The sequence below is a fragment of the Streptomyces sp. WMMB303 genome (assembly GCF_029351045.1).
In the GTDB taxonomy this organism is placed as follows: Bacteria; Actinomycetota; Actinomycetes; order Streptomycetales; family Streptomycetaceae; genus Streptomyces.
Window position 1 is genome coordinate 2,953,549 of sequence record NZ_JARKIN010000001.1, and the last position, 111,763, is coordinate 3,065,311.

102 protein-coding genes, 6 pseudogenes and 1 riboswitch (2 of these 109 running past the window's edge) are annotated in these 111,763 nt (G+C 72.8%); of the genes and pseudogenes, 50 read left to right on the forward strand and 58 right to left on the reverse strand.

Annotated features, from left to right (window positions below; all coding sequences use genetic code 11):
* From P2424_RS13120 to P2424_RS13135, 4 genes and pseudogenes are all read right to left on the reverse strand, one after another.
* Positions 1 to 146 carry the start of a hypothetical protein gene (locus P2424_RS13120; protein ID WP_276475936.1) on the reverse strand. 307 nt of this gene lie to the left of the window's left edge, so only the first 146 of its 453 coding nucleotides appear in the window; its start codon is at positions 144 to 146; its stop codon lies off the left edge, out of view.
* An 81-nt stretch (positions 147 to 227) separates the two neighbouring features.
* Positions 228 to 997: pseudogene (locus P2424_RS13125) on the reverse strand (transposase).
* Between the two features lie 166 nt (positions 998 to 1,163).
* Positions 1,164 to 1,757 (reverse strand): hypothetical protein, encoded by a 594-nt coding sequence (locus P2424_RS13130; RefSeq protein WP_276475937.1) that lies wholly within the window; start codon positions 1,755 to 1,757, stop codon positions 1,164 to 1,166.
* A gap of 194 nt (positions 1,758 to 1,951) precedes the next feature.
* Complete coding sequence (locus tag P2424_RS13135; RefSeq protein WP_276475938.1) at positions 1,952 to 2,479, reverse strand: GNAT family N-acetyltransferase; 528 nt, start codon at positions 2,477 to 2,479, stop codon at positions 1,952 to 1,954.
* 50 nt (positions 2,480 to 2,529) lie between these two features.
* Between P2424_RS13135 and P2424_RS13140 the strand changes: the two are divergent.
* Positions 2,530 to 3,353: pseudogene (locus P2424_RS13140) on the forward strand (transposase).
* A 65-nt stretch (positions 3,354 to 3,418) separates the two neighbouring features.
* On the opposite strand, the gene P2424_RS13145 reads toward P2424_RS13140, so the two are convergent.
* From P2424_RS13145 to P2424_RS13165, 5 genes and pseudogenes are all read right to left on the reverse strand, one after another.
* Positions 3,419 to 3,688 (reverse strand): hypothetical protein, encoded by a 270-nt coding sequence (locus P2424_RS13145; RefSeq protein ID WP_276475939.1) that lies wholly within the window; start codon positions 3,686 to 3,688, stop codon positions 3,419 to 3,421.
* Between the two features lie 506 nt (positions 3,689 to 4,194).
* A complete protein-coding gene (locus P2424_RS13150) occupies positions 4,195 to 5,043 on the reverse strand; it encodes a DUF3626 domain-containing protein (RefSeq protein WP_276475940.1) in 849 nt (282 codons plus the stop codon).
* 297 nt (positions 5,044 to 5,340) lie between these two features.
* A complete protein-coding gene (locus tag P2424_RS13155; protein WP_276475941.1) occupies positions 5,341 to 5,586 on the reverse strand; it encodes a hypothetical protein in 246 nt (81 codons plus the stop codon).
* Positions 5,587 to 5,701: 115 nt separating this feature from the next.
* Positions 5,702 to 5,912 (reverse strand): annotated as a pseudogene (locus tag P2424_RS13160) (DUF397 domain-containing protein).
* Between the two features lie 74 nt (positions 5,913 to 5,986).
* Positions 5,987 to 7,498 (reverse strand): annotated as a pseudogene (locus tag P2424_RS13165) (MFS transporter).
* A 285-nt stretch (positions 7,499 to 7,783) separates the two neighbouring features.
* Here P2424_RS13165 and P2424_RS13170 point away from each other — a divergent pair.
* On the forward strand, positions 7,784 to 8,500 hold the full coding sequence (locus P2424_RS13170) for a TetR/AcrR family transcriptional regulator C-terminal domain-containing protein (RefSeq protein ID WP_346660082.1): 717 nt from the start codon (positions 7,784 to 7,786) through the stop codon (positions 8,498 to 8,500).
* Positions 8,501 to 8,602: 102 nt separating this feature from the next.
* Here the strand turns inward: P2424_RS13170 and P2424_RS13175 are convergent.
* The 3 genes and pseudogenes from P2424_RS13175 to P2424_RS13185 all read right to left on the reverse strand — a co-directional run.
* Positions 8,603 to 8,866, reverse strand: a pseudogene (locus P2424_RS13175) (transposase family protein); the annotation flags it as partial.
* 86 nt (positions 8,867 to 8,952) lie between these two features.
* Positions 8,953 to 9,168, reverse strand: a complete 216-nt coding sequence (locus P2424_RS13180; protein WP_276475942.1) for a DUF397 domain-containing protein — start codon at positions 9,166 to 9,168, stop codon at positions 8,953 to 8,955.
* Positions 9,165 to 10,076, reverse strand: coding sequence for a Scr1 family TA system antitoxin-like transcriptional regulator (locus tag P2424_RS13185; protein ID WP_276475943.1), 912 nt, complete (start codon positions 10,074 to 10,076; stop codon positions 9,165 to 9,167). Before P2424_RS13185 ends, P2424_RS13180 begins: the two co-directional genes overlap by 4 nt.
* Positions 10,077 to 10,256: 180 nt before the next feature.
* On the opposite strand from P2424_RS13185, the gene P2424_RS13190 reads away from it, so the two are divergent.
* Positions 10,257 to 10,790 carry an ATP-binding protein gene (locus tag P2424_RS13190; protein WP_276475944.1) on the forward strand — a complete coding sequence of 178 codons (534 nt, stop codon included), beginning with the start codon at positions 10,257 to 10,259 and terminating at the stop codon, positions 10,788 to 10,790.
* Between the two features lie 550 nt (positions 10,791 to 11,340).
* Complete coding sequence (locus tag P2424_RS13195; RefSeq protein WP_276475945.1) at positions 11,341 to 11,550, forward strand: hypothetical protein; 210 nt, start codon at positions 11,341 to 11,343, stop codon at positions 11,548 to 11,550.
* A 30-nt stretch (positions 11,551 to 11,580) separates the two neighbouring features.
* Here the strand turns inward: P2424_RS13195 and P2424_RS13200 are convergent, their stop codons facing one another.
* The 8 genes from P2424_RS13200 to P2424_RS13235 all read right to left on the reverse strand — a co-directional run bounded on the left by P2424_RS13200 (position 11,581) and on the right by P2424_RS13235 (position 22,123).
* Positions 11,581 to 12,876 (reverse strand): hypothetical protein, encoded by a 1,296-nt coding sequence (locus P2424_RS13200; protein WP_276475946.1) that lies wholly within the window; start codon positions 12,874 to 12,876, stop codon positions 11,581 to 11,583.
* A gap of 106 nt (positions 12,877 to 12,982) precedes the next feature.
* A complete protein-coding gene (locus P2424_RS13205) occupies positions 12,983 to 13,513 on the reverse strand; it encodes a TetR/AcrR family transcriptional regulator (RefSeq protein WP_276478955.1) in 531 nt (176 codons plus the stop codon).
* A gap of 218 nt (positions 13,514 to 13,731) precedes the next feature.
* A complete protein-coding gene (locus P2424_RS13210; RefSeq protein WP_276475947.1) occupies positions 13,732 to 14,517 on the reverse strand; it encodes an enoyl-CoA hydratase family protein in 786 nt (261 codons plus the stop codon).
* Positions 14,517 to 15,683 carry an acyl-CoA dehydrogenase family protein gene (locus P2424_RS13215; RefSeq protein WP_276475948.1) on the reverse strand — a complete coding sequence of 389 codons (1,167 nt, stop codon included), beginning with the start codon at positions 15,681 to 15,683 and terminating at the stop codon, positions 14,517 to 14,519. Before P2424_RS13215 ends, P2424_RS13210 begins: the two co-directional genes overlap by 1 nt.
* A gap of 137 nt (positions 15,684 to 15,820) precedes the next feature.
* Positions 15,821 to 17,788 (reverse strand): biotin carboxylase N-terminal domain-containing protein, encoded by a 1,968-nt coding sequence (locus P2424_RS13220; RefSeq protein ID WP_276475949.1) that lies wholly within the window; start codon positions 17,786 to 17,788, stop codon positions 15,821 to 15,823.
* Between the two features lie 29 nt (positions 17,789 to 17,817).
* Positions 17,818 to 19,518, reverse strand: a complete 1,701-nt coding sequence (locus P2424_RS13225) for a carboxyl transferase domain-containing protein (protein ID WP_276475950.1) — start codon at positions 19,516 to 19,518, stop codon at positions 17,818 to 17,820.
* Complete coding sequence (locus P2424_RS13230) at positions 19,515 to 21,275, reverse strand: acyclic terpene utilization AtuA family protein (RefSeq protein WP_276475951.1); 1,761 nt, start codon at positions 21,273 to 21,275, stop codon at positions 19,515 to 19,517. Before P2424_RS13230 ends, P2424_RS13225 begins: the two co-directional genes overlap by 4 nt.
* Positions 21,272 to 22,123 (reverse strand): TIGR03084 family metal-binding protein, encoded by an 852-nt coding sequence (locus P2424_RS13235; RefSeq protein WP_276475952.1) that lies wholly within the window; start codon positions 22,121 to 22,123, stop codon positions 21,272 to 21,274. Before P2424_RS13235 ends, P2424_RS13230 begins: the two co-directional genes overlap by 4 nt.
* Positions 22,124 to 22,404: 281 nt before the next feature.
* On the opposite strand from P2424_RS13235, the gene P2424_RS13240 reads away from it, so the two are divergent.
* Together P2424_RS13240 and P2424_RS13245 are read left to right on the forward strand one after the other, a co-directional pair.
* Entirely contained in the window at positions 22,405 to 23,295 is an 891-nt protein-coding gene (locus P2424_RS13240) for a helix-turn-helix domain-containing protein (protein ID WP_276475953.1), read from the forward strand.
* 116 nt (positions 23,296 to 23,411) lie between these two features.
* Positions 23,412 to 24,068 (forward strand): annotated as a pseudogene (locus P2424_RS13245) (dioxygenase); the annotation flags it as partial.
* Between the two features lie 67 nt (positions 24,069 to 24,135).
* On the opposite strand, the gene P2424_RS13250 reads toward P2424_RS13245, so the two are convergent.
* Positions 24,136 to 27,045, reverse strand: coding sequence for an FAD-binding and (Fe-S)-binding domain-containing protein (locus tag P2424_RS13250; protein WP_276475954.1), 2,910 nt, complete (start codon positions 27,043 to 27,045; stop codon positions 24,136 to 24,138).
* A 284-nt stretch (positions 27,046 to 27,329) separates the two neighbouring features.
* The gene (locus P2424_RS13255) at positions 27,330 to 27,701 is read right to left on the reverse strand and encodes an MmcQ/YjbR family DNA-binding protein (RefSeq protein WP_276475955.1); all 372 of its coding nucleotides are present in this window, start codon (positions 27,699 to 27,701) and stop codon (positions 27,330 to 27,332) included.
* A 116-nt stretch (positions 27,702 to 27,817) separates the two neighbouring features.
* Between P2424_RS13255 and serC the strand changes: the two genes are divergently transcribed.
* Both serC and P2424_RS13265 read left to right on the forward strand, forming a co-directional pair.
* On the forward strand, positions 27,818 to 28,936 hold the full coding sequence (gene serC / locus P2424_RS13260; protein WP_276475956.1) for a phosphoserine transaminase: 1,119 nt from the start codon (positions 27,818 to 27,820) through the stop codon (positions 28,934 to 28,936).
* A gap of 106 nt (positions 28,937 to 29,042) precedes the next feature.
* Positions 29,043 to 29,435, forward strand: coding sequence for a hypothetical protein (locus P2424_RS13265; RefSeq protein ID WP_276475957.1), 393 nt, complete (start codon positions 29,043 to 29,045; stop codon positions 29,433 to 29,435).
* Positions 29,436 to 29,513: 78 nt separating this feature from the next.
* On the opposite strand, the gene P2424_RS13270 is transcribed toward P2424_RS13265, so the two are convergent.
* The gene (locus P2424_RS13270; RefSeq protein WP_276475958.1) at positions 29,514 to 30,344 is read right to left on the reverse strand and encodes an ABC transporter permease; all 831 of its coding nucleotides are present in this window, start codon (positions 30,342 to 30,344) and stop codon (positions 29,514 to 29,516) included.
* Positions 30,341 to 31,354, reverse strand: coding sequence for an ATP-binding cassette domain-containing protein (locus P2424_RS13275; protein ID WP_276475959.1), 1,014 nt, complete (start codon positions 31,352 to 31,354; stop codon positions 30,341 to 30,343). The genes P2424_RS13270 and P2424_RS13275 overlap by 4 nt, the downstream gene beginning before the upstream one ends.
* A 97-nt stretch (positions 31,355 to 31,451) precedes the next feature.
* On the opposite strand from P2424_RS13275, the gene P2424_RS13280 reads away from it, so the two are divergent.
* Positions 31,452 to 32,240 carry a TetR/AcrR family transcriptional regulator gene (locus P2424_RS13280; RefSeq protein ID WP_276475960.1) on the forward strand — a complete coding sequence of 263 codons (789 nt, stop codon included), beginning with the start codon at positions 31,452 to 31,454 and terminating at the stop codon, positions 32,238 to 32,240.
* Between the two features lie 164 nt (positions 32,241 to 32,404).
* Positions 32,405 to 32,743 (forward strand): hypothetical protein, encoded by a 339-nt coding sequence (locus P2424_RS13285; protein WP_276475961.1) that lies wholly within the window; start codon positions 32,405 to 32,407, stop codon positions 32,741 to 32,743.
* Between the two features lie 54 nt (positions 32,744 to 32,797).
* Here P2424_RS13285 and P2424_RS13290 read toward each other — a convergent pair whose 3' ends face one another.
* On the reverse strand, positions 32,798 to 33,817 hold the full coding sequence (locus P2424_RS13290; RefSeq protein WP_276475962.1) for a hypothetical protein: 1,020 nt from the start codon (positions 33,815 to 33,817) through the stop codon (positions 32,798 to 32,800).
* Positions 33,818 to 33,875: 58 nt separating this feature from the next.
* On the opposite strand from P2424_RS13290, the gene P2424_RS13295 reads away from it, so the two are divergent.
* The 3 genes from P2424_RS13295 to P2424_RS13305 all read left to right on the forward strand — a co-directional run bounded on the left by P2424_RS13295 (position 33,876) and on the right by P2424_RS13305 (position 36,657).
* Positions 33,876 to 34,550, forward strand: coding sequence for a GDSL-type esterase/lipase family protein (locus P2424_RS13295; protein ID WP_276475963.1), 675 nt, complete (start codon positions 33,876 to 33,878; stop codon positions 34,548 to 34,550).
* 378 nt (positions 34,551 to 34,928) lie between these two features.
* Positions 34,929 to 35,603: a TetR-like C-terminal domain-containing protein gene (locus P2424_RS13300; protein WP_276475964.1), complete on the forward strand. Its 675-nt coding sequence runs from the start codon at positions 34,929 to 34,931 to the stop codon at positions 35,601 to 35,603.
* Positions 35,604 to 35,655: 52 nt separating this feature from the next.
* Positions 35,656 to 36,657, forward strand: a complete 1,002-nt coding sequence (locus tag P2424_RS13305; RefSeq protein ID WP_276475965.1) for an aldo/keto reductase — start codon at positions 35,656 to 35,658, stop codon at positions 36,655 to 36,657.
* Between the two features lie 146 nt (positions 36,658 to 36,803).
* On the opposite strand, the gene thpR is transcribed toward P2424_RS13305, so the two are convergent.
* From thpR to P2424_RS13320, 3 genes are all read right to left on the reverse strand, one after another.
* Positions 36,804 to 37,397 carry an RNA 2',3'-cyclic phosphodiesterase gene (thpR, locus tag P2424_RS13310; protein ID WP_276475966.1) on the reverse strand — a complete coding sequence of 198 codons (594 nt, stop codon included), beginning with the start codon at positions 37,395 to 37,397 and terminating at the stop codon, positions 36,804 to 36,806.
* A 76-nt stretch (positions 37,398 to 37,473) separates the two neighbouring features.
* A complete protein-coding gene (locus P2424_RS13315; RefSeq protein ID WP_276475967.1) occupies positions 37,474 to 38,976 on the reverse strand; it encodes an MFS transporter in 1,503 nt (500 codons plus the stop codon).
* A 33-nt stretch (positions 38,977 to 39,009) separates the two neighbouring features.
* Positions 39,010 to 39,387 carry a MarR family transcriptional regulator gene (locus P2424_RS13320; protein WP_051019546.1) on the reverse strand — a complete coding sequence of 126 codons (378 nt, stop codon included), beginning with the start codon at positions 39,385 to 39,387 and terminating at the stop codon, positions 39,010 to 39,012.
* A 285-nt stretch (positions 39,388 to 39,672) separates the two neighbouring features.
* Between P2424_RS13320 and P2424_RS13325 the strand changes: the two genes are divergently transcribed.
* A complete protein-coding gene (locus P2424_RS13325; protein WP_276475968.1) occupies positions 39,673 to 39,924 on the forward strand; it encodes a hypothetical protein in 252 nt (83 codons plus the stop codon).
* 15 nt (positions 39,925 to 39,939) lie between these two features.
* On the opposite strand, the gene P2424_RS13330 is transcribed toward P2424_RS13325, so the two are convergent.
* A complete protein-coding gene (locus tag P2424_RS13330; RefSeq protein ID WP_276475969.1) occupies positions 39,940 to 41,418 on the reverse strand; it encodes an NCS2 family permease in 1,479 nt (492 codons plus the stop codon).
* A 224-nt stretch (positions 41,419 to 41,642) separates the two neighbouring features.
* Between P2424_RS13330 and P2424_RS13335 the strand changes: the two genes are divergently transcribed.
* Positions 41,643 to 41,918, forward strand: coding sequence for a DUF2530 domain-containing protein (locus tag P2424_RS13335; protein WP_276478956.1), 276 nt, complete (start codon positions 41,643 to 41,645; stop codon positions 41,916 to 41,918).
* Between the two features lie 155 nt (positions 41,919 to 42,073).
* Here P2424_RS13335 and P2424_RS13340 read toward each other — a convergent pair whose 3' ends face one another.
* From P2424_RS13340 to P2424_RS13350, 3 genes are all read right to left on the reverse strand, one after another.
* Entirely contained in the window at positions 42,074 to 42,310 is a 237-nt protein-coding gene (locus P2424_RS13340; RefSeq protein WP_209265439.1) for a hypothetical protein, read from the reverse strand.
* Between the two features lie 148 nt (positions 42,311 to 42,458).
* On the reverse strand, positions 42,459 to 45,653 hold the full coding sequence (locus tag P2424_RS13345) for a molecular chaperone Hsp90 (protein ID WP_276475970.1): 3,195 nt from the start codon (positions 45,651 to 45,653) through the stop codon (positions 42,459 to 42,461).
* A gap of 174 nt (positions 45,654 to 45,827) precedes the next feature.
* Positions 45,828 to 46,715, reverse strand: a complete 888-nt coding sequence (locus tag P2424_RS13350; RefSeq protein ID WP_276475971.1) for a DUF3027 domain-containing protein — start codon at positions 46,713 to 46,715, stop codon at positions 45,828 to 45,830.
* Positions 46,716 to 47,117: 402 nt separating this feature from the next.
* On the opposite strand from P2424_RS13350, the gene P2424_RS13355 reads away from it, so the two are divergent.
* From P2424_RS13355 to P2424_RS13370, 4 genes are all read left to right on the forward strand, one after another.
* Positions 47,118 to 48,506 (forward strand): MFS transporter, encoded by a 1,389-nt coding sequence (locus P2424_RS13355; RefSeq protein WP_276478957.1) that lies wholly within the window; start codon positions 47,118 to 47,120, stop codon positions 48,504 to 48,506.
* A 159-nt stretch (positions 48,507 to 48,665) separates the two neighbouring features.
* Complete coding sequence (locus tag P2424_RS13360) at positions 48,666 to 49,193, forward strand: DUF2771 domain-containing protein (RefSeq protein WP_276475972.1); 528 nt, start codon at positions 48,666 to 48,668, stop codon at positions 49,191 to 49,193.
* Positions 49,194 to 49,283: 90 nt separating this feature from the next.
* A complete protein-coding gene (locus P2424_RS13365; protein ID WP_276475973.1) occupies positions 49,284 to 49,961 on the forward strand; it encodes a futalosine hydrolase in 678 nt (225 codons plus the stop codon).
* A gap of 68 nt (positions 49,962 to 50,029) precedes the next feature.
* Positions 50,030 to 50,917 (forward strand): 1,4-dihydroxy-6-naphthoate synthase, encoded by an 888-nt coding sequence (locus P2424_RS13370; protein WP_276475974.1) that lies wholly within the window; start codon positions 50,030 to 50,032, stop codon positions 50,915 to 50,917.
* Positions 50,918 to 51,059: 142 nt separating this feature from the next.
* Here P2424_RS13370 and P2424_RS13375 read toward each other — a convergent pair whose 3' ends face one another.
* Positions 51,060 to 51,443 (reverse strand): cold-shock protein, encoded by a 384-nt coding sequence (locus tag P2424_RS13375; protein WP_276475975.1) that lies wholly within the window; start codon positions 51,441 to 51,443, stop codon positions 51,060 to 51,062.
* Between the two features lie 301 nt (positions 51,444 to 51,744).
* On the opposite strand from P2424_RS13375, the gene P2424_RS13380 reads away from it, so the two are divergent.
* The gene (locus tag P2424_RS13380) at positions 51,745 to 51,981 is read left to right on the forward strand and encodes a hypothetical protein (RefSeq protein ID WP_276475976.1); all 237 of its coding nucleotides are present in this window, start codon (positions 51,745 to 51,747) and stop codon (positions 51,979 to 51,981) included.
* Between the two features lie 59 nt (positions 51,982 to 52,040).
* On the opposite strand, the gene P2424_RS13385 is transcribed toward P2424_RS13380, so the two are convergent.
* Positions 52,041 to 52,748 carry an HAD family hydrolase gene (locus P2424_RS13385; RefSeq protein WP_276475977.1) on the reverse strand — a complete coding sequence of 236 codons (708 nt, stop codon included), beginning with the start codon at positions 52,746 to 52,748 and terminating at the stop codon, positions 52,041 to 52,043.
* 88 nt (positions 52,749 to 52,836) lie between these two features.
* Entirely contained in the window at positions 52,837 to 53,433 is a 597-nt protein-coding gene (locus P2424_RS13390) for a hypothetical protein (RefSeq protein WP_276475978.1), read from the reverse strand.
* Positions 53,434 to 53,695: 262 nt separating this feature from the next.
* Between P2424_RS13390 and P2424_RS13395 the strand changes: the two genes are divergently transcribed.
* Entirely contained in the window at positions 53,696 to 54,268 is a 573-nt protein-coding gene (locus tag P2424_RS13395; protein WP_276475979.1) for a hypothetical protein, read from the forward strand.
* Between the two features lie 205 nt (positions 54,269 to 54,473).
* Positions 54,474 to 55,706, forward strand: coding sequence for a serine hydrolase domain-containing protein (locus tag P2424_RS13400; protein WP_276475980.1), 1,233 nt, complete (start codon positions 54,474 to 54,476; stop codon positions 55,704 to 55,706).
* 140 nt (positions 55,707 to 55,846) lie between these two features.
* Here the strand turns inward: P2424_RS13400 and P2424_RS13405 are convergent, their stop codons facing one another.
* Positions 55,847 to 56,857, reverse strand: a complete 1,011-nt coding sequence (locus P2424_RS13405; RefSeq protein WP_346660083.1) for a hypothetical protein — start codon at positions 56,855 to 56,857, stop codon at positions 55,847 to 55,849.
* Between the two features lie 332 nt (positions 56,858 to 57,189).
* Here P2424_RS13405 and P2424_RS13410 point away from each other — a divergent pair, with 332 nt between their 5' ends.
* The 5 genes from P2424_RS13410 (at position 57,190) to P2424_RS13430 (ending at position 65,206) form a co-directional block, all read left to right on the forward strand.
* Positions 57,190 to 59,829 carry a helicase-associated domain-containing protein gene (locus tag P2424_RS13410; RefSeq protein ID WP_276475982.1) on the forward strand — a complete coding sequence of 880 codons (2,640 nt, stop codon included), beginning with the start codon at positions 57,190 to 57,192 and terminating at the stop codon, positions 59,827 to 59,829.
* Positions 59,830 to 60,137: 308 nt separating this feature from the next.
* Positions 60,138 to 61,295 (forward strand): DUF262 domain-containing protein, encoded by a 1,158-nt coding sequence (locus P2424_RS13415; protein ID WP_276475983.1) that lies wholly within the window; start codon positions 60,138 to 60,140, stop codon positions 61,293 to 61,295.
* Entirely contained in the window at positions 61,292 to 62,398 is a 1,107-nt protein-coding gene (locus P2424_RS13420; RefSeq protein ID WP_276475984.1) for a DUF3696 domain-containing protein, read from the forward strand. Before P2424_RS13415 ends, P2424_RS13420 begins: the two co-directional genes overlap by 4 nt.
* Positions 62,379 to 63,368 (forward strand): hypothetical protein, encoded by a 990-nt coding sequence (locus tag P2424_RS13425; RefSeq protein WP_139141058.1) that lies wholly within the window; start codon positions 62,379 to 62,381, stop codon positions 63,366 to 63,368. Before P2424_RS13420 ends, P2424_RS13425 begins: the two co-directional genes overlap by 20 nt.
* Before the next feature lie 146 nt (positions 63,369 to 63,514).
* Complete coding sequence (locus tag P2424_RS13430; protein ID WP_276475985.1) at positions 63,515 to 65,206, forward strand: DNA repair helicase XPB; 1,692 nt, start codon at positions 63,515 to 63,517, stop codon at positions 65,204 to 65,206.
* A gap of 100 nt (positions 65,207 to 65,306) precedes the next feature.
* Here the strand turns inward: P2424_RS13430 and P2424_RS13435 are convergent, their stop codons facing one another.
* Complete coding sequence (locus P2424_RS13435; RefSeq protein ID WP_276475986.1) at positions 65,307 to 66,620, reverse strand: AMP-binding protein; 1,314 nt, start codon at positions 66,618 to 66,620, stop codon at positions 65,307 to 65,309.
* A 1,095-nt stretch (positions 66,621 to 67,715) separates the two neighbouring features.
* Between P2424_RS13435 and P2424_RS13440 the strand changes: the two genes are divergently transcribed.
* From P2424_RS13440 to P2424_RS13450, 3 genes are all read left to right on the forward strand, one after another.
* Entirely contained in the window at positions 67,716 to 69,956 is a 2,241-nt protein-coding gene (locus tag P2424_RS13440) for an ATP-binding domain-containing protein (RefSeq protein WP_276475987.1), read from the forward strand.
* A gap of 58 nt (positions 69,957 to 70,014) precedes the next feature.
* The gene (locus tag P2424_RS13445; protein WP_276475988.1) at positions 70,015 to 71,043 is read left to right on the forward strand and encodes a serine/threonine dehydratase; all 1,029 of its coding nucleotides are present in this window, start codon (positions 70,015 to 70,017) and stop codon (positions 71,041 to 71,043) included.
* 190 nt (positions 71,044 to 71,233) lie between these two features.
* Complete coding sequence (locus P2424_RS13450; protein ID WP_276475989.1) at positions 71,234 to 72,025, forward strand: alpha/beta hydrolase; 792 nt, start codon at positions 71,234 to 71,236, stop codon at positions 72,023 to 72,025.
* 135 nt (positions 72,026 to 72,160) lie between these two features.
* Here P2424_RS13450 and P2424_RS13455 read toward each other — a convergent pair whose 3' ends face one another.
* Positions 72,161 to 72,928: a MerR family DNA-binding transcriptional regulator gene (locus P2424_RS13455; protein ID WP_276475990.1), complete on the reverse strand. Its 768-nt coding sequence runs from the start codon at positions 72,926 to 72,928 to the stop codon at positions 72,161 to 72,163.
* Between the two features lie 69 nt (positions 72,929 to 72,997).
* On the opposite strand from P2424_RS13455, the gene P2424_RS13460 reads away from it, so the two are divergent.
* Positions 72,998 to 74,218 carry an erythromycin esterase family protein gene (locus tag P2424_RS13460; RefSeq protein WP_276475991.1) on the forward strand — a complete coding sequence of 407 codons (1,221 nt, stop codon included), beginning with the start codon at positions 72,998 to 73,000 and terminating at the stop codon, positions 74,216 to 74,218.
* 345 nt (positions 74,219 to 74,563) lie between these two features.
* Positions 74,564 to 74,950: a hypothetical protein gene (locus P2424_RS13465; protein WP_276475992.1), complete on the forward strand. Its 387-nt coding sequence runs from the start codon at positions 74,564 to 74,566 to the stop codon at positions 74,948 to 74,950.
* A 179-nt stretch (positions 74,951 to 75,129) separates the two neighbouring features.
* On the opposite strand, the gene P2424_RS13470 is transcribed toward P2424_RS13465, so the two are convergent.
* The 3 genes from P2424_RS13470 to P2424_RS13480 form a co-directional block, all read right to left on the reverse strand.
* The gene (locus P2424_RS13470; RefSeq protein WP_276475993.1) at positions 75,130 to 76,098 is read right to left on the reverse strand and encodes a CU044_5270 family protein; all 969 of its coding nucleotides are present in this window, start codon (positions 76,096 to 76,098) and stop codon (positions 75,130 to 75,132) included.
* A complete protein-coding gene (locus tag P2424_RS13475; RefSeq protein ID WP_276475994.1) occupies positions 76,091 to 76,714 on the reverse strand; it encodes an RNA polymerase sigma factor in 624 nt (207 codons plus the stop codon). Before P2424_RS13475 ends, P2424_RS13470 begins: the two co-directional genes overlap by 8 nt.
* Positions 76,715 to 76,937: 223 nt before the next feature.
* Entirely contained in the window at positions 76,938 to 77,318 is a 381-nt protein-coding gene (locus P2424_RS13480) for an ArsR family transcriptional regulator (protein WP_276475995.1), read from the reverse strand.
* Between the two features lie 202 nt (positions 77,319 to 77,520).
* On the opposite strand from P2424_RS13480, the gene P2424_RS13485 reads away from it, so the two are divergent.
* A complete protein-coding gene (locus P2424_RS13485) occupies positions 77,521 to 78,984 on the forward strand; it encodes an MFS transporter (RefSeq protein WP_276475996.1) in 1,464 nt (487 codons plus the stop codon).
* Positions 78,985 to 79,109: 125 nt separating this feature from the next.
* On the opposite strand, the gene P2424_RS13490 is transcribed toward P2424_RS13485, so the two are convergent.
* A complete protein-coding gene (locus P2424_RS13490; RefSeq protein WP_276475997.1) occupies positions 79,110 to 79,814 on the reverse strand; it encodes a copper homeostasis protein CutC in 705 nt (234 codons plus the stop codon).
* A gap of 67 nt (positions 79,815 to 79,881) precedes the next feature.
* On the opposite strand from P2424_RS13490, the gene P2424_RS13495 reads away from it, so the two are divergent.
* From P2424_RS13495 to P2424_RS13520, 6 genes are all read left to right on the forward strand, one after another.
* Entirely contained in the window at positions 79,882 to 80,700 is an 819-nt protein-coding gene (locus tag P2424_RS13495) for a hypothetical protein (protein WP_276475998.1), read from the forward strand.
* 57 nt (positions 80,701 to 80,757) lie between these two features.
* Positions 80,758 to 81,036 carry a hypothetical protein gene (locus tag P2424_RS13500; RefSeq protein WP_019355128.1) on the forward strand — a complete coding sequence of 93 codons (279 nt, stop codon included), beginning with the start codon at positions 80,758 to 80,760 and terminating at the stop codon, positions 81,034 to 81,036.
* Between the two features lie 92 nt (positions 81,037 to 81,128).
* Positions 81,129 to 82,382, forward strand: a complete 1,254-nt coding sequence (locus P2424_RS13505; RefSeq protein ID WP_276475999.1) for a Cmx/CmrA family chloramphenicol efflux MFS transporter — start codon at positions 81,129 to 81,131, stop codon at positions 82,380 to 82,382.
* Positions 82,383 to 82,639: 257 nt separating this feature from the next.
* Positions 82,640 to 83,182, forward strand: a complete 543-nt coding sequence (locus tag P2424_RS13510) for a PadR family transcriptional regulator (RefSeq protein WP_276476000.1) — start codon at positions 82,640 to 82,642, stop codon at positions 83,180 to 83,182.
* Between the two features lie 71 nt (positions 83,183 to 83,253).
* The gene (locus tag P2424_RS13515; protein ID WP_276476001.1) at positions 83,254 to 83,973 is read left to right on the forward strand and encodes an ABC transporter ATP-binding protein; all 720 of its coding nucleotides are present in this window, start codon (positions 83,254 to 83,256) and stop codon (positions 83,971 to 83,973) included.
* A gap of 2 nt (positions 83,974 to 83,975) precedes the next feature.
* Complete coding sequence (locus tag P2424_RS13520) at positions 83,976 to 85,754, forward strand: FtsX-like permease family protein (protein ID WP_276476002.1); 1,779 nt, start codon at positions 83,976 to 83,978, stop codon at positions 85,752 to 85,754.
* 129 nt (positions 85,755 to 85,883) lie between these two features.
* On the opposite strand, the gene P2424_RS13525 is transcribed toward P2424_RS13520, so the two are convergent.
* Positions 85,884 to 86,141 carry a DUF4031 domain-containing protein gene (locus P2424_RS13525; RefSeq protein WP_276476003.1) on the reverse strand — a complete coding sequence of 86 codons (258 nt, stop codon included), beginning with the start codon at positions 86,139 to 86,141 and terminating at the stop codon, positions 85,884 to 85,886.
* A gap of 22 nt (positions 86,142 to 86,163) precedes the next feature.
* On the reverse strand, positions 86,164 to 86,511 hold the full coding sequence (locus tag P2424_RS13530) for a hypothetical protein (protein ID WP_276478958.1): 348 nt from the start codon (positions 86,509 to 86,511) through the stop codon (positions 86,164 to 86,166).
* Positions 86,512 to 86,720: 209 nt separating this feature from the next.
* Here P2424_RS13530 and P2424_RS13535 point away from each other — a divergent pair, with 209 nt between their 5' ends.
* From P2424_RS13535 to P2424_RS13545, 3 genes are all read left to right on the forward strand, one after another.
* Entirely contained in the window at positions 86,721 to 87,734 is a 1,014-nt protein-coding gene (locus P2424_RS13535; protein WP_276476004.1) for a MurR/RpiR family transcriptional regulator, read from the forward strand.
* A 215-nt stretch (positions 87,735 to 87,949) separates the two neighbouring features.
* A complete protein-coding gene (gene murQ / locus P2424_RS13540; RefSeq protein WP_276476005.1) occupies positions 87,950 to 89,071 on the forward strand; it encodes an N-acetylmuramic acid 6-phosphate etherase in 1,122 nt (373 codons plus the stop codon).
* Positions 89,072 to 89,176: 105 nt separating this feature from the next.
* A complete protein-coding gene (locus tag P2424_RS13545; RefSeq protein ID WP_276476006.1) occupies positions 89,177 to 90,772 on the forward strand; it encodes a PTS transporter subunit EIIC in 1,596 nt (531 codons plus the stop codon).
* Positions 90,773 to 90,895: 123 nt separating this feature from the next.
* On the opposite strand, the gene P2424_RS13550 is transcribed toward P2424_RS13545, so the two are convergent.
* From P2424_RS13550 to P2424_RS13570, 5 genes are all read right to left on the reverse strand, one after another.
* The gene (locus P2424_RS13550; protein WP_276476007.1) at positions 90,896 to 91,696 is read right to left on the reverse strand and encodes a VOC family protein; all 801 of its coding nucleotides are present in this window, start codon (positions 91,694 to 91,696) and stop codon (positions 90,896 to 90,898) included.
* A gap of 230 nt (positions 91,697 to 91,926) precedes the next feature.
* Positions 91,927 to 92,577, reverse strand: a complete 651-nt coding sequence (locus P2424_RS13555; protein ID WP_276476008.1) for a sensor domain-containing protein — start codon at positions 92,575 to 92,577, stop codon at positions 91,927 to 91,929.
* A gap of 102 nt (positions 92,578 to 92,679) precedes the next feature.
* Positions 92,680 to 93,159, reverse strand: a complete 480-nt coding sequence (locus tag P2424_RS13560) for a hypothetical protein (protein ID WP_276476009.1) — start codon at positions 93,157 to 93,159, stop codon at positions 92,680 to 92,682.
* A gap of 213 nt (positions 93,160 to 93,372) precedes the next feature.
* The gene (locus tag P2424_RS13565) at positions 93,373 to 93,957 is read right to left on the reverse strand and encodes a transglycosylase SLT domain-containing protein (RefSeq protein ID WP_276476010.1); all 585 of its coding nucleotides are present in this window, start codon (positions 93,955 to 93,957) and stop codon (positions 93,373 to 93,375) included.
* A 243-nt stretch (positions 93,958 to 94,200) separates the two neighbouring features.
* Positions 94,201 to 94,734, reverse strand: coding sequence for an FAD-dependent monooxygenase (locus P2424_RS13570; protein WP_276476011.1), 534 nt, complete (start codon positions 94,732 to 94,734; stop codon positions 94,201 to 94,203).
* Here P2424_RS13570 and P2424_RS13575 point away from each other — a divergent pair.
* The 3 genes from P2424_RS13575 to P2424_RS13585 are packed head-to-tail and all read left to right on the forward strand — an operon-like array spanning position 94,724 to position 96,133.
* On the forward strand, positions 94,724 to 95,050 hold the full coding sequence (locus P2424_RS13575) for a TetR/AcrR family transcriptional regulator C-terminal domain-containing protein (RefSeq protein WP_276476012.1): 327 nt from the start codon (positions 94,724 to 94,726) through the stop codon (positions 95,048 to 95,050). The two genes, P2424_RS13570 and P2424_RS13575, sit on opposite strands and share 11 nt — an antisense overlap.
* Positions 95,051 to 95,090: 40 nt before the next feature.
* Entirely contained in the window at positions 95,091 to 95,795 is a 705-nt protein-coding gene (locus P2424_RS13580; RefSeq protein WP_276476013.1) for a GNAT family protein, read from the forward strand.
* Positions 95,792 to 96,133, forward strand: coding sequence for a DUF427 domain-containing protein (locus P2424_RS13585; protein ID WP_276476014.1), 342 nt, complete (start codon positions 95,792 to 95,794; stop codon positions 96,131 to 96,133). The genes P2424_RS13580 and P2424_RS13585 overlap by 4 nt, the downstream gene beginning before the upstream one ends.
* 141 nt (positions 96,134 to 96,274) lie before the next feature.
* Here the strand turns inward: P2424_RS13585 and groL are convergent, their stop codons facing one another.
* From groL to thrC, 4 genes are all read right to left on the reverse strand, one after another.
* Positions 96,275 to 97,903, reverse strand: a complete 1,629-nt coding sequence (groL, locus tag P2424_RS13590; RefSeq protein ID WP_019355143.1) for a chaperonin GroEL — start codon at positions 97,901 to 97,903, stop codon at positions 96,275 to 96,277.
* Positions 97,904 to 98,280: 377 nt separating this feature from the next.
* Positions 98,281 to 98,484 (reverse strand): cold-shock protein, encoded by a 204-nt coding sequence (locus tag P2424_RS13595; RefSeq protein WP_016472377.1) that lies wholly within the window; start codon positions 98,482 to 98,484, stop codon positions 98,281 to 98,283.
* Positions 98,485 to 99,003: 519 nt separating this feature from the next.
* Positions 99,004 to 99,279: a MoaD/ThiS family protein gene (locus P2424_RS13600; protein WP_276476015.1), complete on the reverse strand. Its 276-nt coding sequence runs from the start codon at positions 99,277 to 99,279 to the stop codon at positions 99,004 to 99,006.
* A gap of 183 nt (positions 99,280 to 99,462) precedes the next feature.
* Positions 99,463 to 100,776 carry a threonine synthase gene (thrC, locus tag P2424_RS13605; protein WP_276476016.1) on the reverse strand — a complete coding sequence of 438 codons (1,314 nt, stop codon included), beginning with the start codon at positions 100,774 to 100,776 and terminating at the stop codon, positions 99,463 to 99,465.
* Positions 100,777 to 100,793: 17 nt separating this feature from the next.
* A riboswitch (SAM riboswitch) is annotated at positions 100,794 to 100,943 on the reverse strand.
* A 280-nt stretch (positions 100,944 to 101,223) separates the two neighbouring features.
* On the opposite strand from thrC, the gene P2424_RS13610 reads away from it, so the two are divergent.
* Together P2424_RS13610 and P2424_RS13615 are read left to right on the forward strand one after the other, a co-directional pair.
* On the forward strand, positions 101,224 to 102,225 hold the full coding sequence (locus P2424_RS13610) for a glucosyl-3-phosphoglycerate synthase (RefSeq protein WP_276476017.1): 1,002 nt from the start codon (positions 101,224 to 101,226) through the stop codon (positions 102,223 to 102,225).
* Positions 102,226 to 102,305: 80 nt separating this feature from the next.
* On the forward strand, positions 102,306 to 103,928 hold the full coding sequence (locus tag P2424_RS13615) for a trehalose-6-phosphate synthase (RefSeq protein WP_276476018.1): 1,623 nt from the start codon (positions 102,306 to 102,308) through the stop codon (positions 103,926 to 103,928).
* 74 nt (positions 103,929 to 104,002) lie between these two features.
* Here the strand turns inward: P2424_RS13615 and otsB are convergent, their stop codons facing one another.
* From otsB to P2424_RS13630, 3 genes are all read right to left on the reverse strand, one after another.
* Positions 104,003 to 104,881: a trehalose-phosphatase gene (gene otsB / locus P2424_RS13620; RefSeq protein WP_276476019.1), complete on the reverse strand. Its 879-nt coding sequence runs from the start codon at positions 104,879 to 104,881 to the stop codon at positions 104,003 to 104,005.
* 84 nt (positions 104,882 to 104,965) lie between these two features.
* The gene (locus P2424_RS13625; RefSeq protein ID WP_276476020.1) at positions 104,966 to 105,373 is read right to left on the reverse strand and encodes a DUF3263 domain-containing protein; all 408 of its coding nucleotides are present in this window, start codon (positions 105,371 to 105,373) and stop codon (positions 104,966 to 104,968) included.
* A gap of 86 nt (positions 105,374 to 105,459) precedes the next feature.
* Entirely contained in the window at positions 105,460 to 106,755 is a 1,296-nt protein-coding gene (locus P2424_RS13630; RefSeq protein ID WP_276476021.1) for an extracellular solute-binding protein, read from the reverse strand.
* 370 nt (positions 106,756 to 107,125) lie between these two features.
* On the opposite strand from P2424_RS13630, the gene P2424_RS13635 reads away from it, so the two are divergent.
* The 3 genes from P2424_RS13635 (at position 107,126) to P2424_RS13645 (ending at position 110,471) form a co-directional block, all read left to right on the forward strand.
* Complete coding sequence (locus tag P2424_RS13635; RefSeq protein WP_276478959.1) at positions 107,126 to 108,085, forward strand: ROK family protein; 960 nt, start codon at positions 107,126 to 107,128, stop codon at positions 108,083 to 108,085.
* Positions 108,082 to 109,263 carry an N-acetylglucosamine-6-phosphate deacetylase gene (gene nagA / locus P2424_RS13640; RefSeq protein WP_276476022.1) on the forward strand — a complete coding sequence of 394 codons (1,182 nt, stop codon included), beginning with the start codon at positions 108,082 to 108,084 and terminating at the stop codon, positions 109,261 to 109,263. Before P2424_RS13635 ends, nagA begins: the two co-directional genes overlap by 4 nt.
* Before the next feature lie 197 nt (positions 109,264 to 109,460).
* Positions 109,461 to 110,471 (forward strand): 1-phosphofructokinase family hexose kinase, encoded by a 1,011-nt coding sequence (locus tag P2424_RS13645; protein WP_276476023.1) that lies wholly within the window; start codon positions 109,461 to 109,463, stop codon positions 110,469 to 110,471.
* A gap of 22 nt (positions 110,472 to 110,493) precedes the next feature.
* Here the strand turns inward: P2424_RS13645 and P2424_RS13650 are convergent, their stop codons facing one another.
* Positions 110,494 to 111,546 (reverse strand): hypothetical protein, encoded by a 1,053-nt coding sequence (locus tag P2424_RS13650; RefSeq protein WP_276476024.1) that lies wholly within the window; start codon positions 111,544 to 111,546, stop codon positions 110,494 to 110,496.
* Positions 111,547 to 111,651: 105 nt separating this feature from the next.
* A protein-coding gene (gene cdgB / locus P2424_RS13655; protein ID WP_276476025.1) for a diguanylate cyclase CdgB crosses the window boundary here: on the reverse strand, positions 111,652 to 111,763 show its end. Its footprint extends 1,688 nt past the window's final position; 112 of the gene's 1,800 nt are visible here — the last part of the coding sequence; its start codon lies off the right edge, out of view — the gene reads right to left on this strand; it ends in the stop codon at positions 111,652 to 111,654.

Below are 111,763 nucleotides of genomic sequence, written 5' to 3' on the forward strand. Positions count from 1 at the left end.
GCCTCACGGGGCCCCAGAGCACCCTCTTCTTGAGAGACCGAAGAGTCCGGGAAAGACTGACTCAGAGCCTGACCGAACCCGGAAAGAGTGAGGTTCCAGCCAGCGGCGTCCTCTTCGGGTGGGGTGAAGATGAAGTCGTACCGCAATGGTTCTTCGCTGACGCCCATATCTAAGCGTTGTCCCGTAAATGATCTACGGCGTGCTCGCTGACCTGCGTTTTCCCTTCGTCACCCGGCGAGGGTGAGGTTGTGCAGGCGAGCGATGCCGAGCATGGCGTGGTGAACGCCGTCGCCTTTGAGGCGGCAGTCGCGGAGGATCTTCCAGGTCTTCATGCGGGCGAAGGCGTGCTCGACACGGGCTCGGACTCTGCGGTGCGAGGTGTTGTGTCCCTCTTTCCATGCCTCGAGTTCGCTCTGGCCGGGTTCGCGGCGATGCGGGATGACCAGGCCGGTGCCCCGGTAGCCGCCGTCCGCGATGACCGTGGTCTGGCCGACAGCAGCCTTCGCACCGGACAGTTCCCACGCCTTGCAGTCGTTGCGGTTGCCGGGCAGAGGGCGGCCGACCGCGACGACCAGCCGAGTGTCCGCGTCGATGACGACCTGGTGGTTGGTGGAGTACCGGTAGTTCTTCGACTGCTCGGCGACGCTGTGGTCGCGGGTGGGGACCAGGGTGCCGTCGACGAACAGCACGGTGTCCTTGCGGAACCGCTTACGCTGCTGGAGGGCGAGCGACGACCCGAGGTGGTCGATGATGCGGTCGGCCGCGGACTTGGACACCCCGAACAACGGCGCCAGCTGGCGCAGGTCAGGTTCGTCCGCCAGTAGGCGGAGACCAGAAGCACACGGTCCTCCAGCGGCAGACTCCACGGCCGGCCCTTGCGCACCGGATCCGCACCCTCAAGCCGGAGCGCGGTGATCAGCTTGCCGAACTGGCGCGGGCTCAACCCGCTGAACGGGGCTATCCAAGAGGGCTGCGACGCCGTGATCACACCAGACACAGCAAGATCATCTCACCCCTGACCAACAGTTACGGGACAGGTCTTAGCGAGCGCTCCAGGCTGTCCGGATTGAACTGCAACACGATGATCCCCTTCGTGGTCCCCCGCTCGGGATCCACGATCACAATCCCCGACCGAATCGGCTTGGGTATGTCCGGGTAGCGTGTCACGAATTCATGCCTTCCAACTCGTCAAGAATGATCCGAGCGGTCTCTTCGAGTGGCTCGCTCATTCCTTCTTGCTCCAAGAAGTTCTCGATGAGAGTCTCGTACTGGCTCCACGGCTGGTATGTCATTGCGAGCAGGGCGGCTTCACGCACGTCCTCGCGGTCAACTCCGAGGGCGTCTCGCACATGAGAAAAGAAGTCCTGATCAAATTCTTTCGGAGCCCCCAATCCCATCCGCAGAATTGCTTCGGGAAGTGCGTTCGGTTCTGCGTTCGCGTCCACCGTCTGCAATAGTTCAGGGACCCTCCAGGTGTCCAGCACCGCCTCCACTATATCGACGAATTCGCTCAGATCGTGAGAGTTCTCTGCCGTGACGACAACGTACGGGAGAGCGGAAAACACGTCTTCGCGATAGTTGAGGGCGGGACCGGTTTCTGCGTGCCAGATCACCTGACGAGGGACACCCTCCTCCTCGTTCATTGGAATGTCTGCGTGTCTGGCCAGTCCAAGACGGGCGGCGAGCTCGTCGACAGATTCCTCATCGGTTCCCGGGCGCAGGACCATGCGCCGACTCAGGAACAGGTTGCTCCCCATGCAGGTTCCTCCGTGACGGTCTCGCTCTAGTGCAATCCATAGAACTCGTACATTTTGACTCTAATTTGTTCCCTGAGCTGCTGAAGTGTCCTTACCTGTCCCCCGGTGCTGGTTCTTATGTCTAAGGCTGTCCCGGAATCGCTGGTCACGTGTTGCTAAACGCGCTCATGCTGGCTTGTGGGTACTGGGAGTCGTCACTGGGTATCGATGCGCAGGTCCCGTATGTACCAGTCGAGCCGTGTCCCGTCCACGCCGTGCGTGTGCTTGCCAGGGATGAACCCCGCCCGCTGGGCGACAGCAGCGGATGCGGCGTTCTCCGGATCTACCCGGATTACCGCCTCTTTCCCGCCCTCATTTGCCGCGTATCGGGAGACCAGGAGGACCGCGCGGGTGGCCAGGCCGCACCCCCTCCAGGATGGGTAGAGCCCGTAGGCGACATTCACCTGGCCAGCGGACAAGCCCTCTGCTGCGAATCGCAGGTCGATCGTCCCTGCGAGCGCCTTGTCGGCGCCTGCCCGGATACCGAAAGCGCGGAGTGGCCCGGCCGTGTCCCACTGTTCCCGGCAGTGCCGGATGTAGGCGACGACGCCTTCGCGCGTGCCGGGACCGCCGCTGAGCCAGCGAACCAGCGGATCATCCTCCCCTGCGAGGTGCGCCTCCGCATCGTCCAGGCGCAGCGGGGACAGGGTGATGATCCCGTCGGACATCTTCACGTCATGCATCTGGCGATTCTTGGCGCCAGGGCTGCGTCGCGCCATCGGGTTCCACGGATATCGTACAGAGCCACGCCAACACCGAGGATGATCTTGGGGCGGCTGGTGTGATTACGGCGTCAGAGTCTTCCTGGATAGCCCCGTTCACCAGGCTGAGCCCGCGTCAGTTCAGGAAGCCGGTCACCGCGCTGCGGCGCGAGGGTGCCGATCCGGTTCGCCGCGGCCGACCGTGGAGCCTGCCGTTGGAGGATCGGGTTTTGCTGGTCGCCGCGTACTGGCGGACGAACCTGACTTCGCGGCAACTCGTCCCGCTGTTCGGGATCTCGAAGTCCGCGGCCGACCGCATCATCGACCACCTCGCCCCGTCGCTCTCGCTCCAGCCCCCAGGCGGTTTCCGCAAGGACACCGTGCTGATTGTGGACGGCACGCTGGTCCCCACCCGCGACCACACCGTCGCGGAGCAGTCGAAGAACTACCGCTACTCCACCAACCACCAGGTCGTCATCGACGCCGACACCCGTCTCGGCGTCACCGTCGGCCGACCGGCCCCGGCAATCGCAACAACTGCAAGGCGTGGGAAATGTCTGGCGCCAAGGCAGCCGTCGGACGCACCACGGTGGACGCACCACGGTGATAGGCGACGGCGGCTACCGCGGCACCGGCCTGGTCATTCCACACCGCCGCGAACCCGGCCAGGGCCGAGCTCCCGGCCTGGAAAGAGGAACACAACACCTCCCACCGCAAGGTACGCGCCCGCGTCGAGCACACCTTCGCCCGCATGAAGAGCGGGAAGATCCTCCGCGACTGCCGCTTGAAGGGCGATGGCGTCCACCACGCCATGCTCGGCATCGCCCGCCTACATAACCTCACCCTCGCCGGGTGAGCGAGCACGCCGCCATCACAACGACCATGTCCAGGCCGACTCATAGATCATTTGCGGGACAGCCCTTAGACGAGGGTCAGTGCCTCATTCACGCCGTGAGACGAAGGGATCACCGCGTCAGAGGCGATCATCAATGTCTCGGACCAACGGTCGCGGTAGGTGTCCTTGGATGCTTCCAGCGCACGAATATCCTCGGCCTCGGCCGTACGGTCCCGCATGACGTACAAGTGATAGCTGAGCGCCGTGGAAAACTGCCGCGCGGCCCTGTGAAGCTCCGTATAGCAACTGCGCCGCAGTTCACGGTGCTCGCGAGCTTCCTCGAAAGCATGGGTCATCTCCAACTCGGCCGCTTGACCCGGTCGGCACCACGCTGGGTGAACAGCGCACCCCCGAGCGTCCCCCGACACCGGCGACTGCGATCACTATCGCACCGACATCCATCGGACCACTCTAACGGCCGTCCCCGCGGGGGCTTTGGCCCCCGGTGCGTGCTGGCACGGCGGCTCGCGAGCGACGACGGATCGAGCTATCCGAACGGGCAGTGCAGCGCCTTCGAGACTTACGGGACAGCCTTAGTCGAAGTACCGGGATTCACCTTCCTCGGACGGTGAACCGGTACACCGCGCATCTTCGACACCTCATCGAACAAGCCATGGCCGCCCTCGCGCCCTGGCGGCTTGTCCGCAAGTTCAGCTGCGCGAGCATCAGCATCACGAGGCTCGACCAATGCGCCCTCTGGCCACAACTGGCCAGCTCAGAGCCAGAATGAAGCAGGATCACCGAACGTCAGCGAGCGCGATAGAGCTCGCTCTGCCCTTCCTGCTCCGCGTGGCGCGCCCCGTCAGCCACTTGCCAACGCGGCTCCGAATCGAGCCAGGCAGTGCCACACCTTCTTGACCTCCTGTGCGTCATAACGTCCGGTCCGTGCGGCGTCTCCGACAAGGCTCGGATCGATAAGGCCACCAACTGCGATCTGGGGGCCCAAGTCGACGATCTCCTGGCCTCGATACTCGGGATGCCGCCGGAGTTCCTGGACGGTGAGTCGGAACCCCGGGTGCCACTCCACGGGGCACGGGAGGCGGCCCGCAGCCGTTTCGACAGTCGTGCCCCGGTAGCAGTGGTCCAGAACCAGGGCCTCGACGTCGCGGTCGAGGCGAACGGGTCCATGAACCTGAGCTTCGATGCAGTCGTCGAGGGCATCCCGATGATCGGCCTGAGCAAGCTCGACAAGCCTCATGCTTTCTGCGGTACCGAAATCCGAGGGCTTCAGGCAACTGTCGGGATAGCAGAACGTCGTACGCCGTAGTGTCCGGGCGGTGAGCCGGAAGTGGGAGGAGCCGAAGCGCGGCGCCGCACCGATCGGGCTCTTGCGGAAGTTCAGTGCCCCGTAGACGGGCCGCTCTCCGGCAGTAGCGGCGTCGTAGGCGCCGTTGAAGATCCGGCTCTCCCACTGCCACCGGTCTCCGCCGGGATAGGCAGTCAGCCCGCCATTGCTTGTTCCGGTGACGAACTGCGAGACGTAGGAACCGTACCCGAGCAGGGAGTCGAGGATCGGCCTTCCACCTGCCAGGCGGTCGGGATGGACGTTGAGGGTTACCCGCAGCGTCGGGTCCATCGGCGGTCCGCACGAGAGCCCGGCTACGTGCTCAAGAGCCCGTTCTTGCGGCGTCCGGATGGAGTCGAAGCTCATACACGCAGTGTCCCCGGGCCGGCCAACCCCTGCACCCAGGCTCCCTCACGGCCTTCGCTCGAGGCTTCACGCTGAGCGGGATACGGCAGGAGCGACCTCGAGGTCGGGGATGTGATCACGGTGACTGACGTGACCGGGGACGCACTCGGGATACCGCGTCGGTGCGCGTGGAGTGCCCGCTGCGCGGAGGGCGCGGCCAACGGTGATCAACTGGTCTCCGGAACATGTCCGACCAGGTGGCGTCGTCCCCGCCGCCGGTTGCGACAGCGGGGACGGCCGCGTCTGTCGCGGTAATGCTCAGTCCCGGTAGTACGGGGTGACTGAGACGGTGCCGTCCGAGTTGACCATGCAGGCGTAGCCCTCGATCCAGCCCGCGTTCTGCAGTTCGTCGCCGACCGCCTGGCAGTCCTGGATGCTGGTGCCGGGAACGACGATGTCCTCACCCTGGTGGACCGCCGGAGCAGCCTGGGCCGCGCCGACGGCGATGCCCGAGAAGGCCAGGAGACCGGCACCGACAACTGCTGCACGCTTGAACTTGCGCATGCTCTCCCTCTCTGCCTGCACGCCCGAATGAACGACGTGCAAATGATCATCTTGCAGGGAGTTCGATGCCGTCCCCCGCGAGAAAGTTCACGCGGCCTCGCGCTTCTTCGGGCCGCTACCTCGCCAACTGGGCGACGAAGGAGGCCCACTGGGTGGACGAGACGGAGAGGACAGGGCCGTGCCGGTCCTTGGAGTCACGGACGTGCACAGTGGCGGGGGCCTGCGCGACCTCGACACAGTTGCCAGTTGCCTCCCTCGGGGCCGCTGTAGCTGCTCTTGAACCACGACAGCTCCCGGAGACGGGCTGTCTGCTGCTGACTTCTCATCAACAGGGACCTCAACAATCCTCATCTCGCTGTTCGGGGGCACTTTCTACTTCGCTGATCACCTGCTGGACAGCTCACTTCGTGAAAGCGCGAGGCTCGTGCGCGGACTCGAGGGCGGGCTCGGGGTCGCGGTTGCGGCGCTGGGAGAACACGGCGACGGCCAGTGCGCCGGCGAGGAGGATGCCGAACGCCACCCACAGCGCCACCGTGTATCCGTGCACCGTTCCTGCGTTGACGGCTGCGCGGCCGGCCCCGTGCTCCTTGAGGTACTCACCGGTGACGCTGGTGGCGATCGAGTTGAGCAAGGCGGTACCGAACGCGGCGCCCACCTGCTGCACTGTGTTGTACGCCGCTGAGGCAACACCTGCGTCGGCGTGCCCCAGTTGCACCGTCGCCCTGTCGGTCGCCGTGGCCAGCAAGCAGCCGAGGCCGAGACCCGTGAGGATCATCGAGGGCGTCAGGTAGGCGGCGAAGACGTTGGAGCTGTCAGTCTCCAGTTACGTGAGGATCAGCATGCCGAGTCCGGCGGACAGCAGGCTGCCCGCGATCAGCACGTTCGCGGGGACACGTCCGTTCGGTTTCCCAGCGATCAGCATGGCGCCGATGGTGGTGCAGACCGCGTTCACCAGCAGGGTCATCCCTGCCTTGACAGGCGAGTAGCCCAGGATCGTCTGCGTGTAGTAACTGACGAACAGGTAGAAGCCGAACATCGCGATGAACATCACGCACACGGAGGCGAAGGCGATGCCCCGTGTCCGGTGCGTGAGGATGTGCAGCGGCAGCAGCGGATGCCCTGCCCGGGCCTCGACCAGGACGAACAGTCCCAGGAGCACAACTCCGCCGATCAGGAGGGCGAGCACCTTGGGGTCTCCCCAGCCGTGCGGTTCGGCCTGGGTGAAGCCGTAGACCAGGCAGACGAGACCCGTGACACTGAGCAGCACCCCGGGAAGGTCCAGACGGCGAAGGCTGCCGCTGGGGCGGTCCCGCTTGATGAGGGGCACGCCCAGCAGGGCAATCGCGGCCATCGGGATGTTGACGTAGAGACACCAGCGCCAGTCGGCGTATTCGGTGAGCAGACCGCCGGCCACCACGCCGAGCGCTGCCCCGCCAGCCCCCACACCGGCGAAGACACCGAAGGCTTTGCCGCGCTCACGTCCGTCGGTGAATGTCAGGATCAGCAGGGACAGAGCGGCCGGCGCCAGCAGAGCGGCGAAGACCCCCTGCCCCGCTCGGGCGGCGAACAGTACGCCTCCGGAGTTCGCTGCCCCGCCGATTCCGGAGGCCACCGCGAATCCGATCAGCCCGAGGGTGAAGGAGCGCCGGTGCCCCAGGGCTCCGCACACCCGGCCGCCGACGAGGAGCAGGCCGCCGAAGGCCAGCGCGTACGCGGTGATCACCCAGTGACGGTCGGCGTCCGTCATCCCCAGGTCCTGCTGGGCCGAAGGGAGGGCGATGTTCACGATGGTCGCGTCCAGCACGACCATCAGCTGAGCGAGGCTCACCACGGGGAGAACCCACCAGCGTTTCGCAGGCGGTGCGGCGGGAGCCGGGGCTTCTTGCTTGATGTCTGTCACGATCACTCGCACTATGGTCGAGTGGCTCGAACATTGGTCTAGTGGCTGTGACTGTACTACGACTCAGCGCAGTGGGGCATGACGGAACGTGGTCGCAAGCCCCCGGGGGAAGTGGCCCGCGCAACGTCAAAACCCCAGGTGAACGCTGGGTTGGGAGATTTTTCAGAAAGTGGGGGGACGTGTCGCGGCCAGGGAGCGACGACCACCTCGCACGCGCCGGTGGTGCGGGCATGCAAGACTCCGGTGCACCCTCGGTGCGGATTGCTGCGCCGCGGCCCGAGCCGCGTGATTTCGGAGGTGAACGTCATCGCAGACAAAGAGGGCACGAAGAGCCGGTCCGGCGGGAAGGTCGGCAATGTCTGGCTGCGCCCCTCGAGGGAGAACAATGGCGAGCCTCCGTTGACCCGGGCACGCATCGTCGAAGCGGCCGTCGCGCTGCTGGACGACGAGGGCATGGAACGGCTGACGATGCGACGGCTGGCCGAACGGCTCCAAGTGGGCGCGACGACGCTGTACTGGCACGTGGCGACCAAGGACGATGTCATCGACCTCGCGGTAGACGCCATCTTCGGTGAGACCCAGGTGCCGGGCCGGCACGCGGAGAGTGCGCGCGAGGACATCGCGACGCTCGTCCACAACTGGCGCAAGGCGATGCTCCGGCACCCCTGGGCAGCCACTGTGCCCGCACGTCAACGGCCGCTCATGGGACCGAACTTCCTCGCTTGGATGGAATTCCTCCAGACCGCCCTGGTGCGCGCGGGACTGACCGGGAAGCGGCTCAACGCGGCGACATGGGCGCTCTACAACCACGTGATGGGCGCTACCGCCACCCAGTCCAGCCTGCAACTCTCCGCCGAGGACACTCGGATGGGGCAGGAGTATCTGGAGAGCCGACGTGAGCAGTATCCGACAGTCGCGGCGAACAGCTACATCGCAGACGATGACTGGGACGCCAACTTTCGACTCGGCCTCGGATTCCTGCTCGACGGAATCGCGGCGGGAGCCCAACGCTGAGCGCAGCTCTACCGGCACTGCTGAACCAATGCCAGCGGCGGACGTGCTGCTTTGGCCAGCAGGCATCGTGCCCCGCGTCGTTGAGGGCGTCGCCGTCCACCATGCGAGGTTCGGGGCGAGAGGGACCAGGCCATCGCCGGCCTCTGTAATGAGCGGTATGCGGTGATGGCGCCCACGCCGAAGCCGGCGGCAAGCTGAGCGTACGCGTGACCGGAGCGCAGGTACGCGAGAACGGGCAGAGCCTGGCATCCGGCGCCCCGGCTGCCTCCATCGTGTTCCACTTTCCCGACGCAGCGCCTGCAGGCGCACCGACAGGAGACACGGGGTCGAGGCGGACACATCAAGACCGGGCGGGTGGACAAGCACCCAGAAGCTCCGGGTGGAGCCGAGCCGGTGGTCTTGGTCGTGCGTCCCCGCCCCCACTCAGTTGCGGTGGCGGGGACGTCGTGTGCTCAGTCCTGCGTCCCCCGCCGGGCGAAGGCGACGAAGGCCGCCCACTGGGTGGACGGGACGGAGAGGAGGGGGCCGCGCTGTTGCTTGGAGTCACGGACGTACACAGTGGCGGACCTGTGAGCAACCTCCAGGCAGTTGCCCCCACCCGAACCGCTGTAGCTGCTCTTGCGCCATGACAGCTCGTCGAGCCGGGCTGCCTCCTGCTCGTTCGTCATTGTTCTCCTGCCAACTGCTCGATGTAGACGGCTGACTCCTCGACGTTCAGCGCCTGGGATCGCAGCTTGCCATACCGCAAGGCGAATGTGCTGACCTGCTTCGGATCGCTGACGACATACCCGATGTCCTGCGCTTCAAAGTAGCCGTACTGCTGATGCCCCGAGGTTTCCACGAGGACGAATCCGCCGTTGAGACCGGTGTGGAAGCCACAGCCGATCGGCACAACCTGGATGGCCACGTTGCGCAGCGCCCCCAGGGCAAGCAGGTGCCGGTACTGCTCCCTCATCACCTCCGGACCACCTAGTTCCTGCCGCAGAGCCGCCTCTCCGATGACGAAAGAGAAGTCCACCATCGGCCGCTTGGTGAGAATCTTCTGCCTGCTCAGCCGGGCATCGATGCTGTCCTCGATCGCATCCTCGTCCAGCATGGGCACGTGCCCCTCGAACAGGGCACGCGCATACCCCTCGGTCTGCAACAGGCCCGGGATCAGCAGCGGGTCGTAGTCGAACCGGCTGACCGCCTCCATCTCCAACAGCACGAAGTCACGGAAGAAGGGCGGCAGTTTGGCGAAGTCAACATCCTCCTGGAGGGTCGAGAGGACGTCGCCCGCGTCCAGCACCCGCTCGGCCGCCAGGGTGAGCGGAGCCTTCGCGGGGCGGCGGCCCTGCTCGACGGAGGCGAGCTGTTCGGTCGAGTAGCCCAGGAGCGGGGCCAGGGCTTCTTGCGAGTACCCGGCGGCCAGCCGGAACTTGCGCAGCAGTTTGCCGTAGCCGACCCAGATGCCGGGGCGGTCGTCCTCGCGTTTGCGCTGCTGCGGGGTGGCGGCCGTGCGGGGTGCGGGGACGGCGCGGCCGTCCTTCTTCCGGTCCGGCTGCGGGGAGGGGGTGTGCTGGTTCGGGTCGGTCATCGCTCTCACGTCCTCGTGCGCCCTCTTACGGGTCTCCGCGTCAACGCCGTCATGCCGTGGGTCGGTCACGGCGGACGGCCCGTACATCCCCGCGCAAGAACGCGCGCGTGACCGTACCGGCGGCCGGCGGACGCGCTCCTGACATGGGCCACGCTAGCCGGGTGACGAGACCGTCACGCTATGAATCCGCGAACGCAGGAAATTCGCCAGTCCGGGCCACCCCAGGTGGGGGCCGGATCGGAGGTGCCGTCGGCCACGTTCTGCGTGCAGCTCAGCTCGACTCGGCGCGGAGCGCGGCTCGCGCGGCTGCTCGCGACGCAGTGGCTGGACGAGCGCGCGATCCCGTACCGCAGCACGGGCTCGCACCATGCGGCGCTGGTCGTGGCGGAGTTGGCGGCGAACGCCGTACGGCACTGCGGCAGCATCGGCCGGGACTTCCGGCTGCGTCTGACGTTGACCGGGACGGCGTCCGCCCGGCGGCGGCTGCGGGTGGAGGTCACCGACGCACGCGCGGACAAACCGCTCCCGCCCCGGGTATCGGAACCACCGTCCCCCGAGGAGGAGTCCGGGCGCGGGCTGCTGCTGGTGGACGCCCTGGCGGACCGCTGGGGCGACAGGACGGACGACCGGATCACCAAGACCCTCTGGGCGGAGTTGGCGCTGCCGGGTGAGCGGCCGAGTGCTCTTCCTGGTTCCGACAAGGCAGCTTCATGAGGTCTACGAGGCCGGGAGAGCTACTGGTTCACCGAGTGGTCGAATGCTCCAGTGTGGGCAAAGCTCCACCCGCGGTTCCGGCCACCCGCCGCGACTCGAGACGTCCTCCGCCCGAAGCGCTTCGGGCGGATCGGCGGCGCAGGCCCCGAATGCGCGGGAGGACCCAGGCGGCGAGCCGAGCCGGCAGACGGCGCCCCTGACCAGGACTGATGCCGTCACAGTCCGCGCGCCGGCGGCGGAACGCGACCTTGCGTCCGCACCACCCGAACTCACGCCGGCCGAACGGGAACAGCGCCGGGCGGAACAGAAACGGGAACTCGACCGCACGATGCGTCGCATGAGGGAGCACCATGAGCGGAACATGGCCAAAGTCCCCTACCCGCAGTGCACATGCTGCACGATGCCAGTGGGCAGTCGCTGGAGCTGCTCCCACAACCCGTCCAGTCAGTACCAGCCGTTCGACGGCCCTCTTCGGTGGTGAGCCATGACGTGGGATGAGGACGAATACCGCGACTGTCTGCGGTCGGAGCGGCGGGCGTATGCATGGGTGATGCAACACCATGGAGGGCTGACGCCGGTGGAGGCCGAGCAAGCCGCCCTGGAGCAGTACCCGTACGAGCCGCCTGACGCCTCGTTCCGGGGGCTCGTCTTCCATGACGAGGCATGGCACTGGGCGATGCTGGCGATCCACGGTGATCGCTACGTCGTGGAGCATCCCGAACTGGTCGGCCCGCCACATGAGTACCGGGCACTTCCGTAACCGCAGGGCGCCGGGCGGAGGCAGGTCGACTCAGGTCGACGTCCGGCTGGTGCGGACCGGGCGGCGGTCGCGGAGGCGTTGCAGTGCCGTGAAGTCGTCGAACCAGGCCGTGGTGTGTCCGGTTGCGCCGTCCTCGTGGGCGCGGACGGTGCGGGTGGCGTACACGCTGTTGAGGAGCCAGGGCTGCTTGTCGGGGCCGATGTCGCGGACCATGGCGTCGGCCTGGGCGACTCCGTAGGTGGCCACGGCGAGCTTTCCGGTGTCGCGGAACCGCTGGACCTGGTCCCGCAGGTAGTGCCGGTTCTTGTGGAACCAGGGGCTCGCGGACAGGAAGGCGTCCCATTTCTCCTGGGGGAAGGGGTTGTCCACCGCGGTCTTCAGGAGCTGCCAGACCCGGGTGTCCGGAGCGACGTCGTAGCGGCGGGCGAAGCGGGGCGGGATGCGGTCCCGCAGGTGGGTGCGCCAGTGGTGGACGAGGGAGAACTCGGTCGCGAGGAACTTCTGGTCGGAGCGCAGGTGCGGGACGACGTAGTCCAGGTACTGCTGGGCGGCGTCGAGGGAGGTCACGTGCGGGTGGATGTCGACGCCTTCGATCTCCGGAGCGCCGTGGACGAAGTCGAGCCAGCGGCGGGTGGCCGGTGTCCGCTCGGCGGGGTCGTCGAGGTGGTTGAGAGCGCCCATGTACAGGCGGGTGCGGCAGCCGTCCGGGAAGTGCTTCCTGCGGTACGCGATGACGTGCTCGGCCACGTGCTCGTAGAAGGTGTTGAGGGCGGTGCCGTCGCGGTCGGCGCGCCGACTCTCCAGGAACGGCTCGTTGCCGATCACCAGGATGTCGACCTTTCCCAGCACCGCGCGGGCCGCCTTCTCCACCCGCGCCAGTTCTGCCTCCATCGCCCGGCTCCCCGGAGCGGGGAGCGCCCGCTGCCGGTAGGGGAACTTCAGCGACAGCACGGTGCCGTAGTGCTGCTCGTGCGCGGACAGCAGGGCGGCCACCGCGCGCTGTTCGCGGACCGGTCCCCGGTCGGCCTGCGGCATCGGCAGGAAGCCCCGCAGCCAGCTCGCGGAGACGCCCCGCAGCCGGGCGAAGCTGACCTCGCCGGGGTCCTCGTTGAAGTTGGCGCCCAGGACACCGCTCGGCGCCGCTGCCGGGCGCTGCGCGGAGCCGCCGTCCTCGTGTCCGCCGTCCCCGCCCTCTCCGTCGCCTTCCGCGCTGCACCCGGCCGCCAGCAGCGCGGCGGCGGACGCGCCGAGCAGCAGGCGGCGGCGCGGGATTCCGGGGCTCCCCGGATTCGACGTACGCGGGTCCGGCGGCGGCAGGCGGTGCATCGGGGCCTCCTTCGCGGGCTGACGGGTTCTCCTGCCCGTCCACAACGCGAGGACACCGCGAGGCGTTCACCGCCGGCCCGTGCCGGCCCTTCCCGTCTTCCCCGGCTCAGTCCCGCAGGCTGTCCTCCAGCAGGCGGGCCCATTGGGCCACGACGCGCTCGCGGCGGGCGCTGTCGTCGGTGAGCAGGTTGGCGAGGCCGAGGCCGCGGGCCATGTCGAGGAGGCCCTGGACGGTCTCGCGGACGCCGGGGCGGCGCTCGTCCACGCCGAGCAGGTCGACCGCCATGCGGTGGGTCTCCCGTCCCATCCGGGCCTCCAGGTCCGCCACCCGGGGGCCGAGCTGGGGCTCGTTGGAGGCGGCGACCCACAGGTGCAGGGCCGCGCGGAACAGCGGCCCGGTGTAGAGGGCGACCAGCGCCTCGACGACGGCCCGCGCACCGGCCGGGGCCGGCAGCTCCCGCAGGGCGCGGGAGCGCTCCTCGGCGACGTATTCGACGGCGGCCGTGAAGAGGTCCTCGCGGGTGGGGAAGTGGTGCTGGGCCGCGCCGCGGGAGACGCCCGCGTGTTCGGCGACGACGCTGACCGTGCTGCCCGACCAACCGTGCTCGGCCAGGCAGGTCACGGCGGACTCCAGCAGGCGTTGCCGGGTGGCGCGGCTGCGGTCCTGCTTGGGCGCCGCGCCCCGGGCGGTACGGTCCTGCCGGGCCGGCGCCGCACCCCGGGTCCGGCCCTGCTCAGCTCCGGTCCGGCCCTGCTCAGCCGGCGCCGTGCTCCCGTCGGCGCCCGCGATCCCGGCGGCGCCGCGCGCGCCGCCCGCGCCGCCGGTCGTCGTCCGTTCGCGCCCGGCCCGTGTGTTCACCGCACGGGCGCCTGCCGCACTGCCCATTCGGGCTCCCGTCGTTCGAGAAAGGCCGTCATGCCCTCGCGGGCCTCGTCGGACGCGAACAGCCGCGCCGACAGTTCAGCGAGCGTACCGGTGTCCCGGTCGAAGGCGGCCAGCACCTCCCTGGTGACCAGCCGCTTCGACTCCGCGAGGCCCTGCGGGGAGCCCTGCCGCAGCCCGTCCAGGACGGGCGCCAGCGCCTCGTCCGGGTCGTCGGCGGCCAGCGTGATCAGGCCGATCCGGGCGGCCTCGGCCGGGCCGAACCGTTCGCCGGTGAGGTAGTAGCGGGACATCGCGCGCGGGTCGGTGCGCGGCAGCACCGGCAGGGAGATCACCGCCGGGGCCACCCCGATCCGGGCCTCCGTGAAGGCGAACGTCGCCCCCGGACCGGCGACAGAGATGTCGCAGGCCGCCAGCAGCCCGGTGCCGCCCGCGCGGACGTGGCCGCTGACCCGGGCGACGACGGGCTTGGGGAAGGCCACCACGGTGCGCAGCAGGCGGGCCAGCTCCAGCGGCGCGTCCGTCGGGCCCTCGTGTGCGCGCGCCTCGCTCAGGTCGGCACCGGCGCAGAAGGTGTTCCCGGTGTGGGTGAGCAGCACGGCGCCGACGCCGGGGTCGGCCTCAGCGCGTTCCAGTTCCGCGTACAGCTCGGCCACCAGGCGGGTGGAGAGCGCGTTGCGGTTGTGCGGGGAGTCGAGGATGAGGGTGCGGACGCCGCCGGCGGTGGCGGTCCCCAGCGTCCTCTCGGGCGCGGCCATCAGTACGACCTCGGCAGGCCGAGGGTCTGGTGGGAGACGTAGTTGAGGATCATCTCCCTGCTGACCGGGGCGATCCGCGTCACCCGGGACGCGGCGATCATCGCGGCGAGCCCGTACTCGCGGGTGAGCCCGTTGCCGCCGAGGGTGTGCACGGCTTGGTCCACGGCCCGCACACACGCTTCTCCGGCGGCGTATTTGGCCATGTTCGCCGCCTCGCCCGCGCCGGTGTCGTCGCCCGCGTCGTAGAGCCGGGCCGCCTTCTGCATCATCAGCCGTGCGCACTCCACCTCGATGTGCGCCTGGGCCAGCGGGTGGGCGATGGCCTGGTGGGCGCCGATCGGCTCCTTCCACACCTGGCGGGTGCGGGCGTACTCCAGTGCCCGCTCGATCGACCAGCGCGCCATGCCCAGCGCGAAGGCGGCCGTCATGATGCGTTCGGGGTTGAGACCGGCGAAGAGCTGGAGCAGCCCCGCGTCCTCGTCGCCGACCAGGGCGTCGGCCGGGAGGCGCACATCGTCCAGCACCAGCTCGAACTGCTTCTCCGGCGCGTCGACCGCCATGTCGATCATGTTGTAGGTGAAGCCGGGGGTGTCGCGGGGGACGACGAACAGGCAGGGCTTGAGCTTCCCCGTCCTGGCGTCCTCGGTGCGGCCGACGATCAGGGTGGCGTCGGCGATGTCGACGCCGGAGATGAAGACCTTCCGGCCGGTCAGCAGCCAGTCGCCGGTGGCCGGGTCGCGGCGGGCCGTGGTCGTGATGCGGTGCGAGTTGGAGCCGGCGTCAGGCTCGGTGATGCCGAAGGCCATCTTCCGGGTGCCGTCGGCCAGTCCGGGCAGCCAGGTGCGCTGCTGCTCCTGGGCGCCGAAGCGGGCTATCACCGTGCCGCAGATCGCCGGGGAGACGACCAGCATCAGCAGCGGGCAGCCCGCGGCGCCGAGTTCCTCCAGCACGATGGACAGCTCCTGGATGCCGCTGCCGCCGCCTCCGTACTCCTCGGGGAGGTTGACCCCCAGATAGCCGAGCTTCGCGGCTTCCGCCCACAGCTCGTCGGTGTGCTTGCCGTCCGCGACGACCTGCGCGAAGTAGTCGCGGCCGTAGCGCTTGCCGAGTGCGGCGACCGAGGCGCGCAGTGCGGTGTGCTCCTCGGTTTCGATCAGGCCGGTCATGTGCGACTCCCTGAGGTTGCTGGCACGGTTGCGGTTCCGCCCCGGCCGGCGCGCGGGCCGCGGGCCGGAGCCCTGTCATGAGGTGGCGGCGGCTCGTGGACTGAGGCTCATGGGGTGGTGGCCCGTGGAATGCCGACTCATGGGGTGGCCGCGGCTGGTGGGGTGACGACAGCGAGCACGGCGCCCACCTCGACCTGCCGGCCGACGGCGACCCGCAGTTCGGTGACCGTCCCGTCGGCGGGGGCCACCACGCGGTGCTCCATCTTCATCGCCTCCAGCCACAGCAGCGGCTGGCCGGCGGCGACCTCGGCGCCCTCGGCGATCCCCTCGGCCACCCGGACGACGGTGCCGGGCAGTTGGGCGAGCAGCGAGCCGGGTGCGGTGTCGGCGGCGGGCTCGGCGAGCCGCGGCCGGGCGGTGAAGGCGTGGCGTCCGGCGAAGACGCGGTCACCGTGCACCGCGACGTCGAACCCGCGCCGCACCCCGTCCGCCTCCAGGACGACGTGGTCGGCGCGGACGGAGACGGCCCGCACCCCGGGGTGGGCCGCGGGCTCCGGTGCGACGCCGCCGCGGCCCCACACGTACCGCACCTCGTGCTCGGTGCCGTCGCCGTCGAGGTAGCGGCGGCTCGCCGGGGCGGAGGGCAGGTTGCGCCAGCCGCCGACCCGGGCGGCGAGCCGCGGCCTGCCGGGCGCGTCCCGGACGGCCTCGGCCAGCGCGGCGGCCAGCACCGCGTGTCCGGCGCCGCCTGGCGTGTCCGCGAGTTCGGGCGCGGTGAGTCCGGCGAGGTGGCGGTCGTAGAAGCCGGTGTCGAGGCGGCCGGCGGCGGGGTCGGCGAAGTCGGGGTGGCGCAGCGACCGCACCAGCAGGTCCCGGTTGGTGACCGGGCCGTGCACGGTCGCCTGCTCCAGGGCGCGGGCGAGTTTCCGTACGGCGGCCTCGCGGGTCGGCGCCCAGGCGACGACCTTGGCGAGCATCGGGTCGTAGTGGACGCCGATCAGGCTACCGTCCTCGACGCCGGAGTCGACACGCAGCTGTCCGGCGCCGCTGCCCGGTATCGCCAGCCGCCACAGTCTGCCGGTCTGCGGCTGCCAGTCGCGGGCCGGGTCCTCCGCGTACAGCCGGGCCTCGACCGCGTGGCCGTGCGCGGCGGGCGGGCCCTCGGTGGGGAGGGCCGCGCCCTCGGCGATCCGGATCTGCTGGGCGACCAGATCGAGGCCGAAGACGGCCTCGGTCACCGGGTGCTCGACCTGGAGGCGGGTGTTCATCTCCAGGAAGGAGGGCTCGCCGCGGTCGGAGACGAGGAACTCGACGGTGCCCGCGCCCGTGTAGTCGACGGTGCGGGCGACGGCGACGGCCGCCTCCTCCAGGGTGGTGCGCAGCGCGTCGTCCAGTCCGGGCGCGGGCGCCTCCTCGACGACCTTCTGGTGGCGCCGCTGGAGCGAGCAGTCCCGGGTGCCCAGCGCCCAGACGGTGCCGTGGCCGTCGGCGAGGACCTGCACCTCGACGTGCCGGCCGCGCTCCAGGTAGGGCTCGACGAAGACGTCGCCGTCCCCGAACGCGGCGGCCGCCTCGGCGCGGGCGGCGGCGAGTTCGTCCTCCAGTGCGGCGCGGTCGCGCACCACGCGCATGCCGCGGCCGCCGCCGCCCGCCGCGGCCTTGACCAGCACCGGCAGGTCGGCCTCCCGCACCCGGTCCGGCTCCAGCGACGGCGGCAGCGGCACCCCGGTGCCGGCCAGCAGTTTCTTGGCGGCGGTCTTGGAGGCCATGGCCTCGATCGCGGCGGGCGGCGGCCCGATCCACACCAGTCCGGCGTCCTGGACGGCGCGGGCGAAGCCGGCGTTCTCGGAGAGGAAGCCGTAGCCGGGATGGACGGCGTCGGCGCCCGCGGCGAGGGCGGCCCGCACCACGAGGTCGCCGCGCAGATAGGTGTCGCCGGGGGCGCTGCCGGGCAGCGGCACGGCGGCGTCGGCCTCGCGGACGTGCGGGGCCTCGGCGTCCGCGTCGGAGTGCACGGCGACGGTGGCGATGCCCAGTTCGCGGCAGGTGCGGAAGACGCGCCGGGCGATCTCGCCGCGGTTGGCGACGAGGACGGACTGGATCATTCGCTGCTCCCTCTGCGACGGTGCGCGGCTCACATCCGGAAGATGCCGAAGCCGCCGCGGGCCCCGGCCACCGGCGCGGTGTGGATGGCGGACAGGCAGACGCCGAGGACGGTGCGGGTATCGCGCGGGTCGATGACGCCGTCGTCGTAGAGGCGGCCCGAGAGGAACATCGGCAGCGACTCGCTCTCGATCTGCTGCTCGACCATGGCCCGCAGTCCGGCGTCCGCCTCCTCGTCGAACTCCTTGCCCTTGGCCGCGGCCGACTCGCGCATCACGATCGAGAGCACGCCCGCGAGCTGCTGCGGGCCCATGACCGCGGACTTGGCGCTGGGCCAGGCGAACAGGAAGCGCGGGTCGTAGGCGCGGCCGCACATGCCGTAGTGGCCGGCGCCGTAGCTGGCGCCCAGCAGCACCGACAGGTGCGGCACCTTCGAGTTGGAGACGGCGTTGATCATCATCGAGCCGTGTTTGACGATGCCGCCCTGCTCGTACTCCGTGCCGACCATGTAGCCGGTGGTGTTGTGCAGGAACAGCAGCGGGATGTCGCGCTGGTTGGCCAACTGGATGAACTGGGTGGCCTTCTGCGACTCCTCGCTGAAGAGCACGCCCTGCGCGTTGGCGAGGATGCCGACCGGGTAGCCGTGCAGCCGGGCCCAGCCGGTCACCAGGCTCGGCCCGTACAGCGGTTTGACCTCGTCGAACTCCGAGCCGTCCACGATCCGGGCGATCACCTCGCGCGGATCGAACGGCACCTTCAGCTCACCGGGCACCACCCCCAGCAGCTCCTCGGGGTCGTACAGCGGCTCCCGCACGCCGGCCGGGTCCGGGTCGGGGTGCGCCTTGCGCCAGTTGAGCCGGGCGACGACGCGGCGGGCGCGGCGCAGCGCGTCGGGTTCGTCGAGCGCGTAGTGGTCGGCCAGCCCGGAGGTGCGGGCGTGCATGTCGGCGCCGCCCAGCTCCTCGTCGTCGGCCTCCTCGCCGGTGGCCATCTTCACCAGCGGCGGCCCGCCGAGGAACACCTTGGCGCGGTCCTTGACCATGATGACGTGGTCCGACATGCCCGGGATGTAGGCGCCGCCCGCCGTCGAGTTGCCGAACACCACGGCGATGGTGGGGATGCCGGCCTCCGAGAGCCGGGTGAGGTCCCGGAAGAGCGCGCCCCCGGGGATGAAGATCTCCTTCTGGCTGGGCAGGTCGGCGCCGCCGCTCTCCACCAGGCTGATGCAGGGCAGCCGGTTGGCGTAGGCGATCTCGTTGGCCCGCAGCGCCTTCTTCATCGTCCACGGGTTGCTGGCACCGCCCCGGACGGTGGGGTCGTTCGCGGTGATCAGGCACTCGACGCCCTCGACGACGCCGATCCCGGCCACCAGCGAGGCGCCGGTGGTGTAGTCGCTGCCCCACGCGGCGAGCGGCGACAGCTCCAGGAACGGGGTGTCCGGGTCGAGGAGCAGCTCGATCCGCTCGCGGGCCGGGAGTTTGCCGCGTTCGCGGTGCCGCGTCAGATACTTCTCGCCGCCGCCCGCGAGCGCCGCGGCCTGCTCGGTGTCGAGTTCGGCCAGTTTGCCGAGCATCGCGGCGCGGTTGTCGGCGTACTCCGGTGACGCGGTGTCCAGGGCGCTGCGGAGGGCGGCCGGGCCGGGCGGTCCCGCGGGGCCGGTGCCGGAAGCGGGGCCGGTGCCGGACGCGGGGCCGGACGCGGTGACCGGGTCGGTGCTCGTCGCTGGGCTCATGGGAGGAATACCTCCGGGATGTCGAGGTGGCGGGCCCGCAGCCATTCGCCGAGCGCCTTGGCCTGCGGGTCGAACCGGTGCTGGGAGGCCACTCCGTCGCCGAGGATGCCGTCGATCACGAAGTTGAGCGCCGCGAGGTTGCGGAACTCATGCCGGGTGACAGGCAGGTCCCGCACCTCGGGCAGGAGCACGCGCAGCCGGTCGGTGGTCAGGGTCTCGCGCAGCCACATGTAGAGGTCCGGGTCGGCGTCGTACGCCCACACGCCGATGTTGGCACTCCCGCCCTTGTCGCCGCTGCGGGCCCCGGCGACCAGGCCGAGCGGGGCCCGGCGGGTGGTCGGGGCGCCGGTCGGGGGCGCTTCCGACGGCGATCCGGGCTGCGACGCGTCGTCCGGCGACCCGGTCGGCGGCCGCCGGGGAACGGCGGCGGGGAAGGAGACGTCCAGCCGCGTGCCGTCCGGCAGCACGGCCACGTGCGGTACCGACCCCGCGTCCGCGTACGCCGCCTCGAACACGCCGTACGGCGCTCCGCGCGCGGGCGGGGCCGTCACATGGAAGCCGGGGTAGCTCGCCAGCGCCAGCTCGACGGCCGGACCGGAGACGGCACGGCCGACCGCGCTCTCCTCCGGGTCCCGCACCACCAGCCGCAGCAGCGCGCTGGCCTCCTCCTCGGCCGCGGCGTCGGCCCGGTCGGTGCGGGCGAGGCTCCAGTCCACCTGGGCCGGGCGCCGTGTCCCGGGGCGGGAGAGGGCGGTCTCCATCTGTTCGCGCACCAGGTCCGCCTTGGCGGGCACGTCGAGCCCGGTCAGTACGAAGGTGACCTCGTTGCGGTAGCCGCCGAGCCGGGTGAGGCCGACCTTGAGGCGGTCCGGGCGGGGTTCGCCGCGGATTCCCTCGATCCGTACCCGGTCGGTGCCCGCCTGGCCGAGCCGCACGGAGTCCAGGCGGGCGGTCACGTCGGGGCCCGGGTAGCGCGGCCCCGCGGTCTCGTAGAGCAGTTGCGCGGTGACGGTGCCGACGGTGACCGCGCCGCCGGTCCCGGGATGCTTGGTGATCACCGCGGAGCCGTCCTCGGCGAGTTCCGCGAGCGGGAAACCGGGGTGGCGCGCGTCGATTCCGTCCCGGGCGAAGAAGGCGTAGTTGCCGCCGGTCGCCTGCGTCCCGCACTCCAGTACATGCCCGGCGACGACGGCTCCGGCGAGCCGGTCCCAGTCGTCGTCGGCCCAGCCGAAGTGCGCCGCGGCGCAGCCGCTGACCAGCGAGGCGTCAGCCACCCGCCCGGTGACGACGACGTCGGCACCGGCCCGCAGGCAGGCGCTGATCCCGGCACCGCCCAGGTAGGCGTTGGCCGTCAGCACGCCCTCGCCCCAGTCGCGGTCGGCGAGCAGGTCGTCGCCCTCCACGTGGGCGACCCGCGCGGGCACGCCGACGCGTTCGCTCAACTCCCGTACCGCGTCGGCGAGGCCCGCCGGGTTGAGGCCGCCCGCGTTGGTGACGAGGGTGACGCCGCGGTCCCTGGCCAGGCCCAGTCCGGTCTCCAGCTGCCGCAGGAACGTCCTGGCGTAGCCGCGCGCGGGATCCTTGAGCCGGTCCCGGCCGAGGATGAGCATGGTGAGTTCGGCGAGATAGTCGCCGGTGAGGATGTCCAGGGGGCCGCCGGTCAGCATCTCGGTGAGCGCGTCGGCGCGGTCGCCGTAGAAGCCGGAGGCGTTCCCGATCCGCAGCGGCTCGCGCGAGGCGGGCTCCGGTGCTGTCATGCCTCTCCCTCCCGTACCTCCCGTACCGCGAAGCCGCCTGGCGCCCGCCCGGCCCCGGGTGGTCCCGCGAACGCCTGCGCGATGCCCAGCCAGCGTTCGGCCTCGGCGCCCTCGGCCCGCAGACCGGTGTCGTCGCGGTGCACCCGCTGGGTGGCCAGCAGGCAGAAGTCCAGGGCGCTGCCGGTCACCCGCTGCGCCGCGTCCTCCGGGCCGTGGGCCCACACCTCGCCGCCGGGTCCGGTCACCTCGACCCGGAACGGCTCGGCGGGCGGCCGGAGTCCGTGCGCGGCATAACCGAAGTCGCGGGCGCGCACCCCGATGCGGACGATGTGCCGCAACCGGGCGGTCGGCTCGCGGGCGGCACCGAGCGCGTCGGCGACGTCGGTGCCGTGCGCCCAGGTCTCCATGAGCCGCGCGGTCGCCATGCTCGCCGCGCTCATCGACGTCCCGAACCAGGGCAGCCGCGTCCCGGGCGGCTGCGTGGCCGGCACCGCGGCCAGCGCTTCGGCCAGCGCGGTACGTCCGGTCCGCCAGCGGGCGAGGAGTTCGCCGGGCGGCACCCTGGCGCCCTCGGCCGCGGAGTCGTCGATGAAGGTGGCCGCCGCGTCGGGGCGTGCCGCCATCTCCTCGACCCGGCGCCGGAAGGCGGCGGGGTCGGTCGCGGCGAGCAGCGCCTGCTCGTCCGTCCAGGCCAGGTGGGCGATCTGGTGGGCCACCGTCCAGCCGTCAGCCGGTGTCGCCGCCGTCCAGCGTTCCGGGGGCAGGTCCGCGACCAGCCGGTCCGCCTCCGCGCTCTCGGCGCGCAGGTCCGCCAGTACTTCGCCGAGCACGTCCGTCGCTGAGGCCACAGCCCCGCCCTCCCTCCACGGCGCGGCCCGCCGGGGGTCGCGCCGCCCCGCGGACGCGCCGATCGCCGTCCGTGGCACCGAGACTGACAGCCGGACCAAAAACAAGCAAGCGTGCTTGCATGACTTCTTTCCGGTGACCCGCAGCTCCCCTCGGGTAGCTCCTCGAGCGGACATCCGCGGCTGACGGCCGCACGGCGCAGCGCCGCGCCGAGACGTCCGGCAGACCGGAAGAGAGGGCGACCGTGGTGGCCACCGACAGCTCCCGACGCACGCACCGCACCATGCCGCTGCACCGCCTGGACGTCCCCGCGCCGCGCCGACTCCCCTTCGCCATCGGCACGTTCGACTCGATCGGCCCGCTCTCCCGCGCCGCCTACCCGCACCGGCACACCTTCCACGAGATCGCCTACGTCACCGGCGGCAGCGGCGCCCACGTCATCGACCTGCGGCGGTGGACACTGCGTCCACCGCACCTGTGCTTCATCGCGCCGGGCCAGTCGCACCACTGGCAGCAGCACGAGCAGGTGCAGGGCTGCGTGGTCCTCTTCGACGAGGCGTTCCTGCTCGCCCACCCCGGCGACCGCGCCCTGTTACGCCGGCTGAGCGCACACCCCTCCCTCCCGCTGTCCCCGCCCGCGGCAGCCCGCGTGGAGGAACTGCTGGCCGGCATGCGGACCGAGTACGGCCAAGGGCAGCCCGGCATGCGCACCGTCCTCCAGGCATACCTGCACATCCTGCTCGTCCAGGCCGACCGCCTACCGGCCCAGGAGCACCCCGGAGGCGCACCGGACGGCGAAGCCGCCTGCTCCCGGCCCGCGGCCGTCGCCGGGCAGTTCGTCCGGCTGCTGGAGCGCCCGGAGGCCGCCGCAGCGCGCACGGTCGCGGCCTGCGCCGCGCAACTCGGCGTCTCCGTCGGCTATCTGACCACCGCCGTCCGCGCGGGCACCGGGCGGACGCCCGGAGAGCTCATCCGGCACGCCCACGTGCTGGAGGCCAAGCGGCTGCTGGCCGGGACGGCCATGACCGTGCGCCAGGTGGCGCACGAGGTGGGCTTCGCCGACCCCGCCTACTTCTGCCGCTTCTTCCGCCGCGAGACCGGTGCCAGCCCGGGCGAGTTCCGGCGCGAGAACCACGGAATGCCGGACGGCGACGAAAACACCACGCTCCGGTAGTTCCGTCCATCGACCCCGCCGCACGCCGCCCGTAGCGTCGTCCCCACTCGGCCGAACCCGGCCGGACGCGTCCGTCCCCCGCACTTCCCCCCATCCAGGAGAGCGAGGAACCGACCATGTCCCACTCGGACGACGACCAGCCCGAACCGGCCCGCCGCCGCGGAGTGAGCCGCAAGAGCGTGCTGCGCGCCGCGATGGCGGCCGGGCCCGCCGCGGTACTGGTGGGCGGCGCGGCCGCCAGCACCCCGGCACTCGCCCGCGAACGGCGCGGGTCCGCTGAGCGCCTGGAGCCGACCCCCTCCTGCGACGACGGCGACGACCCGACACCTCCGCAGACCGAAGGCCCGTACTTCAAGCCCTACTCCCCCGAGCGGGACTCGCTCGTGCCGCCGGGCACCCCGGGAACCCCGCTGGTCGTCAGCGGCTACGTCTTCGGACGGAGCTGCGCCCCGCTGGCGCACGTGCTGCTCGACTGGTGGCAGGCCGACCCGAACGGTGCCTACGACAACAAGGGGTACCGGTTCCGGGGCCACCAGTACACCGACGCACAGGGCGCCTTCCGGCTGACCACCCTGCGGCCCGGCCTGTACCCGGGGCGCACCCGGCATCTGCACGTCAAGGTGCAGGCGCCCTACCGGCCGGTGCTCACCACCCAGCTCTACTTCCCCGGTGAGCCGCGCAACGGCACGGACGCGATCTTCGACTCCCGGCTGCTGATGGACGTCCGGACCGAAGGCGGCGGACTGGCGGGCTCGTTCGACTTCGTGGTGAACGCCTAGCCCGGCGGGCTCGCATGGTCCGGTGGGGCCGGGGGCCGCCGCCCCCGGCCCCACCGCGACCTCACTCCCCGGCGGCCGGGCCCTCGGTCGCGTCCGCCGCCGCGCCGGCCGTCGGCCCCGCCGTCAGGCCCTCGGCCAGCACCTCCGCCAGGTGCCGGCTGCGGAAGCCGCCCAGCTGGTCCATCTGGGTGCGGCAGGAGTAGCCGTCGGCGAGGATCTCGGTGCCCGGCTCGGCGGCGCGCAGGGCCGGGAGGAGCTGGTCCTCGGCGCAGGCAGCGGACACCTCGTAGTGGCCCTTCTCGAAGCCGAAGTTGCCGGCCAGTCCGCAGCAGCCGCCGCTGAGGTCGCCGGCCAGGCCGGCCCGGTCCCGCAGCCGCCGCTCGGCGGCGTCGCCGATGACGGCGTGCTGGTGGCAGTGGGTCTGCCCGGCGACCGGCCGGTCGATCCGGGGCGGTTCCCAGTCCGGTGCCTGCTCCTCCAGGGTCTGCGCGAACGTGCGGACGGCTTCCGCCAGCCGCTTCGCGCGGGGGTCGTCGCCCAGCAGCTCGGGGACGTCCGTCTGCAGCGCCGCCGCGCACGGCGGCTCCAGGACGGCCACCGGCAGGCCCGCGTCCAGAGCCGGTTCCATGACGTCCAGGGTGCGCCGCATCACCGCGCGGGCCCGGTCGAGCTGGCCCGTGGAGACGTAGGTGAGGCCGCAGCACACCTGCTTGGGCGGCACCACCGGACGCAGCCCGGCGTCCTGGAAGACCTGCACGGCGGCCGAGCCGGCCTCGGGCGAGAGGTAGTTGGTGAAGGTGTCCGGCCACAGCACGACCGGCTTGCCGCCGTCGACGGCGCGGCCGGGCTGCTTGCGCCACCAGTGGGTGAAGGGCGTGCGGGGCAGCGCCGGGATGTCCCGCTCCGGGGCCAGCCCGCCCAGCCGCTTGGCGAGGGCGGCCAGCGGCGGCACCTTGGCGCCCGCGTTCAGCAGCGGCACGGTGCGGGTGGCGGCGGCCAGCCGCAGCCAGCGCGGCAGCCAGCCCATCGAGTAGTGCGCCATCGGCCGGCGCTTGCCCGGAGTGCCGGACGCGGCGTCGCCCTCGTAGTAGTGGTGCATGAACTCGGCCTTGTAGGTGGCCATGTCGACGCCCACCGGGCAGTCGCTGCGGCAGCCCTTGCACGACAGGCACAGGTCGAGCGCGTCGTGCACCTCCTCGGACTGCCAGCCGTCGGTGACGACCTCCCCGGCGAGCATCTCGTGCAGCAGCCGGGCCCGTCCGCGGGTGGAGTGCTTCTCCTCGCCGGTCGCGCGGAAGGACGGGCACATCACGCTCGCCCCGGCCGACTCGTTCCGGCACTTGGCGACGCCCACGCAGCGACGGACGGCGGCGGAGAAGTCACCGCCGTCGTGCGGATAGCCGAACTCCACGTCGACGGGCTTGCGCGGGAGCGGCGCGAACCGCAGGTTGGCGTCCAGCGGGTCGGGCCGTACGAGGACGCCCGGGTTGAGGCCGTCCGCGGGGTCCCACAGGTCCTTGAACCGGCCGAAGAGGCCGACCATCTCCTCGCCGTACATCCGGGTCAGCAGCTCGGCGCGGGCCAGGCCGTCGCCGTGCTCGCCGGAGAGCGAGCCGCCGTGCGCCACGACGACGTCGGCGAGCGCGGTGGAGAAGTCCCGGAACTTCGCGATGCCCGCCTCGCCCAGCAGATCGAAGTCGATCCGCACATGGATGCAGCCGTCCCCGAAGTGCCCGTAGGGCAGCCCGCGCAGCCCGTACTCGCCCAGCAGCTTGCGGAAGTCCCGCAGATACGCGCCGAGCCGGGCCGGGGGGACGGCGCAGTCCTCCCAGCCGGGCCACGCCTCGGACCCGTCGGGCATCCGGGTCGCGGTGCCGGAGGCGTCCTCGCGCACCCGCCACAGCGCGCGCTGCCCGGCCGGTTCGGTGACCAGCGTGTAATCGGTGGTGCCCTCGCGCGCCGCGCGGCACAGCTGTTCGGCGTTGGCCCGGGCCTGTGCCGCGTCGTCGCCGCCGACCTCCACGAACAGCCAGGCGCCGCCCCTGGGCAGCGAGGCCCGCGCCGCTTCGCCCACCAGGTCGTTGGCCATCCCCTCGACGGTCAGCGGACCGTAGGGCAGCAGCCCGGCGGCGGCCTCGGCCGCGGCGGACTCGTCCGCGTAGCCGAGCACCGCCAGCACCCGTGCGCCGGGGGTCGGCACCAGCTTGACGGTGGCCCGGGTGAGCACGCCCAGGGTGCCCTCGCTGCCGGTGAAGGCGCGCGCCCAGTCCTCGCCCTTCTCGGGCAGCAGTTCGTCGAGCGCGTAGCCGGAGATCCGGCGCGGGAGTTCGGGGAACCCGGTGCGCAGCCGGGCCAGTTCGCCCTGGACCAGGGAAGAGGCTCCGGCGCGCAGCCGCTCGGGAACCCCGGAGCCGCCCCGCGCCAGCCGGGCCCGCTCGCCGCCGTAGGTGAGGACCTCCAGCTCGTGCACGTTGTCGGCGGTGGTGCCCCAGGCGACCGAGTGGGAGCCGCACGAGTTGTTGCCGATCATCCCGCCGAGTGTGCAGCGCGCGTGCGTCGAGGGGTCGGGGCCGAAGGTGAGCCCGTGTGCTCCGGCGGCCCCGCGCAGATCGTCCAGGATGACGCCGGGGCGTACGACGGCGGTGCGGGCCTCCGGATCGAGGTGCTCGATGGTGCGTTGGTGCCGGGTGAAGTCCAGCACGACGCCGAGTCCGGTCGCCTGCCCGGCGATGGAGGTGCCCGCGCCGCGCGCCACCACGGGCACGCCCTGCTCGCGGCAGACGGCCAGCACGGCCGCCACGTCGTCGTCGTCCTTCGGCGCCACCACGCCCAGCGGCACCCGCCGGTAGTTGGAGGCGTCCATCGTCATGAGTGCTCTGTCCTGGGCGCCGAACTCCACCTCACCGCCGCGCACCGCGGCGCGCAGCGCCCGCTCCAGCTCCTGTGCGTCTGCCCTACGTGCGTCTCCCATGGGCACAGCGTGCACGCTGGAGCCCGCCCCGCGCTGCCCTTGCGGGATCTTTCGTGTCTGTGGTCCGCGTCACTCTGCACCGTCCCCGCCGAAACGGGTCCCACCTGCGGAAAGACCGGTTCTTGTCAGCCCGCCGATCTGGCCGAGTGGCGACTGCGGAGCTGTCCACCCCGGCCATTGAAGAGCGGCCGGGAAGCGGTGGATACCGCACCGTGGGGGACTCGCCCCCCGCACGGTGCGGTGTGCCGTCCCTCGTTCGGATCGGGCCTCGTACGGGTCGGGCCTCATCCCTCGTACGGGTCGGGTGCGGTGAAGGTCTCCAGCACCCGGGGCGGCGCGGCCTGCTTCCAGGAGTCGACGACGATGTCCCGCAGCTCCGCCATGTCCTCCAGGGCCGCCAGCCGGGCCCGCACCCAGTTCGAGCCCGCCTCGTGCGGCGGCACCCAGAACTTCTCCGGCTCGGCCGCGATCAGCTCGCCGCGCTCCAGCTTCGGGCAGCGCACCGCGAAGGAGGACTCGTCGTCGGGCATGGTCAGGAACATCTTCCCCGCCACCCGGAAGGTCGGCATGGACCACGCCTCGACCTCCTTGCTCTCGGGCAGCGCGAGCGCGAGGCGGCGCACATCGTCGGGACCGGGTCTGTGACCTGCTGTCATACGCCCAGCTTATGGGCCCGAGCCCGGTCCGCACCGGCCCTGTGCCGATCCGCCGCCCGTCTCAGGCGCTGGACGGCTGCCGATGCGGTCTGGACGGCGGCACTAGGCTGACCCTCGTGGCTGATCTCCAGATTCCCGCTGACCTCAAGCCCGCCGACGGCCGTTTCGGCTCGGGCCCCAGCAAGGTGCGTCCGGAGGCGCTCAGCGCCCTGGCTGCGACCGGTACCTCGCTCATGGGCACCTCACACCGGCAGGCGCCCGTCAAAAACCTGGTCGGGCAGGTACGTGACGGCGTACGGAACCTCTTCTCGCTGCCGGAGGGGTACGAGGTCGTACTCGGCAACGGCGGCTCCACCGCCTTCTGGGACGTGGCGACCCACGGCCTGATCGAGAACAGGTCCCAGCACCTGTCGTTCGGCGAGTTCTCCTCCAAGTTCGCGAAGGCCGCCGGGCAGGCGCCCTGGCTCGGCGAGCCCAGCGTCATCCAGAGCGACCCGGGCACCCACCCCGAGGCCCGCGGTGAGCAGGGCGTGGACTCCTACGCGCTGACCCACAACGAGACCTCCACGGGCGTGGCCATGCCGCTGCGCCGGGTGCCGGGCGCCGACGACGGTGCGCTGGTGCTGGTGGACGCCACCTCCGGCGCCGGCGGCCTGCCGGTCGACATCACCGAGACGGACGTCTACTACTTCGCGCCGCAGAAGTCCTTCGCGGCCGACGGAGGGCTGTGGATCGCGGTCTTCTCGCCCGCCGCCGTCGCGCGCGCGGAGCGGATCGCGGCCTCGGACCGGCACATCCCGGCCTTCTTCGACCTGCAGACGGCGATCGACAACTCGCGCAAGAACCAGACGTACAACACTCCGGCGCTGGCCACGCTCTTCCTGCTCGGCGAGCAGTTGGACTGGCTCAACGGGCAGGGCGGCCTGGAGTGGGCCGTCTCCCGCACCGCCGACTCCTCGGCGCGGCTCTACAACTGGGCGGAGAAGGCGTCCTACGCGACGCCCTTCGTCACCGACCCGGACCAGCGCTCCCAGGTCGTGGGCACCATCGACTTCGCGGACAGCGTGGACGCCGCCGAGGTGGCCAAGGTGCTGCGGGCCAACGGCATCGTGGACACCGAGCCGTACCGGAAGCTGGGGCGCAACCAGCTGCGCGTCGCCATGTTCCCGGCGGTGGAGCCGGCCGACGTGGAAGCGCTGACCGCGTGCGTCGACTGGGTGATCGAGCGCCTCTGACGGCCTCGGGGCACCGGAGCGCCGGACGGGCTACGCGGTAGCCCGTCCGGCGTTCGCGTGCGGCCGCGGCGCATCCCCGCGCCCGCGATCGGGTACGGGATGCCGCATGAGCACTCCCAGCACCGGTTTTCAGCTGTTCGCCCGGGAACGGCGGGTACGGCTGACGACCTACGAGAGGGAAGGCACGCCTTTCGGGCACAGCGCGCAGATCGCCGTCGAGGGGGATCGCGCGTATGTGCGCACGCACGCCAGGGCTCGGCAGCGGGAGCACATCGAGCGCTACCCGGAAGTGGAGCTGGCCGCCGCCACCCTGACCGGCACCCCCGCCGGGGCGCCGATGAAGGCCCGGGTGCGGGAGCTGCGGGACAGCGAGGCGCGGCACGCCGCGGTCCAGCTCGCCCGCAGACACCCGCTCACCCAGGGTTTCCTGGTGCCGCTCGGCTACCGGCTGATGTTCGACCGGCCGGTCCACTACGAGCTGCGGCTGGTCGGCGAGTAGCCGCGCAGCTGCCGGGCGTCGGCCACCCGCAGGGGTGGGCCGTTCGCCTGCCGGGGTTCGTCCGCCGGGTGCTGCCCGTCATCTGCCGAGGCGCTGGAACCTGCGGACGGCCAGCGGCAGGAAGACGGTCGTCAGCGCCAGCGGCCACACCACCGCCATCAGCTCCGCGTGCTCCTCGATCCAGCTTCCTCCGGTGGGCAGCGGGTTGCCGTACAGCTCGCGGACGGCGTTCGCGGTGGCCGAGACGGGGTTCCACATGGCGACCGTGCCCAGCCAGTCCGGCATGGCGGAGGGCGGGGTGAAGACGCTGGAGACCATGCCGAAGGGGAAGGCGACGGCGAACAGGTTGCCCGCCGACTCCTGGTTCCTGGCGAGCAGGCCGAGCAGCACACCGATCCAGATGAGTGAGAAGCGCAGCAGGAGCAGCAGCGCGAACGCCCAGAGCGTACTGAGCAGCCCGCCGTCCGAACGCCAGCCGATGACCAGCGCGATCGCCGCCATCACGGCCAGGTCGAGCGCCGCGTGCAGGACGTCGGAGACCCCGCGCCCGGTCACCACGGCGGAGGGCGCCATCGGCATGGAGCGGAAGCGGTCGGTGACACCGCGCTCCTTGTCCACGACGACGGCCATCGCCGTGTTCATGAAGCCGAACGCCATGGTCATGGCGAACATCCCCGGCATGGCGTAATCCTTGTAGTCCACTCCCTCGCCGACATCCATCGCACTGCCGAAGACATAGACGAACAGCAGCACGGAGACGAGGGGGAAGCCGAGCTGCCAGACGATGATGGACGGCTGCTTCGTCAGGTGGGTCAGGTCGCGGCGGACGATCGTCCAGCAGTCGGCCACCGCCCAGTACAGCCGCCGCCCGGCGTTCTGCCGCTCCGCGGGCGGCGCGACGACACTCATACGGCGGCCTCCAGGTACTCCGCGCTCTCCCGCTGCTCGCCGCCGGATCTGCCGGTCAGGGCGAGGAAGACCTCGTCCAGCGTGGGCCGGCGCAGGCCGATGTCGGCCACCACCACGCCCTCGTCGTGCAGGCCGCGCGCCACCTCGGTGAGCGCGGGGACCCCCGCCGAGACGGGTGCGTGGACGCGTAGTTCGGCGGTGTCGCTCTCCGGCTCGGCACCTCGCAGCGCGACGCGGGCGACGGCGGCGGTCACGACGGGCAGATCACGGGCCTCGGCGGCGACGACCTCGATGCGGTCGCCACCGATGGCCCGCTTGAGTCCGGCCGGGGTGTCCTCGGTGACGTTGCGGCCCCGGTCGATGACGGCGATCCGGTCGGAGAGCTTGTCGGCCTCGTCCAGGTAGTGGGTCGTCAGGACGACGGTGGTGCCCTGCCGGGTCAGGCCGCGCACCGCGTCCCACACCTCGCTGCGCCCGCGCGGGTCGAGTCCGGTGGTCGGCTCGTCCAGGAAGAGCACCTCCGGGGCGAGGATCATGCTGGAGGCCAGGTCGAGGCGGCGGCGCATCCCGCCGCTGAAGCCCTGCGGCTGCTGGTCCGCCGCCTCGGTGAGCCCGAACCGGTCGAGCAGTTCGGCCGCCCGGCGCCGGGCGTGTGCCGCGCCGAGGTGGAAGAGGCGGCCGAACATCTCCAGGTTCTGCCGCGCCGTGATGATCTGGTCGACGGCGGCGTGCTGTCCGGTGAGACCGATCCTGCGGCGCACGGCACGGGGGTCGCGGCGCACGTCGTAGCCGCCGACGGTGGCGCGACCGCCGTCGAGCCGGACGAGGGTGGACAGGGCGCGTACGGCGGTGGTCTTGCCGGCCCCGTTCGGTCCCAGCAGTCCGAAGACGGTGCCGCGCGGTACGGCCAGATCGAGGCCGTCGAGCGCGTGTCCGTCGGCTTTGTCGCCGTACGTCTTGCGGAGTCCCTCGGCCACGACGGAGTACTGGTCCGGTGATGGTGCGGACATACATCCCCTCCTTTGAATCTGGGTACGACGTACTCAGATGAAACAGCGTACAGCCTACGCAGATACCGGCAAGGGGATTTCCTACGATGGCCCGACCATGACGAGCAACCACCCGAGCACGGACTCCGCGGACCCCGGTCCCGACGGCCTCACCCGGCTCGTCCGCAGCCTCGACCTGCTGTGGGGCCGGACGGGACGGCACCGCCCCGCGCGCGGCCCCAAGCCCGGGCTGACCCTCGCGCAGATCGTGACCGCCGCCGTCGGCCTCGCCGACCGCGAGGGCCTGACCGCCCTCTCCATGCGCCGCGTCGCCACCGAACTGAGCGTCGGCACCATGTCCCTGTACCGCTACGTGCCGGGCAAGGACGAGCTCATCGCCCTGATGTGCGACCAGGTCGCCCTACCGCCGGGCGACCTGGAGCAGTGGCGCGGCAAGAACTGGCGCGAGACGCTGGAACTGATCACCGAGGCGTCGTGGGAGCTCTACACCACCCACACCTGGCTGCTCCAGGTCAACCAGGCCCGCCCGGTCCTGGGCCCCCACTCCATGGCCAACCTCGACTTCGCCCTGGGAACGCTGGAGGACCTCCCCCTCACCGGCCAGGAGAAGATGACCATCCTGATCGCCCTCGACAATCTCGTCATGGGCGCCGCCCGCTCCCTCGTCCTGTACCAGCAGGCGGCCCAGCAATCGGGCGTCACCGACGAGGAGTTCTGGCGCACTCAAGAGCCCTACATCGTGCGCGGCATGGAAGAGGGCGGCCTCTCCCACATGGCCGCCCTCCCCGACGACGCCTTCTCCGCCGACCCGGCCGACAGCACCCGCTTCGCCGTCCGCGCCCTCCTGGACGGCCTCCAGCACCTGCTGGAGCAGCGCGGCACCTGACCGGCCGCTCGCACTCCGCCGGACGGCCCCACCCTGACGAACGTCAGTACGGCAGAAGGCGGGTGGTCTGTCACGATCACTCGCCGGGGTCGCCGAACGCCGCGTCCGGCCACGGCCCGGTGCGTCGGCCCCACCGCAACACAGGACGTCTCAAGGGGAATGACATGCCCAGGAACCTGCGCCGAATCGCAACGCTGGCCGCAGGAACGACACTTGCCGCCGCGAGTGCCCTCGCTCTCGCCGCACCCGCACAGGCCGCGCCCGTCACACCGGCGCCGGGCCTGGAGTGCGAGACGAGCATCCAGCACGACATCAAGTACGGCTTCGCGAACTGCACTGACGTGACCGGCGGCCACGTCTGGCGCGTACACGTGATCTGCGGGTGGGCGCCCGACCAGTACACCGAGTGGCTGGCGACCGGGATCGGCAGCAGGGTCGGCGCCGGCCGCGAGTGCCCCGCGTACAGCAGCGGAGTCGGCGGCGTGGAGATCCAGCTCCAGTGACGTCCGCACCCGCGCCCGGCCGGGCGCGGGTGCCGCCACCCCGCCGCCGGGGCGTCAGTCGCGGCGGCGGGTGAAGAGGCGGCGCAGACCGAACCAGATGATCAGCGCCGCGACGAAGGTGCCGGCGCCCAGCGCCAGGTTCCGGTCGTCGTCCGCCGAGGAGTCCCCGCCGCCGCCCTTCCCGTCGGACGCGGAGTCCGCCGAGTCGTCCTCGCGCGCGGCGGGCGGCACCGCCTCGCCCTCCAGGCGTGCGGGCTCGACGCCGCTGTTCGTGCCCTCGGAGCCGTACATCAGTGTCCGTCCGTCGTCCGCGAAGGTCACCGACTCGCCCTGGCGCTGCAGCGGCACCGGAACGGAACCGATTTTCTCCGGCTTGCCGTTCCGCCAGGTGTAGCCGTAGGCGCTGAAGTAGCCGCGCAGCACCAGCCGGGTGCCGTCCGGGGAGAAGGCGCCGTCCGTCGCCTCGAAGTCGATCTTCGCCACCCGCGAGAAGGTGTTCACGCCGTCCGGATCCAGCTTCTTCGGTCCGGCATAGACGCCGCCCTTGCCCTTCGCGCTCTTGCTCGCGATGTAGACGCGCCCCGTCTCGGGATGCACCATCAGCGACTCCGCGTTCCGCGCGCCGCCGTCGTAGCGGACGGTGTAGCGGGTGGGGGTCACCGTCACCTCCCGGCGCAGTTCCTTCGGTTCGGGGAACCGGTAGATCCACACCTCGGGCCAGGTGCCGTCCAGGTTGTCGCCGATGTCGCCGACGTAGAGGTCGCCGTCCGGGCCGAGGGAGATCGCCTCGACGTCCCTGGGGTCGATGCCCTGGAGCGTCACGCGGCAGACGGTCTTGCCGGTGGAGCTGTCGACCGCGTACACGTACGGGCCGTCGTCGGAGTCGTTGTGGGTCCAGTAGACGCCCTTGTGGTCACGGCTGGCCGCGAGGCCGCTGGACTCGGTGATGCGGGAGTCGCGGATGGTGAAGCCCTCCGGCCCGTCCGCGGCGGCGGCACCCGGGGACGCCGCCATCGCGCCCAGCACCACGGCGACCGCCGCCCCGACCCCGACCCCACGCATACGCACAGACATGGCACCCAGTGTCCAGCATCACGGTGCGGGGCGAGTCGGCATCCCGGAGGATATGCGGATGCGCGTTCTCTTCGTCGGCGACTCCATGACGATCGGCGCGCCCGGCGCCCACACCTGGCGCTTCCGGATGTGGCAGCACCTGACCCGCACCGTCCCCGAAGGCGGCTGGTCGATCGTCGGTCCCCGTTCGGCACTGCACGGTGGCGGCGACGCCTACGCCGATCCGCGCTTCCCGCCGGACGCGCGGGCCCATCTCGCGGACTGGGGTGCGGGGTGGCTGCACATGGCGCCCGTCGTGGAGGAGGCGGTCGCGGCCCACGACGCGGACACGCTGCTGGTCTCGCTCGGGCTGATAGACCTCGGGTTCTACACGAATCCGGAGCAGACGCTGGAGAACGTCGAGCTGTTCCTGACCCGGGCGCGCACCGCGAACCCCGCGCTGCGCGCGGTGCTGCTGCCGATCCTGCCCAACGTCCGCGCTGTGACCGACGCCGGATTCGCCGCCGCCTGTACGCAGTTCAACACGCTGCTGGCCAAAGCGGTGGCGGAGCGGTCGGAGCCGCGGTCGCCGCTGCTGCTGGCCTCGGCACCGGAGGACTGGTCCCCGCGGCGGGACACCTACGACGGCACTCATCCCTCGGCCGAGGGCGAGCACCGGATGGCCGCCGCCTTCGCCGGGGCGCTGCACCAGGCGTGGGACGTGGGCGGGCCGTATCGCGCCGGAGCGCGGTGAAGCCCGGCGGCCGGAGCGGACGGACCGCGCGAGAGCGGACCGCCGGGGGCGGGCGCCGCGCGCGCATGGGGCCGCGGCACGCCGCGGCACCGGCGCATGCAAGCCAAGATCCGTCAAGTACGGTCAAGCACGGCCAAGTGCGGCAATATCCAGCCAGCTGCCGTAAATTTCGCGTCGGAACCTCCCACGGGCCGACGCGCAGGACGCCAACAGGGGGACCCCTGGGCCAGACTGGCCCCTTGTGTGCCGCGAACACCCCGAGTGCGATGGTTTGGACCACTCACGGGGCGCTCGCGGCATCCCCCGACTAATGCACGCGAGCGCGCACTAAGTAATGGAACAGTAATCGGAATCCCAGCCTCGACGCAACGCGGACCCATGACTCCCCCACAACCGCAGGAATCCGACCGGCCGCCTGAGCACCCACGGCCGCACGGTGCCACCCGCCCCGGCGGGCGCACAGCGCGCACCCGCGCGGCCGTACTCGCCGCGGCCTGGGACGAGTTGGACACCCAGGACCTCGCCTCGCTCACCATCGAGCGGATCGCCCAGCGCTCAGGCGTGCACGCCGCCACGATCCGGCGGCGCTGGCGGACGGTGGAGGGTGTCATCAGCGACCTGCTGAGCCGGAGCGGCGGGACGATCCCGGTGCCCGACACCGGCAGCCTGCGCCAGGACCTGCACGCCCTGGCACGCTCCCTCGCCGACTTCTACGCGCAGCAGCGCAACCAGCGGCTGATCGAGGCCGTCGTGACGGCCGCGACCCGCGATCCGGGCGCCGACAAGGTGCTGCAGACCGTCCTCGGAGGCCGCGTCCGGCACGTCGCCTCCCTGGTGGACCGCGCCGCCGAGCGCGGCGAGGTCGCGCCCGACACGGACGGCTTCGAGGTCATCGCCGCGCTCGGCGCGCCCTTCTACTACCGGCTGCTGATGCTCCGCCGCCCCGTCGACGCGAACCTGGCCCGCACCGCCGCCGAGACCGCCTACCTCGCGGCGGCCGAGGGCGTCTTCCGTACCGGCGCCGGGGCGGACGAGGAGCCCGAAAGCGGGTAGTCGGCCGTGTACGCCTTGCTTCGAGTGCGCTCCAAGTGCCTAGCGTGTCGGCATGGAGTACACGCAGCTCGGACGCACCGGACTGAAGGTCGGCAGGCTCGTTCTCGGCACCATGAACTTCGGGCCGCAGACGGACGAGGCCGACAGCCACGCGATCATGGACGCTGCCCTGGCGGCAGGCGTCAACCTTTTCGACACGGCGAACGTCTACGGCTGGGGCGAGAACAAGGGCCGCACCGAGGAGATCGTCGGGAGCTGGTTCGCCAAGGGCGGCGGCCGCCGTGACAAGACCGTGCTGGCCACCAAGGGCTTCGCCAACATGGCGCCCGACGGCGAGGCGCCCTGGCCCAACCACGACAAGCTCTCCGCGCTGAACATCCGCCGCTCGGTGGAGGCCAGTCTGCGCCGGCTGGGCACCGACCACATCGACCTGTACCAGTTCCACCACGTCGACCGGGCGACGCCGTGGGACGAGATCTGGCAGGCCATGGACGTCCTGGTGCAGCAGGGCAAGGTGCTCTACGTGGGTTCCAGCAACCACGCGGGCTGGCACCTGGCACAGGCCAACGAGACCGCCGCCCGGCGCGGCTGTCTCGGGCTGGTCAGCGAGCAGTGCCTCTACAACCTCGCCGAGCGGCGCGCCGAGATGGAGGTCGTCCCGGCCGCGGAGTCCTACGGGCTCGGCGTCATCCCCTGGTCCCCGCTGCACGGCGGACTGCTGGGCGGCGCGCTGCGCAAGGAACGGGAGGGCGGCGGCAGCGGGCGTACCGCCTCCGGGCGCGCGGCCACCATGCTGGCCGACCCGGCGGTCCGCGCGCAGCTGGAGGCGTACGAGAACCTCGTCGCCGAGCACGGGCTGGAACCCGGCGAGGTCGCGCTCGCCTGGCTGCTGTCCCGGCCGGGCGTCACCGGCCCCATCGTGGGGCCCCGCACCGCCGAGCAGCTCGACTCCGCGCTCCGCGCCGTCGAGCTGCGGCTGGGTGACGAACTGCTCGGGGCACTGGACGAGGTCTTCCCGGGACCGGGCCCCTCACCGGAAGCCTTCGCCTGGTAGCCCGGCCGCGGGCGAGGGTCAGCGACCGCCCAGGGCCGAGGCCAGGACGACGACGAGGAAGAGCACCACCAGCACACCCGTCACGATGCGCATTCTGGTCTTGGCGTTCATGCCCACCACGGTAGCCCGGGCCCGGAGCGGCTTCGTCACGGGCCCAGTGGCCAGCGCTCCACCGGCTCGTAGCGGGGCTGCTCGCCCGGTACCGCGCTCCTCGGCGGCACGCTGTGCACCAACAGCAGTTCCCCGGCGCTCCAGCCGGAGCCCTGGAAAGGCCCGAGCGCGTCCGCGTACGGGCGCAGATCCACCCCGGAGGCGCCGCGGCCCCGGCCCCTGGCGCGGGCCAGCGTGAGGTGCGGGTGGAAGGAGGGGTGCTCGGCCGGAGCCAGGCCCGCGCGGCGGCCCGCCGCGGTGGTCGCCGCGGCGAGCTTCCGCAGCGCTTCGCGGTCGGACCGCTCCTGCCGGAGCCCGGCCCACAGCGCGCGGTCGCCGAAGTGTCCCCCGCCGGCGAGCCGCATCGGGACGGGCCCCCGCGCCCGGTGCGCCGCCCGGCCCAGGCGGACGGTGAGGTCCGCCCTGGTCCGCTCGTCCACCTCACCGTAGAAGCTCAGCGTGAAGTGCCAGCTCTCGGGCTGCGTCCAGCGCAGCGCTTCCGCGCCCGGCAGCTCCTTGAGGGCCGCTACCGCCCGGGCCAGCTCCCCCACCGCCTCCGGGGGCGGCCACACGGCTGCGAACAGTCTCATGGGGGCAGCCTGCCATGGTGGCGCTGCGCCGTCCGCCGGGTGGTGTGTGCTGCCGCGGTCCGGCGCGCACCACCGGCTACGCGGCCTCCGTCACCGCTTCGCCCCGCTCGCGGCGGACGAACCGCAGGGGCGGCTGCCCCCGCCGGAGGCTCACCGCCGGGCGCAGTCCGGCGAGGCGGCCCAGCACGAGGGCGACCGCGATCGCCGCCGCGGCCGAGATGAGGCCGCCCGCGAGGAATCCGGTGCGAGGGCCCCAGGTGTCGGTGATCCAGCCCATGATCGGGCCGCCGATGGGGGTGCCGCCCACGAACACCATCATGAACAGGCTCATCACCCGGCCGCGCATCGCCGGGTCGGAGGCGAGCTGGACGCTGGAGTTGGCGGTGACGTTGAAGGTCAGCCCGGCGAGCCCGATCGGCGCCATGAGCGCGGCGAACAGCCAGTACGAGGGCGACAGCGCGGCGGCGAGTTCCAGTACGCCGAAGGCCAGTGCGGCACCGGCCATCAGCCGCATCCGCGACTGCCCGCGCCGGGCGGCCAGCAGCGCTCCGGCCACCGAGCCGACCGCCATCAGGAAGTTGAGGGTGCCGTAGGTGCCGGCTCCCGCGTCGAACACGTCGCTGGTGAAGGCGGTGAGCCAGATGGGGAAGTTGAATCCGAAGGTCCCGATGAAGCCGACCAGCACGATCGGCCACAGCAGTTCCGGATGGCCGCCCACGTAGCGCAGGCCCTCGCGCAACTGGCCCTTGCCGCGCTGCACCCGCTTACCGGTGTGGAGTTCGGCGCCGCGCATCAGCAGCAGCCCGAGCAGCGGGGCGCCGAAGGACAGTCCGTTGATCAGGAAGGCCCAGCCGCCGCCGACCGCGGAGATCAGCACTCCCGCGACGGCCGGGCCGACGAGCCGGGCGCTCTGGAAGTTCGCGGAGTTGAGCGAGACGGCGTTGCGTATCTGGCTGGGGCCGACCATCTCCGAGACGAACGTCTGCCGGGTGGGGTTGTCCACGACGGTGACCAGACCGAGCGCGAAGGCGAGCACGTAGACGTGCATGACCTGCACGTTCCCGCTGAGGGTGAGTGCTGCCAGCACCAGGCCGATGACGCCCATCGTGAACTGGGTGACGGACAGCAGCCGGCGCTTGGAGCAGCGGTCGGCGAGGACGCCGCCGTACAGTCCGAACAGCAGCATGGGCAGGAACTGCAGGGCCGTGGTGATGCCGACGGCGGTGGAGGAGCCGGTGAGGCTGTGCACCAGCCAGTCCTGCGCGATGCGCTGCATCCAGGTGCCGGTGTTGGAGACGACCTGGCCCATCGCGAAGAGCCGGTAGTTGCGGATCCGCAGCGAGCTGAACATCGAGGGCTTCACGGGGGCGCCGGGCGCGGGCACGCCGGGTGCCGCGGCGGATGCCGGGACGCCGGGCGAGGACGCGGATGCGGCGGCGGGCGAGGACGCGGCGGGCGCGGTGTCCTGGTCTCGGGCGGGGGCCAAGTCCGGGCCTCGGGCGTCGCGGGGCTGCTGCGGGGTGGTGTGGTCGGCTGCGGATGGTGCGGGTGCGGAGTCTGCTCCGTGGCCCGTACTCAAAGCGGCGTCGCCTCCTGTTCTGGGTCGTGCTCCTTACAGATGTGCCAGCTTCTCCAGCACCGGCGCGGCGGCGCGCAGCGTCGCCCGGTCCTCCTCGTCCAGCTCCTGGACGAGCTCGGTCAGCCAGGCGTTCCGTTTGGCGCGGGCGGCGGCGAGCATGGATTCGGCCTGCTCGGTCTGGGTGACCACCTTCTGCCGCCGGTCCTCGGGGTGCGCGTCCAGCCGGACCAGGCCCTTGGCCTCCAGCATCGCGACGATGCGGGTCATCGACGGCGGCTGCACATGCTCCTTGCGGGCCAGCTCGCTGGGGGTGGCGGAGCCGCAGCGGGCGAGGGTGCCGAGCACGGACATCTCCGTGGGGCTCAGTGACTCGTCCACGCGCTGGTGCTTGAGCCGCCGGGAGAGCCGCATCACCGCGGCGCGGAGTGCGTTGACGGCTTCCTTGTCGAGCTCGGCGAGGTCCTGTTCGCCCTCGTCGGGCGACGCGGGCCGGTCCGGCCCGGCGAGCTGGTCGACCGCGCCCGGTGGGGGCCCGTCCGCGTAGCGCGGGGCGGGGAGCTGTTCCGACATGGTCCTTAGCTTAACTCATTACCCGCCCTAAAGACCAAGGGGTTTACCCGCAGTGGCTCACACGTACGAGTGAGTCAACACACGTTCGCCGGACAGCGAGGCGGGTCGGTTCGCGACCGTTGTCGTATGAGCAGCCTGACTCCGCCGTGCGACAGCGACCACCACGAGCAGCCCGACTCCCAGGTTCTCAGCCTGCGGATAGAGGCCGCCCTCTTCGAGCGGCTCAACGAGCATGCCGCGAAACGCGGAATGAGCGTCCAGGACTATGTGGTCCGGACGCTCGTCCGCGACGACTTCGACGAGCGCTTCAAGGCATCCGTCGAACGGACCGAGCAGTTCTACGGCCCCTCGCCCCAGGGCAGCAGGGGCCTCGCCTGAGGCCCCTGCCGGGGCCTACGAGACGCCGAGGAGCTGTTCGATCGGATTCAGCAGGAAGTAGACCAGGAAGCACAGCCCCACCACGTTCAGCAGCCACGGCGTCTCCCGCGCCCGCCCGGCGGCGGCCCGCAGCACGATGAAGGCGATGACTCCCATGCCGATGCCGTTGGTGATGCTGTAGGTGAACGGCATCGAGACGATGGTGAGGAAGGCCGGGATGGCGACGGTGGAGTCGCCCCAGTCGATCTCCCGCACGTTGGACGCCATGATCAGAAAGCCCACGACCAGCAGCGCGGGGGTCGCCGCCTGGGAGGGCACGACCTTCGCGAGCGGGGTGAAGATCAGGGCGAGCAGGAAGAGCCCGCCCGTGAGCACGTTGGCCAGGCCGGTGCGCGCGCCCTCGCCGACCCCGGCGGTGGACTCCACGAAGCAGGTGTTGGCCGAGCAGGAGCCGACCCCGCCGGCGGCCACCCCGACACCGTCCATGAACAGGATGCGCCCCATCCGCGGAAGCTGGCCGTGCGCCCGGTCGTCGGCCAGTCCGCTCTCCTCGCCGACGCCGATGATCGTGCCCATCGCGTCGAAGAAGCCCGACAGCAGCACCGTGAAGACGAAGAGGCAGCCGGTCAGCCACCCCACTTCCTGAAAGCCGCCGAACAGGCTGATCTCGCCGATCAGTCCGAAGTCGGGACTCCCCACCACCGAGTCCGGCAGCTTCGGCACCGCCAGGCCCCAGGCGGCGTCCGGGATGTCGGCCACGGCGTTGATCACGATGGCGACGACGGCCATCGTCACGATGCCGATGAGGATGGCGCCCCGCGTCTTGCGCACCAGCAGCACGTACATCAGCACCAGGCCCAGCACGAACACCAGCACGGGCCAGCCCTGGAGCTGGCCGCCGGTCCCGAGACCGAGCGGAACGGTGGTGTCCGCCTCGTCCGGGTTGCGGGAGACGAAGCCGGAGTCGACCAGGCCGATCAGCGAGATGAACAGGCCGATTCCGATGGCGATGGCGCGGCGCAGCCCGTTCGGGATGGCGTCCATCACCCGCTGCCGGAGACCGGAGGCCACCAGGATCATCAGCACGATCCCGGCGAGCACCACCATGCCCATGGCGTCGGGCCAGCTCATCTTGGGGGCGAGCTGGAGCGCCACGACGGCGTTGATGCCCAGGCCCGCGGCGAGCGCGATGGGCACATTGCCGATGACGCCCATCAGCAGGGTGGTGAGCCCGGCCATCAGCGCGGTGGCCGTCACGAGCTGGCCGTTGTCGAGGTGCTGGTGGAACTTGTCCTCACCGGCCCCGAGGATGATCGGGTTCAGCACGATGATGTAGGCCATCGCGAAGAAGGTGGCCAGTCCGCCCCGGAGCTCGCGGCTGACGGTCGAGCCGCGCTGCGAGATCTGGAAGAAGCGGTCCAGTGCGGACGGGGCGGCGGGCGGGGTTCCCTGCGGGGAGCCCCCGGAATCGACCGGGCTGGCCGAAGCGGACATGCGTGACCTCGGATACGTGCTGGTGCGTGCGGGCGGGCGGGCGGACTGCGACCTTGGGATCAGATTGGATAATCCGACGAAAAAATCCGGCCACAAGCAGCCCGGTTCAGTATGAACAACTGAACAGGATGATCGCCAACTCCGCCTGCGGCCTCCCCTCGCCCCCTCGCTAGGCTGGAGCCGGAGAACGGGCGAGAGACGAGGGAGCCAGGGCGATGAGCCTCATGGACAGGTGGACCAACGGCGAGCGCGAGGCGCCCGAGCCGCTGGAGGGCAATATCACCGCCACCGTCGTCACCGGCACGCTGCTGTGGCTCGCCCTGTTCCTGGCGCAGCTCCCCTTCTACGGCTGGTTCGCCGACCACGACCACACCTGGTGGCTGTGGACCTGCGCCGCGGGCGCCGCCCTGGGCTGCGTGGGGCTCTGGTACGTCCGTGCCCGCGAGAAGGCCATCCGCCAGGCGGCGTCCCAGGAGACCCAGGAGACCCGGGACAGCTGACCTGCTGGGTCCGTCCCCCACTCGACGGACCGAGTGCCCGGCCCCGGCCACCAGTCCTGTGATCGGACCGGTCACCGGTGGCGAACCGGTCCCCCCGCCCGGGTCCGCGCCGCGCCCGCCGGTTCAGGACGGGCGGGCGCGGCACGCCGCCGGGCTCACGGCGCGCTGTCGGCCAGCTGAGTGCGCCCCTGCGCACGGGCGCAGTGCGCACAGCAGTAGTAGTGCCCCTCCGACTCCATGCCGTGCCCCAGGATGCGGCAGCCGCAGTTCTCGCACACGGGCGCCATCTTGTGCGCCGCGCACTCCAGGCAGTCGAAGACGTGCACCTGCCCCGCCGCACGGACTTCGAACGTGTGCGGGTAGTCGTTGTCGCAGACCTCGCAGACGGGCATGGGCTCTCCTCGGATCGGGTGCGGAAGCGAGCACATCGTTACCCCGCGAACCGCGCCCCGGACCCCGTCTCAGTCGGCCGGGCGCACCCGTTGGAGGGGCACCGCGCCGGCTGCCGGAGGCCGTCGGCCCTCCGGCAGCCGGCCGTGCTCAGTCGAACCAGCGCGCCGCCGCGAGTTCCGCCGCCCGCTCCGGGTCCTCCAGCAGGGCGGTGACCTCGAAGCGGCGGGGCCAGGCCCCGGCCGCCCAGGCCAGCGCGGAGGCCAGCCCCTCCAGGGTGGCCGCGTGCAGGGTCCCGTCGGGGGTGCGGCGCCAGTCCAGTTCGACGCCGGCGATCCGCAGCTCCTCGTGCTCGCGGTAGTGCTCCGGGGCGCCGGGCAGCAGCTCGCGTACGGCGGCGGGCACCTCGCGCTCGGTCCCGGCCTCCTCGGGTACCAGTCCGGCGGCCGCCTCCCCCGCCGACCGCACCTCCAGCAGCGCGGCCAGCTCCGCCGCGTACTGCGGCGCCACCGGCAGCAGCGGCCGCTCCCCCACCAGGGGGAGGGCGTCGGGCGCGTCCGCGACCAGCGCCTCGGCGGCGTCCACGACGACGGTGCCGCCCGCGCGCACCGCGCGCAGCTCCTCGGGCAGCGTGACCTCGGCGGGGTCCAGGCCCGCGGCGGCCAGCAGGGTGTGCAGCCCGTGGAGTTGGGCCGGGTCGACGGGGCAGTCCGGGTCGGCCAGCCCGCGCAGCAGCTCCGCGGGGCCGCCCGGCTCCGCGAGCAGGGCGGCGGCCGTCGTGCGGACGCCGAGCGCGCGCAGCACCCGCTCGTCGGTGACCTCCCCGGGGTCCGCCTCCTCGTACAGGCCGCGCAGCAGCGGATCGCCCCCGGCGGCCCGCAGCCCGGCCGGGCGGCGGCCGTCCAGGACCGGGTGGCCGCGCAGCCACCAGGCGGTGTACGGGCGGACGTCGGTGACCGTGCCGTCGCCCAGCCGCACCCGCACCGGAGCCGTCAGCGCGTCCCGCAGCGGCGGCCGCGCCAGCATCGCCAGGGCCTCGGGCCAGTGCGCGTCGTCCACCAGGTCCAGGTCGCGCACCGCCAGGAACTCGACCGCGACCGGCGGCACCGCCAGTGCGGCTTCGCCGCCGCCGTCCGCCGCGACCTGGTCCAGCACGTCCTCGCACCACACGTCCACGGCGTCCAGCAGCCCGGGGTCGTCCGGCTCCGGGTAGTCGCCCTCACGGGGTTCGAAGCCGTCCGGGTCGAGCACCACGTCCTCGGCCCGCACCAGCGCGAAGTCGGCCTGGACCCCGACCGCCGTCAGCGGCTGCTCGCCCCAGCGCTCGGCCAGCTGCGCGTCGCACGCGGCCAGTTCGCCCTCGCGCAGCACCCGTGCGAACGCGGACCCGGGGTAGACCAGTTCGGCGGCGGGCGCGGGCTCGCCGTCCTCGTCGGGCAGCGCGAGCGCACCCAGCCACGGTTCGTCGCCGGGCGCGAGATGCGCGTCGCGGACCAGGCCCAGGACGGTCTCGGCGAGTTCCTCGGGGTCCGGACCGGCGGCTTCCGCTCCGTCCTCCCACGCCTCCTCCGCCTCCAGCGAGCCGGCGACGGCGGCCCGTACCTGCGGGGTCGTCAGCACGGCACGCGGAGTGGCGGGCGTGGCGCCCAGCTTCTCCAGCAGCGGGTGCACGGCGTCCGGGTGGGCGGCCTTCAGCCCGAGCCGGGCCAGCCTCCCGGGCGGCACGGCGCCGTCCGACTGCGGCAGCAGCACATGCCGCGGCCCGACCGCCGTGCGGCCGTCGGCCAGCGGCACCGGCAGCCCGGTCAGCCGCTCGGGGTCCACGCCCGCGAGTGAGCTGTAGAGCCGGAACCACCAGCCCGGCTCCCGCTCGACGCCGGTGAGCCGGTCCACGGCCTCGCCCAGCGGGACGCGCGGGACCTCCAGCACCCGCAGCTCGGTGCGGCGTTCGAGCCCGGCGGGCAGCAGGCCGGGGAACAGCTCGGCCAGCACCTCGACCGTCGCCGCACCCGTCCCCTCGACGATCTCGGCGTCGCGGGGACGCAGCGCGTACGGCTCGTCGGCGCCGGGCTCTTCCCCGAGCCCTTCCCCGGGTTCCTCCCCGGCGCCGCCGCGCGAGACGGCGCTCGCCAGGAACGGAACCTCCGGCAGCCGCTCCAGCACCAGGGCACGCAGCTCACCGTCCAACTCACCCGCGCCCAGCGGGCCGGGCACCAGGTCCACGGTGCTGGTGGCCACCGGCCGCCAGTCGCGCAGCAGTGCGGCGTAGGCGTCGGCGGCGCGGGCCAGCAGGAAGCGGGTCAGCGGGCCGGGCGCCACATGGCGCCGGGTGGGCTCCAGCGGGAAGGAGGCCAGCAGCAGCGCCGGGAAGCCCAGCGGCTCGTCGGTGGGGGTCGGCGCGTGCAGGCAGGCGGCGGTACGCGGCTTGCCGGGCGCGCCCTCGGCGTCCACCGGCACCGCCCAGGTCACCGTCCAGCCGGGCCGGGCCCGCTCCTCGACCGGCCGGTCGGCCAGCAGTTCGGGTTCTGCCAGGCCGCTGTCGCCCGCCAGCCGCCACCGGGTGGCGCCCGCGGCGGAGTCCTCGATCCGGACGTAGGGACCCTCCTGATGCCGGGTCAGGGTACGGACCGGTCCCTCACCGGTCTCGATGACGACCTCGGCGAGCCCGGGCAGTGCCAGCAGCAGCGCGTCGTCCACGGCGGCCAGCAGCCGCCGGGTCAGCGACTCGGCCGCCTCGTCCCGCAGCGGCAGCAGAACGGCGGTGTCGTAGCCCGCGGGGACGACGGAGGCGTCGTACGGGGCGGGAAGCGGCAGCCGCAGCAGCGGTACATGCCCCTCGCGCCGGTCGAGTTCGGCCGCGAGTGAGGGTTCGGCGGCGGCCGCCTGCCGGGTCAGCTCGCGGGCCTCGGCCAGCGACCAGCGCACGCCCTCGGCGGCGTCCGGTGCGGATGGGGCGCGGGTGACCACGGCGGGCTCGTCGCTGACCGCGAGGACGGCGGAGAAGCCGACGCCGAAGCGGCCCACCGCGCCCTCGTCGGCGGCGTCCCGCTTGGCGGAGGCGCGCAGCGTCGAGAGCGACTCGACGCCCGCGGCGTCCAGCGGCTGCCCGGTGTTGGCGGCGGTCAGCGTGCCGTCCGCCAGGACCAGCCGGAGCCGGCCGTCCGCACCGGCGCGGGCGGCGGCGTCCGCGGCGTTCTGCGCCAGTTCCACGACCAGCCGGTCCCGGTAGCCGCCCAGCGCCAGGTCCTGCTCGGCGTTGGCGTCCTCCCGGAAGCGGGCCGCGGACGCCGTCCACGCGTCCAGCACGCTCCGGCGCAACCCCTCGGTTCCGAACGTGTCCCTCACGCCACCGGCCTCCTCGGCACTCGCATCCCGTCCCCTCGTCCCGCTTGTCGCGCTCCCCCGCTCGCGGAGGGGCGGGCGGACCCGCCACCCCCAGCGGCGAGAGGGAAGGTTACGGCACGCGGGCGCGGGCCCGGCTCCGCGTCAGCGCTCCGGCCGCAGCCCCGGGGCTGCGCCTCAGCCCTGCTCCGCCCGGGCGGGCGCGGACTCCTCCGAAGACAGGTCCGACTCGCGTCCCAGGCCGAAGGGGTCGGTCACCGTCTCGTCGACGACGGGGGGCGGCGGCTGGGGGGTGCGGGGCATGACGGCCGCTTCCGAATGGCCGCCGCAGCCGAAGGCGAGGGAGACGACGTGGCCGTCGCGGCTGTACTCGTTGGCGCAGACCCCGAACGCCTGCCGCAGCGAACCCGCCAACGGCACCAGGAAACCGCAGCTCACGCAGTTGGCCGGGGCCGCCTGCGCCATCGGCGTCTTGGGACCGTAGGACTCCTCCCAACGGTCGGCAGCCGCATGCAGCCCGTACCGGGAGAGCACCCGCGGGCGCTCCATGCCGATCTCCTCGGCGACCCCGCCGATGGTGGCGCGGAAGGGGCCCCGGGCTTCGGGCTGCTCGTCGGCGACGGGCGAGTCGGGCGGCGGCTCGTCCGCACCCGAGTAGCCGGGCTCCAGCCGCAGGTCCTCGGCGTCGGTCGGCAGCAGATCGCCGGGGCCCAGGTCGCCGGGGCGCAGCCGCTCGCTCCAGGGCACCCACTCGGGGGCCAGCAGCGCGTCCGGGCCCGGCATCAGGACGGACTCGTCGACGGTGACGTTCTTGGCGCGGGAGGCCCGCGCCACGGTCACCGCCCAGCGCCAGCCCCGGTAGCCGGGTTCCTGCGCCTCGAAGAGGTGGGTGACCACCCGGTCCGCGCCGGGATCGGCGACGGCCTCCAGCCACGGGCCGACGGAACCGGGCGCCGCCGCCTCCTCGGCCGCGGCCCTGGCCTGCTCCACCGCCTCGGCACACAGTCTGTCGGGGGCGCGCCGGCTCCGCGCGCCACGGCTCGTACTCCGCGTCGCGGCACTCATGCAGCACTCACAAGAATCGTCTCTCCTACGCCGTCGCGCCGTTGTCGGCGTGCGCTGCCCGTACGGCCACGAGTGGAGGGGCGGGATCGGGGACGGAGCGGCACCGGATGGCCGCTGCGACGTCCGCGCCCGCGCTCAAAGGCCCTACGGTGCGCACCGTTCACCCACGCTACCCCACGGGGTCACCCGAGGAATCCGCAGCCAGCCTTCCCGGCACGCGCAGGGGACGGCCACCGGAGCCGGGGGCGGCCCGGAAGCGGACCACGGGCGGGCCGGGAAGCGGCCGGAAAGAGAGAGCGAAGCGGTGTGAGGGGAGGAACTGAACGGCGTGTTTCGGGGCACACTGACGGCGTGCCTGTCGACAAGCCCGGCAAACCCCGCACACGCGGCGAACCCAGCGCCATGGGACGGGTGGGGCGCGCGCTGCGCCGCCCCCCGGCCGCGCTGGCCCGCCGCGTCCGGCGCGCCACGCACGCGGAGGGCGCGGGCGAGTCCGGGCTCGGCAAACTGATCGAACTGCACGCGGTCAACTCCGCGGGCGACATGCTCATCACCGTGGCGCTCGCCTCCACCGTCTTCTTCTCGGTCCCCACCGGCGAGGCACGCGGGCGGGTAGCGCTGTACCTGGCGGTGACGATGGCGCCGTTCGCCCTCCTCGCGCCGGTGATCGGCCCGCTGCTGGACCGCGTCCCGCACGGGCGGCGCGCCGCGATGGCCGCGGCGATGCTGGCCAGGGCGCTGCTGGCGCTGACCATGGCGGGCGCCGTGGCGACCGGCGGGCTGGAGCTCTACCCGGCGGCGCTGGGTGTGCTGGTCTCCTCCAAGGCGTACGGCGTCATCCGCTCCGCCGTGGTGCCGCGGCTGCTCCCCCCGCGGATCTCCCTGGTCAAGGCCAACTCCCGGGTGACGCTGGCCGGGTTGCTCGCCACCGGCCTGGCGGCACCGGCCGGCGCGGGACTGCACCTGCTGGGCGAGCGGTGGCCGCTGTACGCCGCCTGCGCGGTCTTCCTCGTCGGGACCTTCCTGTCCTTCTCGCTCGCCCCCAAGGTCGACTCCGCCAAGGGCGAACGTCCGGCGCGGCTGGCCCCCGCGGCCGCGGTACTGCCCGTGCCCGGCGGCGCGCCGGGGGGAGACGGGTCCACGGCACAGCGGCAGCCAGGGCCGGAGCCGTCCGCCGCGGAGCGGCAGGCGCGTCCCGGGCTGCGCACCGTCGGCGCCTCGGTGCTCAGCGCGCTGTTCGCGAACTCCGCGCTGCGCGCCCTCTCGGGATTCCTCACCTTCTTCCTCGCCTTCCTGTTGCGCGAGCACCCGTTCGACGGACTCGGGGCCGCCGTCTCGCTCGGGCTGGCCGGTGTCGCGGCGGGCGGCGGCAACGCGCTGGGGACCGCCATCGGCGCCTGGCTGCGGGCCCGCGGCCCCGAGGTGATCATCACCTGCGTACTGTTCTGCGCCCTCACGGCGGCGGCCGTCGCCGCCGTGCTGTACGGCAGCGTCACGGTGACGGTCCTCGCCGCGACCGCCGGGATCGTGCAGGCCCTCGGCAAGTTGTCGCTGGACGCGCTCATCCAGCGCGACGTCCCCGAGGAGGTCCGCACCTCGGCCTTCGCCCGCTCCGAGACGCTGATGCAGATGTCCTGGGTCGCCGGCGGCGCCCTGGCCATGGCGCTGCCGCTGGTCGGATGGCTGGGGATGACGGTCGCGGCCGCCGTGGTCGCCACCGGGGTGCTCACCGCCGTCCGCGGTCTGCTGGGCGCGGCCCGGCGCGGAGCGGCCCGCCCCCGGGTCGCCTGACACCCGGCTCGCCGTTCCGGGGCCGCCGGCCCGCTGCCGGAACCCGCCTCGCACCGGACCGGAAACCGCCCGGCACACGGACAGGCACGCCGGCCGCGAGACGCGCGGCACGCCGTACCCCCACGTCGCACAGCGGTGCGGGCCCGATAGCCTGCCCGCATGAGCAAGCTCGCGCGGCAGGGCCGCATGTCGTCACAGTCGCCGCGGGGTGTGCGCACCGCCGCCGCCCTCGGTGCCGCCTCGCTCGGCCTCGTCGCCCTCAGCGGGTGCGAGCAGCCGCGCCCGATGGCCACCGCGACGGTCGGCGGCGACTCGGTCTCCGCCGAGGCCTCCTGCTACAACGACGGGAAGACCATCCCGAAGGACGAGCTGCGCAAGTGCCTGAGCAAGGCACCCAGCGAGACGATCTCCGTCGACGCGGCCGAGAAGGTCCGCATCGGCGTCCCCCCGGAGACGGCCGACGCGGGCTGGCAGATCTTCGCCGACGGCGAGCCGATGCTCTCCGAGACGCTGAAGAAGACCTACTACTCCTTCGTGGGCGAGGTGTTCTTCCAGCCCCGCTCCCAGCAGCCGGGTGAGAAGCCCTCGGGCCCGAAGAAGAGCATCAACCTGACCCTGGTGCAGACCTCCGGCGGCGACTTCAAGGGCGTCTGGCACTTCACCCTGAAGAACACGGCGGGCGAGTAGGCAGCCGTCCCCGCCCGACCGCCCCGGAAGCCCACCGGCGCCGCTCCGGGGCGCGGTTCACGGCGATCCATCCACCCAGGAGGCACTCCAGTGCTGTCCCCGCTGTCGGCGTACCGGCGTGTGCTGGTGGTCGCGGCGGTCCCCGCGGAACGCGAGGCCGTGCTCGCCGCCACCGGCGGCGCCCCGCAGCTCGATGTGCTGGCCGGCGGGGTGGGCCCGGCCGCGGCCGCGGCGGCGACCGCGACCGCGCTGGTGACCGCCGCCGAACGGGCGCACCCCTACGACTTGGTGGTGTCCACCGGCATCGGCGGCGGCTTCGCCGCGAACGGCGTGCGGGTCGGTGACACCGTGCTCGCCGACCGCATCGTCGCCGCCGACCTGGGCGCCCGGACCCCGGACGGCTTCACCTCGGTGGCGGAGCTGGGGTTCGGCACCGCCGAGCACACCCCGCCCCCGCATCCGGTGCGGGCAGTGGCCGAGGCGACCGGCGCCCGCACCGGTGCGGTGCTCAGCGTCTCCACGGTCACCGGCACCCGGGAGGGCGCCGCGGAGCTGCTGGCCCGGCATCCGGACGCGGCCGCGGAGGCGATGGAGGGCTTCGGCGTCGCGCAGGCCGCTGCCGCGCACGCGGCGGCCCGCGGCGTCGTGCTGCCGGTACTCGAACTCCGTACCGTCTCCAACGCCGTCGGCCCCCGGGACCGGGCGGCCTGGCGTATCCCGGACGCGCTGGCGGCGCTCACCGCCGCCTTCGGCAAGCTGGTCACCTAGTACCGCGCCGCAGGACCTTCCGGCACCGCCCAGGCCGGCTCCCGGCATCGCACAGAAGGGCTTCCCCCATGGACACGAACGCCATAGCAGCGCCGCTCTCCCTCGCTTTCTCGCCCTGCCCCAACGACACGTTCGTCTTCGACGCCTGGGTGCACGGGCGGCTGCCGGGCGCGGTGCCGCCCGAGGTGACGTTCGCGGACATCGACGTCACCAACGGCATGGCCGAGCGGGGCGAACTGGACGCGCTGAAGGTCTCCTACGCGGTCCTGCCCTGGGTGCTGGAGGAGTACGCGCTGCTGCCCTGCGGCGGGGCGCTGGGCCGGGGCTGCGGACCGCTCGTGCTCACCCGGCCCGGAGCCGCGGACAGCCCCGGCACGACGGACGCCGCGGCGCTGAGCGGCAGGCGGGTGGCGGTGCCGAGCGAGCGGTCGACGGCGTATCTGCTCTTCCGGCTGTGGGCCGCGGCCGAGGTGCCCGGCGGCGTGAGCGAGATCGTGGTGCTGCCGTTCCACGAGATCATGCCCGCGGTGCGGGACGGCACGGTGGACGCGGGCCTGGTCATCCACGAGGCCCGGTTCACCTACCAGGACTACGGGCTGCACAGCCTCGCCGACCTGGGCGAGCACTGGGAGGCCACGACGGGGCTGCCGATCCCGCTGGGCGCGATCATCGCGAAGCGGTCGCTGGGCGCGCCGACGCTGCGCGCGCTGGCCGCGACGATCAGCGCCTCGGTGCGGGCGGCCTGGCAGGATCCGGCCGCCTCCCGGCCCTATGTGCTGGAGCACGCGCAGGAGATGGATCCGGCGGTGGCCGAGCAGCACATCGGCCTGTACGTCAACGAGTTCACCGCGGAACTGGGTTCGGACGGCTACGCCGCCGTGCGCGGGCTGCTCGAGCGGGCAGCGGCCGAAGGGCTCGTACCGCCCGTGGCGCCGGAGGCGCTGGCCTCCCCGTGAGGCGGTGCGGCGCGCGGGTTCCGCGGAGCGGCTCCGCCGGGCCGTTCCGCTGAGCCGTTCCGCCACGCCGCCGCGGGCCGGGCGGCCGGGCGCGGGGTTCGCGCCCGGCGGGCCGGCGCCCGGGACCGTCCGGGCGCCGGGGTCAGACGTCGAGCTGGTCGGCGACCGCGCGCAGCATGCCCGCGATCTTCCGGCCGTGCTGCTTGTCGGGGTAGCGCCCGCGCTCCAGCGAGTGCGAGACGCCGTCCAGCAGCGTCGTCAGGTCCTGCACGATGGAGGCCAGCTCGTCGGGCTTGCGACGCTGCGCCGCCGCCACGGAGGGTGCCGGGTCCAGCAGGGTGACGGAGAGCGCCTGGTCGCCGCGCTGCCCGGCGACGACGCCGAACTCCACCCGCTGACCCGGTTTGAGCGCCTCGACGCCGTCCGGCAGCACCGACGAGTGCACGAAGACGTCGCCGCCGTCGTCGCGGGAGAGAAAGCCGAAGCCCTTCTCGCTGTTGAACCACTTGACCTTGCCGGTAGGCACGTCTGTCCTCGTCCTCGTACTCGTCCGGATGCACCGGGCTGCGGCTGCTGGAAACTGGCTGGTCCTGCTGCGTCGGGACGGTGTCCGCGCCCCGAGATCTTCCCCGTACCCGACCCCCGATCCCCCGGAACAGCAGTCGGGCGGGCCGTAGGACCCGCCGCCACCAAGGTTAATGGCCCGGGGCGCCGTGGCAAGGTGCCACCGGAGGCGGGGTGCCGCCGGGTGGCTCCCGGCCGGGAAGGCTCCGGGCGGCCCGAGTGCCCGCTGGGAGAGCACTCGCTTCCGGACCTACCCTGTGTGGGTGAACACTGAAACTCCGACCGCCGGTGATCTTCTCGTCCGTATCGGCGGGATCGTCTTTCTGATCGGCGCGGTGGCCACCCTGGTCACGGTCGCCCCGCTGTTCCTGGGCACCGACCCGTTCCCGGCGCCCGCGTACTTCGTCTGCATGCTGATGGGCCTCGGGTTCCTGCTGGCGGCCGTCGGGGTGGTGCGCACCGCGGTCGCGCAGCGACGCCGGGCCGCACAGCACGTCTGACACCGCCCCCCGCGGGCGCCCGGCAGGACTCCGGGCGACGGCACCCCGGCCGGGCGGGGTCAGCTCAGGTGCCCGGCGCACGAGGGGTGCGGCGGGCGACCGCCGGGCGCTTCTCCGCGGGTGAACGCGGCGAGCCAGGACGGGAAGGCCGTCAGATCGGGCAGCACCACGTCGGCGCCGGCCGCGGCCAGCTCGGCCTCGGGGCAGGGCCCGGTGGCGACCGCCACGGACCGCGCGCCCGCCGTCCGCGCGCCCCGCACGTCGCCCACGTGGTCGCCCACGTAGGCGGCGGCCCCGTGCGCGGTCAGCGCCTCCGCCTTGCCCTCCGCCCACAGCTCGCCGACCAGCACGTCGGGGGCGAGGCCGAGGTGGTCCAGATGCAGCGCGGCGCTGGGCCGGTGCTTGGCGGTGACGACCAGCGTGCGCCCGCCCGCGGCCCGTACGGCGTCGAGCGCCTCGCGGGCGCCCGGTAGCGCGGTGGTCGGTGCGATGGCGTGGTCCGGATAGAGGGCGCGGTAGCGCGCCGCCATCGCCGGGATCTCCTCCTCGGGGAACCAGTACGCCAGTTCCTGGACCAGCGGCGGGCCGAGCCGGGTGACGACCAGGTCCGCGTCGATGCGTACGCCCGTCTCGGCCGCCAGCCGCCGCCAGGTGGCGTGGATACCGGGGCGGGAGTCGATCAGCGTCATGTCGAGATCGAAGCCCACGGTGGGGCCGGGCCCGGTGCGCGGCGGCGCCGGGGCGGGTGGCGGGACGGGCGTAGTCATACCGGTCATTGTGCCCGGCCCCTGGTCCCCCGCTCCGGCCCGCCCCTCGTCCACGGCTGCCCGGCCCTCACGGCCCACGGCCCACGGCTCAGGACGAGGTCGGGGACTTGCTGGCGGTGGTGACCTGGCAGGAGTAGACGAACCGCTGGTTGTTGGAGTAAGAGGCGTGCACCGAGACCGAGCGGTCGGCGCCGCCGCGCACCGTCACGGTCTTGAACTGGGTGCCGACGGTGCGGGTCGCGATCGTGGAGCTCGGCGAGGAGCCCACCTTGAAGCGGACGGTGAAGCTGTAGCGGAACGCCTGGTCGGCGGAGGCGTTCTGGATCTTCACCTGATAGGTGATCCGGCCGCTCGACCGGGAGTAGTCGCAGCTCTCGCCGTCGACCTCGCCGATCGCGCTCGGGTTGTAGGTCGGCGGCGCGGACACGGTGGGCGTGGGGCTGCTGCCGCCGGTCAGACCACCGGAGTCGGACCCGCTGCCGGAGCCTCCGCTGTAGCCGCCCGAGCTGAGTCCGGGGCTGCCGGAGGGCGAGGGGAACGAGGGCGCGGACGGCGCCGACGGCATGTCGTCCAGATCGCCCAGGCCGCCGAACGCCTTGTCCTTGGGATCGTCGGCGCAGCCCGCGAGGACGGCCGTACTGGCGAGGACGAGACTGGCGGCGCCGATGGCGCGGCGTGTACGCATGTGATCCCCCGGTGTGCGTGAGCGCGTGGACTGGACAGCCCTGTCCAAGCTTGTACTGGAACACCGAGCCGACGTCATGGCCGTTGCGAGTTCATGACAGTCTCGGTGCACTGGAGCGGAAGAGTAACCGACGGGGAACGCCCCGGACTCTCCTGCCACCGAGGGCTTCCGCACCCGGGTGCCTTGGGTATTTTGGGTGTTCAGAGCTCAGCTCGGCCAACGCGTCGCACACGGGGGCCGACGCTTCACACACGGGGGAACGATGAGTCAGCCCTGGCCGCCGCAGCAGCCCATGCAGCCGATGCCGCCCGCGCCGCCGTCCATGCAGCCGATGCAACCCATGCAGCCCGGCTATCCGTACCACCCCGGCGGGCCCGGATTCCCGCCGCAGCGCCGCGGCAGCGGGGTCAAGGCGTTCCTGTTCGGCTGGCTCATCTCCGGCGCCGGGGCGACAGCGTTCGCCGTGCTGCTCCTCGCCAGCTACGAGGACCTCTCCAAGGTCGGCCTGCGGATCATGTACGTGGTCTTCGCACTGGCGCTCGCCCTGCTCGTGGGCGGCGTGGCGGGCAAGGTGGGCGGGCCCAACCCCGCCGCGTACGTCGTCCCGTCGCTGTTCGCCATGCTCGCGGTCTTCCTGGGCACCACCAACGGCTTCGTGTTCGTGCTCCTCAACGCGGGCGGCAGCGAGGTGTTCGAGTCGATGATGGAGAACGACCCCGGCGCCCCGGCCGAGTTCTGGTGGAAGGGACTCAAGGGCGGCATCGCGCTGCTCGGGCTCGCCGCCGCCGGAGGCGGCACCTTCGGGATGGCGTCCCTCGTCGGCCGGCGCCGCTGAGCGGCCCGCCGCGCACACGTCCCCGCACCCGGGCCACCCCGCGCCTCGCCCCCCCCCGGGCGGCGGGGGTGGTGCTGAGAACACCCCGCGACCGGGCCCCAGCGCCCTCGTCCGGTTCGTCCGCCGCTGGTTGCCTGTTCTCCGGGCGGGCGAAGGTTCCGCCCGGCGGCCGACTCGGGCGGCCGCGGGACGAGGGGGACGGACGATGCGCATCCGTACACGTACGACTCGCAGGGGAACCGCAGCGCTGACGGCGGCGGTACTCGTGGGACTCGCCGGGGCCCAGTACGCGGGCGCCGCCGGCACCGGGGACGGTCCGGACGGGCGGCACGGCGGCGACCGGCCGGGCGTCGGCCGCACAGTGCTGCGGCACGACGTGGCGGCCGTCCGCACGGCGGGCGGCGGCAAGGTCAAGGTGCTGGCCGAGGTGCGGGACGGCCGCACCACGGTGCGGGCCCGCGCGGGTTCCGGCAGGCCCGTACCCTGGAACGCCCGGTTCCGCGCGGCCAGCACCACCAAGACCTTCACCTCCGTGGTCCTGCTCCAACTCGCCGACGAGGGGAAGCTGTCGCTGGACGACACGGTGGAGAAGTGGCTGCCCGGCCTGGTCGCGGGGAACGGCAACGACGGCTCCCGGATCACGGTCCGCGACCTGCTGCGGCAGACGAGCGGACTGTACGACTACGTCGACGACCCGGAACTGGCCGGGGTGCTGCGGGACTTCGACACCCACCGCCACGACGCGACCCCGGTGGCCTCGTACGTGGCCGTCGCCATGCGCCACCGGCCGCTGTTCATCCCGCGTCCCGGCGGCACCCCGCGCTGGTCGTACTCGAACACCAACTACCTGCTGGCCGGGCTGATCGCCGAGAAGGCCGGCGGACTCCCCTGGCGGGAACAGGTCGAGCACCGCGTGATCGCCCCGCTGGGCCTCCGCGGCACCCGGGTCTCCGGCGCGAACCCGTTCATGCCCGGCCCGCACGCCCGGGTCACCCTGCCGATACCGGGCAAGGACGGCAAGCCGCTCGACGTGACCGAGCACAGCCTCCAGAACGGCGCCGACTCCGCCGTCATCAGCACCACCCGGGACCTCGACACCTTCTTCCGCGCCCTGATGACCGGCAAGCTGCTGCCCCGGGACCGGCTCGCCCAGATGAAGGAGACCGTCGAGCGGACCGACGACCCCGAGGACCGCGCCGCCTGGCCCGAGGGCGGTTACGGCCTGGGTCTGCGCGACAATCCGCTCTCCTGCGGGGGACACTACCGGCACCACGAGGGCGACGGCTTCGGCTCCTACACCCGCACCGGGGTCACCGAGGACGGCCGCCGCGCGGTCACCGTCTCGATCACCAGCGACGGCGGCCTGCCCGACCAGGAACGGCTCAACACCGCCACCCGGAAGCTGGTCGACCACGCCCTGTGCGGTACGGACGGCTGACCGGCGCAGCGGTCACCCCGCGGGGCGGCTGACCCGACCCGCGCAGCAGCCGCCCCGCGCGGTCGCCGACAGCCACCGGACCACTGTCATACGGGGACGACCGTGCGCAGACTCGGCCGTCCCCGCCCGCGCGCGAGCTCTCACTCCGGCGCGGACCGCCGGGCGCGCCACACCAGATAGAGGGCGCTGGCCACCGCCGCCAGACGCAGCAGCACCGGAAAGGCGTCACTGATCGCTCCGCTCAGGGCCTCGCTGCCCTCGGCGAGCGGTTCGCCCCACCGGCCGTCCGCCCGGCCCCACAGCCACACCCCCGTACCGGCCACCACCAGGCCGGGCATGCCCACAGCCGCCCACTTGCCCTCGTTACCGCTCAGCTTGGGCGACCACCAGGCCGCCAGCCATCCCAGGGCCAGCGGGATCAGTGAACCGAGCACGGCGCCCGCCACCAGCAGCACCACGGCGGCCCACTCGACCACTCCGCCCCGCCCGGCGCCGCCGCCCTTGCCGCGCAGCCGCCGCCCCAGCAGCACGGCCACGCCCAGCCCGGGTGCGGTCGCCGGAGCCGGCTCGGTGGGCGCAGCCCCCTGCGGGGCCACCGGGGCCCGCCCGGAAGGCGCGGGCGCGCCCGGCGCCTCCGGGGCGTCTCCCGGCGGGGGTTTGAGGACCTCCGGCAGTTCGATCCCGCCGACGAAGCCGGGTACCGGCTCTCCGGCCGCCACGGCGTTGGTGCCGCCGGGGCCGGTGCCGAACGGGCTGGGGTCGACCCGCCACCAGTCGGGGTCGGAGTCCTCGGGCCCCAGTTCGTCGAGGCTCGCGAGGTGCGGCGAGGAGGCGCCGAACGCGGCGGTCGGGGTTCCGCCGCCGGTGCGCTGGGCGGGCAGCGAGGGCGTCGGCGGCTCGGCCCCGGTGGTTCGCGCCCTCCGCGGGCCCGCACCGCTCCCGCCGTCCGCCGACGCCTCGGACGGCGTCGGCGCCGCGGGCCGGGGGGCCTCACCGCCGTTCGCCGAGGCCACCACATCCTCGGGGCGGCCGAACCGGTCCAGGATCTTCCGCACGGCGGCCTTCGTCACCGCGCCGCCCTCCGCGGCCCGCGCCCGGTCGATCTCGCCGCGCAACCCGCCGACGAGCTTGGCCCGTTCGGCAGCAGTCATCCGCGTACTGTGCGCCAGGTCCCCGACCCGGCTCAGATAGTCGAAGACAAGCTGATCGCTCTCGATCCCCACCAAGTCCCCGCAGCCCACTAGCCCTTCAAGCCCCTTCAAGCCCTCCGCACCGACGGTACCGCGCGAACCCGCCCGGAAGGGAGTACCGGCCGGTGCGGTGCCCGCCGTTCGGCGGAACGCCCGCTCCGGCCCGCGGACCCTGATTCCGGCCACGCCCGCAGCCCGCACCCCCGCCCCGCAGCGGTGCCCACCCGGCGGGGGCGGGATGCCACCGGGCGCTCGGGGCCGGGGTGCCGCCGCGTGCCGCTACCGTGGGGAGGATGAGCAGTGAGCACAACGGGGGCTCTTCCGCACAGCCGGACGCGCCGCCGGGGGCGTCGGCGTCCGGGCCCCGCACCCTCGCGGAGGATCTCCGCGCCCGGGACGACAGCGCGCTCGCCGCGCTGCTGCGTGCCCGCCCCGACCTCCTCTCCCCCGTTCCGGGCGACCTCACCCAGCTCGCCACCCGGGCGGGCACCCGCGCCTCCGTCGTCCGGGCGCTGGAGCACCTCGACCGGTTCACGCTGCAGACGGCCGAAGCGCTCGCGATCGCCCCCGGCGCTCCCCCACCGCCCGGGACACCACCCCAGGAGGGGGCGGCCACCGCCGAAGCGGCCCTGGCCCGGCTGCTCCCCGGCACGGAGGCCGCCGCACGACTGCGCCCGGCGCTCGCCGAGCTACGGGCCCGCGCCCTGGTGTGGGGCCCGCAGGAGCGGCCGCGACTCGTCCGCACCGCGCGCGAACTGCTCACCTCGCCCTCCCCCACCGGCCTGGGACCCACCCTCGCGGAGGCGGTGGCAGCGGCCGGACCGGCCAAGCCCTCGCCCTCCCGGCTGCAGGACATGCTGGCCGCGGCGGGACTGGCGGGCACACACGACCCGGTCAGCGCGCTGGCCGCGCTGGCGGCGCTGTTCGACGACCCCGACCGGATGGCTGAGCTGCTCGCCGGGGCCCCCGAGGGCGCCGAGGCGGTGCTGCGGAAGCTGGAGTGGGGGCCGCCCTACGGCACGGTCGACCTGGAGGCGCCGCCCTCGGCGGTCCGCTGGCTGCTGGACCGCGCCCTGCTGGTACCGACCGGCGCCGAGCCGGGCGGCGGCCCCGGCGCGCCCGGCAGTGTCGTCCTGCCCCGGGAGGCCGCCCTTCAGCTGCGCGGCGGCCGGGCGCACCGGGTGCTGGAGCCGACCGCGCCGCAGGTCGAGGTGGCGCGCGCCTACGAGCCGGGGACCGTGGACGCCACGGCGGCCGGGCAGGCGATGGCCGCGGTGGCCACCGTCGAGGAACTGCTGGGGCTCTGGGAGGCGGAGCCGCCGCCGGTGCTGCGCGCGGGCGGACTGGGCGTCCGCGACCTGAAGCGGACCGCCGCCGCGCTGGACGTGTCCGAACCGGCCGCCGCGGGCTGGATCGAGCTGGCGTACGTGGCCGGGCTGGTGGCCTCGGACGGCGAGGCCGACGAGGCGTACGCACCGACCCCCGCCTACGACGACTGGCTCCGCGCCGCGCCCGCCGAGCGGTGGGCGGCGCTCGCCGCGGCCTGGTACGCGGCGACCCGCACGGCCGGACTGGTGGGCGAGCGGGACCCGCGAGGCCGGAACCTGGCGCCGCTGGGCCCCGGACTGGACCGCGGCCCGGCCCCCGAGGTGCGGCAGCGGGCCCTCGCCCGGCTCGCCGAGCTGGCGCCCGGGTCGGCCCCGGACCGGGACACGCTGCGCGACCGGCTGCGCTGGGAGCGCCCCCTGCTCGGCAACCGGGCGGCGGCCCGCGCGGAACAGCCCGCCGGACAGGCTTCGGGTGCGGCGGCCGGAGCGGGCGAGGGCGACGGCGGACGCCGGTTGCGGTCCCGGCTGCTGGACTGGACCTTGGACGAGGCGGAGACCCTGGGGGTGACCGGCCGGGGCGCCCTCGCCTCCTACGTACGTCCCCTGCTGGTCGCGGAGCAGGACGGCGGGGCGACGCACCGGGCGCCCGGAGCCACCGGCGAGGCCGCACGGGCCGTCGCCGCGAAGCTCGCCCCGCACCTCCCCGAACCCCTGACCGAGGTCCTGCTGCAGGCGGACCTGACCGCCGTGGCGCCCGGGCCGCTGGAGCGCGAGCTGGCGGCGTTCCTGGCCGTGCTGGCGGACGTGGAGTCCAAGGGCGGCGCCACGGTCTACCGCTTCACGCCCGGTTCGGTGCGCCGCGCCCTGGACACCGGACGCACCGCCGCCGACCTGCACGCCTTCCTCGCCGAGCACTCCAGTACGCCGGTGCCGCAGCCGCTGACCTACCTGGTCGACGACGTGGCCCGGCGCCACGGACAGGTCCGGGTGGGAGCCGCCTCCTCGTACGTGCGCTGCGACGACGACGCCCTGCTCACCGAGCTGCTCGCCGACCGCCGCTCGGCGCCGCTGCGGCTGCGCAGGCTCGCCCCCACGGTGCTGGCCTCGCCCGCGCCGCCGGACCAGCTCCTGGCGAAGCTGCGGGAGGCGGGGTACGCGCCCGCGGCCGAGTCCGCCGAGGGCGATGTGCTGCTGGCGCGCCCGGACGCGCACCGCGCACCACCCCGCACCCCGCCCGAACCGGTACCGGAGGGCCCGCCCCCGCCCGACGGGTCCCTGCTGGCGGCCGCCGTCCGCGCCATCCGGGCCGGCGACCACGCCGCCACCCTGGCCCACAAGCCCAAGGCGCCCACCGCCGCACCGCCCGAGAGCGGTCCGCCGCGCACCGTCATGGCCGAGACCCTCGCCACGATGCAGTCCGCCACCCTCTCCGGCACCCCGGTGTGGATCGGCTACGTCAACGCCGACGGCGCCGCCTCGCAACGCGTCATCGCCCCGGTGAAGGTCGAGGGCGGCTTCGTCACCGGCTACGACCACACCGCGGAGGAGGTCCGCACCTACCCCCTGCACCGCATCACCGGCGTCGCGGAGGTCGCGGAGGGCTGACCGCCACTCGGCGGCGGGGCAGGGGGCGGCACGGGCTTCCCGCGTCCGGCGGGTGAGGTGTGCAGCACAGGCGGGTGAGGTGCGCCGCACAGTGGGACCGGGCCGTGGCCGGGCTGAGGCACACTGGACGTTCGGCCCGCAGAGCCGGAACGTCGAAAGGGTGACGCGTGAACGGTGGCCCCTGATCATGCAGGCGATCAAGTGCGGCGCCCACGCTGAACGGCGCTGATGGACGTACTCCGTCGGGCTGTCCGACGTCTCTCCAGAGTAGGGAACCGCCACGGCGCCTCGCCGATAGGATCGCCCGTATGACGACGGCTCACGCGCAGGAAGAACCTGAGGTGGTGGAAGACGTCTTCGACGGCCTGGCGACAGGAGTCGAGGTCGAGGGAGACGGCGGTGCTGACGGGTCGATCGTCAGGCCATGGGATCCCGCGTTGATTCGTGTGTCCACCAACCAGTTTTCGCTTCGCAACATCCTGGACATGATCGACGAGGGCTCACTGGAACTGGCCCCCGACTTCCAGCGCGGCCAGGTGTGGAAAACAGAGCAGAAGTCGCGGCTAGTCGAATCTGTGCTGCTGCAGATCCCGCTGCCCGCGTTCTATTTCGCCGAGGACAGCCAAGGTAAGTTCCGCGTCGTCGACGGCCTGCAACGACTGTCAACACTGCACGCCTTCGCGCGGAAAAGGGGGGAGGGGTTCAGACTCAAGGGACTGGAGTATCTCGACGAGAACGAAAAAACCTTCACAGACCTCCCCCTGCAGTGGCAGCGCCGAATCTACAATACCCAGCTTGTGGTGAACGTCATCGACCCGACGACACCGTCAGATGTCATGTACGACATCTTCAAGCGCATCAATACCGGCGGCACCCCGCTCAATGCGCAAGAGATCCGTCACTGCATGAGCCGGGCACGGAGCCGCGACACCCTCAAAACCATGACGTCCATGAGTGAGTTCAACACGGCGACGAACGGCATCGGCGGTCATATCCGCATGAACGACCGTGAGATGGCGCTTCGCTTCGCGGCCTTTTGGCTGCTAGGTATGGATGCATACATGGAACGGCCAGCGATGGACCTTTTTCTGGAGCGGGCCACGGAGTTGCTGGACAACACAAAGGAGCTGCCCAATTCCCGGATCAACGACCTGTATGAGGCGTTCCGTTCAGCCATGTCCAACGCTCATCTGGTATTCGGAGAGCACACATTTCGCAAATGGCCGGAAGGTGTGACGGGTCGCAATCCGATCAACAGGGCACTCTTCGAGATCTGGTCGATCGCACTCGCCCCATACACCCCGGAGGATCTGGAACGCCGCCGGACAGCCATCGTGGCGGCTGCCCGGGACAGAATGACCCACGATATCGAATATCTCGATGCCATCACCGCTTCCACCAGCGACCGACGCCGTGTCGAGTACCGTTTCCAGGCAGCGGCTGAGGACGCGAAGGCCGGCGCGTGATCACATCACTGAGGATCCGCAATTTCAAGTGCTTTTCGGACGCTGAATTCGACCTGCGTCCGCTAACGGTACTGACCGGTCTCAACGGTTCAGGGAAAAGCACCGTCGTTCAAGCTCTGCTACTGGCTCGTCAGGCGGCCCAGGCAACCAGCAGCACGATTCAGCTCAACGGGCCATATGAGCTGGCCCTCGGCGAGGCGCAGGAACTGTTGCACCCGGCAGCAGGGCAGCCCGAATTCGGTGTGCGCATCCGAATTGCCGGAACGGAAACCGACTGGGATTACCGATTCGGTATCCCCAGTGAGCGCGCCTTGCACCTCACGGTGGAGAGGTCGCCCAAGCAACCTCCCCTCGTCCTCGGACAGCCAGGAAGCGGCTTCACCTACCTCTGCGCAGAACGTCTCGGCCCCCGCGACCTGCTGTCCGTGTCGGCCGAGCCGCCCGACGAACTCGGAGTCGGCGTACGCGGGGAACACACTGCACAGGTACTGGCACTCCATCAGGAAAGGCTGACCACACGACGGCTGACCGTTCGCGAACCGTTGCGGCACCAAGACTGGGAAGTGCCACTCCTGCGCACCCAGGCGGAGGCATGGGCCTCGCACGTCATCCGCCCCCTTCAGATCACAGCACAGTGGGCACCAGGAATCGCCGCAAGCACCATCCGCTTCAGGGAGGCCGGGCCATACGGCGAGGTAATCCGCCCGGCCAATACCGGCTTCGGCGTTTCCTACGCCCTGCCCATCATCGTCGCAGGGCTTATGACAGAGCCCGGCGATGTCCTGATCGTAGAGAACCCTGAGGCACACCTGCATCCCACCGGGCAGTCCCGCATGGGCCGCTTTCTGGCGCAGGTCGCCGGCAGCGGGGTCCAGGTAGTCATAGAGACCCACAGCGACCACGTTCTCAACGGCGCCAGACTCAGTGTCGCCGAAGGAGGGCCGTTGTCGTCACAAGAGGCGATCGTGCATTTCTTCGGCCGACAGGAGACCGTTCCCATCGAACTGACCTCGCGGGGCGAACTGGCCACTTGGCCAAACGGCTTCTTCGACCAGATCGAGGACGACCTGGGGAGGCTGGCACGTGCCCGTCGCCGAAGGTGAACCACACCGGACCAGTTCGTACCGGGTGGTCGTCGACGAGACCAGCTTCGACTTCCGAGAGCTGGGGCCCAACCGGCTTACCGAGTTACTGGATGAGTTCAATGAGGCACTCGCGGACATCCTCCGCGAACGGCCAGTAGCCGTGGCGGAGTGGTGGCACGAGCACACATGCCTGGACGGCTGCGATCTGTCCGAGTTCCTCTACGTACGGGGAGGCCCGGGTGACACGGTGTCGCCCGACGTCCGGCGCCGAACCGCCCTGCTCATGGACCGCTGTCACACATGGGACACAGACGAGATCACGGACGTCCCGGATACGGTGCACCTTGCCGGACAGGTCCGAGAACTCGCCTGGACTCTGGGCCATGCGCTGCGTCGCACGCTGGACGGCCGCACCACGGCCTGCCTCCTGTTTCGGGGAAATTCCGTCATGAGTGGGTGGCAACGGGTCAGCCTTCCGACAATTGACACCGAGACAGAGCTGTACTTCCTGCACGCAGCCCGTGAGCTCACCGCCTTTTGGCGCAGCCTGTATGAACGCGAAGATGTGCCAGAGCACCTCTTCCTCGCCCTGGCGGCGGATGCCTTCCCGGGTCTTGTCCTCGCGGACACCCTGTCGTTCCGGAAGTTCGACGGAACTTACCGGGAGTTGCGTGGCTGGGTGGCGAAGGTCCTCGCGGTGCTGGACGACCACTTCTCGGACGCGTTGGAGCGGCACTCCGGGCTGCCCAGTCACGTCCAGGCCGAACTGGGCCGCTTCGGGATCGACCTGTCGCCGGAGAGCCCGAACACCCGGGCCAAAGAAAAGGTGATGCGGCAACGGGACGTGGAGCACGGTGGAGAGACTTATCGCTGCGAGTGGCACGCAAAGCAGCACCCTGCGCGGAACCGCGTGCACTTCACACTACCTGAGCAGCAGCTGGACGGGCGCATTCTCATCGGAATCTTCGTCGACCACTTAGACACATGAACTGAACGAAAGTGCCCAGTTGCGGAGAGTGCCAGAACTCTGAATGCGAGACGGCCGGTGCTCCGGGTGTGTGGCGTACCTCCCGCCCGTACTGCGGCTCATAAGGCAGACTGGAGGATTGGCGCGCGCGGAAGGGAAGTAGGTACGTGAACGGTCCACTCATCGTGCAGAGCGACAAGACGCTGCTGCTCGAAGTCGATCACGAGCTGGCCGAGGCGTGCCGGAGGGCCATCGCGCCGTTCGCGGAGCTGGAGCGGGCTCCGGAGCACATGCACACCTACCGGGTGACGCCGCTGGGGCTGTGGAACGCGCGGGCCGCCGGGCACGACGCCGAGCAGGTGGTGGACGCGCTGGTGGAGTACGCGCGGTACCCGGTGCCGCACGCGCTGCTGGTGGACATCGCCGAGACGATGGCCCGGTACGGCAGGCTCTCGCTCAGCAAGCACCCCACGCACGGCCTGGTGCTGACGAGCACCGACCGGCCGGTGCTGGAGGAGGTGCTGCGCTCGAAGAAGATCCAGCCGCTGGTGGGCGAGCGGATCGACCCGGACTCGGTGGCCGTGCACCCGTCCGAGCGCGGGCAGATCAAGCAGGTGCTGCTGAAGCTGGGCTGGCCCGCCGAGGACCTGGCCGGGTACGTGGACGGCGAGGCGCACCGTATCGCGCTGGAGGAGGACGGCTGGTCGCTGCGCCCCTACCAGCAGCAGGCCGTCGAGGGCTTCTGGCACGGCGGGTCCGGCGTCGTCGTCCTGCCGTGCGGCGCCGGGAAGACGCTGGTGGGCGCCGGGGCGATGGCCAAGGCGCAGGCGACGACGCTGATCCTGGTCACCAACACGGTCTCGGCCCGCCAGTGGAAGCACGAACTGGTGCGGCGCACCTCGCTGACCGAGGACGAGATCGGCGAGTACAGCGGGACGCGGAAGGAGATCCGCCCCGTCACCATCGCCACCTACCAGGTGATCACCACGAAGCGGAAGGGCGTCTACCCGCATCTGGAGCTGTTCGACTCCCGCGACTGGGGCCTGATCGTCTACGACGAGGTGCATCTGCTGCCGGCACCGGTCTTCAAGTTCACCGCCGACCTCCAGGCCCGCCGTCGGCTCGGGCTGACGGCGACGCTGGTACGGGAGGACGGGCGCGAGTCCGATGTGTTCTCGCTCATCGGCCCCAAGCGGTTCGACGCGCCCTGGAAGGAGATCGAGAACCAGGGCTACATCGCCCCCGCCGACTGCGTCGAGGTCCGTGTCACCCTCACCGACTCCGAACGGCTGGCCTACGCGACGGCCGAGCCGGAGGAGAAGTACCGCTTCTGCGCGACCACCGACAGCAAGCGGCGGGTGACCGAGGCGCTGGTGCGCCGGCACGCGGGCCAGCAGACGCTGGTCATCGGCCAGTACATCGACCAGCTCGACGAGTTGGGCGAGCACATCGGGGCACCGGTCATCAAGGGCGACACCACCAACGCACAGCGCGAGAAGCTCTTCGACGCGTTCCGCGCGGGCGAGCTGAACTGCCTGGTCGTCTCGAAGGTCGCCAACTTCTCCATCGATCTGCCCGAGGCCACCGTGGCCATACAGGTCTCCGGGACCTTCGGCTCCCGGCAGGAGGAGGCCCAGCGGCTGGGCCGGGTGCTGCGGCCGAAGGCGGACGGGCACGAGGCCCGCTTCTACTCGGTGGTCGCCCGCGACACCATCGACCAGGACTTCGCCGCCCACCGCCAGCGCTTCCTCGCCGAGCAGGGGTACGCCTACCGGATCGTGGACTCGGTGGACCTGCCGGCCCCGGACCCGGAGGGCACCGGGAGCGCGGGGAGCGCCGAGGAGCCGGACGAGGTGTAGGGCCCGACGGCGGCCGGGCGGAGACCTTCTACGGCCCCTCCCGGCACCGGCCGGGGCACCACACGGGCGGGGCCCCGCACAGGCGGCGGCTCCCGCGGGGCTAGCGGCCTTCCGGCGAGGGTGCCTCGGGGGGCTTCATCGCGACCCGGCCGTCCGGGGTGATCGCCGCCGTCTCGCCGGTACGCAGCCAGCCCTCGTGCAGCGGCGCCGCGTCCTCGACGTAGCAGGCGGTGATCCACGGGCCGCGCAGCAGCAGCTCGCCCTCGGACTGCCCGTCCCAGGGCAGCGGCGTCTGATCGGGCCCGGTGACGCCGTACTCGACCGAGGCCGGGAACCGGTAGTGGCCGGCCGCGGGCCGGGCCACGCAGGCCGGGGAGAGCGTCTCGGGCGCTCCCCAGGCCGCCGCCGCGCTGATGCCGTGCCGCCATCGCAGCTCCTGCGCCAGCAGCGTGCCGCCGGGCTCCGCGCCGGGGCCGCCCACCACCACGGCCTCCCGCAGCGAGGACAGATCCCGGGGGTGTGCGGCCAGCTCCTCCAGCATGCCGCCCCATACGGCCGGGTCGGCGACGGCGAGCGTGGGCCGCTCCCGCTCGGCCATCTCGGCGAGCGGCGCGGGCTGGTCGTAGGTGCCGGGCAGCAGCAGCGAGGCGCCGCCGGCGAACGCGGCGTAGGGGAGCCCCCAGGCCAGCATCCGGGACATCGGCACGACGGGCAGCACCAGATCGTCCTCGCCGATGCCGTACGCCTGCGGGGTCTGCGCCTGGAGGGCGTGCAGGTAGAGGGCGCGGTGGCTGTAGGCGATCCCGCGCGGCGCGGTGCCGTCCCCGGACGCGGCGTGGCAGAGGACCGCCGCGTCGCGCTCGTCGATCGCGGGCCAGTCGTAGTGTCTGCGCCGGTCGGTGATCAGCTCCTCGTAGTTGTGGACCTCGGCGCCGTAGGCGGTGCCGCCGCTGACGACGGCCGCGGAGTCGCTGCCGCCGGCGACGATCACATGCCGCAGGTGGCCGAGCCGGGGCAGCACGGAGGCCAGCGGTGCGAGCCCTGTCGGGTCGGTGATCAGCACCTGCGCGTCGCCGCGCACCGCGGCGGCGACGAGCTGGTCGGCGGGCAGCCACGGGTCGAGGGTGTGCAGGACGGCGCCCATCGAGGGCACGGCCAGATACGCCTCCAGGTGGTCGGCGGTGTTGGCCATCAGCGTGGCGACGGTGTCTCCGGGCGCGACCCCGAAGTCGTCGTGCAGGGCGGCGGCGAGCTGGGCGGCGCGGACGCCCGTGTCGAGGAACGTGCGGCGGTCGGGCTCGGCACCACCCGCGGTCCCTGTCCAGGTGGTCACCCGGGCGGTCCCGTGCGCGAACGCGCCGTGCACGAGGAGTCGGTTCACGGTCAGCGGGATGTCCTGCATGGTGCTTCGCACTCGGCCTCCTCGGGCCTCTTCACGCTCTGGTCGGCGGCCGTCCCGGCGCCTGTCGGCGGGGTGCCTGTCGGCGGGACCGGCCGGAGGGCTGTCCGTCGTCCCCGTGCGGCCCCTGCCACCCGTCGGTCCTCCGGTCTCCGGGGGCTGCTCCTGCGGGGTCGTCGGCCCCGGCCCGGCCCGCCGGGGGGCTCTGCCGGGCGGGCGGGCGGCTGCTCGATCCGGCCGCCCCTGCTGATTCTCGCCCGGCGGAAGCGCGGTGTCAGCGTCGCGGAGCGGTCCGGCACCGCCGCGCCCGGCATCGGGGGGTCCGGACGGGTGCGGCCCGGACGGGCGGCCCGGGGGCCGGCCGGTGCGCGCGCCGGCGGCGAGAGCACGGCCGCGGCCCGCGGAGACGAGGGGCGGGCGCGTACGGCCCGGAGCCGGGCGGGCGCGGCGGGGAGACGGCCCGGTACGGCGCGGCGCCGGGCGCGGTGCCGGACAGTGCGCGGAGCGGGCCGCACGGCCACGGGCCGCGTGGCGGCGGGGTGCGCGCCTGCGACGGGGGCGGGTCCCGGAGGCGGGTTCGCGGCGTGCGCGGGCCCGGTACGCGGGGCGCCGCTGCCAGTCACCCGTGCCGCCTCCTCGCCACCGGGAGGACGGGCCGTCCCGGATCGCCGTTGATTGCCGCCGGGCGTCGACCCTAATCGAGTCACCGCCCGGAGACCGAAACGGCTCCGCCCGCGCCGCCGCCGGACAGCACGCGGAACCCTGCGCTCCCGGGTGCCCGCTGCCGGGTTCCGGACCCGGAAAAAAGATCGCCCACTCGCCGTCCGGTGGCTACAATCCCCCGTCTGCCCCCTCGACGCCCCTCTCGGCGCGAGGCGCCCGCCGCACGGAAACCGGTCGGGCTCACGCGTGGAACCGTACGTGGATCCGTCTCCGCGGATCCGCGGGCGATGCTGCGCGGACCTGTCCGTCCGTACGCCCGCACCCGCGTGCCGAGCCGTGCGTCCCGTCCCCCGCCTCGCCCGGGCCGCCCCCGGCCGGGCCACCGGGGCCGGCCACGCCCGCCCGGCGTGCGGCGCGCGGGCGCCCGTGCTTCCCGGAGGCTTCCCGATGACCGACCGATCCGCACCCGGGCCCGGCGACCTGCCCGGGGCCGTTGCCGAGAGCGAAGCCGCGGCCGCTGTCGGCCACGGGCCCGGCGACCGGCAACCGCCCGGTGACGATCCCGCGCCCGGCGGCCCGCTCGCCCGTGAGCGGGCCCATCTGGCGGCCTCGCGAGCCGCGCTCCGTGCCATGCGGGCCGACGCCGAGGCACTCGACATCCGGGACGTGACCGCGAACTGGGTGAACGCCGAGGCGCTCGCCGCGGGGATCGAGGCCCGGGTCGCGGCGCTGGCCGATCTCGCGCACACGCCGCTGTTCTTCGGCCGGCTCGACCACACGGACGGACAGGTCTTCCACATCGGCCGGCGACATGTCCACGACGCGGACGGCGACCCCATGGTCATCGACTGGCGCGCCCCGGTCTCGCAGCCCTTCTACCGCGCCTCCCCCACCGACCCGCAGGGCGTGGCGCTGCGCCGCCGCTTCGGATACACGGGCGGTGAGCTGACCGCCTACGAGGACGAGCGGCTCACCGCGCCGTCGGGCGCCGACGGACCGCAGCCGGACGTGCCGGAGCAGGGCCGGGGCGCGCCGGGGGCGCGACGGACCAGCGCGCTGCTCCAGGCCGAGATCGAGCGCCCCCGGGTGGGGCCCATGCGGGACATCGTCGCGACGATCCAGCCCGAGCAGGACGAGATCGTCCGGGCCGGTGTCGACGGGACGGTGTGCGTGCAGGGCGCCCCGGGGACGGGCAAGACGGCGGTCGGTCTGCACCGCGTCGCCTATCTGCTGTACGCGCACCGCGAGCAACTGGCCCGCACCGGCGCGCTGGTGATCGGCCCGAACGACTCCTTCCTGCGCTACATCGAGCAGGTGCTGCCCGCGCTGGGCGAAGTGGCCGTGCGGCAGACGACGGTGGAGGCGCTGGTGGCGCGCCCCGATGTCGCCGTACGGGCGGTCGACGGTGCGGAGGCCGCCCGGGTCAAGGGTGACGCGCGGATGGCCCGGGTGCTGCGCCGGGCGGTGCGCGCGGGGGTGCGTCCGCTTCCGGCGGAGCCGTGCGTGGTGGTGCGCGGCTCGCGGCGCTGGCGGGTCCCGGCGCACGAGATCGCTGAGCTGGTCGAGGAGTTGCTGGGGCGCGGCCTGCGGTACGGGGCGGGCCGGGAGGCACTGCCGCAGCGGATCGCGCACGCCGTGCTGGTGCGGATGGAGCGGGCCGGTGAGGCACCCGACGACCGGGTGCAGGACGCGGTGGCGCGGAACGCCGCCGTGAAGGCGGTGGTGCGTCAGGTGTGGCCGCCCGTCGATCCGGCCAGGCTCGTGCTGCGGCTGCTGTCCGACGCGGAGTTCCTCGCCGAGCAGGCCGAGGGGCTGCTCACCGCCGAGGAACAGCGGGCGATCCGGTGGGAGAAGGCGCCGCGCGGTGTCCGCAGCGCCCGCTGGTCGGCGGCGGACGCGGTGCTGGTGGACGAGGCCGCGGACGCCGTGCAGCGGACGCCTTCGCTGGGGCATGTGGTGCTGGACGAGGCCCAGGACCTCTCCGCGATGCAGTACCGCGCGGTGGGCCGGCGCTGTTCGACCGGGTCGGCGACGGTGCTGGGCGACCTGGCGCAGGGCACCACGCCGTGGGCGACCGAGAGCTGGGAGGCCGCCCTGGAGCACCTGGGGAAACCGGGCGCCGCGGTGGAGGAGTTGACCGAAGGGTTCCGGGTGCCGCGCGAGGTGATCGCGTACGCGTCGCGGCTGCTGCCCGGCATCGCACCGGGGCTGCGGCCCGCGACCTCCGTGCGGGAGTCGCCGGGGGGCTTCGCCGTGCGGCCCGTCCCCGGTGGCGCGGACGACCCGGGCGCGGCCGACCGGATGGTGGTGGACGCGTGCCGGGAGGCGCTGGAACGGGAGGGGTCGGTCGGGCTGATCGCCGCGGAGGCCCGGCTCCCGGCACTGCGCGAGGCACTGCGCGCTGCGGGGCTCGGCTGGCTGTCGCCCGGTGCGGAGACCAGCGCGGCGGCCCGGTTGACGCTCGTACCGGCCGCGCTGGCCAAGGGGCTGGAGTACGACTACGTGGTGCTGGACGAGCCCGCGGCGGTCGTGGCCGGGGAGCCGGACGAGCGGACGGGGCTGCGGCGGCTGTACGTCGCGCTGACCCGGGCGGTCTCCGGGCTCGTCGTGGTGCACGCCCGGCCGCTCCCGGAGGCGCTGGCGGCACAAGCGCCGACCGGGTACGGGGCGGTGACCGGGAGGTCGTAACGTAGCCGTAACGTAGTCGTTTGTCCCTTCACGTCCGAGCACGTCCAGGAGTCGCGCCGTGCACCATCTTTCTTACGGAGATGTCAAGATCGCAGCCGACCGGGTCGGCACCGGCGTCCGCCCCGTCGCGGTCGCCCGCGCGGACGTCGGGGCGGGCGTCGGCGCTGCGGGAACCGGAGGCGCGCCCGGCGCCCCGGACTTCGAGCTGTTCCTCGCTCTGGAGTTCATGCAGCACACCGGGAGCTTCAAGGCGCGGGGCGCGCTCAACTTCCTGCTCGCGCACCGGGAGCGCAAGGAACTTCCCGCGGCGGGCGTCACTCTGGCCTCCGGCGGCAACGCGGGGCTCGCGTGCGCATGGGCCGCGCGCGGACTGGGCGTGCCCGCCACGGTCTTCCTGCCGGAGACCGCGCCGCAGGTGAAGGTCGAGCGGCTGCGCGCGTACGGGGCCGATGTGCGGCTGGTCGGCACGGAGTACGCCGACGCCGCGACGGCCTGCGAGGCGTTCGCCGCGGACACCGGGGCGCTGGCGTCGCACGCGTACGACCATCCGCTCATCGCGGCGGGTGCCGGAACGCTGGTGGAGGAGATCCGGTCCCAGGTGCCGCTGGTCGACACGGTGGTGGTGTCGGTGGGCGGCGGCGGCCTGTTCGCCGGGGTCGCCGCGGCGGCGCAGCACCACGGGATCCGGGTGGTGGCCGTGGAGCCCGAGCGGTGCCGGGCGCTGAACGCCGCGCTGGAGGCGGGGCGCGTCGTCGATGTGCCGGTGGACTCCGTCGCCGCCGACTCGCTGGGCGCCCGGCGGGCCTCTCCGATGGCGTTGGCGGCCGCGGGCACCCGCAATGTGCGGTCGGTGCTGGTGAGCGACGAGGCCGTGGTCTCGGCCCGGCGGGAGCTGTGGGAGCGGTACCGGCTGGCGGTGGAGAACGGGGCGGCCACCGCGGTGTCCGCGGTGTCCGCGGTCCGGGGCGCCGTCGCCGCGCCGGAGGGAGCCGACGGGCAGAGCGCGCCCTACGTGCCGTCCCCCGGCGAGCGGGTCGTCGTCGTCCTGTGCGGCGGCAACGCCGATCCGGGCGACACGGCGCGCTGACCGTGGGGTGACCGCCGCGCCCGGTGCGCAACCCGGCGCGCCCTACCGGAGCCTCTCGGCGGACGCGCCGGTCGGGCCGCGACGCGTGGCCGGGAGGCAGGCACGCCTCGCAAGACGGGTGCGCCGTCGGGGCGGCAGGCGCGAGGTCCCGGGCGCCCGCGACGGCCGGATGACGAGGGAGCGAGGACGGATGAGGCAGCAGGCAGTGGTCGGCCGGGCGGGGGCGGAAGCGTACCTGCGGTGGGCGGAGCTGCCCGGCGAGGGCGAGGGCGTACGCGTCTTCCTGCACGGGCTCGGGGCGAGTGCGACGTTCGACTGCTCGGAGGCCGCGGCGCACCCCGCGCTGCGGGCGACCGGTCACCGGTCGCTGCTGGTGGATCTGCTCGGCTTCGGCTGGAGCGACCGGCCCGCGGACTTCGGCTACACGCTGGAGGAGCACGCCGACACCGTCGCGGCCGTCCTGGACGCGGACGGAATCCGGGGCGCCGAGCTCGTCGGGCACTCCATGGGCGGCGCTGTCGCGCTCGCACTGGCCGCGCGTCGGCCGGAGTTGGTGGGGGCGCTCGTCCTCGCCGAGGCCAACCTGCGGCCGGGCGGCGGGGCGTGGAGCAGGAAGATCGTCGCGTGGCCGGAGGAGGAGTTCGCCACCCGGGGCATGGCGGAGTTCACGGCCGGGGAGAGCGACCCCGGCTATCTGGCCACCCTGCGGGCTGCCGACCCGCTCGCGGTCCACCGCAGCGCGGTGGGCCTGGTACGCGGCATCTCGCCGGGTCTCGGGCAGGTGTTCGTGGAGTACGACGGGCCCAAGGCTTTTCTCGTCGGGGAGTTGAGCCGCCCCTACCCGGAGGAGGGCGACGCGGTGGAGGCGGGAGCGCACATTCTGACCGTCCCCGCGGCGGGGCACCCCATGCCCGTGGAGAATCCGGACGGCTTCGCGCGGGCGGTGGCCGAGGCGTCCGCCCGGGCGACGGCCGCGGTCTGAGCCGCCGCCGGACGCCGAGCCCGTCGCGGGCGGCCGGACACCGGGCGGCACCGCATCCGGCTCCGGTGCCGCGGATGGGGACGCGGATGGGGATGGGGGTGTGGTGCGGCGGCTCACCCGTTCCGGCTCGGCGACTCATCCGCGGCGTTCGCGCGCTGTGAGGTAGGAGTCGAGTGCGGCGGCGCCGGAGAGCAGCGCCCGGGCCCGGGCGGCCAGTCGGCCGTGCCAGTCGCGCAGTGCGCCCTCCAGCGGCTCCGGCCCGCCGGCCGCCCGCACCTGGGCGATCAGCGGAGCGATCCGCTCCAGCAGGTAGCCGCCGCGCCGGAGTTGATGGGTGAGCCGGGCGTCCCGTACCGCGGCGTCGTCGTAGACCCGGTACCCGGTCTGCGGATCGCGGCGCGGGCTGACCAGGCCCGCGGCCTCCCATTTGCGCAGCGTCGCGGGCCGGATGCCGAGTTCCTCAGCCAGCGGCCCGATGAACCTGCCGCCTGCGTCCGTGGCCCCGGGCGTTCCGGCCGGTCCCGCCGAACCGGCGGCCCGGCCCGACCCGGCGGACCGCAGGTCCCGCAGGGCGCTCTCCACGGCCTGGAGAGTCCGCCGGTCGTCGAGGAGTTGGACGTGGGTCTCGTCGACGAGGCGGAGCGCCTCCTCGACCGCGTCCTCGTTGACGGCCCGCATGATCGACGCTGCTGCCCGGTGCCCGTGGCCCGGCAGCAGGGCGAGGAAGGCGCGCAGGGCCCGCGCGTGCAGCGGGGTGTAGGTGCGGTAGCCGTGGTCGGTGCGGTCGGCGGGCGGCAGGATGCCGTCCGCCTCGTAGTTCCTGACCGCCTGCGTGGACAGACCGTGTCCGCGGGCCAGATCGACCGGCCTGAGCCGCTCCGGACTTTGAAGGTTCTTCCTCATGGAAGCGACGATAGCGCGGAAGCATCGCGGAAAGGTTTCCACCGAAGGTTCAACGATACCGTTGAGGGCATGGCTACTGACATCAAGGACGCGGCCCGTGCTGTCGAGGCGGCCGCCGTCATGGAGTTGCTCCCCGGCCGGCCCCGGGTCCTCGCCCTGGGCGAACCCACCCACGGCGAGGACGCCCTGCTGGAGGTGCGGAACACGCTCTTCCGGCAACTCGTCGAGCAGCAGGGCTACCGGACGATCGCGCTGGAGAGCGACTGCCTGCGCGGCCTGGCCGTGGACGACCACGTCACCGCGGGCACGGGCACCCTCGACGACGTCATGGAGCGCGGCTTCAGCCACGGCCGCGGCGCCTCCCCCGCCAACCACGCACTCGTACGTTGGATACGGGCTCACAACGACGGCCTCCCCGCGTCCGAACAGGTCCGCTTCGCCGGCATCGACGGGCCGCTGGAGATCACCGGCGCCGAGAGCCCCCGGCGGGCCCTTACCGCACTGCACCGCTACCTCGCGGCCCACGGGGACCCGGACCTGCTCCCCTGTACCGCGGAGGCGCTCGACACCCTGCTCGGCGCCGACGACCGCTGGACCCATCCCGACGCGATGCTGGACCCGGCCCGCTCCTTCGGGCGGAGTGCCGAGGCCGGCGAACTGCGGCTGCTCGCCGACGACCTGGTGGCACTGCTGGACGAGCAGACCCCGCAGCTGATCGCGGCGACCTCGCGGGACGGCTGGGACCGGGCCCGGCTGTACGCGCGGAGCGCCACCGGCCTGCTGCGCTATCACTCCTCGATGGCCGACACCTCGCCGAACCGGATGACGCGGCTGGTGGGACTGCGGGACGCGATGATGGCCGAGAACCTCCTCGCCCTCGCCGCCCGCGGCCCGGTGCTGGTCCACGCGCACAACTCCCACCTCCAGCGGGCGAAGAGCACGATGCGGATGTGGCAGGGGCAGGTGGAGTGGTGGAGCGCCGGCGCGCTCGCGCAGTCCCGGCTGGGCACGGAGTACGCCGTCCTGGCCACGGCGCTCGGCACGATCCGGCACCGGGGCGTCGACACACCGCCGCCGGACACCCTCGAAGGGCTCCTCTACGCGCTCCCGCAGGATCACTGCGTCGTCGACCCCGCCGGGCTGGCCGCCGCCCTCGGCGAACCCCGCCCCGCCGCCCGCGTCTCCCCCTGGTTCGGCTACGCCCCGCTCGCCCCGGTCCAGTTGGGCGAGATGGACGGAGTGGTGTTCGTCAGGGACGCCGAGAAGGTGGAGGCTGCCGGAGGCGCATGAGGCGTCGGCTGCACAGACGGTGTCGTGCCGGGGAGCGTGGGCCGCGAGGCCCGGCAGGGCAGCGGCGACGCAGGCGGGGCGGATTTTTCACGGCAATGAGAACTTATGTCGACGTGGTGACAGATTCCACCCGAGAACCAATTCAGGGTACATAGCCGAAGCACCTCCGGACGCCGGACACTCAGGCGAGAGATACTCCAACTGCGACAACGCACCCGCCGTGAAAAAGGGCCAACAAATTCCCACGCCGACGAACAACAATCCCCGACCTTTGCATGTACTCTTCACCTCGCAACCGCGCCATGCGAATCGGCGCTCTCGGGACTGAACGGGAGGTTGGGGAACATGAGGGTCAGAAACCTGATCGGTGCAGTGGTCGCGGCGGGGGCGGCGACAGTCATGGCATCCGCGCCGGCATCCGCCGACGAAGCAGTCTTCGACCGCAATGTGGGAATGGTGATCTTCGGCAGCGGAACCCACGTCGACTCGGTCACGATCTACGGAGTCCCCGAACCACAGGGCCCCGCCGAGTACCAATTCACCTACTACGCCTCGACCTCGCCGACCAAGTCGTACCAGATGATCTGCGGCGGCAGCAGCACCGGGACCAGTTGCAGACACAGCTTCAGCATCAACGCCACCTACGGCAGCGGAACCGGCAGCCGAAGCTGCGGATCGATCAAGCGCGTAGACAACCAGCAGATTCTCGGGACCGCCTGCAAAGAGTGGTGAGCCGGCGGGGTTCCCTCGCGCGGAACCGATCCGATTCCCACCCGGAGAACGACGTCCGCCGGGTGGGAATCCGTGCGTCGGGGAATGCGCGGCAACTCTCCAGCGGATTCCCCTCGCACGCACACCGGTATTCGAGTCCGCACCGGCGGGCCCGCAGGTCCCGGCCGCCGGACAGCGGCCTACGGGCGCTGCTTCACCCGGTCGACGATCCCCCACTCCACGACGTGCGACATCTGTGTGTACTTCTTCTTCCCGGAAGCCGAGGTCCGTACGTCGCGGAACCCCAGGAACTCATACGACTCCGGGTCGAAGATGAGGCACTTGCCTTGGTAGGGCCCGCGCTCGGTGTAGGCGACCCCCACCCCGGACCGCCCGGCGGAGTCCTTCACGCCCGGGATCGTCTCGACGCCGGGCACAAGAGCCAGCGCCTCGTACGCCGCGGGGCGCAGTCCCTGGGGAAGCACCGGGTTCTTCAGGAGCGCGCCGAGCAGGAAGTAGGCCCGGAACCGGTCGAACTCGGGACGCTCGCTGAACGACCGGTCGTCGGAGCCGCCGACGGAGAGGAGGGCCGAGATGAGCTTCTCCGGGTCCTGGGGCAGCTTCTTCAGCCCACTCCACTTCCGGGGTGGCCACACCCCCTCGCCCTTCCCCGCAGGCTCCTCCCACATCTCGCGGCCCAGTTCCATGCTCAAGGAGCGCTTGGAGGCGTCCACCGACTCCCACATCTCGTCGGTGTAGGTCTCGACCTCGCCGGTCTTCTGCTCCGTCTCCTTGATGATCCGCTTCGAGTAGATGAACTGGTCGTCGCGCGGCACCACCGGCTTCTTCTCGTGCTTGCGCTCCCGTGCCGCCGCCCCGTTCAGCACCGTCGCGGCGGCGTTGTCCATCCGCGGGGTGCCGGTACTGGGGGTGCCTCCCTCGCCGGAGCCGTCCGTGCCGACCAGCACCGCCGTCCCCGTGACCGCCGTGGCGACCACCGCGGCCGCCGCGAGGCGCAGTGCCCGGCGGCGGCCGGGGCCGGGGCCGGTGCGCTGATCCGCGTGGGCCATCGCGTTGAGCAGCCGGTGCCGGGCCCGGTCCCGGGCCGGATCGGTGAGCGGGGCCGCGTCCGCGTCCCACTCCCTCAAGAGTTCGAGTTCGTCACTCATGGTCGGATACCTCTCGCAGTGCCGTCGGATCGGATCCGCCCAATGCTTCGCGCAGCCTGCTGCGAGCCCGGTGCAGCCGTGATCTGACCGTGCCCACGGGGATACCGAGGGCCTGGGCCACCTCCTCGTAGCCGAGACCGCCCCAGGCCACCAGCAGCAGCACGTCCCGGTGCCGAGCGGGCAGCGCGGCCAGCGCCGCCGCCAGTTCGCGGCGTACGGCCTGCGCCCCCACCCGGTCCGCGGCCCGGTCGGCCATCGGCTCGTCGTGGTCGGCAGGGGCCGGGACCCGGGCCATGGCCTTGAACCTGCGGGCCTCGGCCCGCCGGTGCCGGCCGACCAGGTTGGTCGCTATGCCGAACAGCCAGGGCCGGGCGCCCGCGCCGCGGTCCGGGTCGTAGCGATGCCGCTGCTGGAATGCGGTGGTGAAGGTCTCCGCCATGAGGTCGTCGGCGACCTCGCCGCCGAGGCGGCGGGCCGCATAGCGGTGTACGGCGTCGGCGTGCCGGTCGAAGAGCACGGCGAACGCCTCGGGCTCATCCCGGGACCGCGCGATCACTGAGGCGTCGCTCTCCGCATCGGCGAAGGTGCCGATGCGGACGCCTGGTCCGACGGTCATCGGGGCTCCTCTCGTCCAAGGGACGATGCTCGAACACTTGGGCTTTCACTTGTCCTTCGCCCCTCGCGCCGAAGCGGTTCCCTCAGACCTCCTGGCCACTGCCCGTCCCGCCGGTTCGCCGTCCTCGCCCCCGCCGGGCCGCCTCCGCGCCACCTGCGTGGCGGAGTCGCCCAGGGCAGCCGCCGTCGCCGCCACCCGGCGCGACCGGGCCGGGTGGCGACGACTACGCGGCCGGGGTCCAGTCCGCGATCAGGGCGAGCAGGCCGGGGAACCGCGCCTCCAGGTCCGCGATGCGCACCTGGTTGCGGCGGGAGGGCCCGTACTGGCGCTGCCGGACGAGGCCCGCCTCGCGCAGGGTGCGGAAGTGGTGGGTCAGCGAGGACTTGGGGCGCTCCAGCCCGAACCAGGTGCAGGTGTGGTCGAAGTCGACCGACTCCAGCAGCAGTTTGCGGACCACCCCGATCCGGAGCGGGTCGCTGAGCGCCGCCATCACCGCCTCCAGGCGGATCTCGTCCCGGCTGGGCTCGGGCAACGGTTCGGGAATCTCGGTGCCGGCTGGGGGCGGCGGGATACGGAACTCCCGGTCGAGGGCCGCGTCACTCACGGGCTCCTCCTTCGGCGGGTCGCGGGCGGCGGTCGGCTGGTGGCGGGCGCGTGGCGGCGGGCGGTGGTGCGGCCGACCGCACGCGGCCCAGCAGTACGACTTGCATCGTACTACTGCCACTGGTACGAATTCTCTCGTACTACTTGTACGAGTCCACTCGTACTCTCTGTGTCCATGCCCTCCCCTGCCCAGGAGTTCCCGCATGTCCGCTTCCGCCCCGCCGGCCCCCTCCGCCCCCCGACGGGGCTGGATGTGGCTGGCCGCCTGGCCCGTCGTCGCCGTCCTCGCCCTCTCCAACGAACCCGCGCCGCTCTATGTCCTGTGGCAGGACCGGCTCGGCTTCTCCGCAGCCGCCCTGACGGCGGTCTACGCCGCCTACATCGCCGGACTGCTGGGCACCCTCACGGTCGCGGGCACCCTCTCCGACCGCTACGGCCGCAAGCCGGTGCTGCTCCCGGGACTGTTGCTCGGCCTGCTGGCCTCGGTGCTGTTCGCCACGGCGCACTCGGTGCCCGTGCTCCTGGTGGCCCGGCTGCTGAGCGGGATCGCGGTCGGCGCGTTCCTCTCCGCCGGGATGGCGGCCGTCTCCGACCTCGCGGATCGCACGCACAAGCGCACGGCCGGACTGATCGCCTCGTCCTCCATGGTCGGCGGTGCCGCCGTCGGCCCGCTGCTGGCCGGGCTGCTGTCCGAACTGGTACCCGGCCCCTCGGTCACCGTCTTCCTGGTCCAGATCGGCCTGCTGCTGGCCGCGTTCGCCGTGGTCGTCCGGATGCCGCTGCCGCCGCGGGCCGAGACGACCGCACCCGGCGCCCCCCGCCGACTGGTCCGCATCCCCTCCGCGCCGCGGGCCAACCGCGGTCAGCTCCTGTTGGGCCTGGGCGTCTTCGCACCCGCGATCGCGGCGACCGGCTTCGTACTCTCCCTCGGCCCCACCCTGCTCGCCGACCTGCTGCACACTCGCAGCCGGATCCTCTCCGGCGCGACCATCTTCGTCCTGTTCGCCGCCGCGACGGGAATCCAGTTCGCCGCACGCAGGCTGCGGGTGCGCACGGATCTGCTCACCGGCGCCGCACTGACCACGGCGAGCATGGCCGTGCTCGTCCTCGCCGTCCGCACCACCTCGGTCCCGGCACTCGTCGCCTCCGCCGTCCTCGCCGGACTCGGCCAGGGCCTGACCCAACTCGGCGCCCTGACCATGCTCAGCTCCGACGTCCCGGCCGCACGCCTGGCCGAGGCCAACGCCGCCCTCACCGCGGGCGGCTACCTGCTGGCCGGGGCGCTGCCGGTGGCCGCCGGTGCACTCAGCGACGCCACCTCCCTCGACACCGCCTCCGCCGTGTTCGGCGCCACCGTCGCCGCCCTCGTCCTGACGGGCGCGACCGCCGTGCTGCGCGACGGGGCCACCGGCGCGGACGCTCCCCGCGGCGGACGTACCGTCCGCGGCGGCCTCGGCACGCAGGACGGCGCGCCGGGTGCGCGGGGCATCCGGGACAGGCAGGACGGCCTCGTGCGGGCCAGGCGCCGCCGACCGGCCGGAACGGTGCACACGGCGGCCCCGGCCGCTACGGCCACCACGACCGCCGGGGCCACGGCGACCGCCGGATGCGTGGCGGGCACCCCGGACGTGGCCACGACCGACGCCGCCCGGGCCGGCTCCGAGTAGTTCAGCCCTGCTGCGGGACCGGCACCGGGCAGCGACCTCACGGCGGCGGCCCGCCGACACGACGCCCGGCTCCGAGCGGTCCGACCACCGGCCGCGCCGCCTGCTGCCGCTCCGCCGCGGTGCCGTCAGTCCCGGTCGAGGGCCTGGCGCCAGGTGCGGACGGCGGCGGGGTCGACCGGGCCGGCCCAGCCGCGGGGGCGGGCGGCGCTGCCGATGTGGAAGGCGTCGATGCCGGCCCGGCGCAGTCCGGCGACGTGGTCGAGCGAGAGCCCGCCCCCGACCAGCAGCCGGGGCCCGTAGCCCGGCTCCTCCGCCGCGGTGCGGGCGGCTTCGGCACAGAGCGTCCGGAAGCCGTCGGTCACCCCGTCCGGGGAGCCGGCGGTGAGATAGGTGTCCAGGCCGGGCGTGTCGGCGAGCTGCTTGCGGAGGGCGTCGCGGTCGGCGGCGCGGTCGAGGGCGCGGTGGAAGGTCCACCGGCACCCCGGTACGGCGGCCGTGACGGCCTCGACGGCGCGCAGATCCGCCTGCCCCGCCTCGTCGAGGAAGCCGAGGACGAACTCCGCTGCGCCCGCCGCGCGCAGCGCCGCTCCGCGTGCGCACAGGTCCTCGATCCCGGCGTCGCCCCCGGCGCCGAAGCCGTCGGCGAGCCGCAGCATCACCCGGAGCGGGATGCCGACGGCGTCCCGGACGGCGGTGTAGGTCTCCAGGGACGGGGTGAGACCGTCGGCGGCCATGTCGGTGACCACCTCCAGGCGGTCCGCTCCCCCGACCTCCGCTGCGACAGCGTCTTCCGCGCTGAGCGCGACCACCTCGAGAATTGGTCTAGACATGCGCAACAGAGTGCCATACGGCGGAAGGCGCTGGAAGACGGCACTCCCCCGGGACCACAATTGCCCGATGTCGACGACAGAGCCCCCGCCCGCGTCCGGCCCACCGGGCGACGGGACGGCGCCCGAACCCGCGCACACCGCACGCCCGAACACGGCCCGTCCGGCCCCGGAGACGGCGCTCCCCGCCCCGGCGACGGCCCACCCGGAGCTGCTCGACCGCTGGAACGCGCTGCTGATCAGCGCCCGCGAAGGTGCCGACGGCCCCGACCCGGCGCCCTACGGCGAGGACCTGCTCGGCCGCTGGGCCGAACCCCACCGCCGCTACCACGGCCCGGCACACCTGCGCGCCGTGCTGGACCGCGTCGACGAGCTCGCCGCGCGCCTTCCCCCGGGGCGGGAGGCGGGCCCCGGGACCGGCACGGGCGCCGGCGCGGGCCCCGACCTCGTCGCCGTGCGGCTGGCCGCGTGGTTCCACGACGCCGTCTACCGGCCCGACCGCAGCGAGAACGAGGAGCGCAGCGCCCGCCTGGCCGAACGCGCGCTGCCCGAGGCCGGGGTATCGGCGGCCCGCACCGCCGAGGTCGCCCGCCTCGTCCGCCTCACGGTCACCCACGACCCCGCCGGAGACGACCTCAACGGTGAACTGCTCTGCGACGCGGACCTCGCCGTCCTGGCCGGCACCCCCGAGCAGTACGCGCACTACGCCGCCGAGATCCGCCAGGAGTACGCCTTCGTCCCCGACGCCGCCTTTCGCGAGGGCCGCTCCACCGTCCTGCGCCAACTCCTCGGCCTGCCCCACCTCTTCCGTACCGACTACGCGCGCGACCACTGGGAGCCCGCGGCCCGGCACAATCTGACGACGGAACTGGGACTGCTGGAGGCGTGACACGGGGAAGTCCCGACATCCCCGACATCCCCCGCCGCTACGAGGAGGAGCGCGCTCTTGGAAGAGGAGGAAGAGGAGACGGAGACGGTCTGCCGGGTCTGCGGATTCGACGGCCCGGTCGTCTGGGAGGGCGGCTGGCCCACGGAAGACATCTGCCCCTGCTGCGGCAACGAGTCCGACATCAGTGACAGCAGTGTCACCGGAGTACGCGTCTACCGCGGCTACTGGGTGGCCAACGGCGCTCCCTGGCGCGACGGGCTGGAGGAGCGCAGGCAGCGGGCCGCCGGCTGGGATCTGCTGCGGCAGATGGCGAACATCCCGCCGCAGTGGCGCTGAATCCGCCGCACCCGCGCCCCGGACCGGCCCCGGGACCGGCCCCGCCTCCCCGCTCCGGAATGCGCGGGCCAAGAGGCGGGGTTGAAGGTGTCATGCCTGACGAACTCGTAGAGGGCAGGTCCTCCGCCGCCCGTGTCCCGCCGGCCGTCCATGTGCTGGGCCTGTCCGTCTTCGCACTCGGGACCTCCGAGTTCATGCTCTCCGGAATCCTGCAACCGCTCGCCCGGGACCTGGACGTGTCGATCCCCCAGGCCGGGCTGCTGGTGTCGGCGTTCGCGGTGGGCATGGTCGTGGGCGCACCGGTGCTGGCTGCGGCGACGTTGAAGCTGCCACGCCGGACGACGCTGGTCGCACTGCTGGCCGCCTTCATGCTGGGGCAGGTCGCCGGCGCGCTCGCGCCGAGCTACGAGGTCCTCTTCGCCTCCCGGGTGGTCAGCGCGCTCGCCTGCGCCGGGTTCTGGGCGGTCGGCGCCGCGGTCGCGGTCTCACTGGTGCCGGAGAACGCGCGGGCCCGGGCCATGGCGATCATGGTGGGCGGGCTGAGCGTCGCCAACATCGCGGGCGTACCGGCCGGATCGTTCCTCGGCCAGCAGGCGGGCTGGCGCTCCGCGTTCTGGGCGGTCGCCGCGCTCTCGGCCGTCGGACTGGTCGGGGTGCTCGCGCTGGTGCCCCGCACCCCGGTGCCGACCGGCGCGGAAGCCCCCGATCTCCGGCGGGAGCTGCGGATCTACCGGGACAAGCAGGTCTGGCTGGCGCTGCTGACCATCGCGCTGAACGCGGGCGCCGTCTTCGCCGTCTTCTCCTATCTGGCACCGCTGCTCACCGACGTCGCCGGGCTGCCGGAGAGCTGGGTGCCCAGTGTGCTCGCGCTGTTCGGGCTCGGCGGTCTGATCGGAACGATCATCGGCGGGCGGATCGCGGACGCGCACCTGTTCGGCACGATGTACGGCGGCATCGCGGCATCGACCGCCGTGCTCGCGCTGCTGGCGCTGCTCGCCGAGTACCGCTGGGCCGTGATCGGGCTGGCCCTGCTGCTGGGCGTCACCGCGTTCACGACGGCGCCCGCGCTGAACGCCCGGATGTTCAACGCCGCCGACGCGGCGCCCACTCTGGCCGGGGCCACGACGACGGCCTCGTTCAACATCGGCAACACGGTCGGGCCCTGGCTGGGCGGCCTGGCCATCTCGGCGGGCTGGGGGTACCCGGCCGTGGCCTGGGTCGGCGCGGCCCTGGCGGCGGTCGCGGTGCTCGCGACGGCCGTCTCCGCGCGGGTGCACGCCCGCTCCCGGGTGGTCGCCGCGTCGTATCCGCGGGCGGAGAAGGAGCAGGCGCAGACGCGGGCCTGAGGCCGGGTCTTCACCTTCACAGCCCCGTCTGCCCGGCGCCGCCCGAGCACGCGCCCCCGAGCTCTTCGCGCAGGGGACACCGGCGGCCCCGCCTTCCGGGCGGGGCCGTCGGCTTTGCCGGGATCCTCGTCCGCGAGCGGAGCGACGTTGAGGAAGCGGCAGCTCCTCAACGTCGGGAGAGGGGTGGTGTCGGTTTGACGCGCCCATTGAATAACCGCTATCTATTGGGCTGCGCACCGGAAGGGGGAGGGCAGTTCGTGCAGGACGTGGTGCTGGCGCTGCTGGTTCCGGGGCCGTCGCACGGGTACGACCTGCGCGGCCGACTGCTGGCCGCGCTCGGGCCACTCGGCGGGACGCTCAACGCCGGGCAGGTCTACGTCACGCTCACCAGGCTCGAGAAGACAGGTCTGGTACTGCGGAAACCCGAGGACGTGTCCGAGCGCGGGCCGCGACGCAAGATGTACGCGCTGACCGAGGCCGGGCGGGAGCGGGTGGCCGAGTGGCTGGCCGAGCCGGCCGGACTCCGGGCGGACGTGGCGGAGTTCCATCTGAAGCTGGTGGCCGCCGCGGAGTCGGGCATGGCGGAACCGCTCGCACTCATCGAGGCCCGACGCCACGAGTTGAGGCGCGGCCTCGCCGAGGCCCAGCAGGCCGCTCTCACTCACGGCACGCACTCGGAGGCCGGACTGCTCCTGGAGGGCGTGACGCTCCGGCTGCAGGCCGACCTGCGCTGGCTGGAGGCGTGCGGACGGACCTGGTCCGCCCGTGCGCCCTACGGGAAAGGCGGGGGAAACGGATGACAGAACGCGGCGGCAGGCGGGGCGGAGGAGTGTCCCGGCGCGACGGCTCGGGGGAGGTGACAGCGGGTCCGATGCTGCGGGCAGTCGGGCTGTCCCGGGTCTACGGGCAGGGCGAAAGCGCGGTTGTGGCCGTCGACAGGGTCGATCTCGACATACCCGCCGGACAACTGCTGGCCGTGACCGGTCCCAGTGGCTGCGGCAAGTCGACGCTGCTGCACCTGCTGGGCGGCCTCGACCGGGCCGACGAGGGGGAGGTCTGGCTGGATGGACGGCGCATGGACGTGCTCGGCGAACGAGCGCTCGCCCGGCTACGGCGCCGCGCCGTCGGCTTCGTGCACCAGGACTGCCACCTGATGGATGAACTGACCGCCGCCGAGAACGTCGAGCTGCCCGCGCTGCTCGCCGGTGACTCGCCCCGGTACGCGCGCCGCCGCGCCGCCGCCCTTCTCGACCGGGTCGGGCTCGCCGAGCGGGACCGGCACCTGCCGTCCGAGCTGTCCGGCGGGCAGCGGCAACGGGTCGCCCTCGCCCGCGCCCTGGTCAACGAGCCGCTCGTGGTCTTCGCCGACGAGCCCACCGGGAACCTCGACACCGCCGCCACCCACGACGTCCTGCGCCTCTTCGCCGAGCTGCGAGCCGCCGGACAGACCCTGGTGCTCGTCACCCATGACGAACGCGTCGCCGCCATCGCGGACCGGATCGTCACCCTGCGCGACGGGGCGCCGGCCGAGAACACGTCGCTGACCGCGGGCGGCTCCGAGCTCAGCACGCTGCTGGGCTGGGAGGAGTGACCATGGGCCGTCTGCTGCTGATCTGGCGTCTCGTCGCACGCGACCTGCGGCACCGACCCGGCCAGGCTGTCATGTTCCTGCTCGCGATCACCGCCGCCACCGCGTCGCTCACCCTGGGAATGACCACCGACGAGGCCGTTTCCCGCGGATACATGAAGACCCGTGAGGCCACCGCGGGACCCGACATCACGGCCATCACCACCGCCCCGGACCCCTCCGCCCTGGCCGAGCGCATCGCGGACGCCCCCGGCGTGGAAGAGCTCGCCGACCCGGTCCCCGGGTTCTCCACCACGATCCACGCCCACGGGCGGACGGAGCACGCCGCAGTCGAGGGGCGCGAGCGCACGGCGTCCGCCGTGGACCGGCCGCTGGTGACCTCCGGCACGTGGGTACGCAGCGGCGGCGCGGTCATCGAACGCGGTTTCGCGCAGGCACTCGGTCTCCAGGTCGGAGATCGCGTCACCATCGGTGGTCGCCGGTACCCGGTCATCGGCACGGCCATCAGCGCAGCCACCGCCGTCTACCCGTGGGGCAACTGGGCCCAAGGCCCCGAACCGTCCCAGGGCGGCGGCCGGATCTGGCTCACCGCCGCTGATGCCCGCACAGCAGCCGACGGCGAGTCCGTCCTGTACCTGTTGAACATCAAGCTGTCCGACCCCGACGCGACGCGCGGTTGGGCAGAGACCGTCTTCACCGACGACCTCCGAGGCCAGGACTGGGTCAACACCCATCCTTGGCAGACCTTCCTCGACGGGGACACCCGGCTGCTGCGTTTCGCCCAACCCACTCTGGTCGTCGGCGGCGGTCTCCTCACCGCCGCCTCGCTGGTCACCCTCGCGTCGCTGGCCGCCATGCGCGCCCCCCGGGACCAGCGGCGCGCAGGCCTGTTCAAGGCGGTCGGCGCCACGCCCCGTACCGTGGCCGCGATGCTGCTCGCGCAGTATCTGTTCCTCACGGTGGTGGCCGCCGCCTTCGGGGTCGCTGCGGGATGTCTGACCGCGCCCGCGCTGGCCGACCCCAGTGCCGGGCTGCTCAACACGGCCGGCCCGCCGACGACCGGAGTCGTCGCGGCCGCGACCGTGCTCGCCCTGCTGGTGACTCTGCTCGGCACACTCGGGCCCGTGCTGCGCACCGTGCGCTCCAGCACCGTCGACACGCTCGCCGACCCCGCGCACCCGGCGGCGTACCGTCCTGGCCTCACGGCCCTGACCGCCTGTCTGCCCACGCCGCTCCTCATCGGCGTACGGCTGCTCGCACGCCGTCCCGGCCGCGCGGTCCTGAGCGCCGTCGGCACTGCCGCCACCACTGTCATGGTGACCGCGGTCCTCACCTTCCAGGTGTCGATCGAAGCGGACACCGCCCGGGGAGCATCCACCGTTCAGGAGATCCGCAACGCCGTGACCGACCAGGTCATGCTCGGCGTCACGGTGGCCCTCGTGGCACTTTCCGCGCTCAACACCGTCTTCGTCAGCTGGAGCGCCGCGGTGCAGGCACGGCGCGCCCTGGCCGTCACGCGCACGCTCGGCGCCACCCCCGGCCAGGTCGTCGCGGCGCTCTGCTTCGCGCAACTGCTGCCCGCCGTGGGCGCGATCGTGGTCGGGATGCTGTTCGGGATCGGCCTGTTCGCGCTCTTCAGCACGGTCGTGGTGGCGCCCCCGGTCAGCTGGCTCGCGACCGCGGCCCCGGCCGTGCTGCTCGCCGTGGCGACACTGACCGCTCTGCCCGCCTGGCTCCATACCCGCACCCCCGCCGGTCGCATGCTCGACGCCGGATCTGCCTGACCGGCCCTCCCTGCCGGAGCCGACAGGCGCCCTCGTCCGCACGGCCGGCCGCGGGGCGGCGGCTGCGAACCGGCAATCCGTGCCCGCGGGTGGCGGCCGGAGCGCGGCGCCGTCCTCGACGCCCGCGGATCAGCGCTTGCGTCGCCGGAGGCCGGCGGCCGTGAGCCGCTGGAGCAGTTCCTTGGAGCCGACGGGGACGGCTCCGGCGTCCACGGCGGTCTCGTACAGCGTCGAGGGCACGTCGTAGTGGTCGCGGTCGAAGGCGCGCGGCGGGCATCCGATGCCCGCCGCGAACGCGTGCAGTTCCTCGTACGAGAGATCGCTGACCACGTGCGACCACATCCGGCCGTGCCCCGGCCAGGTCGGCGGGTCGATGTAGACGGTCACCGGCAGGGCCCCGCGCCCGCGCTCACAGCTTGCTGCCCAGCGAGCCCACCCGGGCCACCACCGTGGACGTGGCGGCGCACACCCAGTGCGGCTCCTCGCCCAGTTCGGGTTCGACGTCGAGCGCGTGCGGGTCGGAGCCGACGCACACCGGGCAGACGGGCCAGCGCCCGTACCGTTCGAGCAGCGCGTCCTGCACGTCCTGGGCCACCAGGCCGTCCACGAACGCCGCGCCCTCCGGCCACTCGCCGACCCACCAGCGGCGGTGCGAGACCGCCTCCTCGACCAGCGAGACGATGTCGGCGCGCGCGACGTCGCTCGCCTCCAGGTCGGCGAGAATCAGCGCGCGGGCCGCGTGCAGCGACTGCTCCAGCGGGTCCTGGCGACGGTCGCCCGGCGGGGGCTCCTCGCGGGCCGCATCGGGGGAAGCGCCGCCGGGCGCTCCCTCTTCCGGGGGTCCCGAGTCGGATGCGGGTTCCTTCGGTTCCATACCTCCATTGCACCACTGCACGCGCCGAGGGATCACACGTTCGTGCCGCGTCGAGCATTGACTGGGTGTCGATATGAAAATATCTTCCGTCTGTGAGCAGTGACCTGAAGGAAAATTTCGCCTTCCGTCCGGGGCGCCGGCCGACCGGGCCCGGCACCCAGCCCCCGGCCCCCCGGTCAGCGGGCGACGCCGGCAGCAGCACCCCCTCCCGACCCGCCAACCGTCCGGGACCCACAGCCCTCGCGGCCAAGGTCCGCACGATGGCGCCCTCGATGACACGCTCCATGCAGCGGGTCGCCGAGGCGGTCGCCCACGACCCGGCGGGGTGCGCCCAGCTCACCGTCACCGGGCTGGCCGAGCGCACCGGCACCAGCGAGGCCACCGTCGTCCGCACCTCCCGGCTGCTGGGCTATCCCGGCTACCGCGACCTGCGCCTCGCCCTCGCGGGGCTCGCGGCGCAGCAGGAGTCCGGCGCGGCCCCCGCCGTCACGGCGGACATCGTCGTCGACGATCCGATCGCCGACGTCGTCGCCAAGCTGGCGCTGGACGAACAGCAGACCCTCGCCGACACCGCGGCGGCGCTGGACGTCGCACAGGTCGAGGCGGCCGTCGCGGCGATGGCGGCGGCCCGGCGTATCGACGTGTACGGCGTCGGCGCCTCGGGGCTGGTCAGCCAGGACCTGGCGCAGAAGCTGCTGCGCATCGGGATGGTGGCGCACAGCCACGTCGACCCCCATCTGGCCGTCACCAACGCCGTCCAGATGCGAGCGGGCGACGTCGCGCTGGCCATCACCCATTCGGGGCGGACGGTGGACGTCATCGAGCCGCTGCGGGTCGCCTTCGACCAGGGGGCGACGACCATCGCGATCACCGGCCGGCCGGACGGCGAGGTGGCCCAGTACGCCGACCACGTACTGACCACCTCGACGGCCCGCGAGAGCGAGCTGCGCCCGGCGGCGATGTCCAGCAGGACGAGCCAGCTCCTCGTCGTGGACTGCCTGTTCATAGGGGTCGCGCAGCGTACGTACGAGACGGCGGCGCCCGCGCTCTCCGCCTCCTACGAAGCGCTGGCGCACCGCCACTCCCCCCGGCAGCGCACCCGCTGACGCCCCCGGTCGGCCCGACCCGGCCGACCGGTCCACGGGCCCCACGGCACGTCCGCCGCGCAGCACCGTTCCGGCTGCGCAACCGCCGGGCCCGCACCGTCGGCAGCCCGCTGCCGACGGCACCCGCCGACCGCCGACCAGCGGGCCCACCGGCCGCACCCACCGCTCCGCGGCCGCCCGGGCCCGCCGCCCGAGCCACAGAAAGCCGCTCCCCGATGACCACCTCGCAGTCACAGACCGCCGCGTCCAGGACCGCCGACTCGAACCGCACCACCGGCACGGCCGGCTCCGCCCCTCCGGCGGGCTCCGGGACCGGCCGCTCGCACCACGACGAGCTGCGCCGGCAGTTGGGCACCCTCACCACCGAGGCGTTCCGCAGCGAGCTGGCGGAGATCGACCAACTGCCCACGCTGGAGATCGCCAAGATCATGAACGGCGAGGACAGCACCGTCCCCACCGCCGTCGCGGCGCAGCTCCCCGTGATCGCCGAGGCGATCGACGGCATCGCCGAGCGGATGGCGCGCGGCGGCCGCCTCCTCTACGCGGGTGCCGGCACGGCCGGGCGGATGGGGGTGCTGGACGCCAGTGAGTGCCCACCGACCTTCAACACGGCTCCGGGGCAGGTCACCGGCCTGATCGCGGGCGGCCCCGGCGCACTGGTGAACTCGGTCGAGGGCGCCGAGGACAGCGCAGAGGCCGCGGCGGACGAACTGGCGGCGCTGGGGGTGACGGCGGACGACACCGTGGTCGGGATCTCCGCCTCCGGCCGCACGCCCTTCGCCGTCGGCGCCGTCGAGTACGCGCGCTCCCGCGGAGCGCTCACCGTCGGGCTGGCCTGCAACGCGGACTCGGCGCTCGGCGCGGCCGCCGAGCACGGTATCGAGGTCGTCGTCGGACCCGAGCTGCTGACCGGCTCCACCCGGCTCAAGGCCGGTACGGCGCAGAAGCTCGTGCTCAACATGCTCTCCACCCTCACGATGATCCGGCTCGGCAAGACCTACGGAAACCTGATGGTGGACCTGCGCGCCTCGAACGAGAAGCTGCGGGCACGCTCCCGGCGCATCGTCGAGCTGGCGACCGGAGCTCCGGACGAGGAGATCGAGGCGGCGCTGACGGCCACCGACGGCGAGGTCAAGGCGGCGATCCTCACCATCCTCGGCGGCGTTCCGGCCCCGGCCGCGGAACGGCTGCTCAGTTCCTCACACGGACATCTGCGCGCCGCGCTCCGGTCCGCCACCGCCGGACACGGCGACGGCACCCGGACCGACAACGGCACCGGCACCGGCACCGGGGACCCCACCGGCGCGGCCCCCGGCCCCGACCCGAACGCGGGGTAGCGGCGCGCCCCGGCCGCCGCCCCCGACCGCACCACACCGACCGCACGAGCAGAGCACCACTCGACCGAACGACCATGGCACCACTCGAAGAAGAGCGACCGCACCATGAGCACACACAGCACCCGCAGCACCCCTGAGGACAATCCCGGCAGACAGCTCGCCGAGGCGATCCTCCCCCTGGTGGGAGGCGCCGCGAACGTCACCTCCGTCAGCCACTGCATGACCCGGATGCGGCTCGGCCTGGCCGATCGCTCCCTCGTCCAGGACGGGCCCCTCAGGGCGCTCCCGGGCGTCATGGGCGTGGTGGAGGACGACACGTACCAGATCGTGCTCGGCCCGGGCAAAGTCGCCCGGATCACACCGGAGTTCGAGGCACTCGTGCAGGCGGCACCGGACCGGGCGACGGCCCGGGAACCCGCTTCGGCGGGCGCCGCCGGCAAGACGGCCGCTGACCTGGCGGCCGAGGGCGCCGCGCTCCGCGCGGCCCGCAAGGAGAAGAACGCGACTCCGGTGAAGCTGATGCTGCGCCGTATCGCCAACATCTTCGTCCCGCTCATCCCGGCACTGATCGGCTGCGGCATCGTCGCCGGACTCAACGGGCTGTTCACCAACGCGGGCTGGCTCCCGGCGCTCACCCCCGCACTGGCGGCGATCGCCAGCGGCTTCATGTCACTGATCGCCGTGTTCGTCGGGCTGAACACCGCACGGGAGTTCGGCGGGACGCCGGTGCTGGGCGGCGCCGCCGCGGCCGTCATCGTCTTCCCCGGGGTGGCGGACGTCTCGGCGTTCGGCCAGAAGCTGGCCCCGGGCCAGGGCGGCGTGCTGGGCGCGCTGTTCGCGGCGCTGCTGGCGGTGTACGTGGAGAAGGGATGTCGCCGCATCGTGCCGCCCGCCGTCGACGTGCTGGTCACGCCGACGGTGACGGTGCTGGTCGCCGGGCTGGTCACGCTGTTCGGACTGATGTACGTATGCGGCGAGATCGCCACCGGGATCGGACATCTGGCCGACTGGCTGCTCCAGCACGGCGGGGCCGTGGCCGGATTCGTGCTGGGCGGGCTGTTCCTGCCGCTGGTGATGCTGGGCCTGCACCAAGCGCTCATCCCCATCCACACGACGCTGATCGAGCAGAGCGGCTACACCGTGCTGCTGCCCATCCTCGCGATGGCCGGCGCCGGTCAGGTCGGCGCCGCGATCGCCATCTACCTGCGGCTGCACCGCAACACCTCGATCCGCAGCACCATCCGCTCGGCCCTCCCCGCGGGGTTCCTGGGCGTGGGGGAACCGCTGATCTACGGGGTCTCGCTGCCACTGGGCCGCCCCTTCATCACGGCGTGCGTGGGCGGGGCCTTCGGCGGCGGGGTGGTGGGCCTCTTCTACCAGTTGGGCACCTCGGTCGGCTCCACCGCGATCGGCCCCTCCGGCTGGGCGCTCTTCCCCCTCCTCAAGGGCAACCAGGGCCTGGGCGGCATCGCCCTGATCTACGCGCTCGGGCTGGCCGCCGGCTATCTGGTCGGCTTCGTGGCCACCTACTTCTTCGGGTTCAGCAAGCAGATGCTGACCGAGCTGAACGCGCCCGCGGAGGCCGAAGCGCCCGCCGCCGAGGGCGGGCACTCGCCCGAACCCCCACCGGCGGGCGCCCCGGACCCCGGCCCGGACCCGGGTCCGGCCCCCGCACCCGCGGGCGGCGGCTCGCTCGTCTGACGGAACGCCCGGACCACCCCCGCCGCCGGACCCCGCGGGCGGCGGGGGACGCCACCCCGTCTCCCACCCCCGCGGCGGCGGGCACCGGACACGCACCCGGCAACGCCGCCGCGGGGCGGAGCGTCACTTCATGTCCGGATCTCCCTTGATCAGGGCGAACGGCGCGCCGGCCGGGTCCCTGAGCATCGCGAGGCGGCCCACGCCGGGTACGTCCGTCGGCGGGATCAGCACCTTCGCCCCGGCGCCGGTCGCCCGCGTGCATGTCGCGTCGCAGTCCTCGGTGGCGAAGTAGGGGTGCCACTCCGAGGTGGAACCGGCGCTCAGGTTCTCCTGCGGGAGCTGCATGATCCCGCCCTGCCCGGTGTCGCCCTCCGTACCGCCACCGGGCGCCGAGAACACCGAGTACACCAGGTCGTCACCCATCGGCATGTCCTCGTAGGTCCACGAGAACACCGCCGTGTAGAAGCGCTTCGCCGCCGCCGCGTCCGTCGTGTACAGCTCCGTCCAGCAGAGCGTCTCCGGCTCCATGAGCACTTCCAGACCACTCGTGTCCTTCGGCTCCCACACGGCGAAGTCGGCGCCGGTGGGATCCGTGAACTGCGCCAGCCGGCCCGCTGTGAACACGTCCATCGGCGCGACCCGTACGGCGCCGCCCGCCTCCTCCACCCGGGCCCGCACCGCGTCCGCGTCCCGGGTGTGGAAGTACGTCGTCCAGGCGGCGCTGCCGCCGTCCTCCGTCAGCGGGCCGACCGCGGCGGCGGTCCGTCCGCCGCGCTGGAAGAAGCCGTATCCCCCGGCCTCCGGGCCCGCCGACTGGAACTGCCAGTCGAAGACGCTGGTGTAGAAGGCGACGGCGGCGTCCACGTCGGGCGCGCCGAGGTCCAGCCAGGCGGGAGTGCCGGGAACGAAGTCGGTCGTCAGCATGCGGAACCTCCGAAGCACGAGGCGTGTGCTGGATCCGGGGCGCTGCACCGGCGGCCGGCGCGCAGCCGCGCCCGCCCTCGGGCCGTGCGGCCGTCGCCGCGGGACGCACCCGCGCCTCGCAGCCACCCACCGCCTCAGGATGGCAGCACTCCGGCCGACTCGCCGCTCGGGAAGCTCCGCACCACCGCTCCGGCGCCATGTGACCGCCGCCCGCCGCGCCGGCCTCCGCCTCACCGCTGCTCGCGGCGCAGCAGCACCCGGCCAAGCCCCGCCTGTGTCACCGCCAGCCCGCGGACCATCGGAACCGCTGTGAGCAGGAAGAACACACCGAGTGCTGTATTGAAGGCGATGTCGGGACCGCGCCCGTCCAGCCCGAAGGCCAGATCCATCACCCCGTCCTCGTCACCGCGGGGGATCGACCAGGACCACAGTCCGTAGGTGAGCCCGCCGACCCCGCCCACCAGCCAGGTCAGCGTGACCGAGAAGGTCGCCACCCGCACCGGGAAGGCCAGCACCGCGTGCACCAGGTCCCGCCACGCCTGCGGGTCCGCCACCCCCTTCCACCGACTGCCCCCGGCCCCGGCTGCCTCCGCCGCGCCGCCCGGGCGGGTGAGCAGCGGACGGCCGGTGACGGCGGCGATCTGCTCCGCTTCCACCCGGGCCAGGAAGCGGGCCATGGACAGCGTCCCGGCCAGCACCGGCAGTCCGACGACGAGGATGAGCGTCGAGACGCCGAGCGCGAACCCGGTCACCATCAGCACGAAGGCGGCGATGCCCAGCGGCAGCCCGGAGAGCAGATAGCCCACCTCCCGGCCGAAGCGTCCCCGCCGCCGGGGGATGGAGTCCGGGCCCTGCTGCACCTGCGTTGTCATCGTCGCCATGGATCCACTGTCGCCGGGCGGCGGAGCCGATCCCATACCACTGGGGCCCGGATCCGGGGTGGTGCTGGCTACACCCCGGACCGGCTTCGCCGAGCGCTTCGCTCAGCGGACGGTCACCGTCACCGGGTCGGAGGGCTGCCCCGCGACCACCGTCCGGATCCGGTTCACCCCCCTGATACCGAGCTTGACGCGCATCGAGTAGTCCAGTGACCGGTTGACGACCGACGTGGCAGGCAGCGTCTTCCACGAGCCGTGCTGCATCTGCTGGAGACGCACGGCCGTCCCCGCCCTGATTCCGGTCACCTTTCCGCGCAGCCGGAACTCCTCCCACTGCCGCACCTGTTCGCGGTCGGCCGTCACGGTGTTGGTCCTGGCCGCCGCCGAGGGACCGCCGGGCGTGATCGGCGCCGCGCTCGCCGTCGCACCCCCGGTTCCGGCGTCGGCTCCGTTCTCGTTCCCCCCGTTACCGGTCCCGGGGCCGGTCGCGGCCGCGGTCGCGGTCGCGGTCGCGGCTGCCGCACCGATCAGGCCCACGGCCAGGACACCGGCAACGGCGGTACGGAGGCGGAATGTTGCGCTCATCGTCTGCGGCCTCTTCTCGTGAGAGCGATGTCGTCACCCGCAACAGCGGCGCAGTGGCGGGCATTTCAGGCATCCCCACCTGATGAGTCGAATACTCCACAGAACAGACGAGCGGACATGCGAGGGAGCGGGCGGGTGGGAGGTGTATTCCTCCCGCCCGCCCGCTCCGTGGCGCGTTGCCGGGGTGTGGCGGTGGCGTGTTGTTTGTGTCCGTCAGTAGGCGGAGTCGACGTTGTCCATGGTGCCGTAGCGGTCGGCGGCGTAGTTGCAGGCGGCGACGATGTTGGCGACGGGGTCGGTGAGGTCGTCGGGGGTGCCCTTGACGTGGTACTGGTCGAAGGTGGGCTGGATGACCTGGAGGAGTCCCTTGGAGGGGGTGCCCTTCTTGGCGTTGACGTCCCAGTCGTTGACGGCGTGGGGGTCGCCGGCGGATTCGCGGATGATGTTGCGCTTGATGCCGTCGTAGCTGCCGGGGATGTCGTGCTTGGCCATGATGGCGCGGGCCTCGCGGATCCAGCCGTCGAGGTTGTCGGCGTACTCGCCCTTGCCGCCATCCTTGCCGTTCTCGGTGCTCTTGGTGTTCTTGGCGGCGTGGTCGGCCTGGGCGGTCAGGTGCTGGGCGGTGGCGGCGGCCTGGTGGGTGGCGGGGCCGGCGGTCTGGGTCTGGGGCTGGGCGGCGTGGGCGGTGCCGGTCAGGGCGGTGGCGGCGATTCCGGCCGCGCCCAGGGCGGTCAGGCCGCTGACGGCCAGGCGGCGGGTGGGGCGGACGGTACTCAGGGCGGTGAGAGTGGTGCGCATGAGGGGCGGGGGACCTTTCGCGGGGGGACGTGGCGCCGCGTTCCGGCGTGGGGGTGCCGGTGGTCTGGTTGCGGCGTGGGGCCCACCGTGCGGGAGGCACCCCCCACCCGGGCAAACAGGTGACCTACGACCCGTATTCGTCCTCCGTGCCGATCCGGGCCCGCCGCCCCCACACCCACCCCGATACCGGCATTTCGGACATACGAGGGTGGGTCGTAAGTGACGTGGACCCTATGGGCGGCCTCACAACCCCCACCCGTCCGCGTCACCGAGGGTGAGGGCGTTCTTCGCGACGGTGAGGGACTCCTCGGATGGGCCCTGCCCCGGGTTCTCGGTGGCGAGGGCCTGGTTGAGGGCGACAAAGGGGCGCATGCGCTCCTCGTACCGGAGCAGCGCGTCGGCGACCGGCACGGAGGAGGCGCCCAGCTCGCGGGCGAGGACGTAAGCGCCGACCAGGGCGAGGCTGGTGCCCTGGCCGGAGAGCGGCGAGGGGCAGTACCCGGCGTCGCCGACCAATGCGAGGCGGCCCCGCGTCCAGTGGTCCATGCGGACTTGCGCCATGGGGGCGAAGTAGAAGTCGGGAGCCGTGTGCATCGCCTCCAGCAGGGTGCCGGTGTCCCCTCCGAGAGCGGCCGTGTGCGCGGCCAGCAGCGCCTTCTGCTGCTCGGTGTCGCGGTGGTCGTAGTCCAGGGGCGGCGACATGAAGCCGAGCGTGGCGCGCAACTCGGCGTTCCCGCGGACGGGGTAGAGGCAGTAGCTCGAGTGGATGCTCGGCACCCTGGACGAGTGCGGCCTCGCCCCGGCGACCGCACTCGATCTGAACGCCCTGCTCTACAGCCATGTCCTGGGGCTGGCCCTCCAGCACGAGCGGGAGACCGCCGCCGAGAGCAGCACCGGTCTGACGGAGGACGCCTGGATGGCACAGCAGGCGGCCACCCTCGCGTCGCTGACGGCCTCCGGCGCCCACCCGACGTTCGCGCGCCTCCTCGACGCCCTCGGGGACGACGGCTACGAACTGCGTCTGGACGGCCTCTTCGAGACCGGGCTGGCCGCCATCCTCGACGGCGTGTCCCGGCTCGTCGAGGGACGGTAATCCGCTCGCGCCCGCATCCGGGCTTCGGCACCCTTGGGTCATGGAAGCCGACATCTGGCCGCTGTACGGGCTGCGCCTGACAACTCCGCGCCTGGAGCTGCGCCTTCCGGACGAACGGACCCTCGTCGAGATGGCACGGCTCGCCTCCGGGGCTGTGCATGCCGACTCCGAGATGCCCTTCAGCGTCCCGTGGACCGCCGCACCTCCCGCCGACCGCGCCCGCGGCTGCTTCCAGCACGTCCTGGGCACCATCGCGGGCTGGCGGCCGGAGGGGTGGACGCTGAGCCTCGCCGTCCTGCACGGCGGCCGGGTGATCGGACGACAGGATCTGAGCAGCACCGACTTCGCCGTCGTACGGGAGACGCACACCGGCTCCTGGCTGGGTGTGGAGCACCAGGGCCGGGGTTTCGGCACCGAGATGCGCGCCGCTGCGCTGCATCTGGCGTTCGACGGGCTCGGAGCGCGCGGCAGCGTCTCTGCCGCGATGACGGACAACCCGCGCTCGCGGCGGGTTTCGGAGAAACTGGGTTACCGGCCGGACGGTCTGCTGACCGAGTCCGTACTGGGCCGGGCCCGCACTCTCGAACGGTTCCGGCTCGACCGGGCCGGCTGGGAGGCGCACCGCGCGGTACCGGTGGAGACCGCGGGACTCACAGCCGCCGCTCTGGCACTCTTCGGAGTCCGCGCGCCGGGCGCGGACGCAGCAGCACCGGACGAACCCCCGAGCGAGAGGACCGCGTCATGACCACACCGAGCGAGGGCCACACGATCACCGTCGAGGAGGGCACCGAACGCGTGCGTGTCGTCACCCGCGACGGCAGGGTGCTGGCGGAGAGCAGCCGGCCGCTGCTGCTGCGCGAGACCGGCTACCCGGTGCGGTACTACCTGCCGCCCGAGGACGTCCGCACCGACCTGCTCGCGCCGTCCGACACCCGCACCCGCTGCCCCTTCAAGGGCAGCGCCGCCTACTGGTCGCTGGCCGACGGCACGGCCCAGGATGTCGCCTGGTCCTATCCCGAACCCCAGGACCGGGTGGCGGCCATCGAGAAGCACCTCTGCTTCCCGGACGTCCAGGTCAGCTGACGGCCGCAGGAGCCGATGCCGGCTGAGAGCCGGAACCCGGATCCGATGCCGGGCCGGACAAGCCGGAAGGGCGGGCACCCCGTGGGATGCCCGCCCTTCCGCCGCCCTCGGCGGGCGGTACTGCCTGTGTGCGGCTCGGACTCAGAAGTCCATGCCGCCCATGCCACCGGCGGCAGCCGCGTCGGCGCCCGCGGCGGCCTTCTCCGGCTTGTCGGCGATGACGGCCTCGGTGGTGAGGAAGAGCGCCGCGATGGAGGCGGCGTTCTGCAGCGCGGAGCGCGTCACCTTGGCCGGGTCGAGGATGCCCTCGGCGATCATGTCGACGTACTCGCCGGTCGCCGCGTTCAGACCGTGGCCCGGGGTCAGGTTGCGCACCTTCTCCACGATGACACCGCCCTCGAGGCCGGCGTTGACCGCGATCTGCTTGAGCGGGGCTTCCAGAGCCAGCTTGACGGCGGCGGCACCGGTGGCCTCGTCGCCCGCCAGGTCCAGCTTCTCGAAGACCGAGGAAGCCTGCAGCAGGGCGACGCCACCGCCGGCGACGATGCCCTCCTCGACGGCCGCCTTCGCGTTGCGGACGGCGTCCTCGATGCGGTGCTTGCGCTCCTTGAGCTCGACCTCGGTGGCGGCACCGGCCTTGATGACGGCCACGCCGCCGGCCAGCTTGGCCAGTCGCTCCTGGAGCTTCTCGCGGTCGTAGTCCGAGTCGCTGTTCTCGATCTCGGCGCGGATCTGGTTGACCCGGCCGGCGACCTGGTCGCTGTCGCCCGCACCGTCGACGATGGTGGTCTCGTCCTTGGTGATCTGGACCTTGCGCGCCCGGCCCAGCAGGTCGAGGCCCGCGTTCTCCAGCTTGAGGCCGACCTCCTCGGAGATGACCTGACCGCCGGTGAGGATGGCGATGTCGTTGAGCATCGCCTTGCGGCGGTCGCCGAAGCCCGGGGCCTTGACGGCGACGGACTTGAAGGTGCCGCGGATCTTGTTGACGACCAGCGTGGACAGGGCCTCGCCCTCGACGTCCTCCGCGATGATCAGCAGCGGCTTGCCCGACTGCATGACCTTCTCCAGCAGCGGAAGGAGGTCCTTCACGTTGCTGATCTTGGAGTTGACGATGAGGATGTAGGGGTCCTCGAGCTCCGCCTCCATGCGCTCCATGTCGGTGGCGAAGTAGGCGGAGATGTAGCCCTTGTCGAAGCGCATGCCCTCGGTGAGCTCCAGCTCGAGCCCGAAGGTCTGCGACTCCTCGACGGTGATGACGCCTTCCTTGCCGACCTTGTCCATAGCCTCGGCGATCAGCTCACCGATCTGGGTGTCGGCCGCGGAGATGGAGGCGGTGGAGGCGATCTGCTCCTTGGTCTCCACGTCCTTCGCCTGCTCCAGCAGAGCGGCGGAGACAGCCTCGGTGGCCTGCTCGATACCGCGCTTGAGGGCCATCGGGTTGGCACCCGCGGCGACGTTGCGCAGACCCTCGCGGACCAGCGCCTGGGCGAGCACGGTGGCGGTCGTCGTGCCGTCACCGGCGACGTCGTCCGTCTTCTTGGCGACCTCCTTGACCAGCTCGGCGCCGATCTTCTCGTAGGAGTCCTCGAGCTCGATCTCCTTGGCGATGGAGACACCGTCGTTGGTGATCGTGGGGGCGCCCCACTTCTTCTCCAGAACGACGTTGCGGCCCTTGGGGCCGAGCGTGACCTTGACGGCGTCGGCAAGCTGGTTCATGCCACGCTCAAGACCGCGCCGCGCCTCCTCGTCAAAGGCGATGATCTTGGCCATGTGGGTTGGTCCTCCCTGGCTTCCCCCATGCGTCGAGCGCAAGGGGAGGGTTGGATTGCTCCGGACCGCGTGGCGCCCGCGACGGACGGCCTGAGACCCGGCGGTTCCTTCCCCACCCGGCTGCGGCCTCACCGACCCGGTCCTTCTTTGTCACTCTCACTCGCAGAGTGCTAACCCAATGATTAGCACTCGGGCATGGAGAGTGCAAGCGACGGCGAAGCCGTCTCCGGGTGGGGTGGCGGTCGGGTGACCCGGGGGCGCGAGCCCCACGGACGGCGGACGAGGGACAGCGGACAGCAGACAGCGGAGAAGGGGCCGCACCCTCGGGCGCGACCCCTTCTCCGCTGTGTCTGCAGCTCTGCGCAGTCCGGCGACACTCAGCCGGTCACGCGGACCATGTCCGCCTGCGGCCCCTTCTGACCCTGCGAAATCTCGAACTCGACCCGCTGCCCTTCGTCGAGAGTGCGGTAACCGTCCATCTGGATCGCGCTGTAGTGGACGAACACGTCCGCACCACCGTCGACCGCGATGAAGCCGTACCCCTTCTCCGCGTTGAACCACTTGACGGTGCCCTGAGCCATTCCTAACTCCCCTATTACTGGCCCTTGCGCGAGCCCGCACTTCGCGAACCCGGGTCAGACCTCACCCCCATGAGCAAGCGGGGGCGTGCGCCGGAACGCGTCGACCGCCGCTGAATGTATCTGCACGGACGCCCTGTGCAACAGGTCAATCGGACGAGAATTCTGGGCACGGCTGATCGGAAATAAGCCTCAACTGGGCCTGAAGCAGGGCAAGTCGGGCCAGACATTTGGAGTCTTCGCGACAATTACCGTCCGGTTTTCGACCGTAACTTGTCCCGTTGTCATCGCGGCGCCGTCCCGTCCGCGGCCGTGCCCGACGCGGTCCGTGCGGCGGTCGGCGGGTGCCGGGTGGGGGAACTCCCGTCACTCTACCGCCTCCCGAAACACGGAATCGCCCCCTCCGTTTCCCTTCGGAGAGGGCGACCCCGTGCCGTAGGCCCTGCTGGCGAGCGGTGGTGCGGAACTCGGCCGGCCGGCGGCGGACGGACCGATCCGACGGGCGAGCGGGCGACCGACCGGTCAGCCGCCGGCGACCGCCGGAATGATGGAGACCCCGGTGCCGTCCGGGGTGGGGGTCTGCAACCCCTGTTCGAAGCGGACGTCGTCGTCGTTGACGTAGACGTTGACGAAGCGGCGCAGCTTCCCGGCGTCGTCCAGGACACGGGCGGAGATGCCCGTGTGGTTCTTCTCCAGGTCCGCCAGCACCTCGGCGAGGGTCCCGCCCTCGGCGCTGACCTCGGCCCGACCGCCCGTGTAGGTGCGGAGGATGGTGGGGATCCGGACGTTGACGCTCATGTCGATCTTCCTCACGTGTAGGGGACGCGTCCCAGGGGCCCGCTCCGGCACTCCCGGTGCGGAACACCGGGCAAACACCGGGGGGCGGATTTCAGCCGTTCGGGGCGCCGCGGGCGTGCGAGGCCCGCGGCCCTCGAGGCGCCGCGGTGCTCCCGGGGCGCCGCACGCCCCGGGAGACCCCGGTCAGGCCAGACCGGCCTCGCGGAAGGCGGCCAGGTTGGGGCGGATCACGGCGGTGGGCCGCGCCGTGGCGGCCACGGCGTCGAGGGTCTTGAGTCCGTCGCCGGTATTCAGGACGACCGTCGTGAGCGTCGGGTCGATGGCACCGGACTCGATCAGCTTGCGGGTCACGCCCAGCGTGACGCCCCCGGCCGTCTCCGCGAACACCCCTTCGGTCCGGGCGAGCAGCGAGATCGACTCCACGATCTCGGCGTCGTTCACGTCGTCGGCGGCGCCGCCCGTGCGCGTGCAGATGTCGACCACGTACGGCCCGTCCGCCGGGTCCCCGATGGCCAGCGACTTGGCGATGGTGTCCGGCTGCTTGACCGGCCGGACGGCACCGGTGCCGTCCTTGTACGCGCGGGACACCGGCGAGCAGCCCTCGGCCTGCGCGGCGTAGATGCGGTACGGCTTGTCCTCGACGAGGCCGAGCCGGATCAGCTCCCGCAGCCCCTTGTCGATCTTCACGAGCTGGCAGCCGGAGGCGACGGGGATGACGAGCTGGTCGGGAAGCTGCCAGCCGAGCTGCTCGCAGATCTCGTACGCCAGGGACTTCGAGCCCTCGGCGTAGAACGGCCGCAGATTGACGTTCGTGAAGCCCCAGCCCTCGCCCAGCGGGTCGCCGATGAGTTCGGAGCAGAAGCGGTTCACGTCGTCGTAGGTGCCGTCGATCGCGACGAGCTCGCCGCCGTAGATCGCGGCCATCACCACCTTGGACTGCTCCAGCCCGTCCGGGATGAACACGCACGAACGCAGTCCGGCCCGGGCGGCGGCGGCGCCGACCGCCCCGGCCAGGTTGCCGGTCGAGGAGCAGGAGAGGGTGCTGAACCCGAAGGCGCGCGCCGCCTCCAGGGCAATGGCGACCGGGCGGTCCTTGAAGGAGTGGGTCGGGTTGCCGGAGTCGTCCTTGACGTAGAGGCCGCCGGTCACGCCCAGTTCGGCGGCGAGCCGGTCGGCCTTCACCAGCTGGGTGAGGCCGGGGTTCAGGTTCGGCTTCTCGGCGACGTCGGCAGGCACCGGCAGCAGCGGCGCGTAGCGCCACATCGAGGCGGGCCCGGCGGCGATGCGCCGCCGCAGCTCCTCCGGGTCACCGGAGGGGAGCTCGTAGGCCACTTCCAGCGGACCGAAACACTCCAGGCACACGAAGCTGGGGCCCAGCTCGGTGCGGGTGCCGCACTCACGGCAGGAGAGGGCCACTGCGGCGCCGAGGTCGTAGGGGGTGCTTCCGGCGGTGCCGGTGGAGGTGGTGCTGTTCGCTGCAACTGTCTGCACAGCCATGGAGGCGAGGCCCTTTCTCCTCATCTTCCCCGTGGCGTATCTCGTCACGGGCCGGAATTGGCACCGTCCCCACGAGGCGGTCTCGCCGTTGAGTCCGCGTACGCGCGGATCGCGGGATGGTTGCCGGGGCTTCAACGGGCCGTTCCCTCTGCCCCTCTGGATGAGCTGCACTATGGCTACGGGCGGCCGACAGCCGCCCGGGCGTTTGTGTCGCGGCGCCCCCGAGATGCGGAGGTCACCTGCGTTGTTCAAGACTGTAACCGACGGCGGTCACGCTTGAGGGGGACGTCCGAACCGCGAGATGGATCTTCCACTGCCCGTCCTCCCCGGTCCGGGGGCGGTAACGGTACCGCCGGGCGCTACCGGCCCGCCCCGCCACCGACTCACCGGACCGCCCGACCAGCCCGACCACGGATCCGACCAGCCCGACTACAGGAAGGCGCGCACGTGCTCGATGAAGTGGGCCGCTGGCTGCGGCGCCGTTCCTGGCGTGTCGCGGACCGGCCCCTGGAGAACCTGCTGGCGGCCAAGCGGCGCACCGGCACCACCGTCAGCGTGGTGCTGCCCGCGCTCGACGAGGAGGCCACCGTCGGCGACATCGTCTCGGTGATCCGCCGCGACCTGGCCACACCGCACCCCGGCACCGGGACCGCGCTGGTCGACGAGCTGATCGTGATGAACTCCGGCTCCACCGACCGGACCGCCGAGGTCGCCGCGGCCGCGGGGGCCGAGGTGGTGCACCGGGACGAGGTGCTGCCCAGGCTGCCGCCCCGCCCCGGCAAGGGCGAGGTGCTGTGGCGTTCCCTGCTGGCGACCAGCGGCGACATCGTCTGCTTCGTCGACGCCGACCTGCGCGAATTCTCACCGGACTTCGTCACCGGCATCGTCGGGCCGCTGCTGACCGAACCGGACGTGCACCTGGTCAAGGCGATGTACGACCGGCCGCTGCGGGACAGCCCGGCGGGCGGCGGGCGGGTGACCGAACTGGTGGCGCGTCCGCTGCTGAATCTGCACTGGCCCCGGCTGGCCGGCCTCGTCCAGCCGCTGGGCGGCGAGTACGCGGCGCGCCGTTCGCTGCTGGAGCGGCTGCCGTTCCCGGTGGGCTACGGAGTGGAGCTGGCGCTGCTGGTCGACACCCTGGAACTGCTGGGGCTGGACGCGCTGGCCCAGGTCGACGTGGGGGTCCGGCTGCACCGCAACCAGGACGGGCAGGCGCTCGGCCGGATGGCGACCGCCATCCACGCGGCGGCCGAGCGCCGCATCGCCCGGGGCCCGGCGACGGTGGACGGCGCGCGCAGCGGGATCGAGGCGCTGTCGGGCGGCACGGCGCTGACCCAGTTCGAGCGGGACGGTACGGGATGCTTCGTCCCCCGCGGCCACCTGGTGGACGTCGAGGAGCGCCCGCCGATGCGCACCGTGCCCGAGTACGGGCAGCGGATGGCGGCCTGACCGGTGCGGGGGTACCCCTGTCCGTGTTCCGGGGCCGACGGGCACGTTTGAGCGGTTTCGGCGGCGGCTAGGCTCGCGGCATGGCCGCTGGAGGAACACCGTCCGGAGCATCACCGCAGGCAGCAGGAGCGCGGGCAGCACAGGAGACCCCCGGAGCGCCGCAGACGGGGGGAGGCTCGGCGCGGGTGCTGGTGGCGTCCAACCGCGGCCCGGCGTCCTACACGCGCGCGGAGGACGGCACGCTCTCCGCCAGGCGCGGCGGCGGCGGGCTGGTGTCCGGACTGTCGGCCATCGGTCCGGAGGCGGACGCGCTGTGGGTGTGCGCCGCACTCGGCGACGGCGACCGCGAGGCGGCCCGGGCGGCGCGGGGACGACTGGACACCGGGGACACCGGCGGGCAGCCGGTGCGGATGCTGGACATCCCCGCCGACACCTTCGAGGCGGCCTACCACGGCGTCGCCAACTCCGTACTGTGGTTCACCCATCACATGCTGTACCACACGCCGCTGGAGCCCGTCTTCGACCAGGACTTCAGCGGCCAGTGGGCCGGTTACGAGGCGTACAACGCCGCTTTCGCGGACGCGCTGGCGCAGGAGGCCGACGACGGTGCCGCCGTCCTGGTGCAGGACTACCACCTCGCACTGGTCCCCGGCATGCTCCGCGCACGCCGCCCCGACCTGCGGATCGGCCACTTCTCGCACACGCCGTGGGCGCCCGCCGACTACTTCCGGCTGCTCCCGGACGACGTCGCCGCGCAGGTGCTGCGCGGCATGCTCGGCGCCGACCGGACCGCGTTCCTGACCGCGCGCTGGGCCCGGCTGTTCGCCGAGTGCTGTGCGCGGGTGCTGGGCGCCGCGGTCGAGGGCGGCGGCTCCCCGCGGGCGGACGCCTCGCCGCACGACTCCGCACCGCGGGACGCCTCGTCGGATGGCGCGGCGCCGGAGGACTTCTCGCTGACGGTGACGTACGAGGGCCGCACGACGCGTATCGGGGTGCATCCGCTCGGTGCGAACGGCGACTTCCTGCGCGAGCGGGCGCACCGGAGCGACGTCGCCGACCGGCTGGCGCAGTTGCGCGACCAGGTGGGCACCGGCCCCGACGGGGCCCCGCGCCGGGTTCTGGTCCGGGTGGACCGCACCGAGCTGTCCAAGAACATCGTCCGGGGCCTGTACGCGTACCGGCGGCTGCTGGCCGACCGCCCCGAGTGGCGTGAGCGCGTCGTCCACCTCGCGTTCGCCTACCCCTCGCGGCAGGACCTCGCCGTGTACCGGGACTACACGGCCGAGGTGAGCCGGGTCGCCGAGGAGATCAACCGGGAGTTCGGCACCGATGGCTGGACGCCGGTCGTGCTGCATGTGAAGGACGACTTCGCGAGGTCGCTGGCCGCCTACCGGATGGCGGACGTCGCGCTGGTGAACCCGGTGCGGGACGGGATGAATCTGGTGGCCAAGGAGGTTCCCGTGGTCTCGGACGCGGGCTGTGCGCTGGTGCTCTCCCGGGAGGCGGGTGCGCACGAGGAACTGGCGCCCGACGTGCTGTCCGTGAACCCGTTCGATGTGCGGGAGACGGCGGCCGCCCTCCGCACCGCGCTGGAGGCGGATCCGGCCGACCGCGCGGAGCGGACCCGCCGGCTGGCCGCGACCGCCACCTCCCGGCCGCCCGCCCGCTGGTTCCTCGACCAGTTGGAGGCGCTGCCCGGCTGACCCCCGCCCACGCCCCGCCGGACTCCCGGTCCGCGCGGGGCCGCCGGGTGGTGGCAGCCGGGCGGTGTCCGCGGTCAGCGCGGGGACTGGATTCCGTCCGCCAACGCCCGCAGCCAGGCCACCAGTCCGGCCGGGCCGGGGACCCGGACGTCCGCACCGTCGCGCAGTTCGGGAACCGCCTCGGCCGCCGCCTCGGGTGCGCTGTAGAGCAGCAGTCCCGGTACGCCCTCGGCGCGCAGGGCCGCGACAGCGGCGTAGGCGGGCAGGTCGCCGCGGTCGTCACCGGCGTAGACGACGGCGGTGGCGGACCGCTCGCGGACGAAGCCGGTGAGGGCTGCGCCCTTGTCGGCGCCCGGCGGCCGGAGTTCGAGCACCATGCGGCCCGGCTCCACCACGAGTCCGTGCCGCTCGGCCAGCGCGTACAGCGGCTCCCGCAGCAGCTCGAGGGCTTCGTCGGGCGAGGCGGCGCGCCGGGTGTGCACGGCGAGCGCCCGGCCCTTGTCCTCCGTCCAGGTGCCCTCCGGCGCCTCGGACTCGCGCAGCAGCCCGGGGAGTTCGGCCCGTACCGCGGCCACTCCGGCGGGTGGTTCGGGGGCGCGGACGACCGGATCCGCCGCGTCCCACCGCTCGGCCCCGTAGCCGCCCAGGACGGTGAGCCCCTCCAGTCCGGCGGCGCCGTCGAGGCCGCCGTACCGTACGGCTTCCGCCGCCGGGCGGCCGGTGATCACGGCGACGCCGGCCAGCCGCGGGGCGAGCCGCGCCAGCGCGGGGACCGCCTCGGGGTGCGCCCGGGCGTCCCGCGGATCGCCGACGATGGGTGCGAGGGTTCCGTCGAAGTCGAGCGCGAGCACGGTGCGGGCGGGGTCGGCGCGGACGGCGGCGAGCCCGGCGCGCCCCGCCTCCGTGTCGGGTTCGGGCAGCGGTGGATGCGCGGAAGGCTGCGGAAGCGACATGTTCGCACCTTAGCGAGCGGGCGGGGGCCGGGCCCGCGGGTCGGCCGGGTTCCGTGGCCGCCGGCGGGTCCGGGCTCCGGGGCCTTAGTGGGTGCGGTCCCGGGCGGCCTGCCGGAGGCGCCGCAGGCGGTTGACCGTCAGCGGATCGTGCCGGGCCGCCCGGGGGTCGTCGAGCAGCGCGTTGAGGTACTGGTAGTAGCGCACGGGCGACATCCCCAACTGCTCCCGGACGGCACGCTCCTTCTCGCCGGAGGGGGGCCGGCCGCGGGCTGCGAAGGCGAGCACCGCGCGGTCCTCCGCGGAGAGGTCGCCCGTCCCCGGCTCCGCCGCGCCGCCGGTTCCGTCCGCGGCGGTGCCACCCCCGGCCTCGTCCGCGGCAGTGCCGCCCCCGGCCTCGTCCGCGGCAGTGCCGTCCCGCCGGTCCGCCGCATCGGGCCAGTCGGTCCCGCCGTCCGCGCCGCCGCTGTCCCGCACGTCTTCCGTACCGCTCACGCTTCCACCGTACGTGCCGCCGCGCGGGCCGGCGTGGCCGCGGCGGCGGCACGGGCGGAGTTCCGCTTCGGCGGTCGCCCTGGGCGTCAGGAGGGCTTCGCCTCTTCCTCGGCTTGCGCCTTGCGCTGGAGCTCGGTGAGCACGGCCTTCGGGTCGCCGCCCTTGACGGCCGCCTGGCCGATGGACTTCTTGAGGGTCGCGTTGGTACCGGCCCAGGAGACCTTGCCCACCGGGTAGAACTCGGCGCCGGCGAGCTGGTCGAGGAAGGGCCAGAGCTTCTTCTGCTCCTTGTCCTTGCGCATCTCCTCGGAGGCGCTGGTGGTGACGGGCAGCAGGCCGTACCGGGAGACGAAGGAGTAGTGGTTCTCCGTCTCGAAGACGAAGGCGAGGAACTTGCCGCACGCTTCGCGGTGGCCGTTCTTCTTGAACGCCATCATCCAGTCGGCGACGCCGAGGGTGCCTTCGGCGGGCCCCTTGCTGCCGGGCAGCTTCCCGGTGCCGTAGGAGATGTCCTTCTTGTCGGCCTGCTGCATCAGGGTGGGGTGCCCGTTGAGGATGCCGACGTCGCCCTCGGTGAACGCGTCGAACAGCTTCTGCCGGTCGGTGCGCTGGGGGCTGGGTTCCGTGTAGCCGGGCGTGACGAGGTTGTCGCGCAGCCACTGGAACGTCTCGATGTTCTCGGGGGAGTTGATGGTGTAGTTGCCCACGCTGTCGACGTAGGAACCGCCGTTGCCGAGCATCCACATCAGGGACTCGCCCTGCGCCTCCTCGGGGCCGAGGGGCAGGCCGTAGGGGATCCGTACCCCGGCGGACTTCAGGGCCCGGGCCGCCGACTTGAGCTCCCGCCAGCTCTCCGGCGGCTTCTCGGGGTCGAGTCCGGCCTTCTCGAAGAGGTCCTTGTTGTAGAAGAGCACCCGGGTGCTGGCGACGAACGGCAGTCCGTACTGGACGCGGCGCACCTCACCGGCCTCGGCGAGCGGGACGAGGAACTCGGCCTGCGCGGGGATCGGGAGCAGCTCGCTGACCTTGTAGAGCTTTCCCTCGTCGGCCCAGTCGGCGTACGAGTCGACCTGGGCGATGTCCGGCGGGTTGCCCTTGTCGACCATGTCGGTGAGCTTCTTGCCGATGTCGTTCCAACTGTGCACGGTGACATCGACTTTGATGTCGGGGTTCTTCTTGGTGAAGGCGTCGGCGAGCTTCTGCCAGTAGATCTTGGAGCTGTTCTCGGCGCCGGGGTTCCCGTAGTCGGCGGCGACGAGCTTCAGCGTCACCTCGCTCGACCCCGGGCCGCCGCTGCAGCCGGACAGTGCGGTCATGCCGGCCGCCCCGGCCACGCCGGTCGCGGCCATACCCAGGAATCGACGCCGTTCCATCTTCTTCATACCCCTCAGCCCTGCGAACCCTCAGAACATACTGCGAGCCCCATGAGTGCCTTTGCTCCCCCCTGGCACCACCAGCCCCGGCCCGTCCGCCCGGAGTCTCCCCCTATGAGGGCCCGAGCGTCCACCGAAACCGGATACCAGTACGGATCAGGTTGGCTTCCATTCGGATCACGAAAGAAGTCCGGATACGGACGAACCCCTCGCCGCGCCGCCCGGAAACGGCCGGCGCGGGAAGAAGCCCCCGGAGTGGACTAGACCTTTACGCTCCTCACACGGGACACTGTCCCGCGTGAGTACCCGTGACAAGGCCCCCAACGCGTCCGCCGCGGCAGGCGACGCCGCCCGGACGCAGACCCGGGAAGCGCCCCCCGTGCAGTACGTCCTCGCCCTCGACGTCGGCGGCACCGGGATGAAGGCCGCTCTGATCGGCACCGGCAACGAACTGCTGCACGAGGCACGCCGGTCCACCGGACGGGAACGCGGCCCCGAGGCGGTGGTGGCGGGAATCCTCGACTTCGCCGCCGAACTGCGCGCCGAGGGCGTACGGCAGTACGGCACCGAACCGTCCGCCGCGGGCGTCGCCGTCCCCGGCACCATCGACGAGGAGCACGGCGTCGCCGTCTTCTCCGCGAACCTCGGCTGGCGCGACGTGCCGATGCGCGCGCTGCTCGGTGAACGGCTCGGCCGGGGCCGGGACACCCGACTGCCGCCGCTGCCGGTCGCGCTCGGCCACGACGTGCGCACCGGCGGGCTCGCGGAGGGCCGCATCGGCGCCGGGGACGGCGTGGACCGCTACCTCTTCCTCCCGCTGGGCACCGGCATCGCGGGCGCCATCGGCATCGGGGACCGGGTCGAACCCGGCGCGCACGGCAGCGCGGGCGAGATCGGCCACATCGTCGTACGGCCCGACGGTCCGCCCTGCGGCTGCGGCCAGCGCGGCTGCCTGGAACGCCTCGCCTCGGCGTCCGCGGTCGGCGCCGCCTGGGCGGCGGCCTGCGGCGACCCGGACGCGACAGCCGCCGACGCCGCGGCGGCCGTGGCCGCGGGCGACCCGCGCGCCGAGCGGGTGTGGGCCGACGCCGTCGATGCGCTGGCCACCGGCCTGGTCACGGGACTCACCCTGCTCGACCCCCGCACACTGATCATCGGCGGCGGCCTCGCCGAGGCGGGCGACACCCTCTTCGTTCCGCTCCGGGAGGCGGTGCGCGAGAAGGTCACATTCCAGCCACTCCCGACCATTGTGCCCGCGGCCCTCGGAGACGCCGCGGGCTGCCTGGGCGCGGGTCTCCTCGCCTGGGACCTACTCTCCGCGGAGGTTGCGAGCCGATGAGCAAGCGAACGGTGCTGACCGGTGCCCGGGTGGTGGTACCCGAAGGGGTACGCGAGAACGGCAGTGTGGTGGTCGAGGGCCGCACCCTCGCCGACATCGGCCCCGGCGGGCCCGTCGGCGCGGACGCACCGGGCCCGCCCGCACCGGACGCCGAGACGCTCGACCTGAGCGGGCACTGGATCGTGCCCGGCTTCGTCGACCTCCATGTGCACGGCGGCGGCGGCGCCTCCTTCTCGGCGGGCAGCCACGAGGAGTCGCTGACCGTCATCCGGACCCACCGCGCGCACGGCACCACCACCATGGCCGCGTCCACGGTCACCGGGGATCTGGACGACCTGTCCCGGCAGGCGGCCTCGCTGGGCGAACTCGCCGAACAGGGCGACCTGGCCGGCGTCCACTTCGAGGGTCCCTTCATCTCGTGCAACCGGCGCGGCGCGCACGACGCCTCGCTGCTGCGCGACCCGGACCCCGGCGAGGTGCGCAAACTCCTGGACGCGGCGCGCGGCCGGGCCGTGATGATGACGCTCGCCCCGGAACGCCCCGGCGGACTGGACTCGGTGCGGCTGCTCGCCGACAGCGGCGTGATCGCCGCGATCGGGCACACCGACGGCGACTACGAGGGCACCCGCCAGGCCGTCGACGCGGGCGCCACCGTCGCCACCCACCTGTTCAACGCCATGCCCCCGCTCGGCCACCGGCAGCCGGGGCCGATCGCCGCGCTGTTGGAGGACGACCGCGTCACGGTCGAACTGATCAACGACGGCACCCATCTGCATCCCGCCGTGCTCCAACTGGCGTTCGAGGCGGCGGGTCCTGAGCGGGTCGCGTTCATCACCGACGCGATGGGCGCCGCGGGCATGGGCGACGGCCGCTACCCGCTGGGCGGTCTGGAGGTCGAGGTGCGCGACGGTGTGGCCCGACTGGTGGAGGGTGACTCCATCGCCGGATCCACCCTGACGCTCGATCAGGCGTTCAAGCGCGCCGTCACCGTCGACGGGCTGCCGGTCGCCGACGCCGTCAAGGCGCTGTCCGCCAACCCGGCACGGCTGCTGGGGCTGGCCGACCGGGTGGGCTCGCTGGAACCCGGGAAGCTGGCCGACCTGGTGGTGCTGGACGAGGAGTTCACGCCGGCCGGAGTGATGCGTCAGGGCTCCTGGATCGTCCGCCCGCCCCACTGAGCCGAACCGCGCGTCGCCCCACGCGGGTTCCCGGGGGCATCTCCCGTTCATAGGCTTGGTGAGGCATGATCGCTCGCGCGGTCGCGGCAGGCCGCGGGCCGCGCAGGGCCCGCGCATGCCGCGCCCGGCGGAAGTGTCGTCTGACCTGGGTTGTATGTCATGAATCGTCGTTGGACGGGTGAGGGTGGTGCGCGCGGATGATCCTGACCGTCACGCTCAATGCCGCGCTCGACCTCACCTACCGCGTGCCCCACCTCGTCCCGCACGCCTCGCACCGGGTGCGGGAGGTGACCGAGCGTCCCGGCGGCAAGGGGCTGAACGTCGCCCGGGTGCTCGGGGCGCTCGGGTTCCGCACGACCGTCACCGGCTTCGCGGGCGGTGAGACGGGCCGTACGCTGCGGACCCTGCTCGCCGCGGACGGAGCGGGGGCAGGGCGGGCAGCGGACGGCGACCGCGGCAGCGGGACAGCCGCCGGGAGCGCCGGGACCGGTGGGGAGACCGCCGCCGTCACCGACGCACTGGTCGAGGTCGCCGGGCCCACCCGGCGCACCGTGGGCGTCGTCGACGAGAGCACCGGCGACACCACCCAGCTCAACGAGCCGGGACCGCACATCTCGCCGGAGGAGTGGGAGCGCTTCCTGACCGCCTACCGCGGCCTGCTGGAACAGGACGTCGAGGCCGTGGCCCTGTGCGGCAGCCTGCCGCCGGGCGTTCCCGTCGGCGCGTACGCGACCCTCGTGCGCGAGGCGCGGACGGCCGGGATCCCGGCCCTGCTGGACACCAGTGGGGAACCGCTGCGCCGCGGCCTGGCCGCCCGCCCCGATCTCGTCAAACCCAACGCGGACGAACTCGCCGGGATCACCGGCACCGCCGAACCGCTGCGCGCAGCGCGCGCCGCCCAGCGCCGCGGCGCCCGCGCGGTGGCGGCCTCACTGGGGGCCGACGGGATGCTGCTGGTCACCCAGGACGGCGCCTGGAGCGCGGCTGTACCGGAACGGCTGGCGGGCAACCCGACCGGTGCCGGGGACTCGGCGGTCGCCGGTCTGCTCTCCGGCCTGGCCGAGGGCCTGCCCTGGCCGGAGCGGCTGGCCCGTGCGGTCGCCCTGTCGGCGGCGACGGTACGCGCTCCGGTGGCCGGCGAGTTCGACGAGCAGACCTACGCCCGGATGCTGCCCTCGGTCCGGGTCCGCGGCGCGGAGACCCCTTGACGGACGGTCCGCACCCGGTGCGTCAGCCCTTCCAGCCCTTGGTCAGCCAGACCTGGTCGAGGTTGACCTCGCACTTGTTGCCCTCCTCGCAGGAGATCTTGACCGAGTTCTGGCCCTTCTGGAGCTGGATGTTCGACCAGGTGTTCTGCCAGCCGTGCTCCCAGTCGCCTTCCTCGGCGCCGGAGAAGTTCTTCATCCGCAGCGGCCGGCTCTCCGGCTTGCCGTTGACGGTGAGAGTGGCGTCCGCGTCCTTGCCGGGCACGCCGTAGCGGACGTGCAGGGTGTACTTGCCGCCCTCGGGGATGTCCTTCAGCTTCCAGGTCGCCGAGGAGCCGGGCTGGTTCATCCCGCCGACGTACGCGCCGCCCTGACCCTTGGCACCCGCCACGTCGGTGGCCGCCGTGGCGCCGCCGCCGAGCCGGAGGCTGGCCGCGTCCTCCTTCGGCAGCTTCTTCGACGCGGGCTCCTGGTCCTTCTTCTCCTTGTCGCCGTCGCCCTCGTCCTGGCCCTCGTCCTGCTGCGAGCTGCCGGTGTCCCGGGCCTGCGGCTCGTCGGCGTCGCCGTCGTCGTTGAAGACGATGGCGGCACCGATGCCGATCACCACGGCCGCCACCACCGCTATCGCGCCGACCAGCAGACCGGTCCGGTTGCGCCCGCCGCGGCCGGGGCCGCCCTGTTGCCGTGCGGCAGCCCGTCCGCCGGGCATCGTCTCGGGCGCGGCGTAGTGCGGGCTGGGCTGGTGCTGCGGGGGCGGCGGCTGCTGCGAAGCGCCGTACCCGGGCTGCTGGGGATAGCCGTAGCCGGACTGCTGCTGCGGGTAGCCGTAGCCAGAGCCCTGCTGCGGGTAGCCGTATCCGGAGCCCTGCTGCTGTGCCTGCTGGGTCTGCTGCGGGTAGCCGTAGCCGTACTGCCGCTCGCCGACGGCACGGACCTGGTTGTAGGAGCGACGGGGAACGCCGGGCTGCTGTCCGGGCGCGGGCTGCTGGGCGCCGCCCTCCTGCCGGTACAGATACGCGAACGGGTCGTCGTCGCCCCCCTCCGGCGCAGCACCCGTGCCGTTGTTCTCGGCGGTCATCCCCTCACTCCCTACTGCGTCAGGTATCCGGGCGAGCCTACCTCTCCTGGGTGAACCTCTTGGCCCTGTTGCCGACCGATTGCCGGCCGATCATCCCCGGCTGCGCTAGCCCGCCCGGCGCTGCCCCTTGGACCGGGACCGCTTCTCCACGTACATGCGCTGGTCAGCGGATTGCAGGACTTCCTCAGCGGTCATTCCGCAGCCTGCCCAGCCGATG

Bases quoted from the DNA above. Each gene is read 5' to 3' on its own strand.
- P2424_RS13265 (WP_276475957.1), top strand. From the start codon at position 29,043: ATGAGCACTCCCAGCACCGGTTTTCAGCTGTTCGCCCGGGAACGGCGG.
- P2424_RS13645 (WP_276476023.1), top strand. From the start codon at position 109,461: ATGATCCTGACCGTCACGCTCAATGCCGCGCTCGACCTCACCTACCGC.
- P2424_RS13465 (WP_276475992.1), top strand. From the start codon at position 74,564: ATGAGGGTCAGAAACCTGATCGGTGCAGTGGTCGCGGCGGGGGCGGCG.
- P2424_RS13595 (WP_016472377.1), bottom strand. From the start codon at position 98,484: ATGGCTCAGGGCACCGTCAAGTGGTTCAACGCGGAGAAGGGGTACGGC.
- P2424_RS13490 (WP_276475997.1), bottom strand. From the start codon at position 79,814: ATGTCTAGACCAATTCTCGAGGTGGTCGCGCTCAGCGCGGAAGACGCT.
- P2424_RS13450 (WP_276475989.1), top strand. From the start codon at position 71,234: ATGAGGCAGCAGGCAGTGGTCGGCCGGGCGGGGGCGGAAGCGTACCTG.
- P2424_RS13475 (WP_276475994.1), bottom strand. From the start codon at position 76,714: ATGACCGTCGGACCAGGCGTCCGCATCGGCACCTTCGCCGATGCGGAG.
- P2424_RS13155 (WP_276475941.1), bottom strand. From the start codon at position 5,586: ATGCGCAAGTTCAAGCGTGCAGCAGTTGTCGGTGCCGGTCTCCTGGCC.
- P2424_RS13180 (WP_276475942.1), bottom strand. From the start codon at position 9,168: ATGACGAACGAGCAGGAGGCAGCCCGGCTCGACGAGCTGTCATGGCGC.
- P2424_RS13300 (WP_276475964.1), top strand. From the start codon at position 34,929: ATGACTCCCCCACAACCGCAGGAATCCGACCGGCCGCCTGAGCACCCA.
- P2424_RS13185 (WP_276475943.1), bottom strand. From the start codon at position 10,076: ATGACCGACCCGAACCAGCACACCCCCTCCCCGCAGCCGGACCGGAAG.
- P2424_RS13550 (WP_276476007.1), bottom strand. From the start codon at position 91,696: ATGCTGACGACCGACTTCGTTCCCGGCACTCCCGCCTGGCTGGACCTC.
- P2424_RS13240 (WP_276475953.1), top strand. From the start codon at position 22,405: ATGCCGCTGCACCGCCTGGACGTCCCCGCGCCGCGCCGACTCCCCTTC.
- P2424_RS13440 (WP_276475987.1), top strand. From the start codon at position 67,716: ATGACCGACCGATCCGCACCCGGGCCCGGCGACCTGCCCGGGGCCGTT.
- P2424_RS13225 (WP_276475950.1), bottom strand. From the start codon at position 19,518: ATGAGCCCAGCGACGAGCACCGACCCGGTCACCGCGTCCGGCCCCGCG.
- P2424_RS13545 (WP_276476006.1), top strand. From the start codon at position 89,177: ATGAGCACACACAGCACCCGCAGCACCCCTGAGGACAATCCCGGCAGA.
- P2424_RS13200 (WP_276475946.1), bottom strand. From the start codon at position 12,876: ATGCACCGCCTGCCGCCGCCGGACCCGCGTACGTCGAATCCGGGGAGC.
- murQ (WP_276476005.1), top strand. From the start codon at position 87,950: ATGACCACCTCGCAGTCACAGACCGCCGCGTCCAGGACCGCCGACTCG.
- P2424_RS13280 (WP_276475960.1), top strand. From the start codon at position 31,452: ATGACGAGCAACCACCCGAGCACGGACTCCGCGGACCCCGGTCCCGAC.
- P2424_RS13370 (WP_276475974.1), top strand. From the start codon at position 50,030: ATGGACACGAACGCCATAGCAGCGCCGCTCTCCCTCGCTTTCTCGCCC.
- P2424_RS13565 (WP_276476010.1), bottom strand. From the start codon at position 93,957: ATGCGCACCACTCTCACCGCCCTGAGTACCGTCCGCCCCACCCGCCGC.
- thpR (WP_276475966.1), bottom strand. From the start codon at position 37,397: ATGAGACTGTTCGCAGCCGTGTGGCCGCCCCCGGAGGCGGTGGGGGAG.
- P2424_RS13580 (WP_276476013.1), top strand. From the start codon at position 95,091: ATGGAAGCCGACATCTGGCCGCTGTACGGGCTGCGCCTGACAACTCCG.
- P2424_RS13335 (WP_276478956.1), top strand. From the start codon at position 41,643: ATGGACAGGTGGACCAACGGCGAGCGCGAGGCGCCCGAGCCGCTGGAG.
- thrC (WP_276476016.1), bottom strand. From the start codon at position 100,776: ATGGCTGTGCAGACAGTTGCAGCGAACAGCACCACCTCCACCGGCACC.
- P2424_RS13650 (WP_276476024.1), bottom strand. From the start codon at position 111,546: ATGACCGCCGAGAACAACGGCACGGGTGCTGCGCCGGAGGGGGGCGAC.
- P2424_RS13305 (WP_276475965.1), top strand. From the start codon at position 35,656: ATGGAGTACACGCAGCTCGGACGCACCGGACTGAAGGTCGGCAGGCTC.
- P2424_RS13355 (WP_276478957.1), top strand. From the start codon at position 47,118: ATGGGACGGGTGGGGCGCGCGCTGCGCCGCCCCCCGGCCGCGCTGGCC.
- P2424_RS13560 (WP_276476009.1), bottom strand. From the start codon at position 93,159: ATGAGCGCAACATTCCGCCTCCGTACCGCCGTTGCCGGTGTCCTGGCC.
- P2424_RS13495 (WP_276475998.1), top strand. From the start codon at position 79,882: ATGTCGACGACAGAGCCCCCGCCCGCGTCCGGCCCACCGGGCGACGGG.
- P2424_RS13250 (WP_276475954.1), bottom strand. From the start codon at position 27,045: ATGGGAGACGCACGTAGGGCAGACGCACAGGAGCTGGAGCGGGCGCTG.
- P2424_RS13460 (WP_276475991.1), top strand. From the start codon at position 72,998: ATGGCTACTGACATCAAGGACGCGGCCCGTGCTGTCGAGGCGGCCGCC.
- P2424_RS13470 (WP_276475993.1), bottom strand. From the start codon at position 76,098: ATGAGTGACGAACTCGAACTCTTGAGGGAGTGGGACGCGGACGCGGCC.
- P2424_RS13340 (WP_209265439.1), bottom strand. From the start codon at position 42,310: ATGCCCGTCTGCGAGGTCTGCGACAACGACTACCCGCACACGTTCGAA.
- P2424_RS13575 (WP_276476012.1), top strand. From the start codon at position 94,724: ATGCTCGGCACCCTGGACGAGTGCGGCCTCGCCCCGGCGACCGCACTC.
- P2424_RS13600 (WP_276476015.1), bottom strand. From the start codon at position 99,279: ATGAGCGTCAACGTCCGGATCCCCACCATCCTCCGCACCTACACGGGC.
- P2424_RS13220 (WP_276475949.1), bottom strand. From the start codon at position 17,788: ATGATCCAGTCCGTCCTCGTCGCCAACCGCGGCGAGATCGCCCGGCGC.
- nagA (WP_276476022.1), top strand. From the start codon at position 108,082: ATGAGCAAGCGAACGGTGCTGACCGGTGCCCGGGTGGTGGTACCCGAA.
- P2424_RS13485 (WP_276475996.1), top strand. From the start codon at position 77,521: ATGTCCGCTTCCGCCCCGCCGGCCCCCTCCGCCCCCCGACGGGGCTGG.
- P2424_RS13290 (WP_276475962.1), bottom strand. From the start codon at position 33,817: ATGTCTGTGCGTATGCGTGGGGTCGGGGTCGGGGCGGCGGTCGCCGTG.
- P2424_RS13145 (WP_276475939.1), bottom strand. From the start codon at position 3,688: ATGACCCATGCTTTCGAGGAAGCTCGCGAGCACCGTGAACTGCGGCGC.
- P2424_RS13630 (WP_276476021.1), bottom strand. From the start codon at position 106,755: ATGAAGAAGATGGAACGGCGTCGATTCCTGGGTATGGCCGCGACCGGC.
- P2424_RS13555 (WP_276476008.1), bottom strand. From the start codon at position 92,577: ATGGCGACGATGACAACGCAGGTGCAGCAGGGCCCGGACTCCATCCCC.
- groL (WP_019355143.1), bottom strand. From the start codon at position 97,903: ATGGCCAAGATCATCGCCTTTGACGAGGAGGCGCGGCGCGGTCTTGAG.
- P2424_RS13150 (WP_276475940.1), bottom strand. From the start codon at position 5,043: ATGAGCTTCGACTCCATCCGGACGCCGCAAGAACGGGCTCTTGAGCAC.
- P2424_RS13330 (WP_276475969.1), bottom strand. From the start codon at position 41,418: ATGTCCGCTTCGGCCAGCCCGGTCGATTCCGGGGGCTCCCCGCAGGGA.
- P2424_RS13360 (WP_276475972.1), top strand. From the start codon at position 48,666: ATGAGCAAGCTCGCGCGGCAGGGCCGCATGTCGTCACAGTCGCCGCGG.
- P2424_RS13520 (WP_276476002.1), top strand. From the start codon at position 83,976: ATGGGCCGTCTGCTGCTGATCTGGCGTCTCGTCGCACGCGACCTGCGG.
- P2424_RS13415 (WP_276475983.1), top strand. From the start codon at position 60,138: ATGACGACGGCTCACGCGCAGGAAGAACCTGAGGTGGTGGAAGACGTC.
- P2424_RS13190 (WP_276475944.1), top strand. From the start codon at position 10,257: ATGAATCCGCGAACGCAGGAAATTCGCCAGTCCGGGCCACCCCAGGTG.
- P2424_RS13195 (WP_276475945.1), top strand. From the start codon at position 11,341: ATGCAACACCATGGAGGGCTGACGCCGGTGGAGGCCGAGCAAGCCGCC.
- P2424_RS13395 (WP_276475979.1), top strand. From the start codon at position 53,696: ATGAGTCAGCCCTGGCCGCCGCAGCAGCCCATGCAGCCGATGCCGCCC.
- P2424_RS13230 (WP_276475951.1), bottom strand. From the start codon at position 21,275: ATGACAGCACCGGAGCCCGCCTCGCGCGAGCCGCTGCGGATCGGGAAC.
- P2424_RS13615 (WP_276476018.1), top strand. From the start codon at position 102,306: ATGGCCGCTGGAGGAACACCGTCCGGAGCATCACCGCAGGCAGCAGGA.
- P2424_RS13325 (WP_276475968.1), top strand. From the start codon at position 39,673: ATGAGCAGCCTGACTCCGCCGTGCGACAGCGACCACCACGAGCAGCCC.
- P2424_RS13455 (WP_276475990.1), bottom strand. From the start codon at position 72,928: ATGAGGAAGAACCTTCAAAGTCCGGAGCGGCTCAGGCCGGTCGATCTG.
- P2424_RS13385 (WP_276475977.1), bottom strand. From the start codon at position 52,748: ATGACTACGCCCGTCCCGCCACCCGCCCCGGCGCCGCCGCGCACCGGG.
- P2424_RS13410 (WP_276475982.1), top strand. From the start codon at position 57,190: ATGAGCAGTGAGCACAACGGGGGCTCTTCCGCACAGCCGGACGCGCCG.
- P2424_RS13505 (WP_276475999.1), top strand. From the start codon at position 81,129: ATGCCTGACGAACTCGTAGAGGGCAGGTCCTCCGCCGCCCGTGTCCCG.
- P2424_RS13130 (WP_276475937.1), bottom strand. From the start codon at position 1,757: ATGGGGAGCAACCTGTTCCTGAGTCGGCGCATGGTCCTGCGCCCGGGA.
- P2424_RS13255 (WP_276475955.1), bottom strand. From the start codon at position 27,701: ATGACAGCAGGTCACAGACCCGGTCCCGACGATGTGCGCCGCCTCGCG.
- P2424_RS13390 (WP_276475978.1), bottom strand. From the start codon at position 53,433: ATGCGTACACGCCGCGCCATCGGCGCCGCCAGTCTCGTCCTCGCCAGT.
- P2424_RS13400 (WP_276475980.1), top strand. From the start codon at position 54,474: ATGCGCATCCGTACACGTACGACTCGCAGGGGAACCGCAGCGCTGACG.
- P2424_RS13320 (WP_051019546.1), bottom strand. From the start codon at position 39,387: ATGCGGCTCTCCCGGCGGCTCAAGCACCAGCGCGTGGACGAGTCACTG.
- P2424_RS13515 (WP_276476001.1), top strand. From the start codon at position 83,254: ATGCTGCGGGCAGTCGGGCTGTCCCGGGTCTACGGGCAGGGCGAAAGC.
- otsB (WP_276476019.1), bottom strand. From the start codon at position 104,881: ATGTCGCTTCCGCAGCCTTCCGCGCATCCACCGCTGCCCGAACCCGAC.
- P2424_RS13275 (WP_276475959.1), bottom strand. From the start codon at position 31,354: ATGTCCGCACCATCACCGGACCAGTACTCCGTCGTGGCCGAGGGACTC.
- P2424_RS13135 (WP_276475938.1), bottom strand. From the start codon at position 2,479: ATGCATGACGTGAAGATGTCCGACGGGATCATCACCCTGTCCCCGCTG.
- P2424_RS13215 (WP_276475948.1), bottom strand. From the start codon at position 15,683: ATGACCGGCCTGATCGAAACCGAGGAGCACACCGCACTGCGCGCCTCG.
- P2424_RS13350 (WP_276475971.1), bottom strand. From the start codon at position 46,715: ATGAGTGCCGCGACGCGGAGTACGAGCCGTGGCGCGCGGAGCCGGCGC.
- P2424_RS13585 (WP_276476014.1), top strand. From the start codon at position 95,792: ATGACCACACCGAGCGAGGGCCACACGATCACCGTCGAGGAGGGCACC.
- P2424_RS13285 (WP_276475961.1), top strand. From the start codon at position 32,405: ATGCCCAGGAACCTGCGCCGAATCGCAACGCTGGCCGCAGGAACGACA.
- P2424_RS13270 (WP_276475958.1), bottom strand. From the start codon at position 30,344: ATGAGTGTCGTCGCGCCGCCCGCGGAGCGGCAGAACGCCGGGCGGCGG.
- P2424_RS13405 (WP_346660083.1), bottom strand. From the start codon at position 56,857: ATGACTGCTGCCGAACGGGCCAAGCTCGTCGGCGGGTTGCGCGGCGAG.
- P2424_RS13210 (WP_276475947.1), bottom strand. From the start codon at position 14,517: ATGGCCGCGCCCGAGAGGACGCTGGGGACCGCCACCGCCGGCGGCGTC.
- P2424_RS13295 (WP_276475963.1), top strand. From the start codon at position 33,876: ATGCGCGTTCTCTTCGTCGGCGACTCCATGACGATCGGCGCGCCCGGC.